Genomic DNA, 111622 nt, shown 5'->3' with positions numbered 1-111622 from the left:
GGGGACGGCCTCGGTGGCGCGATCGTCGGTGACGGCGGCCGTCATCAGATCTCCTTGACGTGCTCGAACGGCTCGCCGCAGGCCCGGCAGCGGCGCAGCGCGGTGCAGGCCGTCGGCCCGAAGCGGGAGCTCTCCTCGGTGTCCGGCGCGCCGCACTGCGGGCAGGCGACGGTGCGGGACGGGGCGACGAGGGTCAGCGGCACCGGGCCGGCCGCGGCGCGCGGACCGATCCGGCCGGGCGGGGCGACGCCGGCCTCGGCGAGCTTGCGCCGACCCTCGTCGGAGATCCAGTCGGTGGACCACGGCGGGCTGAACGTCGTGCGCACCTCGACCCGGTCGTGGCCCGCGGCCTGCAACGTGCGCCGCAGGTCGGCGCGCATCTCGTCGAGCGCGGGGCAGCCGGAGTAGGTGGGGGTGATGGTCACGACCACCGTGCCGTCCGCGGTGGTCTCGACGCCGCGCAGCACGCCGAGGTCGGCGAGCGTGAGCATCGGCATCTCGGGGTCGACGACGTTCTCGGCCGCGACGCGTGCGTCCGTGGGCTCCGTCGTCACCATGTCGCCTCCGGGTGCGCGCGGGCGAGGGACTGCATGACGGCGAGGACCGTGCCGAGCGACTCGGTGTGCACGCCGTCGCGGCCCCCGCGCCCGCCGACGAGACCCACCGCGGGGCGTTCGGGGCGGGTCAGCGTGGCGACCGGCAGGACCTGCTCGAGCACGGCGTCGACCTCGTCGCGGAGCTCCGCGGGGTCGACCGCGACGCCGGCGGCCGCGAGGCGCCGCTCCACGGCGTGCGGGAGGAAGAGCTCCTCGACGAACGGCCAGACCGTGTCGAGACCGGCCTGCATGCGCGCGTGCGAGAGCTCGGTGCCGTCGCCGAGGCGCAGCGTCCACTGGGCGGCGTAGTCGCGGTGGTAGGTCAGCTCCTTGACGGCCTTGCCCGCGACCGCGGCGAGCACCGGGTCGCGGCTGTCCGTGAGGCGGGTCATCAGCGCCAGGCGCCAGCTCGAGAGCACGAGGATCCAGGCGATCGTGCGGCCGAAGTCGCCGGCGCCACCGGAGTCGCTCTCGACCAGCGTGACGTTGCGGAACCCACGGTCGTCCCGGAAGTAGGTCAGCACGTCCTCGTCGTCCTGTGGCAAGGGTCCGGCTCCGCTCCGCTGCGCGTCCCACGGCCCGGCGCGGAACGGTTCGGCGGCGCCGAGGTGCCCGGCGCGCGAGAGCAGGACGCGGGCCTGCCCGAGCAGGTCGAGCGCGATGTTCGCGAGCGCCACGTCCTCCTCGAGCTCCGGGGCCTTCGCTGTCCAGCCGGCCAGACGCTGGGAGGCGATCAGGGCGTCGTCGGCGAGCATGAGGCAGTACGTCGCGAGGTCGTCGCGATCGACGCCGTCGGGCACCGGCGCGTCGATCTCGGCGGAGCCGGCGTCGAACCCGGTGCCGAAGGCCCAGCGGCCGTCGTCGTCGGCGGTGGCGAGGGCGTCGTAGACGTTCTCGTCGTGGTCTTCGCTGTGCATCAGAGGTGGGGGACGTCGTCGGGGATGTCGTAGAACGTGGGGTGCCGGTAGACCTTGTCGCCGGCGGGCGCGAAGAACGGGTCCTTCTCGTCCGGGCTGGACGCGGTGATCGCGTCGCCGCGCACGACCCAGATGCTCACGCCCTCGTTGCGCCGCGTGTAGAGATTGCGCGCGTTGTGGAGCGCCATGGTGTCGTCGGGGGCGTGCAGCGACCCGACATGCACGTGGTTGAGCCCGCGCTTGCCGCGGACGAAGACCTCGTAGAGGGGCCAGGTCGCCCTCGGGGTGCCGTCGAATCTCGGCTCGCCCTCGACGTGGGCGGTGGTGTCGTCGGCCATGCTCACGCTGCCGGCACCTCCTTGGTGGCGTGCTTGGCGGCGTACGCGGCAGCCGCGTCCCGGACCCACTGACCGCCCTCGTGGGCGGCGCGGCGGTTCTCCAGGCGCTGGGCGTTGCACGGCCCGGCACCCTTGACGACCTGCATGAACTCGTCCCAGTCGATGTCGCCGAAGTCGTGGCTCTGCCGCTCGTCGTTCCAGCGCAGCTCCGGGTCCGGCAGCGTGACGCCGAGCGCGTCGGCCTGCGGGACGGTCATGTCGACGTAGCGCTGGCGCAGCTCGTCGTTGGTGTGGCGCTTGATCCGCCAGGCCATCGACTGCTGGGTGTTCGGGGAGTCGCCGTCGGCGGGGCCGAACATCATCAGCGACGGCCACCACCACCGGTCGACGGCGTCCTGGACCATCGCGCGCTGCGCCGCGGTGCCGGCCATCAGCGTCATCAGGAGCTCGTAGCCCTGGCGCTGGTGGAACGACTCCTCCTTGCAGATGCGCACCATCGCCCGCGCGTAGGGCCCGTAGCTGGAGCGGCACAGCGGGACCTGGTTGACGATCGCGGCGCCGTCGACGAGCCAGCCGATGACGCCGATGTCGGCGAACGTCAGCGTCGGGTAGTTGAAGATCGACGAGTACTTCTGCTTCGAGTCGATCAGCTTCTCGGTGAGCTCGCCCCGGTCGACCCCGAGCGTCTCGGTGGCCGAGTACAGGTAGAGCCCGTGCCCGGCCTCGTCCTGGACCTTGGCGAGGAGGATGGCCTTCCGCCGCAGGCTCGGGGCGCGCAGGATCCAGTTGCCCTCGGGCTGCATGCCGATGATCTCGGAGTGCGCGTGCTGGGCGATCTGGCGGATGAGGGTCTTGCGGTACCCCTCGGGCATCCAGTCGCGCGGCTCGACCCGGCCCTCGGAAGCCACGGTGCGCTCGAACTGGGCCTCGAGCTCTTGCTCGGTCACCGTCATCGGTGGCCACCTCCGTACCGAATGTTCGTTCGGTTGTGATGGTGACGCACATGGCACGCCTCCGCAACCGTGTCGCCCGGTCGGCCGCCCGCGGGGGGTGGGAGCGAGAGACCCCCTGAGTGCGTGGGAGGCAGCGAGGGACGCCCTCGCTCCCTCCTCGACGAGGATGCCCCGCATGGACGCGCTCGCGACGCTGGCGGACGGCACGCTGACGATCCGGCGGGCGCGGGCCTCCGACGTCCCCGCCCTGGTGGGGCTCATCGCGGCCGATCCCGTGAGCGCCGGGCGGGGCGACGCCGTCGGGGACCTCGCGCCCTACGAGGCCGCGTTCGCCGAGATCGACGCCGACCCGGCCCACCTGCTGGTCTGCCTCGACGAGGCCGACGGCACGACCGTCGGCACCCTGCAGCTCACCGTGCTCCCGAGCCTCGGGCGGCGCGGGACGCGGCGCGCGCAGCTGGAGTCGGTGCACGTCGACGCCGCACGGCAGGGCCGGGGCTACGGCGCCGCGCTCGTCGGCTGGGCCGTCGACGAGGCCAACCGGCGGGGGTGCGGGCTCGTCCAGCTCACCAGCGACGCGTCACGGGTCGACGCGCACCGCTTCTACGAGCGATTGGGGTTCACCGCGAGCCACGCGGGCTTCAAGCGGGACCTTCAGGCGGGACCTGACGACCCGTCGATGAGCTCGTCGAGCGTGACGTAGAGGCCCGGCTCGCCGGTGCGCTCGCTGCGCTCGACCGCGGCGCGCGCCCTCGCGGCGATCCGCCCGATCTCGTCGGCGGCGACCACGCGGGTCTGCAGCACGGTGCCGTCGCCGTCGGTCAGCGTGACGGCGACGAGACCGGTCTCGGGCTGCTCGGAGAACTCCAGCGGCACGTCCGCGAGCCTAGGTCGGCGGCTGCCCTGCGTCACTTCTGCGCGAGCAGACCCTCGAACGCCATCCGGTCGACCTCGGCGACGAGGTCGTCGACCCGCACGCGACCCGGGCGGTACCACTCGACGAGCGAGTTCACGAGCCCCGAGAGCAGCCGGGCCCCGACGGCCGGGTCGATGCCACCGCGCAGCTCCCCGGCCGCCGATGCCTCGCGCACCAGGGCGGCGATGGCCGCGTCGAACTCGCGGCGGCGGTCCAGCGCCCACCGCTCGGTCTCGGTGTTGCCGCGCAGGCGCAGCAGCAGCGTCACGTGCGGCAGTTCCGCGACGAGCACCTCGACCTGGCGCCGCACGATGTGGCGCAGCCGGGTCAGCGGGCTGCCGGTCGACGCGGCGGGCTCGTCGAGGATGCCGAAGAGGCCGTCGAGCGCCCGCTCGAGCGCGGCGCGCAGCAGCGCCTCCTTGCCGCGGACGTGGTGGTAGAAGGACGACTTCGTGATCCCGGCGGCGGCGGAGAGGTCCTCCATGCTCGTCGCGTCGTAGCCGCGCTCGTTGAACACGCGCGCGGCCACCTCGACGAGGCTCGACGGGTCGTACGCCGGCCGGGCCCGGCGCTCCCGCGCGGCCCCCGCCGGTCGCTCGCCCTCGCGGGCGGGGGGTCGCGTGCCGGTCACGCGGGGGAATCTACGGCCCCGACCGGTCCCCGGGGCCAGGGGCGGGCGGGAGATCCCCTCCCGACGGTTCCCTCCCGACGATCTGAGCAAAGGGCACCTTCGCTCGAATAGAGCGGCGAGGGGCGCCCCTCGCCGGAACGTCGTCGCTGGCGATCCCCTCGCGACGATCTGAGCGAAGGGCACCTTCGCTCGAGTAGATCAGCGAGGGGCGCCCCTCGCCGGAACGTCGTCCCTGGCGCCGAGGCAGCGCACCGACCATCCTCGTCCTGGCCGGGTGGGGCGGGTCACTGCTACCTTCGCGGCCGACCGAACGATCGTTCGACTGCGACCACCGCAGCGTGTTCCCCGGAGCTGCTCGATGACGACGCCCGAGACCCTCCACGACCTCGCGCCGGCGGGCGACGCGGGCAACGCGACGCGCACGATGGGCGCGCCACTGCGCCGCGCCCTCGCCACCGCGCGCGAGCGCACGGCCGTGACGTGCGGCGAGCTGACGGTCAGCTACGGCGAGCTCGCCGAGCGCATCGCCCGGCTCGGCGGGCTGCTCACGCGCCTGGGTCTGCGACCCGGTGACCGCGTCGGCGTCCTCGGCGCCAACTGCCACCGCTACCTCGAGCTCTACCTGGGCCTGCCCAGCCACGGGCTGGTCATCGTCCCGCTGAACGTCCGCCACACCGCCGCCGAGCGCACCTACGCGCTGCGCGACGCCGGGGCGCGGGTGCTCTTCGCCGACCGCGAGCTCGACGGCCTCGACCCCGACCTGCGCGTCGTCGACACCTCCACCGAGTACGAGGCCCTGCTCGCCGACGCCGAACCCGTCGCCCCGCTGCGCGAGCCCTCCGAGCACGACCTCGCCGGCATCTTCTACACCGGCGGCACCACCGGCGCGGCCAAGGGCGTGATGCTCACCCACGGCAACCTCGTCGCCAACGCTTTCCACTTCATGGCCTGCTGGCCGTTCACGCCCGACACCCGCTGGCTCGTCGTCGCGCCGATGTTCCACGCGGCAGGCACGATCGCCGCGCTCTCGACCGTCTGGGCCGGCGGGACGCAGGTGATGTGCCCCGCGTTCACCCCGGACGGCGTCCTGGACCTCGTCGAGCGTCACGGCGTCACGGCCACGCTCGTGGTCCCGACGATGATGGACGCGCTGGCCCACGAGCAGACCGCCCGGCCCCGGACGGTGTCGAGCCTGCGCTGGCTCTCGCACGGGTCGTCGCCGGCGGCGGTCGAGCTGCTGCGCCGCACCCACGCCGCGTTCCCGGACGCCGAGATGCTGCACATCTACGGGCTGACCGAGACCTCGCCGATCGTGACGCTGCTGCCCGGCGAGCAGCACCTCCTCGACGCGCCCCAGGCCCGCTCGTGCGGGCGGGCCGCGGTGGGCGTCGAGGTGATCGTCGTCGACCCGGTCGAGCGCACGCCCCTGCCCGCCGGCACCGTCGGCGAGGTGCTCATCCGCGGCGCCAACGTCACCGCGGGCTACTGGAACAAGCCCGAGGAGACCGCCACGGCGCTGCGCGACGGCTGGTTCGCGTCGGGCGATCTCGGGCTCCTCGACGACGGCGGGCACCTGTTCCTCGTCGACCGCGCCAAGGACATGATCGTCTCGGGCGGCGAGAACGTGTACAGCGCGGAGGTCGAGAACGCGCTGTTCTCCCACGCCTCGGTGGTCGAGGTGGCCGTCTTCGGCGTGCCCCACGAGCGCTTCGGCGAGTCGGTGCACGCCGTCGTCGTGCTGCGCAGCCAGCCCGAGGACGCCGACGCCTTCGCCGAGGAGCTCGTGGCGCACTGCCGCCGCACGATCGCGGGCTACAAGGTGCCGCGCAGCATCGAGACGCGCGTGGAACCGCTCCCGAAGTCCGGCGCGGGGAAGATCCTCAAGCGGGAGCTGCGCGCCGTCTTCTGGTCCGAGCGCGAGTCGCAGCTGACGTGACCTGAGTAGTAGCGAACACCCGCACGATGCGCACCGACGGTGGTTCAAATCATGGTCGTCGTGTGAGCGTTGCTCGGCACATGGCGGCTCGTGGCTCCCATCGGACGAACAAGTTTCCTGCGTCGTCGAACTTTGCTCGCAACGTCGCCTCGGAGTAGCGAAGGCGGCTCTTGAGGAGCATGCGCCTCTCCGTGGCATGTTCCTGTAGCCGAACGTCCCCCGATTTCACGCGAATGAATTTCAGCCAGCCCGCAACGCCGAGGGACGGGTATTCGAATTCGCCTACGCCGGACCGCTCGTCGGGCGCGTGCAGAGTCAAGACCACCGGATATGGTGGAAAGAAGTGTTCGGACACTTCTCCCTCCCAGATGCCTGTCCAACCGGAGGGCAAACCCGACCGGGCGGAAGGTCGGGGTGCGGAGGTCGCTCTGACCGGGGGCCGTGAGTCCGGACGCGGCACGTCGGGAATACTCGAAGCGATCTTCTGCACGCGTTTGGCGACGCTGTGGTAGAGGTCCTCTCGCTCGAGGAGCGCAGCGCACAGGGCGCGAATGACCGGGAGGTCGGCCTGTGTTTCTCGAGCTGCCTCCAGCCTTGCGGCCAACGCGAACTGCTCGTCTACGGATAGAGCGGGTGCGCCGACGACGTCGGCGATGGTCGTCAAGTAGGAAAGAGGGGTAGGTGGAGGCGGTGGAAGCGGCGTAGGCAGGTTCGGGGCCGGAGGGAGGCCGAATACGGCTGAGGCGAGCGCAAGGGCACTCGTTTCGCGATCACCCGTGAAATCGACGGCCTGGACGGACGCCACGCTGCTAGGGAGCAGCTCGAACGGTACGGCCTCGAGCAATACCGGCAAAATCGGACGGCCCAGCGCGACCGCGTAACCCAGCTCGTCGAGGCAGGCTCGCGAACGGAGTGCCGAAGCCGAGATTGCGATGGCGACGGCGTCGCATTCGCCGATCCGGCCCAGGATTTCCCTCCACCATACTTCGCCGCCGGAAAGCTCTTGGTCCAGCCACACCTCGCAGCGTAGAGACTCCAAGGCTTTGTGCAGCCTGCCGACCGCCTCACGATCCTCACGCGAGTACGACAGGAAGACTTTCCGGCGCAGCATGATCCCCCAGACCGACTCGAGGCGATCCAGGAAGTATAGGATCGAGTCAAGTGACACTTCGTGTCTGTGGATGTGCGGAACGTGAAATGGCTTCCGTTCATCGCCGACGGATCGCGCGCGCTCTAACCGATGCGACGCTCAGTGCCTCGTGAAGGTCGGCCTCTCCTTCGCGAGGAACGCCTTCACCGCGTTGCGGAGGTCCTGAGTTCTCGCCGGGCGTGCCCGTGCGGCGGCTTCGTGCTCGAGCCCGCTCGGCAGCGATGACACGGTCCCAAGGGCGCCAGCGATCTTGATCTCGGCGGCGGTCAGCCCCGATGCGCAGCTCACTCGAGTAGCAGCGAACGCCCTATCCGCTGCTCGATGGGACGTCCGCTGCTTCTCGGCGCGCAACGTCCCCCGACCGCGCCCGGACAGGCGGCGCCCGGACGTCCGAACAGAGACGAGACCCTCGCCCCTGGCGCGGCGCCGGGACCACCGCGAGCCCGTTCGGCAGCACCCGGGTACCGCCTGCCGTCACGGTCCTCGGCGCGACCCGTCCGTGCCCGATACTTCGGGCCCCTCACCGAAGGAGGCCCGACACGATGCTCGCCATCGCCGCGGCGGTCCTGTTCTTCATCGCGCTGATCGTCGAGATCACCGGCTTCGTGATCAGCGTGCTCACCCCGACGGTGCTCCTCACCCTCGGCGCCATCTGCATCGCGCTGCACCTCGCCGGCGTCGGGAACCGGAGGAGAGCCCCGCGCCGCTGACCGGGCGGGGCCCCCGGCTCAGCGGAGCGCGGTCAGCGCGGTCTCGACGAGGTCCACGACGGCGTCGGGGTGGGAGATCATCGGGACGTGGCTGGAGGCGACCTCCACGGTGGTCGCGCCCATGCGCCCGGCCCACGCGCGCTCGGCGTCGGGCGGGATCGCCTCGTCGTCCGTGGCCACGAGGTACCAGGTCGGGAGCGCCTTCCACGCCGGGACCCCCATGACGTCCTCGAGCGTGCTCGCGGCGAGGGGCTGCTGAGCCGCGTGCAAGACCCGGGCCGTGGCGGGGTCGACGTCCGCGGCGAAGTGCCCGACGAAGCCGTCCTCGGGGAGCCAGGCGTACCCGAGGTCGTCGATCTCGAGGTTGGCCAGCGCGGGCGAGGGCGGACCCTGGGCCAGCAGCTTCCCGATCGACTCGCCCTCGTCCAGGCCGAAGGCCGCGATGTAGACGAGCCCGACGGCGTTCGGGGCGTCCTGACCGAGGGCCGTCATGATCTGGCCGCCGTAGGAGTGACCGACGACGAGCGTCGGGCCGTCCTGGCGACGCAGCACCTGGCGCAGCCGCGCCACGTCGGCCTCGAGCGAGGTCTCGGGGAACTGCGGGCTGGTCACGTGGTGCCCGCGCGCCTGCAGGGCCTCCACCACGGAGCTCCAGCACGAGCCGTCGGCCCAGGCGCCGTGCACCAGGACGATGTTGGTACCGCTCAACGGAGACCCCTCTCGCACGGATGATCGCTCCGCTGACCGTGGTGCACCCGCACCACGATCGGGTGAACGTCCGACCTCGATCCGATCTCGGAGCGTGATCAGTGCCCCGTGAAGGTCGGCTTCTCCTTCGCGAGGAACGCCTCCACGGCGTTGCGGTGGTCCTGGGTCTTCGCGAGGCGTGACTGTGCGGCGCCCTCGTGCTCGAGCACGCTCGGCAGCGACGACACGGTCCCGAGGGCGACGGCGACCTTGATCTCGGCGTAGGCCGCGGTCGGCCCGGAGGCGAGCTTGCGGGCCAGGGCGAGCGCCTTGTCGTCGAGATCCTCGGCGGCGACGACCTCGCGCACGATGCCCCAGTCGCGGGCCGACTCGGCGGTGAAGGTGTCGCCGAGCATGAGCAGGTCGGTGGCCCGGGAGGCGCCGACGGCATGGGCGAGCGTCGCCGAGAGCCCGGAGTCGCCGCCGAACCCGATGCCGGAGAATGCCGTCGCGAACCGCACGCCGGCCGCGGCCAGGCGCAGGTCGCAGGCCAGGGCGAAGCCGAGACCGGCGCCGACGCACGTCCCGCCGATCGCCGCGATCACCGGCTTGGGCATCGTCGCGAGCGCCGAGGTGATGCGGTTGTAGTGCTCGGGCACGGTCCGCATGGCGTCCGGGTCGCCCGAGCGCAGGGTCTCTGCGTGCTCGCCGAGGTCCTGACCGACGCAGAACGCGGGGCCGGCGGCGGAGAGGACGACCGCGCGCACGCTCGTGTCCTGCGCGACCTCCTCGAGCGCGTCGCGCAGCGCGACCTTGAGCTCGGTGGTCAGCGCGTTGCGGCGATCCGGGCGGTTCATCCGCACGACCGCCACGGCCGCCTGGTCGTCCCGGGTCACCACGACGGCGTCGCTCGTCATCGCACGCACTCCTCTCGTCGGCCGGGCGCTCCGGCGCGCGGGATCATGCTGCCCGCCCACCGCGGTCGGGGACAGGGGAGGGTGGGGGCCATGACGACGGTGTCAGCGGTGTCGCAGCGGGTCACCGCCTTCTGCGAGCGGTACGGCCTCGACGTCCCGATCCTCCAGGCGCCGATGGCGGGCGCCTGCCCACCGGCGCTCGCGGTGGCCGTGACCGAGGCCGGGGGCATGGGAGCGAGCGGGGCGGTGCTCGACGACACCGCGAAGATCGAGGACTGGGTCCGGCGGTTCCGCGAGGGCTCCTCGGGGCCGTTCCAGATGAACCTCTGGATCCCCGACGCGCCGCCCGCCGGCGACGGCGGGGAAGGTGCCGCGCGCGGGTTCCTCGAGCGGTTCGGCGCGCCGGGCGAGGCCGGCGGGCCGTCACCGGTGTTCGCCGAGCAGGTCGACGCGCTGATCGCCGCCCGGCCGACCGTGATGTCCTCGATCATGGGGGTGTTCGACCCGCCGACGGTCGAGCGGATCCACGCCGCGGGCATCAGCTGGTTCGCGTGCGCGACGACCCTCGCCGAGGCGCTCGACGCCCAGGAGGCGGGGGCCGACGTCGTGGTCGCCCAGGGCGTCGAGGCCGGCGGCCACCGCGGGACCTTCGACCCCGTCGCGGCCGAGTCGACAGGCGTCGGGCTCCTCGCGCTCGTGCCGCAGCTGGCGGACACGCTGGCGGTGCCGGTCGTCGCGACGGGCGGGATCACCGACGGCCGCGGGGTCGCGGCCGCGCTGGTGCTCGGCGCGAGCGCGGTGCAGGTGGGCACGGCGTTCCTGCGCTCGCCGGAGGTGGGGATCTCCGCGGTGTGGTCGGAGGGCCTGGACGCGGCGGCCCCGGAGACGTCGGTGCTCACCCGGGCCTACTCGGGGCGCCCCGGGCGGGCGCTGCCGACGTCGTTCGTCCGGGCCTGGAGCGGGGACGACGCGCCGCCGCCCGCGCGCTACCCGATCCAGCGGGCTCTGGTGGGGCAGTGGCGGCGGGGCGGGGCGGCGGGTGTCGACCCCGGCAACCAGTGGGCCGGCCAGGCTGCCCGCCTCGCGCGACCGGAGCCCGCGGGCGTGATCACCGGCGAGCTGTGGCGCTCGGCGCGCGACCTGCTCGGGCTGTGATCAGGGCACCCGGGCGACGAGGGTGATCACCGGCGGCCGGTAGGGCTCCATCACCGGGGCGACCGCGTCGATCGCCGCCTGCCGCAGCGTGACCCGCTCGCGTTCGGGAAGCTCGGCCAGCCACGCGGCGACGTGCGCCTGGCCGAGCCGGTAGTCGACCAGGTCCTCGGGCCGCTCCACGCCCACGTCGGCCACCCGGTCGGTGACGACGACGTCGACCAGCCCGGCGGCTCGGGCGGCCGTCGCCATCGCGGGCTCGTCGCCGAGCATCGGCGCCTGGACCGTCGTGAGGTGGGCGTACCAGTCCGGCGGGGTGAACCCGGCGTCCGCGACGACCGTGTCGATCCGGTCGCGCACGGCGCGGTGGCCGCTCCGGGCCGCGGCGACCGTCGCCAGCACCGCACCGCCGGGCCGCGTGACACGTGCGATCTCCCGGAGCGCGGCGGTCGGATCGTCGACGTGGTTGAGCACGAACGCCGCGACGGCGTCGTCGACGGCGCGGTCCCGCAGCGGCAGCGTCTCCAGCGCCCCCGCGACCGCGGGCGGACGGCCCTCCGCGTCCCACCCGAGCATGGCGGGCGAGCGGTCGACGGCCACGGGGAGCGCCCCGACGGCGCGCAGGGCGTCCGAGGCGAGGCCCGTCCCGGCGCCGACGTCGAGCACGCGGCGTCCGGCCAACGGGTGCGGCGCGGCCGCGACGAGCTGTGTCGCCAGCGGACCGTAGACGCGCGCCGCGCCCGTCGCCCAGCCCCGCGCCGACGCGGCGTAGCGGTCCTCCTGCATGACCTCACTGTTCCCTCAGAGACGCCACAGAGCTGCGTCACCCCCGATCAGCAGAGTGATCTCCCAGAGGCGGCCGCCCCGAACGGCCGCCCGGACGCGAGGAGATCGATCGATGGACTTCCGCCGCCTGCCGGTGCTCGCCGGACCGTTCCTGGCCGGACTGCTCGTGCTCGGCGGCTGCGCCGGCGCCCCCGAGACCCCGGTCGCGTCGCCCGCTCCCACCCCCGCCGCGAGCGCGCCCGCGGCCGGCGGCGGGCAGGCGCCGTGCACCACCCGCCTGCGCCCCGGCGGCGCCACCGGCGGCGGCACCCTGAGGCTGACCCCCGAGGCCCAGGAGCAGATCGAGCAGCTGCGCCGGACGCCGAACGCCGAGGCCTCCGAGGACACGCGGCCGGACCCCGAGCTCGCCGCCCGCCTCGCCGAGGTCGGCTCCCGCGTCGAGCGCGCCGCCCAGCCCTGTACGGACCGCTGATCGTCCTCCACGACGGCCGGGCAGAATCCGCGGCCATGACGGACCCGGCTGCGCCCGACCTCCTGGTCGTCGAGGACGACGCGGACGTGCGCGCCTCGCTCGAGCGGGGACTGCGGCTGTCGGGCTTCGCCGTGCGGTCGGCCGAGGACGGTCCGGGCGCGCTGCGGGCGGTGCACGAGCGGGTCCCCGACGCCGTCGTCCTCGACCTCGGGCTGCCGGGCATGGACGGGGTCGCCGTGGTCACCGCGTTGCGGGCGATGGATCACGACGTCCCGGTGTGCGTGCTCTCCGCCCGCGACACCGTCGACGACCGCGTGGTCGGGCTCGAGGCCGGCGCCGACGACTACATGGTCAAGCCGTTCGCGCTCACCGAGCTCGTGGCCCGGCTGCGGGCTCTCCTGCGGCGGGGAGCACGGCCCGCTCCGGAGGTGGACGGCCCGGCCGGGTCGGGCGGCTCGAGCGCTGAGGTGGTGGGGACCGGTCCGCTGCGCATCGACCTCGCCCGTCGCACCGTGCACGTCGGCGAGCGGGCGGTCGACCTGACGAAGCGCGAGTACGAGCTGCTCGTCGTGCTCGCCCGCAACGCCGACGTCGTACTGACCCGGGAGCGCCTGCTCGAGTTGGTCTGGGGCTACGACTTCGCCACCGACACCAACGTCGTCGACGTCTTCGTCGGCTACCTGCGCCGCAAGCTCGAGGCCGACGGCATGCCCCGCCTCGTGCACACCGTGCGGGGCGTCGGCTTCGTGCTGCGGGAGGGCGGGTGAGGCGCTCCCCGTCCCTGCGGTCACGGGTCGCTCTCGCTTCCGGGCTGGCGTCGCTGGTCGTCGTCGTGCTCGTCGGCGTGCTGGCCTCGGTGCTGCTGACGCGCGAGCAGACCGAACGGCTCGACCGCAGCCTCGTGCCGGGCTCGCCGGCGGTGCTGGGGACGTTCGCGTCCACCCGGGCCGACCTCGCGGTGACGCTGCGGGGGCCGACGGGCACGCGTCGGGTGAGCGGGCCGGAGCTGCCGCTCTCGCCGCTCGGCATCCCCACCTCGGTGGACGTCGGCGGCGTCGCCTACCGCATCCGGACCGCGCCGGGGCCGACGCCGGGCGTGGTGGTCACGGTCGGGGCGACCGAGGACGACACCCGCGCGCGTGTGGCGGACCGGCAGCGGTGGGTCACCGGGCTCGGCGTCGTGGCGGTCGCGCTCGCGGCCGGGCTCGGCTGGGTGTTCGCGGGACGCGCGGTCGCCCCCATGCGGCGTCTCACCGTGCGGGCGTCGACCCTCGACGAGACCGTGGCGGACCCGGCCGACCCGCCCCCGACCGTGCGCGCCGACGGCTCCCGCGAGTCCGAGGAGCTCGCCGAGGCGCTGACGGCCATGCTCGCCCGCCTGCACGCCGAGCAGGAGCGCAGCACGGCGTCGCTGCACGCCGCGCGGGACTTCGCCGCGGCCGCCCGCCACGAGCTGCGCACCCCGCTGACCGCGATGCGCACCGACCTCGAGGTCCTGCAGGCCCACCCCGACCTGCCCGAACGCGTCGCCGTGCTCGCCGACGTCCTGCGCGCCCAGGCCCGCGTCGAGGCGACACTGACGGCGCTGGGCCAGCTCGCCGCCGGCGACCTGCCCGAGGCGACCGACCAGGACGCGGTCGGCGTCGCCGACCTGCTGCGCCTGGCCGCCGAGGACGCCCGTCGGGCACATCCGGCGCTGGACGTCGTGGTGGACGAGCCGCCGGACGGCGCGGTCCGGGGCTCGCGCGAAGGCCTGCGGATGGCGCTGGCCAACGCCGTGGTCAACGCGGTGCGGCACGGTCGCGCGGGGAGCGTGCGACTGGGCGCCCACGCGGGGGACGACGGCGGCGTCGTGCTCACCGTCGACGACGACGGGACCGGGCTGCCGGCCGACGAGCGCGACGCGGTGCTCGGGCGGTTCGTGCGGGGGAGCACCGCCGGCGCGCCGGGCTCGGGGCTGGGGCTGGCGCTGGTCGCGCAGCAGGCGGCGCGTCACGGCGGGGAGGTGCGTCTCGAGGACGCGCCCACGGGCGGCCTGCGCGTCAGCCTCGCGATCGGTCCGGATCGAGCTGGGTGACCAGGCGCAGATCCCACACCTCGGGCCACGGCGCGGACCGCCGCACGCGCTCGTAGATCCACGCGGTGAACCCCTCGGCGACGAGGGTGCGCGCGAGCTCGACGAGGGCCGCGAGGTCGTCGGAATCATGCTGCTCCTGGTCGTTGCGGGCCGGGGTGTGCAGGGGCCCGCGGAACCGCCGGGCGTCGAGCCGGTAGCGCCGGGGACCGCCCGGCCTCGATAAGTACCTGTCGCTGGTGTCGCTCATGTCGCGGACTCTACACATCAGCGACACCAGCGACAGTGGAGTCATCGGAGAAAGTGGCGCCACCGGCGGTGTACACGTCGTTCGGACGACAGCGGCGACATAGGGTGACGGCCATGCCGCCGTCCGAATTGGTGTCGACGCCCGAGGCCGCCAAGGCGCTCGGCGTCAGCCCGCGCACGCTCCAGCGCTACGTGAAGGCGGGGCTGGTGACGCCTGAGATCACGTTGCCGTCGGGCCAGTACCGGTGGAACGTCGCCAAGCTGCGCCGGCAGATCGGGATCGCCGAGGAGGGTTAGAGCCCGCTCCGGCGTGTCGTGCGGTGAGCGCGTGGCGATCCTGACGCCCAGTGTCTGCGGAGCCGCTCCGCTGACACGGGCGAGCGGCGAGCGCCCCGGCGATGTCGGTCCGTCCCCGTAGCGTCGGCCCCGGTTCGTCGAGAGGGGTACGTGCCATGAGTGAACGCGAAGCGGTGTCGTCCGGGCCGTTCGAGGTCGAGCCGTTCGATCTCGGGCGGCTGTTGTCCGCCGGGGCTACCGGGGACGAGGTCGTGCGCCGCAGCGAGCGGTGGTTGGTCGGCGTGCTCGGTGACGCCGACGTCGAGCTGGGCGCGGCGGACCGGGAGATCGCGGCCGTCGTCGCCGCGGACGGGTGGTCGGTCGCCCAGGTCGTGGGCGGATGGGTGCGCCGTGCCGGCGGGGTGCCGGTGACGGTCGCGCGCGAGCCGGTCGCGCCGGGGGTCACGCGGGTGGGCTGAGCAGCGCGAGCACGTCGTCGAGGCCGCGCTCGCGCTCCCGCTGCTCGCCGGCCAGCACGAACGCGCGCAGGCCGGCCGCGACGGCGCCACCGTCCCGCCGCGGGTTGTCGCCCACCATGAGCGTCCGGCGCGGGTCGGCGCCGAGGCGTGCGCAGGCGGTGCGGAAGAGCTCGGGCGACGGCTTCTCGCGGCCCTCCTCGCAGGAGAGCACCCAGGTGCCGACGAGGTCGGTGAGCCCCGCCGCGCGGGCGTGACCGCGGATGTCCCAGCCGATGTCGCTGACCACCCCGACCGGCACGCCGCGCTCGGCGAGCGCGCGCAGGAACGGGCCGGTGTCGGGGTACGGCACCCACGAGTCCTCGGCGACGACGCGCGCCTGCGCGGCGTCCTCGATGCCCCGCAGGTAGTCGACGCGCGAGAACCACGCGAGCATCGCGCGGCGGTGCGCGTCGGCGTCGAGGTCGCGACCCTCCTGCGCGGCGATCACCTCCGGCTCCGCCGCGGCCGCGTCGAGCGCGGCGAGCACGGCGTCCGGGTCGTCGAGCGAGCGCCCGGTGTCGGCGGCAATGCGCCGCAGCCACTCGTCGGTCGGGATCATGCGGAACAGCGTGTTGCTGAAGTCGCAGAGCACCGCCTCGAGCGGGGGCACCGGCGCGGCCCGGTCCTCGGCGGAGGGCCGGTAGGCGGCGGGGAGGTCGAACAGCGCGCGCACCCCGCCATGATCGCGCGGGGATCGGGACACGGCGCGGGCGCCGGTGGCGAAACCTTGATCACCAGGCGGAAAGGCACCTCGGAGGGGCCTCGCGACGTGCCTTTCCGCCTGCTGATCTTCGTGGGGGCGTTCGCGGGAGGGGAGGCGCGGGTCAGGCCTGGGCGGCCGGGGTGCCGTCCTCCTCGACGACCGCGGGCTCGGCGAGCGCGCGCTCGCGGCGGGAGGTGCGCACCGCGACGACGATGGCCCCGATCCAGAGCACCGCCAGCACGATGAGGACCGGGATCACGATGCTCGAGGAGACGTCGATCCCGTTCAGGAACGTGCGGGTGTTGGTGATGATGATCAGGCCGCCGGCGGCGGTGCCCAGCACGCGGGCGGGCAGCAGCCGGACGATGTAGGCCGCGAACGGCGCCGCGATGACGCCGCCGATCATCAGGGCCAGGACGACCGTGAAGTCGATCTCCTCGGTGGAGAGCGCGAACAGGAAGCCGATGCTCGCGGCGAGGGCGACGACGAACTCCGAGGTGTCCACCGACCCGACGACCTTGCGCGGCTCGAGGCGACCCGAGGCGAGCAGGCTGGAGGTGGCCACCGGGCCCCAACCACCACCGCCGGACGCGTCGAGGAACCCGGCGACGAGCCCGAGCGGGCCGAGGAACTTGCCACCCGGCTTCGGCCCGGAGACGACGCGCTTGGCGACCGCGCGGGAGCTGAAGCGCAGCAGCACGTAGACGCCGAGCAGCAGCAGGACCAGCGCCATGTAGGGCTCGGCGCTCTCGGTCAGGTTGACCAGGACGTAGGCGCCGAGCACGGCACCGATCGCGCCCGGGAGCGCGAGGATCCCGACGACGCGCCAGTCGACGTTGCCGAAGCGCCAGTGCGACGCACCGGACGCGAGGGTCGTGCCGACCTCGGCGAGGTGGACGGAGGCGGAGGCCACGGCGGGAGCCGTGCCCGCCGCCAGGAGGACCGACGTCGACGTGACGCCGTAGGCCATGCCCAGGGAGCCGTCGACCAGCTGGGCGATCAGGCCGGCGAGGGCGAAGAGCAGGAACGTACGCACAGGCTTTCCTCGGGAGGTGGGGGCGAGCCCGTGCACCCGCGATCCGGGGCACGTGTCGACCCGGCCGGGGTACGGACCCGCGACCGGACGAGACGTGGACGGTCAGCGGCGGGGCGTGCGACACCCGGCCGAGGAGACGCGCAGCAGATCCACGTGCGCACGGCGCACGAGGAGAACACCCGCGTCGGACATGCGGCCCATCGTCACACGTCGGCGTGACGGAGCACAGCGGTACGTGAGGTCGCTGTGATGGCCGCCACGCCGACGCGCGTCGTCGGGGACCTCAGCCGGGGATGCCGGGCGCCGGCTGCGCCGGCTGCGCCGGCTGCGCGGGCTGGGCGGGCTGCTGCCCCGCCCCCGGGACGGTCTGCACGGTCGCGCCCGGCGCCACCTGCACCGTCGCGCCCGGCTGCACCTGCACGACCACCGGGCCGGACGCGTCGCCCCGCGGGCCCCGCTGCTCACCCCGCTCCCCACCGCGGGCGAGGGGAGGGCCGCCGAGCGGTCCCCGCCCCTCGGCGCTCGTGCCCGGCCCGCCGCGCGGGCCGTCGCCGCGGGGTCCGTCCCCGCGGGGCCCGCCGACCGTCGCCGCCAGCACCGCCCCGGTCAGCAGCACCCCGACCAGCAGCCCGACGACACCGGCCACCACGACGGCGGTGCGGCGCGTCCAGCCCGACGGGCGGGTCGTGCGCTGCCACCGGGTGGGCGGACCGGACGGGCTGTCGGTACTCGGAGGATCGGTCGGGGGATCGGCCGAAGGATCGGTCGGGCGGGTCGGCGGGTCCTGCTCGCTCATCGTCGTCTCCACTCTGCTCGGGGACTCCGACGATGGGCAGCGGGCCTGAACCGGACCTGAAACACGCCCGCTCTTCAGCGACGGTTCAGCAGCGACGGGCCAGGATCCCGGTGTGGGCGGGACCTGGGGGACGGCGGCGCGGGTGCTCGTCGTCGAGGACGAGTCGGCCATCCGCGAGTCGGTGGTCGACGCGCTCGACGACGCGGGCTTCCGCGCGGTCGGGCGCGGGGACGGCACCGGCCTCGAGGAGCTGCTCGACGGCTTCCGGCCCGACCTCGTCGTCCTCGACGTCATGCTGCCCGGGCGCGACGGGTTCGCGCTGCTCGACGTGGTGCGCGCCCGCAGCGACGCCGGTCTGGTGCTCCTCACCGCGCGCGATGCGCTGGCCGACCGGCTGCACGGCCTCGATGGCGGCGCCGACGACTACGTGGTCAAGCCGTTCCTGCTCGCCGAGCTCGTGTCGCGGGTGCGTGCGGTCCTGCGCCGGCGGGGGCGGGTGCCGACGGCGATGACGGTCGGCGACCTCGTCGTCGACGACGAGGCCGGCACGGCGACGCGGGCCGGGGCCGTGCTCGAGCTGACCGCGACCGAGCTCCGGTTGCTGCGCTACCTCGCCGAGCAGCGCGGCCGGACCGTGACGAAAAATCAGATCCTCACGCAGGTGTGGGGCTACGACGCCTACGACCCGAACCTCGTCGAGGTCCACGTCTCCGCCCTGCGCCGCAAGCTCGAGGCGCACGGGCCGCGCATCGTGCACACCGTGCGCGGCCTGGGCTACGCGCTGCGACCCGCCCCCGAGGCGGGGGCGTGACGGCCCGGCAGCGCTGGACGTCGGCGCGCTCGCTGCGGTTCCGGGTCACCGCGCTCGTGCTGCTCGTCGTGGCGCTCGCGCTCGTCGTCATCGGTGTCGCCGTCGACCTCTCCCTCGACGCGCAGCTGCGCCGCGACCAGCAGAGCCGCCTCGACGACCGCGCGGCCCGGGCCGGCCTGCTCGTCGCCTCCGGGACCACCGGTGCGGCGCTCGTCGACGCTGTCGACGGCCAGGGCATCCGTGCGCTGCTGGTCGACGCGTCGGGCCGCCGCGTCGTGGGCCCGACCGACGGTCCCGACGAGCTCGGTCCCCCGGGACGCCCGCCGGGGCCGGGCGACGGCCCGCCCCGGCGGGCCACTCGGGACCTCACCCGCACCCTCGGGGTCCCGGACGGCACGCGGCTCGTGCTCACCGTCGAGCGCGGGGAGAACGAGGTGGTGCTGGCGCGGCTGCGCGTGGTGATGATCGGGGTCGGGGCGATCGGGCTCGGCGTGGTCGCGGTGGCCCTGCTCGCCGTCGTCCGGGTCGCGTTACGCCCGCTCGACGACATGACGGGGCTCGCCAACGACATCGCCGCGGGCGACCGGGGACGCCGGCTGCGCCCCGAGCGCACCGACACCGAGCTGGGGCGCACGGCCGCCGCCTTCGACGGGATGCTCGACGCGCTCGAGACGGCCCAGGTCCGCGCCGAGGACGCGGCGGAGGAGGCCCGGCGCTCCGAGGCGCGCACCCGACGCTTCCTGTCCGACGCCGCGCACGAGCTGCGGACCCCGGTGACCGGCGTGCAGACCCTCGCCGAGTCGCTCGTCCGGCACCCCGACGCCGACCTCGAGCGGCGCGAGCGCATCGCCACGACACTGGTGCGCGAGACCCGGCGGGCGGGCGCGCTCGTCGCGGACATGCTCGAACTGGCCCGCATCGAGGACGGCGCCCCGCTCGACCGTCGCCCGGTCGACCTCGCCGAGCTCGCGGCCGCGGAGGCCGAGCGCACGAGACTGCTCGCCCCGGGGCTGACGGTGCAGGTCGAGGGCCCGCCGACGCGCGTGCTCGGCGACCCGGGCCGCATCGCCCAGATCCTCGCCAACCTCCTCGAGAACGCCCGCCGTCACGGGCCGGCGGACGGCACGGTGCGCCTCGAGGTCTCGAGCGAGGGCGCCCGGGGCGTGCTCGACGTCGTCGACGACGGTCCCGGCATCCCCCCGGGCGACCGGGAGCGCGTGTTCGATCGGCTCGTTCGCCTCGACGACGCCCGCACCCGCGACGCGGGCGGTGCCGGGCTCGGCCTGCCCATCGCCCGCGCGCTGGCCCGGGCGCACGGCGGCGACCTCCGGGTGGTCGAGCCGGGAGACGCGGACGGGGGCGCCCGCCTGCGCCTCACCCTCCCGCTGCGGCAGTGACGACGAGCGCCGTCGCGTTGTCGCGCGCGCCGGCGGCCGCGGCGAGCCCGACGACGCGCTCGGCGCGCGACGCGGCACTGCCGCCCTGTGCCATCGCGGCGGCCAGGGCCGGGCCCGCCACGCTGCGGTGCACGCCGTCGCTGACCAGCAGGAGCGTGCCGGGGTCGTCGACGACGGCGACGCCGACCTCCTGCGGGCGCGCGGTGTGCACGCTCGCCGAGAGCACGTGCTCGAGGCGGGGATGCGGGTGCAGCCCCTGGGCGCGCAGGGCCGCGGCGACGGTGTGGTCGGCGGTCAGGGTGCGCAGCGTGCGCCCGTCCCACGACAGCGCGCGGCAGTCCCCGATCCACGCCAGGCGCCAGCGTGGGTCGCCCCCACCGGGAGCGAGCGCGACGACGGCGGCCGCGTCGCCGGGCACGAGGTCGTGCGTCCTGACCAGCAGCTCGTGCGCCGCGAGCAGGGCGACGTCGGGCCGGCCCTCGAGCGCGGAGACGCGCACGGCATGGTCGGCGACGAGCCGCGCGGCGAAGCCGGCCGCCTCGGAGTCGCCGACGCCGTCGGCGACCGCGACGGCGAGCCGCCCGCTCGGGGCCCGGTGGGTCGCGGCCGCGTCGGCCTGGTGGCGTCGGGGCCCCTGCCGGGAGGCCCAGGCGGCGGGTGCGTCGTCGGCGACCGGGACCGGAGGCTCGATGGGGGCGGCCACGGCGTCCTCCTCGCTGGGACGACGGCCCGCCCGCCGTCCTGCCTCCAGGTTCGGCGCCGATCCTGGCCGTGGGCTGTGAGCCCGGTGAGGAGTGGGCGGGACTCTGAGATGACTCTGACGGAGTAGTAAGACCTCTTGATCGTCGCTCTCCGTGTTCTATGCTCGGATCGTCTCGCCATCGAGCCCACCGCGGCCGCCCGACCCCCACGCACCGGAGAATCGCCATGACACAGCAGGTCACCCCGCCCCCCGCCGGCTACCCCTACCCGTCGATGCCGCAGGGTCCGGCCGGTCTGCCCTACGGCGGCCCACCCCCCGTTCCGGGATACGGGGGTTACGCTCCGCCACCACCCGTGCGCAAGGGCTCCGCCGGCAAGGTGATCGGCATCGTCGCGGCCGTGGCCGGCGCGCTCGTGGTGGCGTTCTTCGCCTACGTGATCGTGTTCGGGAACCCCGTGGTCTCCGCCGACGAGGTCGAGTACCAGATCGCCCAGCAGTACGGCGTCACCCCGAGCCAGATCAGCTGCCCGTCGTCGCTCGAGGGCGAGGTCGGGGCGCAGATCACCTGCACGGGCACCGACGCCGGCCAGAGCACGCCGCTGCTCGTGCAGGTCACGGGCGTCGACGGCGACAACGTGAACTTCAGCATCACCCCGCAGTGAGGCCGGGACGCCGTCCCGCGGTCATCATGACCCGATGACACCGCCGTCCCCGCCACGCCCGTGAGCGTGGCGGGGACGGCGGCGCTCGTCGCCGGCCCGGTCCTGCTCGGAGCCATCACCCAGCGCACGACGGGGCTCGGCCTCGCGCTGGTGGGCGGCCCGTTCCTGGTTGCCGTGCTCGGACCCCGCGACGGCGTCTCCTTCGGCAACGCCCTGCAGGTCGTGCTGTGCCTGATCGTCCTGATCCGGACGCACCGGGGCGTCGACCTCCGCGCGGCGGGCCTGCTGCTCGCGGGCGCCGTCGTCGCCGTACCCCTCGGAGCGGTCGTCGTCGACGTCCTGCCGGAGGGACCGCTGCTCGTCGTGGTCGGCCTGCTCGCGCTGGCCGCGGTCGCCCTGTCGCTCGTGCCACGCCTCGGCGCCTGGCTCGACGGGACGCGCGGCGCCGTCGCCGCCGGGGCCGTCGCGGGCTTCGTCAACGTGACCGCCGGGGTCGGCGGCCCGGCGATCTCCGCGTTCGCGCTGGCCCGCCGCTGGAGCATCGAGGTCTTCGTACCGACCGCGCAGGTCGTCCTGCTCGTCATCAACCTCGTCGCGCTCGTGAGCAAAGGTGCCCCCCCGCTCGGCGGCGCGGTGTGGGTCACCGGCCTCGTCGGCATCGCGGTGGGCGTGGTGCTCGGCGACGTGGTGCACCGGCGGCTCGCCCCGCGAACGGCTCGCCGGGCGGTCATCGTGCTCGCGCTCGTCGGCGCCCTCGCGACGGTCGTCCGGGGGGTGCTGGTGTTCTGAACGGGTTCATCTCGGTGGGTGACCGGGCGGTCGCTGCGGGTGGACAGGTCCGGGCGACCCGGGCACAGTGATGGAAGCCACCGCAGCTTCACCCCTTCGAGGCGAGCGGACGATGCCTTGCAGGAGAGGTGGCTCCCGCGATGACGACGCCCCGAACCGGCGGCGACGCCGATGCTCGATCGCTCAGGATGGTCGCCGACGACGAGCTCCATCCCGGACTGACCGTCGCCCCGACCCAGCCGCGCCGTGGACTCGTGCTGGTCCGCGTCCTCGGCGAGATCGACATGCTCACGACCCGGCACCTCCACGAGACCCTCGACGGGGCCGTGGCCACGGTGGCCGGCGACCGCGACGGTGACGCGACCGCCCCGGACGAGACCCCGTCGGTGGTGTGCGACCTCGAGGGCGTGACGTTCCTCGGCGCGTCCGGCCTCGACACGCTTGCGGCCGTCCACGCGAGCGCGGCCACCCGCGACGTGCACCTCGTGCTCGTCGCCTCCCACCGGACGGTGGTGCGCCCGCTGCAGCTGACCACGCTCGACCGCCGCATCACGGTGACCCCGTCGCACCCCTCGTTGTCCCGCCACGTCGACGCCGGGCGGGTGACCCGGTGACCGCGGTGACGCGCCCGGAGGCCGACCAGTCCTCGGGCCAGCCCCCGGAGCTCGGCGCCGCGATCCGGGCCGCGCTCGAGCACCTCGCCGACCTGACGCAGCCCCCGCCGGCGGTCCTCGACGGGCGGCTCGACCACATGCTGCGCACGGCGGTCGTCGCGCAGGCCGGACGGTCGACGCGGGCCCCCGGGGACCGGCACCGCCTCGCGATGGACGAGGTCGCCGTCGCGGTGCGGACGGCGTGCGCCCACCTCGCCGCCCGCGAGCTCGAGGACGCCTACCTCGCGTTGCGCGCGGCGGCCGACCGGCTGCCCCGCGTCGCGCGCTGAGCGCGCCTCACCACTGGAATCCCTCCCCGGCGCCCTGCCGGATCAGCTCCGGCTCGTCGCCGGAGAGGTCGATGACCGTCGTCGGCTCCGTCCCGCACTCCCCGGAGTCGAGGATCGCGTCGAGCTGATGACCGAGCCGCTCGTGGATCTCCCATCCCGTGGTCATCGGCTCCTCGGTGTCGGGCAGGAGCAGGGTCGACGAGAGCAACGGTTCGTCGAGCTCGGCCAGCAGGGCGTCGACTACCGGGTGCTGCGGGATCCGGACCCCGACCGTGCGCTTGCGCGGGTGCAGGAGCCGGCGCGGCACCTCCTTCGTCGCCGGCAGGATGAACGTGTAGCAGCCGGGCGTCGCCGCCTTCACCGCGCGGAACACCGGCGTCGAGATGCGCACGAACTGGCCGAGCTGGGCGAAGTCGCGGCACACCAGCGTGAAGTGGTGGTGGGCGTCGAGCCGGCGGATGGTGCGGATCCGCTCGAGGCCCTCGCGGTTGCCCACCATGGCGCCCAGCGCGAAGCAGGAGTCGGTCGGGTAGGCGATGAGCCCGCCCTCCCGCAGGAGGTCCACGGTCGCGCGGATCGCCCGCCGCTGGGGGTTGCGGGGGTGCACCTCGACCCAGCGGGCCGTCGTCGTCGCCGCCATCGCCGCAGCCTAGGAGCAGGCCCTGACACGCGGAACTCCCCGGACCTGCGGATCGAGGGGATTGGGAGCACCCCGGTCGGGGCACTCCGAGTTGTGCCGTGACCGGAATGAGACCTACAGCGGACGCGATCGAGATGCCGTTACTGCATCCGGACCACCATGGTCGCGCTGGAGGAGGAACTCGAATGGGCGCCCACCGTAGCGAACCTCGCACCCCCGCCATCCCCCGACTCCTCGGGCGTGGCGCCGTGGCCACCTCGGCCGCGCTGGCCCTCGCCGGCTCCGGCACCGGACTGGCGCTGGCGACGCCCAGCGACGACGACTCCGGTTCCGGATGGGACGCGTCGTCCTCCGGCCACGGGAGCTCGGGCCACTCGGGACACCGCAGCGCGACGACGTGCGAGCCCGGCGACGGCCTGGTCGGCGGGCTGCTCGGCGACCTCGGGCTCGGGGGCGGCCGCAGCGACGGTGACAGCAGCGGCCGGCAGGCGAGCTGCGACGCCGGCGGCTCGTCCGACTCACCCTCCGACTCCGACCCGCAGCGCTCGACCTCCGACGACGGCTCCCGGTCGGGTGCCGACTCGCAGCAGGCGAGCCGGTCCAGCTCCTCGCCGACGACGCGCGTCCCGCAGTCGAACCCCGACGACGAGCCGCCCGAGTTCGGTCAGACGAAGATGCTCCCCATTTCCGTGGGCTGACACCGCGGGCCAGACTCCTCGCCCGTGGACGACCTCGTGGCCCCCTGGCGGCTGGCCGACGCGCGCGGACCCGACGCCCTCGCCCGCGCGCGACGGCGGATCGCGGCCATCGACGCCGACGTGCGCGCCTGGGTCACGCCGGTCCCGCCGACGGACGCCACGACCGGACCGTTGGCGGGCGTCCCGGTCGGCATCAAGGACATCGTGGACGTCGCAGGCGTCCCGTCCCGCTGCGGTTCGCCGACCCGCGACGACGCGGCGCCGGCCACCGAGGACGCCGCGATCGTGCGGATGCTGCGCGACGTCGGCGCCGTCGTGGTGGGCAAGACCGTCACGACGGAGTTCGCGTGCTTCGATCCCGGCCCGACGCGCAACCCGCACGATCCCGCGCGCACGCCGGGCGGCTCGTCCAGCGGGTCGGCGGCCGCCGTCGCCGCCGGCATGGTGCCGCTCGCCGTCGGCACCCAGACCGCGGGCTCGGTGGTCCGGCCCGCGTCGTTCTGCGGGGTCGCGGGCCTCGCGGTGGCCCGCGGGACCCTGCCGACCGACGGCGTGAACCCGCTCGCGCCGAGCCTCGACACCCTCGGGCTGTTCGCCGCGACCGTCGAGGACGTGGCGCTCGCCCGCGCCGCGCTCGCCGGCCGTGCGCCCGCCCCGGCGCTCGAGGCGGCCCCGCGACTCCTCGCCTGGGACGGCACCGACGTCGCGGACGTGTCCCCGGCCATGCGCCGGGCACATGCGGAGGCGGTGGAGCGGGCCCGTCACCATGGCGCCGAGGTCGCGTCCTGGGACATCGATCTGGGCGTGGCGGTCGCCGACCACCGCACGGTGATGGCGGCGGAGGCCGCGGGCGTCGTCCCGGCCGTGCCCGGGCTGGGGGCGCGCCTGACCGCGATGCTCGAGGAGGGCCGCGCGGTCCCCGAGGACGTCCTGGCCGGCGCCCGGGAGCGGAGCGCCGCCACGCGCGCCACGGTGCTAGCGCGGCTCGACGACGCCGACGCCGTCGTCGTCCCCGGCGCCCTGGGGGTCGCCCCGCTCGCCACCGAGGGCACCGGCGACCCCGTCCTGTCCCGTCCCTGGCACCTGCTCGGCCTGCCCTCGCTCGCCGTGCCCGGCGCGCGGGACGAGGACGGCCTGCCCCTCGGGCTCGCCCTGATCGGTCACCCCGACAGGGAGGACGCGCTCCTCGCCGTCGGGCGGTGGCTGGAGGACCTGCTGCGCGACGTGGGCGGAGACGTGTCCCGCGACCGGTGAGGGCGCGTCCGCGACCGGGCCGGTCGGGCGACTCTTCCGTGAGAATGCTTCGAATTTCGGAGCGTTTCCGTCAGAGCGAGGACGTCTTCGTGAGATAGCCCTCTCCCTGATGTCGACGGCGCTCGACTCCGACATGCGCCCGGCCCCGAGATCGCTCTCAGCGGCGGGTCGACGGTGGCTCGTCCGGTGGGGCCGCGTGACCAAGCAGCCTGACGACCGCCTCAAGGCGTCTTTTCGCTGCGCCGATGGAACTGGTTAATTCGTTCTCGCGCCACCCGTATGGCCTAATCCATTCACTCAATGTGCGTAGTGATCTGCATCACAGACGCGGCATACTGCATTCCCCGTGATCTCGCGTGGTTGACCACCCCAGGCGCCGAGGTCGTTCGGTTGGTCGATTCGATGTGAAGAACTGCGGAGAGGCGTCGAGGCAGTGACCACATGGGAGATTGCCCATATCTCCTGGGAGGGGACTGGGCGAGGGAAGCATCGGTGCGTCTACTTCAGTCATCGGCCCCCGTGGTCGAAGCTTGCAGGTGAGGCGCTCTACGACGTCATGCGGCAGCTTGGTGACGACGGGTTCGAACTGGTCGGGCACAGCGGAGATTCCGGCTGGAACGCGTGGTGGTTCAAGAGGCCCGTGAGCTGAGCGCAGCACGGCGACCGCTTCGTTCTCGCCCGAGGTGTTGGGTCGAATTCGACAGAAGGCGTCGGAGGTCGCCCCGGGCTGTCGCGGCCGATTCATCCAAGAGATGGAGGAGGGAGCGCGATGAGCGACCATGTGCTAGAGAAGCTCTCTGAACTCGGGCGGTTGCGCGCGGCAGGTGTCATCGACGACAGCGAGTTCGCGCGCTTGAAGGCCGAGATCCTCGCGCACCCTGCCCTGCCCGCCGCGTCGCCACGCGAGACGGTCTGCCTTGCGCTGCGAGACATGGGACTGCAGCCTGAGATCGATCAGGACGGTGACATCACCTTCGGTCACCGCGGTCTGCTCGTCGAGGTCGACCTCGAGCACGACGGTTCGACGTCCATGAGCCTCGTGTGTGACCCGGTGTGGGAAATCCGATCGCCTGCTGAACGTGAGCGAGCTCGCGACGCCGTGGAGCGCATCAACGCGGGCAGCCGGATGGCGCGTCTCCTCACGCACCCCGAGGAGAGCGACGTGATTGCCGTCGTCCAAGGTTCTGTTGTCCGAACTCCGGAGCTCAATCAGCACCTCGGTCGGATGCTCGACAGCTTGACCGATTGCGTCGCGACGTTCAGAGGCCAGATGCGCGATCCACACCCGACAACGGTCGTGGCGGAATGGGACGAGCTCCACGTCGAGGCTCGTGAACTGGGTATGGCTGCTGGCCGGTCGATCGTGAGCAACGTCGTGGGCAGCCCAGCCCTGCTGCGGGCAGCATTCGTCGCCAACCAGACCGGGCCGTACGTCGAAGGTGGCGAGATCCTGAGACACGGGTTCGAGCACTTCGCCGGTGGTCCCGCCATCGAAGGGTTGGCCGGCACCGACCGTGAGTGGGCAGAGAGAGCCCTGGAGGAGATTCGGACCGAGCTGCTCGCCCACGGTTGGGAGCAGCAGGCGAGTGGTCCGCACTGGTACAGCTATCGATTCCGGCGTCGAGCTCAGTTCAGCGAAGGCGGGCCCCAGACGACCTGGCTCACGGCGGCGGCTGGCGGTGGCGACGGCCCGGCGCCCGACTCGAAGCGTCCGGCGAGTCAGATCGTGGCGCTGGGGCTGGTCGGGACGGCCGCCGCGGTCTCGCTCGTCGCCCTCTTGGTCGCGCTCGGTGCGGGAGGGGACGACGGGGTGATCTGGGCCGGAGTCGGGCTCGCGATCCAACTCGTCGTCGTGGTGGTGCTCTACCGCTCCTGGGAAGGGATGGGGCGCGCCTGGCGGGTCACGACCACCGGCGTCGGCGTGCTGGCGCTGCCGCTCGGCATCATCGTTGCTGGACTCGTCATCGTGGGGCTGGTCATCTGGATGATGGTCGTCTCCCTGGCCTCGATGACGTGAGGCGTCGCTGCCGGTCGGTGATGACGCTGTTCCCCGTCGTGCGCCGTCCTGGTTCTGGTCTCTTATCGTCGTCGAGGCTGGAGGACCTGCTGCGTCAGCGCGACTGACCGCGCCGCCAGCGCCGGAGACCCTCGACCGCCGCCGCGCCGCCCGCGATCATCAGCCCGCCCGACACCACCGTCACGAGCACCGTCGCCGTACCGGGCGGCACGAGCACGAGCGGCACCACGCCGACGAGGAAGAGCGCCAGCGACAGGCGGAACCAGGCGAGCAGCGTGCGCTCGGCCGCGAGGACCCAGCGCAGGTCGGGGCCGTCGTCGTCGAGATCCTGCTGGCGCTGCGCGGCCGGCTGTGCCACGGCACGGCTCCCTGGCGTGGGGCGGGCGGTGAGGGATGGGGGAGGCGTCTCAGCGCTCGTGGCGGCACATCGCGCTGGCGACGCGTGCGAGGTCCACGTGGCGACGGGCCACGAGTCGCAGGCGCAGCGCGGGCATGGTCAGGAGAGCCTGCCACGCGGCGGTCCGGGGAACCAGGGGCGACGCCGGGGGACACGGCGGGGGAGATCACGCCCACCGCGCGGCCCGGTGCGTGTTCCTCCTTGCCTGACGCGGGAAGCTGTGGTGCGTGGCGGACCGCGAGACCCGGACGACGGCTCCGGGCACCGGCGGTGACACCGACAGCCGTACGGACACCGAGCTCGACACCGAGTTCCAGCGGGAGTTCGAGGAGGAGCTCGAGCACCACCACCTCTGGCACCGCGAGGGCGCACGTCACCACTTCGGCGGCGACTCGCCGCTGCTCTCCCCGCGGATCGCCGCCCTCGTCCGGTACGTCCCGCGCGCACACCCGGCGGGCTTCGTCCTCGGCACCGCGTTCGCGCTCATCTCGCTCACGCCGTCGCTGATCCCCCGGGACTACCTCTTCCAGGGGCTCGCCACCGGCATCTCGGGCGGGCTGGGCTACGGGCTGGGCGTGGCCTTCGCCTGGTTGCTCGGGCGCACCGCGCGCTGGACCCGCCTGACCGGGCGCGTGCAGCGCGCGACGCCGCAGTGGTTCACCCCGGGCACGTGGCTCGTCCTCGTCGTCACCGCGCTGGTCGCGCTGCTGTGGATGCTGCTCGCGGGCGCGGCGTGGCAACGGCAGGTCGCGGCGCTCATGGGGATCGACCAGCCGACCACCGACGGGTGGCTGCGCGCCGGGCCGGTGGCGATCGTGATCGCCGGTCTGATCGTCGGCTTCGGGCGCGGCGTGCGCTGGCTCGCGGGCCGGGCCGCGGACCTCCTACGGCGTCGTGCCCACCTGCCCGCGCAGGTCGCGACCGTCGTCGGGACGGTGCTCGTGGTCGTCCTCGTCGCCACCGTGATCGACGCCCTGGTCCTGCGCACCGGGCTGCGCGCCGCCGACGCCGCGTTCAGCGCGACCAACGACCAGACCTACCCCGGCGTGGTCGCGCCCGCCTCGCCGCTGCGCTCGGGGTCGCCGGCCTCGCTCGTGCGGTGGGACACCCTGGGGCGCGAAGGGCAGGACTTCGTGGCCGGCGGGCGCACCCTCGCCGACCTCGGCGCGGCGTCCGGACGCGCCCCGGTGCCCCCGATCCGCGCCTACGTCGGGCTGATGTCCGCGTCCGGCCCGGAGCAGCGCGCCGCGCTCGCCGTCGCCGAGCTCGAGCGCACCGGGGCGTTCCAGCGCTCGGTGCTCGCTCTCGTGACCACCACCGGCACCGGGTGGATCGACGACCCGGTGGCCGACTCCCTCGAGATGATCTGGGGCGGGGACACCGCGATCGTCGCCACCCAGTACTCCTACCTGCCGAGCTGGCTGTCGTTCGTCGTCGACCGGTCACGTGCCGAGGCCGAGGGGCGGGCCCTGTTCGACGCGGTGCACGCCCGGGTCGAGCAGCTGCCGCCCGACCGGCGCCCGCGGCTGCTGGTGTTCGGCGAGAGCCTCGGTTCCCAGGGCTCCGAGGCCGCGTTCTCGAGCATCGACGAGGCCCGGGCCGAGGCCGACGGCGTGCTCTGGGTGGGGCCGCCGAACTCGAACCGCCTCCACGCGGCGCTCACCGCGCGTCGGGACCCCGGGTCGCCCGCCGTGCTGCCCGTGGTCGACGGGGGCCGGGATGTCCGGTTCGGGTCGACCGCGGAGGACCTGACACGCCCGGCAGGGGTGTGGTCTCCACCACACGTGGTCTACCTGCAGCACGCGTCCGACCCCATCGTCTGGTGGACGCCGACGCTGCTCTGGCACCGGCCGGACTGGCTCGCCGAACCCCGAGGTCGGGACGTCTCCGAGGCCGTCGACTGGTACCCCGTGGTGACGTTCTGGCAGGTCACCATCGACCTCACCAACTCGCTGTCGGTGCCCGACGGGCACGGCCACCAGTACCGGGAGGTCATGGTGGGCGGGTGGCTCGCCCTGGGTACGCCCCCGGGGTGGACCGATGCGGACACGCAGAGGGTGGCAGGCATGCTGGGGGTGTGACCGCTCCCCAGCACACGGCCACGCCCGGCTGCCCGGAGGCCGACACGACCACCGACGGGGCCAGGAAGCCCTCCCACTGGCGCCGCCTCGCCCCGCCGGCGGTGATCGCGGTCCTTCTCCTCACGTGGAGCAACCTCGCGCTCCCCGCCCTGCCCGCCGACCCGGTGCTCAAGGCCGTCTTCAACGTCGGCGGCGTCGCGGCGATGGTCACCGTGGCGCGCCTGCTCGGCCTGACCTGGGCCGACCTCGGCATCGGCCGCGGCACCTGGGCCGCCGGGCTGCGCTGGGGCGGCGCGGCGATCGGCGTCGCGGTGCTCGGCTACGGCGCCGTGCTCGTCGTCGCCCCGGAGATGCTCGAGAACCCCCAGCTCGCGGGCGCCTCTCCCGGCGCGCTACTGCTGCGCGGCCTCGTGCTCATCCCGCTGGGCACCGTGCTGGCCGAGGAGCTCGCCTTCCGGGGCGTCCTGCAGGGCCACTCGGTGCGCTCGCTGAGCGCGCGCGTCGCCCTGAGCACGACGGCCGTGGCGTTCGGCCTGTGGCACCTCACCGTCGCGATGGGCCCGTCGGCGGTGCCGCTGCCCCCGACCCTGCAGTGGACCTCCGCGCTGGCCGTCATCGCCGTGACGGTGCTGGGCGGCTTCGCCCTGGGGTGGTTGCGCCACCGCACCGGCTCGGTGCTCGCCCCGATCGGGTTGCACCTGGGCACCAATGCGGTCGGCCTCGTGGCGGCCGGGGTCGCGCTCGCGCACTAGCGCCGACGACGCGGGACACTCTCCCGATGACCGTCGTCGACAACGCCGTCTACGTGCGCGGCGAGCGGGAGAGCGAGCCCGACTCCCTCGACCGCACGCTGGCGCTGCTGCACGACCGGGACGGCACGCCCGAGGACGACGCGGGGTTCGCCTGGATCGGCCTGCTGCGACCCGACGCCGAGGAGCTCGACCGGCTGTCCCGCGAGCTGTCGCTGCCCTCGCTCGCCGTCGAGGACGCGGTGCTCGCCCACCAGCGGCCCAAGCTCGAGCGCTACGACGACGTCGAGTTCGTCGTGCTGCGTCCCGCCTGGTACGTCGACGAGGAGGAGGACGTCCAGGTCGGCGAGATCCACCTCTTCCTCGGCCGCGACTTCGTCGTCACCGTCCGGCACGCCGAGACCCCGGACCTGTCGTCGGTGCGCTCGCGGCTGGAGGCCGACCCCGAGCTGCTCGCCCAGGGGCCGCGCGCCGTGCTCTACGCGGTGCTCGACCGCGTCGTCGACGACTACCGGCCCGTGGTGCTCGGCCTGCGCGACGACATCGACCAGATCGAGACCCAGGTCTTCGGCGGCGACCCGAGCGTCTCGCGGCGCATCTACCAGCTCTCCCGCGAGGTCATCGAGCTCCAGCGCGCCGTCGACCCGCTGCGCGAGGTCCTCGACGGGCTGCTCGCCGAGTACGCCGACGACCCGGAGCGCATCGAGCTGCACCGGGGCCTGCGCGACGTCGCCGACCACACCGCGCAGGTCAGCGAGTCGGCCGACAACTTCCGCCAGCTGCTCGGCAACATCCTGCAGGTCAACGCGGCCCTGGTGGGCCAGCGGCAGAACGAGGAGATGCGCACGCTCTCCGAGACCAGCCTGGCGCAGGGCGAGGAGGTCAAGAAGATCTCGTCCTGGGCGGCGATCCTGTTCACCCCGTCGCTGATCGGGGCGATCTACGGCATGAACTTCGAGCACATGCCCGAGCTCGCCTGGCACCTCGGCTACCCCTTCGCCCTCGGCCTCATGGTGCTCGTCTCGCTCACGCTCTACCTGGTCTTCCGCAAGCGCGGCTGGCTGTGACCCGTCCCGAGCGCGCGCGCTCGTTCGGCGCGGCCGCCGAGGAGTACGACCGCCTGCGCCCGGCGCCCGTGCCGGCGGCCCTGCGCCGGCTGCTGCCCTCGCCGGACGTGAGGGTGCTCGACCTCGGGGCGGGGACCGGGCTCGTGACGCGGTCGCTGGCCGCCGAGGGGGTGGCGGACGTCGTCGCCGTCGAACCGGACGACGCGATGCGGGCGGTGCTCGCCGCGCGCAGCCCCGGGGTGGCGGCACTCGCCGGCACCGCCGAGGACATCCCCCTGCCCGACGCCTCCGTCGACGCCGTGGTCGCCTCGTCGGCCTGGCACTGGTTCGACCCGGAGCGGGCGACCGCGGAGATCGCCCGCGTGCTGCGCCCCGGTGGCGTCCTGGGCCTGCTGTGGAGCTTCGCCGACCCGACCACCCCGTGGGTGGCGGAGCTGCGGCACGTCCAGCGCGCCGATGACAAGGACAGCACGTCGGGCGTGGAGGACGGGTTCACGATCGATCTGCCGGAGGGCGCACCGTTCGGGCCCGGGACCTCGGAGGTGTTCCGTCACGAGACGTGGATGGCCGCCGACGACGTGGCGGCGATGCTGGGCACCTACTCGACGGTGCTGACCCTGTCGCCCGGGGAGCGGGCGGAGGTGCGTCGGCGGGCGCGGGCGGTGATCGCGCGGCGGGTGGGCACCGATCCGGTGCGGGTGCCGTTCGCGACGGCGTTGTGGTGTGCCACGCGGCGGCCTTCGGACATCTGAACGAGATCCACGCGATCGGGACCCCGGCCCTCGACTCCGGCGGGCAAGCGAGGTTAGCCTCCCCTCAGTGACGAGGAGGCGTGGATGACGCTGCGACTGCCCACGGCCGAGGTGACCGTGCTGCTCGGCGAGCCGATCGTGCGTCGGCGACTGATGGCGATGTTCGACGACTCGTCGTCGGCGATCCGCCGGGTCGCGGTCGACCCGGCGGCGGGGGTCTCGGAGCGGCGCCGCTGCCTCGAGGAGGCCGGCGACGCCGCGATCGTGCTGGTGGACCGGGTCACCGAGGGGCTCGACCACACCGGGCGGCGCGCCGTGCTCGGAGCGCTCGCCGGGCTGGCCGCCCGCGGTGCAACGGTCCTGGTCGACGACGACGACAGCGTGGCCGCCCTCGCCGTCGCCGACGGGACGCTGCGCGCCGACCCCGTCCGCGGGCTCGTGGTGGAGGCCCTGGCGGGGGCAGCGGGGTCGGTCGCGCCGCTCGAGGAGCTCTACCGCGCCTCGTAGGTCAGGCAGTCGGCGACGTCCTTGCCGGAGCCGATCTGCACCGACGACGCGGTGCACTCGAGCTTGTCGTTGAACTTGCACTCCGAGCGGTGGCAGGCGCCGACGACGCCGTTGGCGTCCACGCCACCGCGGAACGAGATCTCCACGAAGGTGCCGCACTTGGCGTTGTCGCCGGCGATCGTGATGGCGGCCGCGTGGCAGGCGGAGTCCTCGTTGTAGGCACAGGAGGACGCCGAACAGCCCTGGACCGTGGGCAGGCTCTGGGTCGAGGTCATGGCGTAGATCGTGGCGGGTCGACGACGCCTCTCGCCACGCAGTGAAGGCTGCCCTGAGCAGGGCGGATGCTCCCGGCGGCCGGTGGCGACCAGGGATGATGGCAGCGACACCCGCGGCAAACAAGCGGTAATGTGACCACGGTCACAGATCGCAGCACCCGTCCGGGCCTGTCGGACCAAGGATGTCCTGTCCTCAGTGCGGCGCGAGATCGCGGGGACTTCCCAGAACGGATCAAACGGTCCACGGTGACCCACACCACCGCCACCACACCACCGTCGAGGGGAGCGCCCCCGGTGACCGAGACCGTCCCGCAACCGAAGACGCACATCGGACAGAGCCTCCCGCGCCGTGAGGACGAGGCCCTCCTCACCGGCCGGGGCACCTGGACCGACGACATCGCCCCGCTGGGCACCGTGCACCTCGCGCTGGTGCGCAGTCCGGTGGCCCACGCCCGGATCACCGCGATCGACACCGCGGCGGCCCGCGAGCGCCCCGGGGTCGTCGCCGTCCTGACCGGCGTGGACCTCGCCGGCGAGTTCGTGGCCGGCATCCCGTGCGGCTGGCCGGTCACCGAGGACATCCTCGTCCCGGACCACCAGCCGCTGGCCCGCGACGAGGTCAACCACGTGGGCGACGCCGTGGCGGTCGTCGTCGCCACCGGCGCCGCGGCCGCTCGGGACGCCGCCGAGCTCGTCGTCGTCGACTACGACGAGCTGCCCGCCGTGGTCGACATCGAGGCCGCCCTCGCGCCGGACGCCCCCCTGGTGCACGAGGAGTTCGGCACCAACCACTGCTACACCTGGCCGCTCGCGGTCGGCGACGTCGACGCCGCGCTGGCGCAGGCCGACGTCGTGGTCGAGGGCCGCTACCTCCAGCAGCGCGTGATGGCCTCCCCGATGGAGCCACGCGCCGTCGTCGTCACCCCCGACGCCGTGGGCGGCGGGTTCACGATCCACACCTCCACCCAGGTGCCCCACTTCGTGCGCGACATCCTCGCGGCGATCTGCGGCGTCTCCGACACCAAGCTGCGCGTCGTCGCCCCCGACGTCGGCGGCGGCTTCGGCGCGAAGCTCAACGTCTACGCCGAGGAGGCGCTCGCGCTCGTCCTCGCCCGGCGGCTCAGGCGCCCGGTGAAGTGGACCGAGACCCGCTCCGAGCACCACCTCGCGACCACCCACGGGCGCGGGCAGGTCCAGTACATGACCGTCGGCGCGACACGCGACGGGAAGATCCTCGGCATGAAGGTCCGCCTCGTCGCGGACATGGGTGCCTACCTGCAGCTGCTGACCCCGGGCATCGCGGTGTTCGGGGCGTTCACCTACTGCGGGCTCTACGACTTCGGCGCCTACGACTTCTCGTGCCAGGGCGTGTTCACCAACCTCACGCCCACCGACGCCTACCGCGGCGCGGGCCGCTCGGAGGCCGCCTACGCCCACGAGCGGGTGCTCGACGACCTGGCCCGCGCGCTGGAGATGGACCCGGCCGAGCTGCGGCTGCGCAACCTGCACCCGCCGTTCGACGAGCCCCGGACCGTCCCGTCGGGCGTGCAGTACGACTCCGGCGACTACGAGAAGGCGATGCGCCGGGCCCTCGAGCTCGTCGACTACGACGGTCTGCGGGAGGAACAACGGCGCCGCCGGGCGGCGGGCGACCCGGTCGAGCTGGGCGTCGGCATCGGCAACTTCACCGAGTCCGGCGGGCTCTCCCCGTCGAAGGTCGCCGCGGGGGTCCGGCTGCAGAGCGGGGGCTGGGAGGCCGCGACGGTCCGGATGACCACCGCCGGGCGCGCCGAGGTCGTCACCGGCACGAGCCCCCACGGGCAGGGCCACGAGACGGCGTGGGCGCAGATCGTCGCCGACTCGCTCGGCATCGACCCCGGAGACGTGGAGGTCTTCCACTCCGACACGATGATCGCCCCGTTCGGCCGCGACACCTACGGCTCGCGCAGCCTCGCCGTCGGCGGGTCGGCGGTGTACGGGGCGGCGGAGAAGGTCGTCGACAAGGCCCGCAAGATCGCCGCGCACCTGCTGGAGGCGTCCGAGGACGACCTGCAGTTCACCGGCGGCGAGTTCTCGGTGGCGGGCACGTCGGGGCCGAAGATCACGATCCAGGAGGTCGCGGGCGCGGCGTCGCTCGCCGCGGACCTGCCCGAGGGCATGGAGCCCAACCTCTACGCCGACCACCACTTCGACCCGCCCAACTTCACGTGGCCGTTCGGCACGCACATCGCGGTCGTCGAGGTGGACACCGAGACCGGGCGGACCACCGTGCGGCGCTTCGTCGCCGTCGACGACTGCGGGCGCATCGTCAACCCGCAGATCGTCGACGGGCAGCTCCACGGCGGCATCGCGCAGGGCATCTCCCAGGCCCTCTACGAGCACGCGACGTTCGACGACGTGGGGCAGCCGACGGCGGCGACGCTCGCCGACTACGCGATCCCCGCGGCGAGCGACCTGCCGGCCTTCGAGCTCGACCAGACGGTCACGCTCTCGCCGACCAACCCGCTCGGCGCCAAGGGCATCGGCGAGTCCGGGGCGATCGGCTCGTCGCCCGCGGTGGTGAACGCGGCGATCGACGCGCTCGCGGCCCGGGGCGTCACCCACCTCGACATGCCGCTGACCCCGCAGCAGGTCTGGCGTGCCGTCGCGGGCGCGGCCAAGGTGATCGCATGACCGGGGCCACCACGGACACCGAGACGCGGTACGACCACGGCGGCGACGAGTTCGTCTACGTCGAGCTCTCGGCGGCGATGAGCCTGCCGGTGCACTTCACCTCGCTGGCGATCACGCGCCGGCTGGCCGAGGAGGCCATCCCCGGCGTCGAGGAGATCGCGCCGTCGAACGCGTCGTACATGGTCCGCGTCGACCCCGACCGGATCCACCCGCGCGACCTCGTGCGCGAGCTGCAGCGCATCGAGGGCGAGATCGGGACGCTCTCCGACGACCTCACGATCGCGTCGCGCATCATCGACGTCCCGATCATGCTGAACGACCCGTGGACCCACGAGGTCCTCATGAAGTTCCGCGACCGCCACCAGGACCCGAACGGCACCGACCTCGACTACGGGGCCCGGATCAACGGCTACTCCTCGACCGAGGACTTCATCGACGCGCTCGCCGCGTCGCCCTACCTGGTCACGATGATGGGGTTCGTCCCCGGGCTGCCGTGGTGCTTCCAGCTGGTGCCGCGGGAGCGCCAGGTCGAGGTGCCGAAGTACATCCGCCCGCGGACCGAGACCCCGGAGCGGGCCTTCGGGTTCGGCGGGGCGTTCGCGGTGATCTACCCGGTGAAGGGCGCCGGTGGCTACCAGCTCTTCGGCTCGGCGCCCGCGCCGATCTTCGACGGCGAGCAGCGCCTGCCGGACTTCGCCGAGAACGACTCGGTGGTGTTCTTCAAGCACGGCGACGTCATCAACTACCGCCGGGTCGACCAGGAGGAGTACGACGACGTGCGCGCCCAGGTCGACGCCGGGACGTGGCGCTACTCGTTCACGGAGCTGGAGTTCTCGCCGAGCCGCTTCCTCGCCGACCCGGACGGCACCAACGCCGCGATGAAGGAGGTGCTGTACGGGTGAGCGTGATCGTTCGTGACCCCGGGCTCGAGACGACGGTCCAGGACACCGGGCGGCTCGGCTACTACAGCATCGGCTTCCCGCCCTCCGGTGCGCTCGACTCGTTCGCCTACCACGTGGGCAACGCGCTGGTCGGCAACGCGCCGGGCGCCGCGTCCCTCGAGGCCGTCTACCTCGGGCCGACGCTCGAGTTCACCGAGGACACCGTCGTCGCCGTCACGGGTGCCGACATCCCGGCCTTCGTCGACGGCGAGGAGATCCCGCTGTGGGAGTCCGTCGCGGTGTCGGCGGGCTCGGTCCTGTCGTTCGGGCAGCTGCGCGCCGGTGCGCGGCCCTACGTCGCCGTCGCCGGCGGCATCGACGTGCCGCTGTACTACGGCAGCCGCTCGACCTACACGCTCGTCGGCATCGGCGGCTTCGAGGGCCGGGCGCTGCGGGCGGGTGACGAGCTGGCGCTCGGCTCCGACGCCCGCGACCCTCGCGGCGGTCGGCGGCTCGACCCGTCCGACGTGCCGGTGCACCCCTCGACCGCGGAGGTGCACCTGCTGGTCGGGCTGCACAGCTACCGGCTCACCGAGGACAGCCTCGCGCGGTTCACCGACACCGAGTGGAAGGTGACCCCGGACGCCAACCGCGTCGGCTACCGCTTCCGCGGCGCCGAGCTGGAGTTCGTGCCCCGCGAGCAGCCGTTCGGGGCGGGCAGCGACCCGGCCAACGTCACCGACTGCGGGTATCCCGTCGGGTCGGTGCAGGTGCCCGGCGGCGTCGAGCCGATCGTGCTGCTGCAGGACGCCGTCACCGGGGGCGGCTACGCGACGCTCGGCACCGTCGTCTCCGTCGACCGCGACCGGCTGGCCCAGACCAAGACCGGTGACAAGACGCGCTTCGTGCCCGTCGACCTCGACGGGGCGCTGCAGGTCCGCCGGGATCGTCACGCCGCGCTCGACCGCATCCGTTCCGCGCTCTCCTAAGGGGTCCCGCTCGTGGGCAGTCACAAGATCACCTCCCGGACGCCCGGCGTCTTCTACCACCGACCCTCGCCCGATGCCGATCCCTACGTGACGCAGGGTGCGTCGGTGGCGGAGGGCGACACGGTGGGCCTGGTGGAGGTCATGAAGACCTTCCACGAGGTGAAGGCCGACGCGGCGGGCACGGTGTCGGCGTTCCTCGTCGAGAACGAGGACGAGGTGACGATCGGCCAGGACCTGGTCGAGCTGGAGACGTGACGCTCTCGTCGGTGTTGATCGCCAACCGTGGCGAGATCGCCCTGCGCGTCGTGCGCGCCTGTCGGGAGCTCGGCATCCGGGCGGTCGCCATCTACTCCGACGCGGACGCGGAGGCCGCGCACGTGCGGATGGCCGACGACGCCGTGCACCTCGGCAAGTCGTCGGCGTCCAAGAGCTACCTCAACGCCGACGCGGTGCTCGCGGCGGCGAGGTCGTCGGGCGTCGACGCGGTGCACCCGGGCTACGGCTTCCTCTCCGAGCGCCCGGCCTTCGCCGCCGCGGTCGAGGAGGCGGGGCTGGTCTTCGTCGGCCCGCCGTCGTCGGTGATCGCGACGATGGGCGACAAGGCGGCGGCGCGGGCGCTGGCCCGGTCGGCGGACGTGCCCGTCGTCCCCGGGTCGGACGAGGTCGCGTCGGTCGACGACGCCGTCGCCGCGGCCGAGGAGGTCGGCTACCCGGTGCTGGTCAAGGCGTCGGCGGGCGGGGGAGGGCGGGGCATCCGACCGGCATCCTCGGCCGACGAGCTGCGCGAGGTCGTGGTCGAGGCCCAGCGCGAGGCCGCCTCGGCGTTCGGGTCGGACGCGGTCTACCTCGAGCGGGCGCTGCAGGGGCCCAAGCACGTCGAGGTGCAGGTCCTCGCCGACACCCACGGCAACGTCGTGCACTGCTTCGAGCGGGAGTGCTCGCTGCAGCGCCGCCGCCAGAAGATCCTGGAGGAGGCGCCGGCGCCGGGGCTGTCGGCCGCGCTGAGGGAGGCGCTCTGCGACGCCGCGGTCCGCCTGTCCCGCGAGGTCGGCTACGTCGGCGCCGGGACGGTGGAGTTCCTCGTCGAGGGGTCCGAGTACTACTTCATCGAGATGAACACCCGCATCCAGGTCGAGCACCCGATCACGGAGTGGGTCACCGGCCTCGACCTCGTCGCCGAGCAGTTGCGGATCGCCGGCGGCGCCGAGCTGTCGGTGGGCCAGGACGACATCGCGTGCCGCGGGGCCTCGATCGAGTTCCGGGTCAACGCCGAGGACCCCGACGCCGACTTCATGCCGTCGCCGGGTGAGGTCACCGGGTTGGAGCTCCCCGGCGGCCCGGGGGTGCGGGTCGACACGGCGCTGATGGCGGGCGACGTCGTGCCGCCGTTCTACGACTCGCTCGTCGCCAAGCTCTCGGTGTGGGCGCCGACCCGCGCGGAGGCCCTCGCCCGGGGCCGCCGGGCGCTCGCGGAGTACCGCGTCGACGGCCTGCCCACGACGATCGGCCTGCACCGGCGCCTGCTCGACGACCAGGCCGTCGTCGACGGGACCTACGACATCACGACCCTCGAGAGCTGGCTGGCGGAACGGTCGCCGTGACCAGGTAGTAGCCGATCGCCCCGAAGAGGCGCCCCTCGCGGTGGAGGGCCTCGACGGTGTCGGTCCAGCGGCGGCCGGCGGCGGCGTCGATGGCGCCCGCCGTCGCGGCCGCCGTCCCGATGCCGGCGAAGTACTGGACGGCGAGGTCTGGGGAGAACACGACCATCCGGCTCTCGATCAGGACATCGGTGAGCCCGAGGGCGGTGAGGTCGCCGCGCAGGTCGCGCACCAGGCGCGGGTTGACGACGGCGGTGTCGGCCTCGTGGGCGAGCACGGCGCGGACGAGCCCGGCGTCCGGCACGTTGACGGTGTTGGTGTCGAAATCCGGCTCGATGACGGCGATCCGCCCGCCGGGACGGGTCACGCGGACGAGCTCGGCGAGCGCCTTGTCCGGCGCGTCGAGGTAGATGAGCACGCGTTCGGCGCGGGCGACGTCGACGGCGTCGTCGGGGAACGGCAGCGCCTCCGCGTTGCCGGGGACGAGATCGACCTCGAGCCCGGCCGCGGCGGCGCGGCGGCGGGCCTCGGCGATGAAGTCGTCCGACAGGTCGATCCCGGTCACGGCGCCGCCGGGCTGCACGAGCCGCGCCAGCCGGAGGGTCTCGAGGCCGAACCCGCACCCCACGTCGAGGACGTGACGGCCCGGCCCGGTCCGCGTGCGCTCGATCGCGAGGGCCTTGAGCTCGCGCAGCAACGGGAGCCGGTCGAAGGCCTCGAGCGCCGCGACGTACGTCGCCTCGGCGGAGTGGTCGATGTCGGTGAAGTCGTGCAGCGAGATCGCCGGCGCGGCGGGCTCGGGGGTGTCCTGGACGGGCAAGGCGCCTCCTCGGTGACGTGGATCACGCTAGCGTGGTCCGGGTGACCGTGGATGTCCTCCTGGACGGTGTGCGGGCAATCTGCCTCGCCCTGCCGGAGGTCACCGAGGCGCCCACGCACCGCGCTCCGACCTGGTTCGTGCGCCGCCGGTCGTTCGTGAAGTTCGTCGACCCGGCGGAGCACCGCCTCGACGAGCCGCACGTCGCCCTCTGGGCGGCGGCCCCGCCGGGCGCGCGCCACGAGCTCGTCGCCGCCGACCCCGAGCGGTTCTTCGGCCCGCCCTTCGGCGGTCGCGACTGGGTCGCGATGCGCCTGGACCTCCGGTCCGGCGAGCCGCCGTGGGACGAGGTGCGCGAGATCGTCGCCGACGTCTACCGGCAGGTGGCGCCGACGACGTTGGTGGCCCGCCTCGGGGCGGATCAGCCCGGAGGCTCGCTCGGCGGGTGACCGACGCCGCCGAGCACGCGGGACACCTCCTCGCCGGTGTCCGGGCCGACGACACCGTCGGGGGTGAGCCCCCGTCGGCGCTGCCAGCGCGCGACGGTCTGCGCGAAGACACGGCTCGTCGGCGAGGCGCCGCCGAGGAGTCCGGCCGCGGCACGGTGACCGGGCCACCCGCGTGCCCCGGAGTAGGAGGAGTTGAGGCGCACGGCCCGCGCGAGCGCCTCCTCCTCGAGCTCGGTGTCCTCGAGCTCGCGCTGCGTCGCCGTGCCGTCCCGCACCTTGACGACGGCGAACATCCGGCACCTCTCGCCGGGCTGCTGCGGCAGCAGGAACCCCTGCGCGTCGAGGTCGAACGACTTCACCTTGACCCGGTCGCCGACGTTGCCGCCGATCGCGGTGATCCGGCGGGCGGCGCGGTCGACCGACGTCACGACGTCGCAGTGCGTCGGCCAGGCCGTCCCGTTGTCGATCGTCGCGTAGGTGACGCCGCCACAGCCCGCGCTGCCCTCCCGGTCGGCACAGACGAGGTCGCCGAGGTCAGGAGTGATCTTCTCGACCGGATAGGCCCAGAAGGGGTTGGCGGTGTCCCCGGCCTCGGCGTTCTTCTTGGCGGCGGCGACGTACACGCGGTGCGCGGTGCTGTAGACGAACGACGGGCCGGCGCCGGCCTGCCTCATGACCCAGCTGATGAACACCGCGCTCCACGGGTGCCCGCTCTGCCAGGACCCGCTCTGCAGGTCGGACGCGGACGGGAGGGGGACGTCCGGGACGGCGCGGTAGTACTCCTGGAGGACGGCGGTCATCGCCGGATCGGTCTCCGTGCGGGTCCCCCACCGCGCCGGCTCCCGCTGCGCGACCTCGACGATGCGGGCACGCAGCGAGCCCGCGGAGGGTGGGGCCGCTCCCGGCGCCGGGGGTCCGTAGACGCGGCCCGGTGCCGGTGCCGGCTTCGCCGGAGCCCCGGCGCGGTGCGCGTCGATCGCGGCGATGTCCCGCCGGGCGGCGTCACCCGACGCGTACGACCACCGCGCCCAGGTCCCCCGGACGTCGACGTGGGCGTAGGTCGCCCCGATCCCGACGGCGACGTCGCGCCCGCAGGCGTCGAGGAGCGCCTTGGCGAGATCGAGCCCCGACATCCCGGCGACGCTGATGTCCGCGGCCTGCCCGCTGCAGTGGCGGCTCTTCGTCGGCGTCTGCCCCCGTCCGCGGTAGAGCTCGACGTTGCGGGCCCACGACCGGTAGCCCGAGCTCACCGTGACGGGCTTGCCGACGCGGTCGCGGACAGCCTGCAGGCACCGGACCAGGGCCGGGGAGATGCGGGCGACCTCGGCGGCCCGGCCGCCGCTGCTCACCAGCTCACCGACGGTGAAGTTGGGTGCGAGCCGCCGGCTCCGGACCGCCGAGCCGGTGGCGAGCAGCGGGAGCCCGGTGCCGTTCGGGTCCCAGTGCTCCTGGTCCTTGCCGGTGGCACCGGTCGCCGGGGAGAGGGTCACCCCGGACGGGAACGCCTCCTCCTCCACCGGCGAGGCGGCGAGCTCCCACTCGGCGAGCTCGACCTCCCCGGACTCGCCCTCCTCGCCCAGCTCCTCGGCCTCCGGCTCCTCGGCCTCCGGCTCCTCCCCGGCGGGACGGAAGACGCTCGGCGCCGTGCTCCACGTGGTCTCGGGCACGGTCCGGACCTCGTCGGCCGGCGCGGCGAAGGACTCGGCCCAGTCCCAGGTCAGCGGTCGGGTCATGATCGGCTCCTGGACTCAGAGACGCGCAGGCGGGCGGACGCCGTTGGTGGTGGTCGCCGGCGCGACCGGGGGTCCGGTGCCGTTGGAGGACGCGGTGGTCCCGGGCGACACGGGTGACACCGGTGACGAGGTGTCGGGAAGCCGGAGGGGCTGCGACGACGGCGCCGCGGGGGTGCTGACCCGCACGCCGGCGTCCTTGAGGGACTGGCCCGTCGCCGACTGCCACAGGTCGATGAGCCGGTTCATGGTCTCCCGGATCACCGGCGGCGAGGAGCCGCGGCGATAGAGGAGCTCGGCGTCTCCGGGGTCGGTGAACCGCCCGGCTTCGATGAAGATCAGGATCGGGGAGACCAGATCGGCCAGCTCGAAGAGCTCGCGTGCCCGTCGCGGCGGCGCGATGCCCACGCGCTGGGCGATCCGACTGAGCCGGTCGGCAGCGTTGCCGATGGCACCGACACCGGCCTGGAGGTCGGCGACCACCTGGTTGTCGGTCTCGACGAGGAGGTGGAACCAGCTCATCGTCGTGACGTAGGTGAACTCCTCGCGGGCGAGCATTCCCGAGCGCCGGCGCATCCCCATCATCTCCTGCAGGGTGCGGGCGAGGTAGGCGATGTACGAGCTGTCCGTCGGGTTGGCACCGACGGCGTTGGAGTCGTTCTCGATGGCGAGCCAGACCTGCCGGAGGAACTCGACCCACACGTCGGTGAAGCCGAGGTTCGCGGTCGGGCCGACGTCGGTCTTCCACGGCTGGCCGTCGATCCCCGCCGGCGCGTGCGGGAGGTCCATCCCGAACATCCGCCAGTAGGCGTTGCGGCGGTTGATCACCGGCTCGGGGCGGAGAGCGCTGACCGTGCTCGTGACGGCGAACAGTGGCGGGTCACGGAAGAAGAGCTCCTCCGTGGCCCGCAGCCAGCTGTAGGTGGTGTTCGAGACCGCCTCGAGCGTCTCCCCGACGACGTAGCGGCGGACGACCTCACGCACGACCTCCGCGACACCGGTGCTCTCGACCAGGTAGGCGTAGATCAGGTGATCCCACGGCAGCGCCAGGGTGCCGCCGATTCCGCGGGCAGGTGCCGGCGAGAACTCACCGGGGACATCGACACCGGAGCGCAGGGCGTCGAGAAGACCACCGTTGACCTCGTCAGGCAGCGCGATGCGGCGGACCGTCTCCTCCGTGATCGCGGTGGGCTCCTGGAGTCCCTGTGTTCCCGTTGCGAAGCCGGGCCAGTTGGCCTGACCGCCCTGGGCCCAGGCCTCCTCGAGCCAGCGGCTCAGCTGGAGGGGATGAACGGTGTAGAGGCCGTCGGCGTTGGGCGGGTCGGAGGGCGAGACCGACAGCAGACGGGCGAGCGTCCGGAACATGTTGTCTCTCCTCAGAGGACGACGGGCGGTGTCGAGGGCGAGGTCTTCCGGGGCGCGGGTGAGCCGACGAGCCGCACATCGCCGAACGCGTCGAAGGCACGCAGCCGGACGACGTCGACGGCCGTGATGGTCCCGTCCGCGAACTCCCGCCGGTCCTTCGATGTCGCGGCGACGGCGATGCGCCAGACCTCGCGCCGCCGGACCGTGTAGCCACCGATCTCGGTGATCTCCGGGGGAAGCGGTGCGGCGAGCTCGAGGCGTCCCGACGTGAGGGAGATCCAGTGGAATCGGCCGGGCCGGTCTTCCTCGAGCGGCCGTCCCAGACCTCGGAGGACAGCGCGGAACTCGGCCTCGATGCTCAGCTGTCTCTTGTCGAACGGCCGCTGGTCGGGCGTGACGGCGCCGTTGCGCAGGAAGGTCGTCAAGGCGTGGATGGCCTGCGCGATCTCACCGGGTCCGGGGATCTGGTTCTTGTCGCCCGGGGGGTCGGGTGGAGGAGTCATGGCGGGTCCTTGTCGTCGTCTCATCGTGATCACGCGGCGGCGGGGGTGCGGTCGCGGCCGAGTCGGCGCAGCCAGCCCTCGAGGTCGACGTCGGCGGCGTCGTCGGCGTGCAGCGAGCGCAGCACGGTCCACGCCAGGACCCGCATCGGTTCCAGGCGCTGCAGGTAGGTCGAGGTGTAGAGCGCGGGCCCGGCGCCGTCGGCCAGCCGGCGGAGCTCGGCGGGCGCCACCCGCTGCGGGGCGACGAGCGCTCCGAGGGACCGACCACCGAAGGCGCGCATCGGCGTCGCGGTGCAGGCCGTCACGATCTGCGGCAGCAGCGGCGCCGAGGCCCGCGTGACCAGCGCCGCCTCGGCCGGGGCGGCGTGCACCGGGTGGCGGTGCATCCAGGTGCGGGCCAGGTCGTCCCACGGCCCGGTGCCGTACCAGGACCGGCACAGGGCGGCGTTGAACAGGACCCGCAGGAGACCGAAGGGGTGGGGGTCACCGGGTGGCATCCGGTAGACCGCGTCGGTGGTCCCGTCGACGACGTCGGCGAGCGCCGGGACGGGGGCGTAGCCCGTCAGCACGAACGCGACGACGTCGGCCGCGACCTCGCTGGCCCACCCCTGCCACACCTCGGCTGCGGTCGGCGAGGTCGGGGCGAGGACGTCGTGCAGTGCCCGCCCGAGCTCGTCCGTCCAGCCCGTCAGGTGCGCGATCTGGTGCCCGCACTCGTGCAGCAGCGAGGTCGGTCGGAGCAGGTTGTGCCGGGTGATCTTGACGGCGGCGGCGGGCGAGACGGACGCGTCCCACAACCGGACGCCCGAGCGCAGGATCGACGCCCCGAGCCCCTTGTCGAGGTACACCAGCACCGGCGGAACGGGGATGCCGAGCGGCCCGAGGACCCGCTCCATGGCGTCGACGGCCAGCAGGTCGAGGCCGCGCAGCACCTCCGCGAGGCGGGGGTTGGTCCGGGTGTTCACCGCGTCGCCGAAGAAGTCGATCACGGTCTCCGCCTGCACGTAGGCCTGCCGCAACGCCAGGACGCGGCCGCGCAGGCGCGGCAGGTCGGCGGTGTCCGTCGCGGCGGGCAGCTGGGCGGTGAGCTGGTCGGCGCGTCGGGCCACCGACCGCGCCGAGCCGGTGAGGGCGGTGCGCACGCTCGTTCCGAGGTAGGCCTCGAGCCCCGCCCACGCCGCCGGTGCGGCCACCATCTCGAGGTCGCCGAGCTCGACCGCGGCACGGCGCCAGTGCCGCAGCTCCGCGGCGAGCCGTCCGCGCAGGACCTCGGCGGAGGGCCCGGCCAGGGGCTCAGCCACCGGACTTCCAGCCGGGGGTGACGGTCACCGTGGGCGCCGGCGGCGTCCCCTGGAGGCTCTCGGCGGTCACGCCCGCGAACTCCGCCCGGACGGTGACGCCCTGGGCGGCGTCGCGCACGGCGGCCGTGAACTGGGTGGTCTGCCCCTGCAGCGTCGCCGAGATCGCGGTGTCGAGGGCGGTCGTCAGCGCGGCCGCGGCGGCGCGGCCCGCCTCGGGGTCCGCGGCGAGCTTCCGCGCGACCAGGGCCTCCGCGAGCCGCGGGCCGAGCGCCTTCTGGTGGAGCTGCTGGAGCAGCCGCAGGGCGCTGGGGAGGTCGGGGCCCTCGGGCCGGCTCAGCATGGCCAGCACCTCCTGGGCCTGCCGCTCGGACAGGCGCAGGGACACCAGCAGCCGGGGCGGCGTGCTCGCGGTGTCGATGCGGACCCCGACCCGGACGCGGGGTCCGGCGGCCTTCAGCGCCCGGCGCTTCGCGAGCTTCAGCCGGACGAACCGGCGCCCCGGTGCGGGCCGCGCGCGGCCCGCGGTGCGACCGCGCCCGGCCGGGCGACCGAGACCCGGTTCGCCCAGGAGCAGCCCGGCGAGCTCAGGCGTCAACGGCTCGACCTCGTCGGCAGCCGACTCGCCCTCCCCGCGGGCGGTGTCGTCGTGCCGCAGGTGGCCGAGGTGTCCGCCGGGGAGGAGCTCGTAGAGGAGCGCCTCGGCCTCGACCGGCCACTGCCGCACGCCGCGGTCAAGCAGGTGCGTCTCGAGGGTGCCGCCGTCCGACCACGGCACCGCGCGCGCCACCGGGCGGCTCACGCGCACGACGAGGGGGCGGGCGTAGCGCAGGAAGCGGTACCGGGGGCCCGCGGCGCGGGGCATGAGCACCCAGGCGCCGGCCGGGTCCTCCGACTCGCGCTCGGGCAGGTCGGGCCGGAGCAACGCCCCGGGCAGGTGCGCGGCCGCGGCCTCGGCGAACGACTGCTGCACGGCAGCGTCGAGCATCAGCCGGTCGTCCTGGACCGCGGCGGGGAGCGTCAGCACCTGCCGCGCGGTCTCCTCGACGGTGGCGGCCAGGGCCTCCCCGGCCACCTCGGTCTCCTGTCCGGCCGGGACCTCGAGTCCGATGAGGCTCATCCCGACGTCGACGATCGGGCGCGCGATCTGCTTGGCCGGCCCGGCGCCGACCTGCGCCTTGAGGAGGTCCGCGATGCGCTCGGCGACGAAGTCGACGACCCGCTGCCTCCCGATGATCGAGATGCCCATCTTGATCACGGGGAGGGCGGCCATCACGGCCGGGAGGAACTGCTGGATCTCGGGCTTCGGGTACGACCCGGCGGGCAGCTCGACGAGCCGGCGGCCCAGCTCCCGGCGGGCCGAGTCGAGCTCGCCGACGGCGTCGGCGGCCTCGGCGGACGCCTCGGCGGCGGCCTCGCCGAGCAGCTCGTCGGCCGTCGCCTCGTCGGGGGCGAGGGCCAGGTCGGCGACCTGGCGGTCGAACTCCGCCGCCAGGGTCTCGGCCGGGCCCGCGACCTCGCCGGCCGTGATGCCGAGCTTCTTCGCGACCTGCCGGGCGATCGGGCGTACGGGCTCCGGGAGGCGGTTGATCGCGGCCTTGAGGACGCGGGTCAGCAACGGGCGGACCAGGCCCTTGAGCTTCGACAGGATCGCGCCGATCGGCAGCACCTTCGAGACGGCCGCGATCCCCTTCTTGGCGACCTTCACGACGCCCTTGACCAGCGACCCGGCCTTCTTCAGCAGCCCGCCGAGGAACTGCTCGACCGCGACGCCGCCGGACTCCCCGGGCTCGGGGGCCCAGCTCTCCAGCAGGGAGTCCAGGTCCCGGGCGGGCAGGGCGGCGAGGTCCTCGTGCTCGAGGCGGTCCGCGAGGCCGTCGAGCATCCGGTCCGCCCGCCCCGCCACGGCCTCGGTGAAGCCGTGGAGACCGCCCTGCGTGCTCTCGGTGGCCGACCAGGACGTCTCACCCTGCAGGTGCAGCGCCGCGGCCTCGTCCACCAGCTGCGCCACGGCGTCGGTGAACTCCTCGTCGGCGAGCTCGTCGAGCAGGTCGGTGGCGAGGTCCTCGCCGCGGTCGGGGACCTCTCGCGCGCCCGCGTCGAACGGCGAGTCGAGCACCCCGGCGGAGCGGGCGGCCGGCGGGGACCCGGCACTCTCGTGGACCTCCAGGCCCGCGAAGCCCGCGAACGGGGACTGCAGCTCCGGTACCGCGCTCGTGACGCTCATGCCCGTCCTCCTCGTCCCGGCCCTCCGGGGTCGTCACGGCGCACCATCCGGTGGGCCTGTCCTCACCGACGTCAATCCGCCGTCGTCGAGCCCGTCGGCGTCTCCGTCAATTCGTGGAGCACGGTGGCGAGCGAGCGGCACGCGTCGTCGATCGAGCCCGTCGCGACGCGACGCACGGGCACCGCCGCACCCGGCTCGCCGACGAGCAGCACGACCGCGACCCCGGCCTCGTGCCGCCAGGCGCGGACCACGACCACGCGCCACATCTCGAATGGCATGGGCGGCACTGTCGGCCCGCGTCGTGCCCGACGCCGTCAACACCCCGTTCGACGCAATGACCGATTGACGCTCCGGGAGACGGACCGCCGATAATCAGACAGTCGCGGAGTTAGCGGACGGGGGACGCGCGATGCCGACGAGTCGCCGAGGCACGGCCCCGACCATCACCCTGCGTGTCCATCTCCTCAACGGCTTCCGTGTCGACGTCGCCCAGCAGGAGGTGATGCTGCCGGCGCACGCGCAACGCGTGCTGGCCTACCTGGCGCTCTCGCGGCCCACCGCCGGCGCCCCGATGCGCCGGACGCCGCTCGCGGAGCTGCTCTGGGGTGACGGGACCTCCCAGCGCGCCCAGGCCAGCCTGCGCACCTCGCTGTGGCGCATCCGCCAGGCCCACGTCGGTCTGGTGCACGCCGACCGGGAACGGGTGCACCTCGGCGAGGGCGTCGAGGTCGACGTGGAGCGCAGCCTCGCGCAGGCCGACCGCCTGCTGCGCGCCGACCGCGACCTCGAGGCCCGCGACACCTCGATCGCCGATCTCGTCGCCGATCTCCTGCCGGGCTGGGAGGAGGAGTGGCTGTTGCTCGAGCGCGAGCGCATCCGTCAGGTCCGGATCCACGCCCTCGAGGCCCTCGCCCACCGGCAGTGCCGCCTCGGGCGCATCGTCCCGGCCCTCGACGCGGCCTACGCGGCGATCGCGGCCGAGCCGTTGCGGGAGTCCGCGCACGCGTCCCTCGTCGAGATCCACCTGGCGCAGGGCAACGTGGTCGAGGCCCGACGCCAGGTCGACCAGTACGCGCGCCTGCTGTGGGCGGAGATGCGGCTGCGCCCGTCGGCGGTGCTCGTGGCCAGGGTGTCGGCCGACTGCGCGGTCCCCGCGCCCCGGTCGCCCGTGCACGAGCGCAGGGTCGATCAGCCCCGCAGCAGCTGAACCGCCGGCACCCGCTCGACGCCCGCGTCGTCGAGACGCCGCGTCAGCGTCTCGGCGATCTCGACGGCGTTGGGCCGGTCGCCGTGCAGGCAGATCGTGTCCACCTCGACGTCGAGGCGCTTCCCGGACGTCGACGTCACGTGTCCCTCGAGCAGGTCGACGGCCTGCTGGGCGACGGCGTCGGGATCCTTCGCCTTCGGCTCGGGCTCGACGATGATGTGGCCCTCGTCGGTGTACTCGAGATCGGCGAAGCCCTCACGCGCGACCGTCGCGCCGAGCGAGCGGGCGAGCTCGGCGGTCGGCCCGGCGAGCCAGAAGATCAGCAGGTCGGGATCGAGGCGCAGGACGGCTTCGGTGATCGCCGACGTGATCTCCGGGTCGGTCAGCGCCATCCCGTAGAGGGCGCCGTGCGGCTTGACGTGCACGACCTCCGCGCCCTCCGCGCGCGCCGTCGCCTGCAGGGCTCCGGTCTGGTAGACGACGAGCTGCGCGGCCTCGTCCGGGCGCAGCGCCATGCGGCGGCGGCCGAACCCGACGAGATCGGGCAGGCCGGGGTGGGAGCCGATCGCGGTGCTCGTGGCGGTGGCGGTGCGCACCGACTCGCGCATGGTCACGGGGTCGCTCGCGTGGAAGCCGCAGGCCACGTTCACCGAGGTCACGTGCGTCATGAGCTCGCTGTCGTGCCCGAGCTTCCAGCGTCCGAGGCTCTCGCCGGCGTCGGCGTTGAGGTCGACACGGGTCTTCATGACCCGACAGTCTCGCGCCGGAAGGCGTCCAGGTGAACCTCTGCCCACTGCCGGAATGTCCGGGCGGGCCGGCCGAGGAGGTCGGGGACGGCGGTGGTGACGTGCCCGTCGTCGTACTCGCCGCCGCGGAAGAAGCGGAAGAAGGCGTCGACGTACTGCGGGGGCATGGCGGCGGACATCCGGGTCCGGGCGTCGTCGTCGGGCTCCGGCTCGAGGCGCAGGTCGCGGCCGAGGAGCTCGGCGAGCACGGGCAGACGATCGGCGGGTAGCGTCGCCTCGGGTCCGGTGAGGCGCAGGCTCCGCCCGTCCAGCGCCGGGTCGGTGAGCGCGCGGGCGGCGACGGCGCCGATGTCGGCCGGGTCGATCACGGCGACGGGGACGTCGGCGAAGGGTTCGCGCACGACGTCGGGGACCGGAGCCCACTGCAGCGCGTTCGACATGAACCCGCTCGGGCGCAGCACCGTCCACGCCAGCCCGGAGTCACGCACGGCGGCCTCGGACACGACGTTGTAGCGCGTGACGGCGTTGTCGAGGTCGCCGCCGACCACCGCGCCGGAGGACAGCAGGACGACCTTGCGTACGCCGGCGTCGCGCATGTCGGCGAAGAGCTCGACGGGCTGCCCGGCCGGCAGGAAGACGGCGTCGACGCCCCGCCACACCTCCCGGACCGCCGCGGGGTCGCCGAGGTCCCCGCTCACCGGTACCGCGTTCCGCACCGGCGTGCCACGCCGCGACAGGGCCCGGACCTCCACGCCCCGCAGCGGGCCGACCACCTCGGACCCGACGTTGCCGGTCGCCCCGGCCACCAGCACGGTCTCGATGTCCATGGCCACGATGGTGGCGAGGCCGAGGGAACCCCGGGGTTCCCTCAGGCGAGCTCGTCGGCGTGCTCCTCGGCCCACGCCGTCAGGGCGGTCAGCGGGCCGAGCAACGACACCCCGAGATCGGTGAGCCGGTACTCGCCGCCGCGGGTCTCCGGCCGCGCGACGAGCCCGGCGTCGCCGAGGCGCCGCAGGGTCTGGGTGAGCATCTTCTTGCTGATGCCACCGGCCCTCTCGAGCAGCGCGGTGTAGCGCCGCGGGCCGTGCGCGAGGCCCACGACGATCACCACCGACCAGGTGTCGGCGATCAGCTCCAGCGCCGTCCGCGCGGGGCAGTCGGCGAGGAAGACGTCGGGCGCCGGGGTGGTCACGCGCCGGGCGCGGCGGGCACCGGGGTCTCGACGGGGAGCTGGTCGAGCCCTTCGCGGATGCCCTGGGCGAGCAGGGCGATCTCCTCGTCGCCGACGGTCAGCGGCGGCGACACCGCGACGCCCTTGCCGAGACCGCGGACGAGCACACCGGCCTTCCGTGCGCCGCGCAGCAGCACGTTCGGGGCGTCCGGGACGCTGTCGAGCACCGACTGCTCCAGCTCCACCGCGGCGAGGAACCCGAACCCGGCGCGCACCTCGTGGACGTACGGGTGCGAGGTCAGCGGGGCGAGGGCCTCGAACAGCGGCATCTCCAGCTCGCCGCCGCGGGCGATGAGCCCCTCGCGCTCGTAGATGTCGAGCGTCGCGAGGCCGGCGGCGCAGGCCGTCGGGTGCCCCGAGTAGGTCGGGCCGTGGCGCAGGGTGCGCTCGCCGGGGGTGGTCCACCACGGCGCGGCGACCTCGCCGGACACGATGACGCCGCCGAGCGGGAGGTAGCCGCTGGTGACGCCCTTCGCGAACGTGATCATGTCGGGGCGGATGTCGCCGAAGCGTTCGATCCCGAACCAGGTGCCGAGCCGCCCGAACGCGCAGATCACCGCGTCGATCACGAGCAGGACGCCGTGGCGACGGCACAGCTCGGCGACGCCCTCGATGTAGCCGTCGACCGGCAGGTGCACGCCGCCCGCACCCGTCACGGGCTCGATGACGAACGCCGCGATCCGCTCCGGCCCGACCTCGGCGAAGACCTTCTCGACGCCGTCGAGGTCGTGCAGCGGGGCCACCGAGTTCTCCCCGGCGAGCACGCCCCAGCCCTCGCGGTTCGGCGGGATGCCGGTGATCGAGGTCCCGTAGCCGTGGGTGCCGTGGTAGCCGGTCTCGCGGGAGACGACGTGGACGCGCCGGCTCTCGCCCCGCGCCTGCCAGTAGCTGCGGGCGAGCTTGACCGCGGTGTCGATGCCGTCGGCCCCGCCCGACCCGAAGAAGACCTTCGCGTCGTCGACGGGAGCGAGGGCGGCGAGGCGGTCGGCGAGCTCCAGGGCCGGGCGGTTCGCAATGTCGGCGAAGCACGAGTACGACTCGAGCTTCGTCATCTGGGCCATCGCGGCCTCGGCGATCTCCCGGCGACCATGGCCGACGTTGCAGTACCAGAGGCTCGCGCACCCGTCGAGGTAGCGCTGCCCGGCCTCGTCGTAGATCCAGGGACCCTCGCCCCTGTCGACGACGAACTCATGGCCGTCCACGGCCGCCATGTCGGAGAACGGATGCCACAGGCGGGTGCTCATGGGGCGGATTCTCCGGGTTCGGCGCGTTCGGCGGCACCCCCGAGCAGCATGATCGCTCCCGGTGCTCCGTCGACCCCGTGTCATGGGGTGGACGGAGCACCGGGACGGATCACCTGACGGTCGTGCGCCATCCGTTGCTGAACGCTAGCCCGTGTGACGTAACGCCCGGTTCGTCCCGAACGAGACCTCGTCGGTGGTGCAGCGCCGCTGACGAGGGGGACGAGATGCCATTCCCGGCGATGCTGGTGGCGGGTGCGGTCGCACTGACGGCTGTCGGAGGCACCGCGGCGGCGGTCGTCGCGACGGCGGGCGAGTCCGTCGTGGTGGAACGCGTCGTGGACGGCGACACGTTCGACGCGATCTCCGACGGGCGCACGATTCGGGTGCGACTGCTCAACGTCGACACCCCCGAGACCAAGGACCCGAGCAAGCCCGTCGAGTGCCTCGGACCCGAGGCGACCGCGCGGCTCGAGCAACTGCTGCCCGCCGGGAGCTCGGTGACCCTCGATCGCGACGAGGAGACCGTCGACCGCTACGACCGCGAGCTCGCCGCCGTCACCAACGCCGACGGGGTGTTCGTCAACGAGGTCCTCGCGCGCGAAGGGCTCGGCGTGCCGATGACCGTCGGGGGCAACGATCGCTTCGCCGCCGAGATCGCCGCGGCGAACCAGGAGGCGCGGGCTGGACAGCGGGGTCTGTACGACTCCGAGGCCGAGTGCACCATCCCGGGAGCTGTGGCGGGGGTCGAGGCGTTGGCGATGCCGGGCGCGACTCAGCCCTTGACGCCTGAGCAGTGGGAGGCCCAGGCGACGAACCTCGACCGGATCGCCGGCGGGGCGCGCTCGGTGCTCGCGATGTTCGACGCCCCACGCGTCGGTGTGGTCTGGGCGGCGCTCTCTCCGTCCGAGCAGCAGAACCTCCGTCTCCGCGTGCAGGTAGTTGTCGACGACGCCACGGGAGACAGCGGCCTCGCGCGCCGCAACGCCGCGTGGCAGCGCGAGCAGGCGGCGGCACGACAGCGCGCCCAGGAGGACGCGGCGCGGCAGGAAGCGGCACGCCAGGAGGAGCAACGGCAGGTCGCGGACCGCGAGCGGGCGCAGGCGGAGGCGGATGCCCGGGAGCAGCGCGCCGCGGAGCGTCGTCGTGCGTCGGCATCGGACGACTCGAGCAGCACGCGGGCGAGCGGGCGGAGCTCCGGGTCGTCGGGCGCGGCCGGCGCATACCCGGGCTACAACGGCCCTCGGTGCTACGCGCCAGGCGGGCGGACCTGGCGCCCCTGCTGAGGATGATCGCTCCGGGTGCTCCTCGCGGTCGATGTGGTGGTCGACCTGAAGGAGCACTCAGGAGGATCATGCCCGCGTCGAGGCAGGAGGCGAGGCCATGAAGCACGGGACAGCGGTGCGGCACCTCGCCGAGCTCGCCGAGGAGGCGAGCAGGCAAGCGCGCGTGCGGGCGGACAACCCGAACGGCTGGCCTTTGGCCTCGTTGTGGGCGGCCGGCGCGGTGCTCGGATCGGGAGAGGACACCGAGGTGCTCATGGTCCTCGACGTCCCCGCCGTCGAGGCCCCATGGCTGGCCTTGCACCCCGCAGGGGACCGGGTCGCCGACGTCCTTGAGCTCTCCAAACGGCCGCTGCTGTGGTCCTCTCGTCCGGAGGCGTGGCCGGCGTGGAACGCGCGCCACCGCCGTGTCCTGCGCTTCTGGTCCGAGGACGGCGGCGCCAACGAGGAGGCGCTCGAGGCGTTGCGGCGCCGATCGCCGACGATCTCGGAGCCCTCCCGGGAGGCGTGGCAGGCCCAGCTCCGCAGGGAGCGGAGCATTGCCCGGCACCATCTGGACGCCGTTCTCGACCGCTTCCACGAGCCGGACTGGCGTCGATCACTGCGGGGGACCGGTCGTCGTGCCGAGGAGCACCTCTGGGGAGCCGCGCAGGGGTTGCGGGAGATCGACGAAGCTCTCGAGGCCTGAGCGCCGTCGCTCAGAGGAGCGCTTCGATCCTCGAAGCGAGCGCCGCGTCCTTCGACGGCACCGTCGGGTAGGCGTCCTCGCCCATCACCGTCGTGGTCGGCCGGGCCAGCGCCGCCTCGAGCAGTCTGAAGTCTCGGACCTGTGGTTCCTCGTCGAGCGTGAAGTAGCGGGTCACGCCCGGCCGAGGCGGTCGAGCGCCTCGCGGAAGTCCGTCGTCACCCAGGCCGCCGCCCGGTCGACGTCGTCATCGTGATCGTGCCGCTCGACGTACTCCCGCACAGCGGCGCGAGCGACCTCCTGCATCGACCGTTGCTCCGTCTCGGCGCGACGGCGCAGGGACTCCGACTCGTCGTCGCTCAGCCGGAGGGTCGTGGCCATGTCGCGGACGCTACCGTTCCTCGCATCAGCAGTGCTCGGCTCGCATCGACCGGCGACGTCCGGGGACCCTGGGCACGTGACCGCTCCCCTGACCACCGACACCGAGACCGTCGACGCCGTCGTCGTCGGCGCCGGGCACAACGGGCTCGTGGCCGCGAACCTGCTGGCCGACCGCGGCTGGTCGGTCACGGTCCTCGAGGCCTCCGACGCCCCGGGCGGTGCGGTCCGCACCGAGGAGATCACCGCGCCGGGCTGGCGCAGCGATCTCGGCAGCGCATTCCACCCGATGGGCTACGTGTCCCCGGTGCTGCGGGGCCTGGACCTCGCCGCGTACGGCCTGGAGTGGCGCCACGCCCCGGCGGCGCTCGCCCACGTGCTCCCCGACGACCGCGGCGTGCTGATCTCCCGCGACCTCGACGTCACGGCGGCCTCGCTCGACCGCTTCGCGCCGGGTGACGGCGACGCCTGGCGACGGCTCGCCGACGAGTGGCAGCGGCTGCGCGACCCGCTCATGGCCGCGTTCCTCGGGCCGTTCCCGCCCGTCCGCGACGCGGCGACGGTGATCCGCACCCTCGGCGGCCCCGACACCCTGCGCCTGGCGCGGCGCATGCTGCTGCCGGCGACGCGGTTCGGCGAGGAGGAGTTCCGCGGCGAGGGGGCCCGGGTGCTCGTCGCCGGGAACGCCCTGCACACCGACCTCGCGGTCACCCAGACCGCCAGCACGGCGTTCGGCTGGCTGCTCTCGATGCTCGCCCAGGACGTCGGTTTCCCGGTGCCCGCGGGCGGGGCCCGGTCGATCACCGACGCGCTCGTCGCGCGTCTCGCCGCGCGCGGCGGCACCGTCGCGTGCCGGCGCCCCGTCGCCCGCGTCCTCGTCGAGAACGGGCGGGCCGTCGGGGCCGTCGACGCGGCGGGCGGGCTCGTGCGGGCGCGGCGGGCGGTGCTCGCCGACGTGCCGGCACCGGTGCTCTTCGGCGACCTCGTCGGCCACGAGCACCTGCCGTCGCGGATGGTCGACGACCTCGCGCGCTTCGAGTACGACGACGCCATCCTCAAGGTCGACTGGGCGCTGTCCTCGCCGATCCCGTGGACCGCGCCGGAGGCCCGCGTGGCGGGCACGGTGCACCTCGGCGGCGACACCGCGGGGCTGATCGACTTCGGTGCCGACCTCGCCGCCGGCCGCGTGCCGCGGGACCCGTTCATGCTGCTCGGGCAGATGACGCTGTCCGATCCGCTGCGCTCGCCGCCGGGCACCGAGTCCGTCTGGGCGTACACGCACCTGCCGCACTCCCGGACGCTGACCGAGGCGGAGCTCGACGAGCAGGTGCGGCGCATGACGGCGGTGATCGAGCGGCACGCCCCGGGGTTCGGCGAGCGGGTCGTCGCGCGGACCGTCTCGCGGCCCGGGGACCTCGAGGCCGGCAACCCGTCGTTGGTCCGGGGCGCGCTCATGGCCGGTACCGCGCAGGTGCACCAGATGCTCGTCTTCCGCCCGACGCCCGGGCTCGGCCGTCCCGACACCCCCGTCGACGGGCTCTTCCTCGCCGGCGCGACCGCGCACCCCGCCGGGGCCGTCCACGGGGCGCCCGGGGCGAACGCGGCGCGGGCGGCGCTGGCGCGGGGCGGGCCTCTCGGGGCGGTCTACCGGGCGGGGATCCGGTCGGCGCAGCGGCTGGTCTACGGGGCCGCCGAGGAGCGGTCCAGCGTCCGGGCGGGCAGGTAGTCGCCGATCAGCTCGCGGTGCCACCAGGCGCCGGTCGCGCGGCGCTCGTCGCGGGTCGTGAAGCGGTAGCGGTAGAGCCGCGCGCGGACCCAGGCGGGGCGCTCGCCGTCGAACGGGTCGCGGCGCAGCAGCCGCAGGGTCGGGCGGTCGGCCTCGAGCAGCCGGTCGAGCAGTGCCGGCAGCCAGCTGCGGGCCATCCGCGGCGCGATCGGCGCGAACCACATCAGCCAGTCGAGCCGGTGGTGGTAGGGCGCGACCTGGGGCGGTCGGCGGTACGGGTCGCCGGGCTTGGCGCGGAAGTCGTACTCGTGCCAGACCGCGTCGTCGTCACCCGAGGCGTCCGTCGTGCCCTCCAGCACCACCTCCTCGCGCTCCCGGGTCACCGACCCGAAGGCGCCGTAGCTGTTGCCGAGGTGCACGGGGGTGATGCCGGCGTTCATCAGCTGGCGGCCGCTGGCCATGTTCAGCACCGGCCACACCGACAGCGCGAGCATCAGCACCGTCACCGCGAGGACGACGACGGCGAACCACGTCGGGAGCGGGCCGGGAGCCGGCAGCGGGACGGGCAGCCGGCCGAGGAACGCGTCGTCGACGGCCGCGAAGGCCAGCGAGATCGTCAGGAAGTTGAGCCAGGCGAAGTTGCCGCTGCTGACCAGCCAGCCCTGGGTGACGACGACGACCGCCGCGGCGACCGACGCGACCGGCTGCGGGAGGAACAGCAGGAACGGGACGACGAGCTGGGTGACGTGGTTGGCCAGCACCTCGACGCGGTGCAGCGGGCGGGGCAGGTGGTGGAACCAGCGGCTCGTCGGGCCGGGCAGCGGCTGGGTCTCGTGGTGGAACTCGAGGCAGGTGAGGTCGCGCCAGCAGGGGTCGCCGCGCATCTTGATCAGGCCGGCGCCGAACTCGACGCGGAAGAGCAGCCAGACCAGGAGCACCAGGATCGGCAGGGGCGGCGCCACGTCCGCCGGGCCCAGGAACGTGACGAGGAAGCCCGCCTCGAGCAGCAGCGACTCCCAGCCGAAGCCGTACCAGACCTGCCCGACGGTGACGATCGACAGGTAGAGCACCCAGAGCAGGCCCCACAGCGCGATGCCGGCGCCGAGCGGCAGGACGTCGGTGGCGCCGGCCAGGGCGGCCAGGGCTCCGAGCAGCCCGACGCCGGCGACGACCCGGAAGATCGTGTCCGAGTAGCTCAGGTGGAACAGGCTGGGGTGGCGCCGGAACGTCGTGCGCGCGAGGAACCGCGGGATCGGCGTCAGCCCGCGCTCGCCGATCAGCGGACGGAACTGGGCGAGCGCGACCGTGAACGCGATGACGTACACGAGCGCCACGAGGTGCTGGACGATCCACCGGGCGGTCGTGTGGTCCGGCGCCGCGAGCCAGTCGAGCACGGGGCCTCCCTGTCGGGGACGGCGAACCCGCCAGGTACCCGCTGCGCCGACCGGCCCACTCGCCGGCGTGTCGCATCATCGAGCGTGTGGCGTTTCGGACGCCCAGTGTCTGCGGTGGCCCACCGCTGACACTCAGGCGAGCGCCGCGGCCACGATCGCATCGGCGTCGAGGCGGTGGTGGGCCCAGGAGTCGAGGAGGTCCGAGGACCGGCCGAAGTCGGTGACGCCCAGGTGTGCCGCGCGGCCGCCGTGCACCGAGGCCAGGAACGCCAGCGTGTGGGGGTGCCCGTCGAGCACCGTCACGAGCTTCGCCGCCCGGTCGGCGGGGAAGGCCGCGTCGAGGATCCAGCTCGGGGCGGGCTCGGCGGGCCCGGTCGCGGCGGTGCGGGCGCGCAGGGCGCGGAAGAGCCGGTCCGGGCTGGTGACGACGACGACGTCGGCGCCGACGCCCTGGGACGCGAGCCGCTCGGCGGCGGCGACCGCCTGCCCGACCAGCGCGCCCATCACCGCGATCGTCACCTGCGGGGTGCCCGCGGCGCGGCGCAGCAGGTAGGCGCCGGCGACCACCTCGCGACGGCGCTGCGCTCGGGCGGCGGGGTCGGACGGGACGGCGGCGAGGCTCTGGTCGACGGGCACGGTGGACAGGCGCAGGTAGGTCGACGAGCCGCCGGGACGCCCCAACCGGCCGAGCCCGTCGAGCAGGCACCAGCCGACCTCGACGCCGAAGGCGGGCTCGAAGGCCACGCAGCCGGGCTGCTCCAGCCCGATCGACGGCGTGGTGATCGACTGGTGGGCGCCGCCCTCGGGCGCCAGCGACACCCCCGACGGCGTGCCGACGAGGATCGACTGGCCGCCCGCGTACATGCCGAACGCCCAGGGCTCGAGCGCGCGGGAGACGAACGGGTCGTAGAGCACCCCGATCGGCAGCAGCGGCTCGCCCCAGCGCGACCAGGTGGCGCCGAGCTCGCCGAGCAGCCCGACGAGGTTCGTCTCGGCGATGCCCAGCTCGATGTGCTGGCCGGTGGGCAGCTCGTGCCAGTGCAGGATCGTCTCGGCGTCGTCGGCGAACCAGTCGCGGCGCTCGTGCGCCGACCACGACCCGACCTTGTTCAGCCAGCCGCCGAGGTTGGTCGACGACGTGACGTCCGGGCTGACCGTGACGACGCGGCGGGCGGCCTCGGGGGCGGTGCGGGTGAGGTCGAGCAGGGCCCGGCCCAGCGCCTGCTGGGTGTGGCCGGTGCCGGTGGGGGTGCGCTCGAGGTCCTCGGGGACCGCGGGCGGCGCGACCGGGGTGACGGGCCGGCGGCGCAGCCGCTGGGCCGTCGCGCGGCACAGGTCGGCGGCCGGGCCGTCGGGCAGCGGGGCCCACGGGTCGTCGAGGTCGGTGCCGAGGCCCGTGGCGAGCGCGCGCATCTGGGTCTCGGTGAGCAGGCTGGAGTGGTTCTGCGGGTGGCCCTGGGTCGCGAGGCCGTAGCCCTTGACGGTGTAGGCGAAGATCACCGTCGGGCGGGTGTCGTCGATGGCGTCGTAGGCGTCGGCGAGCGCGCCGAGGTCGTGGCCCCCGAGGTTGCGGATGGCCGCGTGCACGGCGCCGTCGTCGACGTCGCGGAGCAGCGCGGCCAAGGCCTCGCCTTCCGGTCCGTCGCCGGGCAGGCGCTCGCGCAGCTGCAGCGGCGTGCAGCGCAGCAGCCGCTGGTACTCGGGGTTGGTCATCTCGTCGATGCGCCGGCGCAGCGCGTCGCCGCCGGGGCGGGCGTAGAGGTCGGCGAGCAGGCGCCCGTACTTGACCGTGATGACCTGCCACCCGGCCGCCGAGAACAGCCCGTGCAACCGCGTCGCGGAGATCTCCGGAACGACCCGGTCGAGGCTCTGCCGGTTGAAGTCGACGATCCAGCAGACCTCGCCGAGCTCGCGCACCATCGGGTCGAGGACGGCCTCCCACACCGCGCCCTCGTCGAGCTCCGCGTCGCCGACCAGCGAGAACTGCCGGCCGGTCCCCGCCGAGCCCCCGAGCCCCTCGGCGTAGCGCCGCGCGATCGTGCCCCAGATCGGGGCGGTGGCGCCGATGCCGACCGAGCCCGTCGAGTAGTCGACGGGGTCCGGGTCCTTCGACCGCGAGGGGTACGCCTGGAGTCCGCCGGCCTCCCGCAGGGTCGTCAGGTACGACGCGTCGAGCTCGCCGAGCAGGTGGTTGATCGCGTGCAGCACCGGCGAGGCGTGCGGCTTGACCGACACCCGGTCCTCGGGGCGCAACGTGTGGAACCACAGCGCGGTCATGATCGAGACGATCGACGACGACGATGCCTGGTGGCCGCCGACCTTCAGCCCGCTCGCGTTGGGGCGCACGCGGTTGGCGTGGTCGACGATCGCGGTGGCGAGCCAGAGCACCCGGTCCTCCACGGCCTGCAGCGCCTCCCGGTCCGGCTCCTCGCCGGTCGGTGGCGCGGGTGCGTGGCGGGTCTGCGTCATCGATGCCCTCCGGGTCCAGATCGGTGCCCGAAGCGTTCGTCATGGGGTCGAACTGCGCAAGCGGTACCGGACGCGGTGAGCACTATGATCAGCTCGTCCGTGCCGGCGGCCGTGGGGAGTGAGCAGGATGGAACCCGTCGACGCGGTCGACGCCCGCCTGCTGCAGGCCCTCGGTGCGGAGCCGCGCGCCACGGTCGTCGCGCTCGCCGAACGCGTCGGGCTGGCGCGCAACACCGTCCAGGCGCGCCTGACCCGGCTGGAGAGCCGGGGTGTGCTGGGCGACTTCGCGCGGCGCATCGATCCGGCCGCACTCGGCCACCCGCTGCGCGCGTACGTGACGACGCGCGTGGACCAGCGCCGGCTCGCCGAGGTGACCGAGGCGCTGGCCCGCATCCCGGAGGTGGTCGAGGTCGTGGGGCTGGCCGGTGACGACGACCTGCTCGTGCAGGTGGTCGCCCGCAGTGCCGACGCGCTGTACACGATCGCCGGCAGCGTGCTCGCCGTCCCGGGCGTCGAGCGCACGTCCACCGCGCTCGTCATGCGCCAGCTCGTCCCGTTCCGCCTCGACCCGTTGCTGGAGCGCCAGGCCTCCACGTGAGTGAAATTGTGGGCTATAGCCCACAATTCCACTCACATGGGCCGGACGGACCACCGGGCGAAATTCGGAGGACGGGGCGGCGGGGTCGGGGCTAGCGTCCCCACCGCGAGAACGGGCCGGAGACGGTCGCTCATCCACTCGAATGGGGAGGTTGCGGGTTCGAGTCCCGCCGCCGGGACGTCCCGGCGTAGCTCAAGCGGCAGAGCACCAACAATGGCGGCGGTCACCCACACGTCCCGTTCTCGCGCCCATTCTCCCAACGGGGACGGGCCGGAGACCGTCGGTCATCCGGCGATTCCCGGTTCGACTCCGGGGGCGTCGCCGACCGATGCGGCCGGCGACGTATCCGGCGGTCACGCCACGCCCGTCCCCCGTCACACACCGATCTCCCGAGAGGGGAGGACGACCCATGGATGTCCTGCGCACGGTCTCGACGCGTGCCACTCCGCAGAGCGAGCCCGCCGACGACCGCCAGATCCCGAACGCCGCCGGCGGCCACGGGTTCGCCCTCGACGAGGCCGCCCGCGTCCGACGCTTCCTGACCCTCGGCACCGACGGCGGCACCTACTACGCGACCGCCCGGGAGCTGACCGCGCAGAACGCCTCCGTGGTCCTCACCGCCGCGCGCGAGCGCGCGTCGTGGCTGGTCGAGGAGGTCGTGACGATCTCGACGGCCGGCCGCGCGCCGCGGCAGAACCCCGCCGTCCTCGCGCTGGCCGCCGCGACGGCGCTCGGCGACGACGCGGGCCGCCGGGCGGCGCTCGACGCGCTGCCCACGGTGTGCCGCACCGGCACCCACCTGTTCCTGTTCGCCCGCTACGTCGAGCAGTTCCGCGGCTGGGGCCGCGGCCTGCGCCGGGCGGTCGGGCGCTGGTACACCGCCCCGGGCGTCGACGACGTCGCGTTCCAGGCGGTGAAGTACCGGCAGCGGGAGGGCTGGACCCACCGCGACCTCCTGCGTCTCGCGCACCCCGCGGTGAGCGAGCCGGCCCGGCGGGCGCTGTTCCGCTGGATCGTCACCGGCGAGCTCGCCGACGACGCCCCGGCGGTGGTGCACGGCTTCGCGGCGGCCCAGCTGGCGACGACGCCGGCGGCGTGGACGCGGTTGGTGGCCGAGCACCGCCTGTCCTGGGAGATGCTCCCGGACGCGGCGCTGCGCGAGCCGGACGTGTGGCGGGCCCTGCTCGCGGGCGGGCTGCCGCCGACCGCGCTGATGCGCCAGCTCCCGCGGCTGACCCGGCTCGGGGTGCTGACCGGCGAGACCCGCCGGAGCGTCGCCGCGCAGCTCGCCGACCCCGCGCGGCTGCGCCGGGGCCGGGTGCACCCGATGGCCGTGCTGCTCGCGCTGCGCACCTACGCCTCCGGGCGGGGGCTGCGCGGGTCGGGGCAGTGGACGCCGGTCCGGGAGATCGTCGACGCCCTCGACGCGGCGTTCTACGCGGCGTTCGGCGCCGTCGAGCCGGCCGGGAAGCGGACGCTCGTCGCGCTGGACGTCTCGGGGTCGATGGGCTGGGGCTCGGTGGGCGGGCTCCCGCTCACCCCGCGCGAGGCGTCCGCCGCGCTCGCGCTGGTCACGATGGCCACCGAGCCCGACGTCACGTGCGTCGGGTTCACGTCGGCCGACGGGTCGTGGCGGGCGGCGCTGCGCGAGCTCGCGATCGGCCCGCGGCAGCGGCTCGACGACGCCGTGCGGGCGGTCGCCGACCTCCCCTTCGGCGGTACGGACTGCTCGCTGCCGATGACGTGGGCGGCGGAGCAGGGCCGCGAGGTCGACACGTTCGTCGTGGTCACCGACAACGAGACGTGGGCGGGGGCGATCCACCCGCACCAGGCGCTCGTGCGCTACCGCGAGCGGTCCGGCATCCCGGCGCGGCTCGTGGTGGTCGGGATGACGGCGAACGACGTGTCGGTCGCCGACCCCGCCGATCCCGGGATGCTCGACGTCGCCGGTTTCGACGCGGCGGCGCCGGGCCTCGTCGCCGACTTCTCGCGCGGCGAGCTGGGCTGAACGGCCTATGTGAGTGAAATTCTGGGCTATAGCCCAGAATTTCACTCACATAGAAACGTCAGCCCAACGTGAACGGATCGCGGGTGCCGCCGGTCAGTTCCACCCAGACGGCCTTGGTCTCGAGATAGGCGTCGATGCCGTGGACACCGTTCTCGCGGCCGATGCCCGAGTCGCCGAAGCCGCCGAACGGCACGCTCGGCGCGACCACGCGGTAGGCGTTGATCCACACCGACCCGGCCTTGATCTTCGCGGCCACCCGGTGCGCGCGGTGCACGTCCTTGGTCCACACCGCCCCGGCGAGCCCGTACGGGGTGTCGTTGGCGAGCTTGATCGCGTCGTCCTCGTCGGTGAAGGTCACCGCGGCGAGCACGGGGCCGAACACCTCCTCGCGGAAGACGGTGTCGGTCGGCTTCACCGACAGCACGGTCGGCTGCACGAAGTAGCCGCCCAGCCCCTCGTCGGCGACGCCGCCGTACGCCACCGTCGCGCCCTCGTCGCGGGCCGTGGAGAGGTAGCCGACGACCTTCTCGTACTGCATCTTGTTGGCCACCGGACCCATCTCGGTGTCCGCGCCGAACGGGTCGCCGAGCTTGATCTGCGACGCCCGCTCGGCCACCAGCCGCACCAGCTCGTCGTGGACGTCCTCGTGCACCACGAGCCGCGAGCCCGCCATGCACGTCTGCCCGGTCGCGGCGAACACCCCGGCCACGAGCCCGTTGGCGGCGGCCTGCAGGTCGGCGTCCGGGAACACGACCTGCGGCGACTTCCCGCCCAGCTCGAGCGTCGCGGGGTGCAGCTTCTCGGCGGCCGCCGCGGCCACCTTGCGCCCGGTCGCCGTCGACCCGGTGAACGCGACCTTGTCGACACCCTCGTGCGCGGCGAGATGGGCGCCGGCGGCACCGGTGGAGGAGGTCACGACGTTGACCACGCCGTCCGGGATCCCGGCCTGGGAGATCAGCTCCGCGAACCCCAGCGTCGAGCCCGGCGCGTGCTCCGACGGCTTGATCACGACGGTGCAGCCCGCGGCCAGCGCCGGCGCGACCTTCCAGCTCATCAGCAGCAGCGGCGAGTTCCACGGCGTGATCGCCGCGACGACCCCGACGGGCTCGCGGCGGGTGTAGACGAGGTAGTTCGGGTTCGGCGAGGGGATCTGCGCACCCTCGATCTTGTCGGCCAGGCCCGCGTAGTAGTGGTACCAGCCGCCGAGGCCCTGCAGCTGCCCGAGCATCTCGCGGTAGAGCTTGCCGGAGTCGTTGACCTCCAGGCGGGCCAGGCGCTCGGCGTTCTCCCCGATCAGCTCCGCCAGCCGGCGCAGCCGCGCGGCGCGGGCGAAGCCCGTCATCTGGCCCCACTCGCCGTCCAGCGCGGCCCGCGCGGCGCCGACGGCGGCGTCGACGTCCTCGGTCCCGCCGTCGGGGATCTCCGCCCACGCCTGCCCGGTGTAGGGGTTCTCGGAGGAGAACGTCCTCCCCGAGATCGCGCCGGTCGGCCTGCCGCCGATCAGCATGGACAGCTGCTCGAGCTCGCTCATGGATGACTCTCCGTGGGGTTCAGGAGGGGAACGTGCCGGCGCGCGGCAGGAGGGCGGGGACGGTGTAGCCGAGCTGGTCGGACAGGAAGCCCGCGATCGGCAGCAGCGCGTCCAGGTCGAGACCGGTGGGGTGGCCCATCCGGTCGAGCAGGTAGACGAGGTCCTCGGTGGCGATGTTGCCCGTCGCCGCCGGGGCGAACGGGCAGCCGCCGATCCCGCCGGCCGACGAGTCGAGCCAGTCGACGCCCCACTCGAGCGCGACGACGGCGTTGGCGAACCCGGTGTTGCGGGTGTTGTGGAAGTGCGCGCGCATCAGCGCGTCCGGGGCGACCGATCGCACCCCGTCGAGCAGCGTCCGGACCTGGGTGGGCACCCCGACGCCGATCGTGTCGGCGATCGCGATCTCCTTCGCCCCGGCGGCCGCGCCGCGGCGGGCGACCTCGACCACGCGGTCCGGGTCGACCTCGCCGTCGAACGGGCAGCCGAACGACGTCGCGATCGTCAGCGACGCGAACAGGTCGCGCCCCGCAGCCTCGGCGAGCACCTCCTCGGCGACCTCGGTCAGCGCCTCGGTCGTGGAGTTCTGGTTGGCCTCGGCGAACCCGTCGGACGCCGGGACGACGACGTTGACCTCGTCGACCCCGGCCTGCACGGCGCGGTCGTAGCCGCGCCGGTTGAGCACGAGCCCGATGTAGGAGACCCCGTCGGCCCGGTGCAGGCCCTCCATGACCGCTTCCGCGTCGGCCATCGCCGGCACCAGCTTCGGGTGCACGAACGACACGGCCTCGATGCGCCGGGCGCCCGCGGACACCGCCCGCTCGATCAGCTCGATCTTCGCGCCCGTCTCCAGCAGCGCCCGTTCGTTCTGGAGCCCGTCGCGCGGGCTCACCTCCACGATGCCGACCACGGGGTCCGATCCTGCCCCTCAACCGCGGACGGCGGCCACCACCGCGGCGTGCTCGCGCAGCGTCGCCGCGGGATCCTCGCCACGTTGCCGACCCATGCCGCAGTACTGCGCGACGCCGAAGTCGGCGAGGTGCCGCGACGCCGTGGCCTGCCGTCGGCGCAGCCCGTCGGCGCCGTCGATGGGCAGCACGATCCCGAGGAAGACCCGGGATTCGGGGGCCCGGAGGTCGGCCAGCGGCGCGAAGAAGCGGTCGTCCTCGCTGCGCAGGTAGCGCGGGCCCGCGAGGTGCACCCAGTCCAGCGGGCGTCCGGCGTGGGCGACGGCGTGGTTGGCCATCCGCACGATCAGGTCCATGTCGCGCGCCTCGAACATCGGCCACTCGGGGAACGTGCCGTAGCAGAGGTGCAGGCCCAAGAGGACCTCCTCGGGCACCCGCGGGGCCAGGCGCGACCAGGGACCGGCGAACCGCTCCCACGCGTCCCCCTCCGTCCAGCCGACGACGCCCTCGATGTCGATCACCTCGTAGGCGAGGTCCCACTGCAGGGCCAGGTCCGCCGCCGGGATCACGGCGAGCAGCTCGTCGACCGCCCGCGCCCAGAGGTCCTCGAGCGCCGGCCCGACGAGCACCCAGTCCCGGGCGTACGCGTCCTTGAACGCTCCGGTGAAGACGCTCGACGGGAACGGCAGGCCGACCTGGAAGCGCAGGTGCGGCGGGATCACGCCCTCGGCGCGGAGGGCGGCGAACCGTTCGTAGGAGGCGAGCGTCTCGGCGACGCGCGGCCAGGCGTCGAAGCGCAGGGAGCCGACGCCCTCACGGACGGTCAGACGCGCGGTCTCGTAGGCGTGCCGGGCGCGCCCCGTCGGCGACGCGGTCGGGGCGAGCACCGTGATGTCGGGGTGCGGCTCGAGCAGCGTGGTGCGGTCGTAGCCGACCCAGGCGCCCCGGGGCCCGGACTCGCCGTCGGGCAGCGCCGCCACCCGGTCGGCGAAGAGCTCGGCGCCCCGCCGGAACCCCTCGTCGGTCGAGTCGACGGGCAGGCTCCCGACCAGCAACAGGTCGCTGTCCACGCGGCGGGTCATGGCGGCTCCTCCTCGGCGTGACCTCGATGTGACCCCGACGAGACGGGGGCGCGGTCGGTGCCCCGAGGTCATCGGGCAGCATGTCACCGCGGCACACGGAGACCGCTCGTCGCCGGCCGATCACCGGTCGGGTGATCTCCGGTGGCGGCCACGCGTGCGGCCGGACGTGATCGGTCACCCATCGGTGAACGTCCGACCAGGAGGACACTGGAGGGGTGAGCGCCACCGTGACGACTGCGTCGACGGGACTGACGGGCGCCTCCCCGCGCACCCGCAGACTGCTGCGGATCGCGACCGCCCTGGTCGTGGCGGCGGCCATCACGACCGGCATCGTCATCGTCTGGCCGACGGTGAAGGACGCGGGCGCGGCGCTGATCGGCGCCGACCCGATGTGGGTCGCCGTCGCCGTCGCGTGCGAGGCCGGCGCGCTGCTCGCGTTCTCGATCCTGCACCACCGGCTGCTCGTCGCCGCCGCCGTCCGGGTCTCGCTCGGTGCGGTCACGATGGCCACCCTCGCCGCCAACGCCCTGCACCTCACGGTGCCCGGCGGCGCGGCGCTGTCCACGGCCTACACCTACAAGCGGCGCCGGGCGTGGGGCGCGACCGGCCCCGCCACCACGTGGACGATGGTCGCCGGCGGCGTCGCGGCCAGCCTCGCCCTCGCCGCGATCGCGCTGGGCTCCGCGCTCGTGGTCGGCGGCCGCCCGACCTCGCTGCCCTGGCTGATTCTCCAGATCGTCGGCGTCGCCGCCCTGGGCGCGGGCGTGATCGTCGTGGCCAAGCGGCCGGGCCTGCTCGTCACGGCCGGCTCGTGGGGGCTGCGCCTGGTCAACCGCGTGCGTCGCAAGCCGCGCGAGAGCGGCGTGCCCGAGCTCGCCGAGCAGATCGCCGCGCTCCAGCTCATCGAGCTGCGCGGCAAGGGCCGCCTCGTCGTCGGCACCTCCGCACTGGCGAACTGGATCCTCGACATCGGGTGCCTCGCCGCCTGCTGCGCGGCCGTCGGCGCGCGGGGCATGACCCTGGCCCTGGTGCTCGTCGCCTACGCCGCCGCCACCGCCGCGTCGAGCGCCGCGTTCCTGCCCGGCGGTCTCGGCCTCGTCGACGGCGCGCTGCTGGCGGCGCTCGTCGCCGGCGGCGTCCCCTCGCGTCCCGCCCTCGCGGCGGTGCTGCTCTACCGCCTCGTGAGCTTCGTCGGCGTCGCCGTCGCGGGGTGGGTCGCGTGGTTCGTCGTCCACGCCCGCGAGACCCCGTCGGCGGTCGAGGTGGACGAGGCGGACGAGGCGGACGAGGAGCAGGACGGCCGCACGGAGACCTCCGGGGACACCGGCGCGATCACCGGCGCCGCCACCGGGCCCATCGGCCGCTCGGGCTCCGGCCCGTCCACCGGCGAGCTCCGCGCCGACGACGGCCGCGGCCACCGGCACCGCTGACCGCCCGGGCTTCCCGCGCCGGGGGCCTTCCCCCGCCCGGCGGGGGTACACCCCACCCCGTCCCGGGTGGAGGGCGGTCCGCGGGGGAGTACTTCCCGGGCACCGGGCCCGAGCAGTCGAGTACTCACGTGCTCATGACCGGTGACGTGGCGCGCGCCACGCTGGTTCCCATCACCGACGAGCACCTCGGTCGGACCCCCGGTCCGCACCCGAGCCGAAGGGAACCGACATGACCACTCCGACCGATCCGCGCGTCACCAACCCGGGCTTCGCGCAGGGCGAGACCCCCGGCCGCGACCCGATCGAGGGCGAGGAGACCCAGCCCCCCGGCGACGACGTCACCGACCAGCCCGGGACCGACCAGCCCGACGGCGAGTTGATCTTCTCCGGCGAGGGCGACGACAACCCGGGCGGTCCGGACGGCGGGTACTGGCTCGACCAGTTCGGCACCAAGCACTACTACTCCAACGGGGACTTCCCGCCGGAGACCTCGCAGACGTCGGAGACCGAGCCGGGCAGCTACCACTGCCCCTCGCACGGTCAGGGCTGCCCGGGCACCTGCGAGTTCCTCGACCAGTGGCGCCAGACGCACGACCTCCCGAGCGACTGGCACCCCAGCGACCAGTGGACGTACGACCCGGTCGACAACCCGCACTGCTGGCACCCGCAGCACAACCCGTGCGGCTACCACCCGGACCGTGAGCCGAACTGCTGGCACCCGGAGTACAACCCGGACGGCTTCCACCCGGACCACAACCCGAACTGCTGGCATCCGGACTACAACCCCTGCGGCTACCACCCCGTGCACCAGCCGCACTGCTGGGAGCCCGACCGCAACCCCGAGGGCTACCACCCGGACCAGAACCCGCACTGCTGGCACCCGGACTACAACCCCTACGGCTGGAACCCCGACTACCAGCCCTACTGCTGGCACCCCACCTACCAGCCCTACTGCTGGAACCCCGTCTACCAGCCCTACTGCTGGCACCCCGTGTACTACCCGTACGGCTACAACCCGGAGCACAACCCCGAGGGCTACAACCCGGAGTACAACCCGGACGGCGACGCCGACCCGAGCGGGCCGTACATGCCCGACGACGCGGAGGGCCAGGACCCCCCGGAGGCGACCACCCCGCCCGCGTCGGACGAGGACACCGCCGAGGACACCGAGGACACCGAGGACACCGAGGACACCGAGGAGACCGAGGACCTCGAGGACACCGACCAGACGGAGCCGGCCACCCCGCCGGTCACCCCGCCGGCCGGCGAGGAGACCGGCGAGACCGAGACCGAGACCGAGGACGACGACGCCGACGGCGCGGTCGACGCCGACGGCGACGGCCAGCCGGACTTCAACGGCACCCAGCCGCTGGCGACCGGTGAGGACGGGCAGGACGACGCCGACGACGCCGCCGACGACGCCGGCCAGGCCGGCGCCGACGGCCAGGGCGACGAGCCCGGCGACGACGCCGCGCAGGGCCCGGCCGACGCCGACGAGGGCCTCGAGCAGCAGGCGACGCCCGTGGCCCACGACGAGGCGGACGCCGACGCGGAGGCCGACGCCGGCGACGACGGCGGCAGCAACGACTCGTCCGACGACATGGCGGGCGTGAGCTGATCCGAGGCGAGGACGTGGCCCCGGCCGGGATCCCGGCCGGGGCCACGTGTCGGTCCGACGGGGTGAGGGCAGGACGAGGAGGAACGGTGAGTGACGCGGGTGCCGACGGCACGCTGCCCGGGCAGCGGCGACGGCGATCGATCTTCCGCGACGACACGGCGCGCGCGGAGCCTGCGAGCCCGTGGGTCCTGCCGGAGGAGGAGCCCGAGCAGCCGGCGGCGATCGCGTCCGACGGCCCGGTCCGCTCGATCTTCCGGTCCGACGGCGACGACGGGACGACACGATGACCACCGACGCCACCGACCCGCAGGCGGTCCAGGCCCGCGCCGAGAAGGCGCGCCAGGCTGCTCTCGAGCGCGCGGAGGCCGCCCGGAAGAACCGTGAGGAGGCGGCGGCCAAGCGCAAGTCCCAGAAGGAGACCCAGCAGAAGGAGACCCAGCGGAAGGCCACGTCGTCCTCCACGCCGTCGGCCGCGCCCGCCGAGGTGGCGGCGCCCAAGCCGATGGCGAAAGCGCCCGCGAAGTCGACCGCGCCGACGAGCAAGGCGCCGAGCGCCGCGGTCAAGCACGCGTCCGACACGGTCGACATGGCGATCAAGGCGGCGACCGCCTACGAGCGGGACGACCTCGTCGCGCGGCTGAAGACCGCGAAGCGGCTGCTCACCGACACGGCGATCCGCATCCCGGTCGTGGGCGAGTTCAAGCAGGGCAAGAGCTCGCTGGTGAACGCGCTGATCGAGGCCGAGATATGCCCGGTCGACGACGACATCGCGACCGCCGTCCCCACCGAGGTGCGGCACGCGACCGCGCCGACGGCGAGCGCCCACTTCGAGGCCCTGCCCGGCTCGAAGGGCGCGGGCTGGACGGAGACGATCACGCCGGCCGAGGTGGCGTCCTACGCCTCGGAGGCGGGCAACCCCGGCAACACCCGCCGCCTCGCGTCGGTGTCGGTCGGGATCGACCGGCCGGTGCTCGCGGGCGGCACGGTGCTCGTCGACACCCCCGGCGTCGGCGGTCTGGGCGGCGCGCACCAGAGTGCGGTCGCCGACCTTCCGCGCTCGCACGCGTGCCTGTTCGTCAGCGACGCGTCCCGCGAGCTCACCGACCCCGAGGTCCGCTTCCTGCACGCGGTCGTCGAGCTCTGCCCCAACGTGATCATGGTGCTGACCAAGACCGACCTCTCGCCGCACTGGGAGAAGATCCGCGAGCGCAACCACGCCCACCTGCACCGCGCGGGCGTCCGGATCGAGATCTTCCCGTTCTCCTCGGAGCTGCGCCGGATCGCCTCGGCGTCCGGCGACGTGGAGTTGGACGTCGAGTCCGGCGCGCCCGAACTGCTCGCCCGCCTCGAGCGGGTGCAGGACGAGGCGGCCCACATCGCCGTGCGCTCGGTGATGATCCAGGTGACGTCCGCGCTCGCGCAGCTCGAGTCCGCGGCCAGGGCGCGCCGCGACGCGCTGGTCGACCCCGCACGTCAGGAGGCCCTCATCGCACAGCTGGCGGCCGCCAAGGAGCGCGCCGACGGGCTGCGGGAGAAGGGCACCAAGTGGCAGTCGGTGCTCGCCGACGGGTTCTCCGACATCTCCTCGGACGTCGACTTCGACCTGCGCGCCCGCGCCAAGGCCGTCCAGAAGGAGGCGGAGGAGGCGATCGAGGCCGGCGATCCCGCGAAGAACTGGGAGGAGTTCGCCGACTGGATGCGCCGGCGGCTCGCGGCCGAGGCGATGGAGAACTACGCGCTGTTCGTCCGCCGCGCCAAGGACGTGGCGATCACCGTCGAGCAGCACCTGGACGCCGCCGAGTCCCGCATCACGGCCCGCAGCGTCAACGCCCCGGCCGACGTGATGGGGCGGCTGAACCTCGACGTCGAGTTCGCGCCGTCGGGACTGCGGCAGATGATCAAGCTGCCGATCCTGCAGAAGGTGTTCGGCGGGGTCGTGATGCTCACGATGGTCTCCAACATGGCCGGGCTCGGGATCCCGATGGCCGCCGGGCTGATCCTCGGCGGCGCCATGGGCGCGTTCGGCGTCCGCGAGGAGCGCAAGAAGGCGCTCGAGAAGCGGCGCAGCGAGGCCCGGACCGGCGTGCGGAAGTACACCGACGACTTCATCAGCCAGGTCGGGAAGGACTCCCGGGACGCGGTCCGGCACGTGCAGCGCGAGCTGCGCACGGCGTGGACCGTGCGCGTCGGGGAGCTGCAGCGGGCCGCGACGGCGGCGATGACCGCCGCCCAGACCGCGGTCCAGGCCGGCAAGTCCGACACCGGCCAGCGCGAGCGCATCGAGCAGGACCTGCAGTCCCTGGCGCTGGTGCGGGCGCGGGTCGACGACCTCTCCGAGCACCTGCGGCGCACCGCCCCGGCGCCCGCCGCGGGGAGGGCCTCGTGACCGGCCGGGGAGGGCCACCGGGGCCACCCGGGCCACCGCGCCCGCCGGGCCCACCGCCCGGTCCGCCCGGTGGCCGCCCGTACGGGCCGCCCCCCGGACACCAGGGGCCGCCGCGCACGGGGCCGCCCCTGCCGCCGCCCGGTCACGGGCGACCGGCGTACGGGCCGCCCCCCGGACGGGGCGTCCCGGCCCGCCCGGCGCCGCCCCGTCACCCCGCCACGAACCCGCCCCGCACCGGCCCGCCCGGGCCGGGCGGCCGCCCGTGGGCGCCCGGTGTCCCGACGCCCGATTCGTCGCCGCTGCTCGACCGGGTCCGCACCCTCATGGGCCGCGTCGCCCCGATCTACCGGGGCGGCCCCGCCGAGCCGATGCTCGACCGCGCGACCCGACGCCTCGACGAGCCGCTGCGGGTCGCGATCGCCGGCCGTCTCAAGGCCGGCAAGTCGACGCTGCTCAACGCCCTCGTCGGCCAGGAGCTCGCGGCGACCGACGCGGGGGAGTGCACGCGGATCGTCACGTGGTTCCGCGACGGCCACACCTACCGGGTGCAGGCCCAGCTGCGCGACGGGTCGCGGCGCCAGCTCCCGCCCGGCCCGACGGGCGGGCTCCTCGACGTCGACCTCGGCCGCCTCGGGGCCGACGACGTCGACCGCCTGCTCGTCGACTGGCCCTCGCAGGCGCTGCGCACGATGACCCTCATCGACACCCCGGGCCTGGACTCGCTGTCGGCCGAGCTGTCGCGCCGCACCGAGGAGGCCCTCGCGCCCGGCGCGGGCGGGGTCGGCGAGGTGGACGCGGTCGTCTACCTCATGCGGCACGTGCACGCGTCCGACATGCGCTTCCTCGAGGCGTTCCGGGACGACCCCGCCGACCGCCGCGCGATCAACACCGTCGGCGTGCTCGCCCGGGCCGACGAGGTCGGCCACGCCCGCCCGGACGCCCTGGAGAGCGCGGCCACCATCGCGGGCCGCTACCGCGACGACCCCCGCCTGCGCGGCCTGTGCCAGACGGTCGTGCCGGTCGCCGGCCTGCTCGCCTCGAGCGCCGCGACGCTGCGCGAGGAGGAGTTCCGCGCGCTGGGCAGGCTCGCCACCGCACCGGTGGCCGACGTCGACCGCCTCCTGCTCTCCGCGTCGCGGTTCGCGACCGCGGAGGCGGAGGACGTCGACGTCGAGGCCCGTCGCCGGGCCGTCCTGCTCGACCGCTACGGCCTGTTCGGGCTGCGCCTCTCGGTGCGGCTGCTGCGCGAGGGCACGGTCTCCACGGCCGGCGAGCTCTCCCGCGAGCTGGTGCGCCACAGCGGGCTCGGGCCGATGCGCGACGTGCTGGTGACCCGGTTCGCGGGCCGCGCCGACGTCCTGCGCGCGCAGTCGGCGATCACCGCCGTCGAGGGCGTCATCCGGCGCTGGCCGGTGCCGGCGGCGGCCGCGCTGCGCGGCGAGATGGAGCAGATCCTGGCGGGCGCCCACGAGTTCGCGGAGGTGCGCCTGCTCGACCGGCTGCACACCGGCAAGGTCGTGCTCCCCGGCGACGAGGGGGCCGAGGCCGAGCGTCTGCTCGGGGGCGACGGGCTCGACCCGTCGACCCGGCTGGGCCTGCCCGACGACGCCCGCGGCGAGGAGCTCGCCCGCGCGGCGACGGCGAGCCTCGGGCGCTGGCAGCGCCGCGCCGAGCACCCGGGCAGCGCCCGGGACGTGCGCGACGCCGCCCGGACCCTCGCCCGGACCTGCGAGGGCATCCTGACGCGCGCCCGTCACGGGGGAGGACCCCCTGGCCGGGCGGCGGGGTGAGGACGAGAGTGCGGCAGGAGGGTGAGCAACGCCGTGCGGGGCTGCGGCGATGAGGTGAGTAGTCGGCTGCTCATGACGGCGTGAGGCGTCGCGGGGCAGGGTGGATGTCGCGTCGAGCACACACGGCGCGGCGGCGAGGAGGAACCGGTGGCGTACGGCCTGGGTGTCGATCTCGGCACGACGTTCACGGCGGCCGCCGTCGTCCGTGACGGCCGGGTCGAGATGGCCTCCCTCGGTGACCGCTCGACCGCGATGCCCTCGGTCGTCTTCATGCGTCCCGAGGGCGGGGTGCTCACCGGTGACGCCGCCGACCGGCGGGCGTCGTCCGAACCGGACCGCGTCGCCCGCGAGGTGAAGCGCCGCCTCGGTGACCCCACCCCGCTGCTGCTCGGTGGCACGCCCTACTCGGCGGGCGACCTGCTCGCGACCCAGCTGCGCGAGGTCGTGGCGCAGATCAGCGAGCGCGAGGGCGGCGCCCCCACCGCCGTGCGGCTCACCCACCCCGCGAACTGGGGCGACTACAAGCGCGAGCTGTTCGCCCAGGTCCCGCGCCTGGCCGGGCTGCACGACGTCACCATGATCACCGAGCCGGAGGCCGCGGCCGCGCACTACGCGACCAACGAGCGGATCGGCGAGGGCCGGACCGTCGCCGTCTACGACCTCGGCGGGGGCACGTTCGACGCCACCGTCCTGCGCACCACCGGCGGGGGCTTCGAGATCCTCGGCGAGCCCGAGGGCGTCGAGGGCCTGGGCGGGATCGACTTCGACGAGGCCGTCTACGCGCACGTCGACCGCTGCCTCGACGGCGCGGTCTCGGCGCTCGACCCCACCGACGCGTCCGCCACCAGCGGGATCGTGCGGCTGCGACGCGACTGCGTGCTGGCCAAGGAGGCGCTGTCCTCTGACACCGAGACGACCGTGCCGGTGCTGCTGCCGGAGCTGCAGACCGAGGTCCGGCTGACCCGCGGCGAGTTCGAGGAGATGATCCGCCCGTCGGTCGTCGCCACCATCACCGCGCTGGGCCGCGCGCTGGACTCGGCGCGCGTCGAGCCCGACCAGCTCGACGCGGTGCTGCTCGTCGGCGGGTCCTCCCGCATCCCGCTCGTCGCCCGCATGGTGTCGGCCGAGCTGGGCAAGCCCACGGCGGTCGACGCGCACCCCAAGCACGCGATCGTGCTCGGCGCGGCCATGCTCGTGGAGCCGCCGTCCCGCGCCACGGGTCCGGGCGCCGCGAGCCCGGCGCACACCGCCGTCTTCCCGACCTCCGGCGCGCCCTACCGCACGCCGGTGCCGCCGGTCGGCCCACGCACCCCGCCCGGCGGGGTACCGACGGGCGGAGGCTCCGGCCGGTCGTCGACGGGGCCGAGCTCCGGGCTGATCCCGGTCACCACGATGTCGGGCGCCCCGCGGACGGCGTCGCGGCCGGCCACCGGCGGCTTCCCCGTCTCAGGGCGCACGGGCCCGCACGGTCGGGGCGGAGCGGGTGGCTCGCCCGGACCCGCCGGATCTGCCGGACCGCGCACCGGCACCGGCCCCACGCGGGCCGTCCCGGGCCACGACCCGCGCGTGCCGATGAACGCCGGCTCGACCGGGCGCGTGCCGTACCCGGCGGCGGCCTCCGGGCACGACCCCCGCACGACGATGGCCCCGGGCAGCCGTGACGCCCGCACCACCGCCGTGGGCGGACACGACCCCCGGACGACCGTCGTCGGCGGCCAGGACGCGCGGACCACCGCCGTCGGCCCGGGCGCGCCCCCGGAGGCCGCGCCCGTCGGCGGGTCGTCGGAGCCTGGCGGCCGGCGGCGGCCCCTCGTCCTCGTGGGGCTGGTCCTGGTCGCGCTGCTCATCGGCGGCGGCGCGCTCGTCTACACCACCGTCGGGTCGCAGAGCACCACGCCGCCCGTGCCCGCGCCGTCGCAGGTCGTCGCGCCCACGCCCCTGCCGACGACGGCCCCGGCCGCTGACCCGAACGCCGGAGGATCGGGGGGCACCGGCGGCTCCGGGGGCTCCGGGTCCGGTGGCGGGAGCGCGGGCGGCAGCGGGTCGGGCGGCGGCAGCGGTGCCGGGGGCACGGGTGGCCGCGGTGGCGGGTCCGGGTCGGGCGGCGGCTCCGGCGGCGGGGGCGGGCACTCGACCTGGACGCCCCCGACCACGCACGACCCGGGCGGCACCTCGAGCACCGACGGTGACTCCACCGGCAGCACCGACGGCGGGTCGGGGACGGGCGGGACTGACGGGACCGGCTGCTGCTGACGGGGTCGTCAGGCCTGCTTGAGGCCGAGCGCCTCGGCCAGCTTGCCCCGCCCGGAGACGCCGAGCTTGGCGTAGACCGAGCGCAGCACGTTGTTGACCGTGCGCACGGAGATGACGAGCTGGTCGGCGATCGCCGGGCTGGTGAGCCCGCCCGCGGCCAGCGCCGCGATCTCGGCCTCGCGCGGCGTGAGCTCACCGGTGCGTTCCAGTAGCCCCGCGGCCGAGGTCTCCGCGCCCTCGCACTGCTCCATCCCGGCCCGGCTGCGTGACGCGGACCAGCCGGCGGCCTTGCTGTTGCCGCCCGCCCGGTGCGCCGCGCACGCCTGCGCGGAGGCCTCGGCGGCCAGCAGCACGTGGCCGAGCTCGGTGAAGCCCGCCGCGACGGCGTCGAGGCCCGCCCCGTGCCCGCTCGCGAGCGCCCGGGCGTGGGCGGCCTGCAGCCCCCCGAGGTCGCCCTCGACGGGTGCGGCGACCGCGTCGAGCGCGCCCGCCACCGGCTTCCCGGCGCCCAGGCGGACCGCGGCGTGCAGGGCCTGCAGCCGGTCGGGCACCGACGCGCCGGGCCGCTCGTCGAGGGCCAGCTCCACCGCGCGCGAGACCCGCCCGTCGATGCCGGCGAGCCAGACCTGCGCCGCCTGCATCCACCCCGCGAACGGCCCGCCCGTGACACCGTGCGCCTCGGCGAGCACGTCCTGGGCCTCGGTCGTGCGCCCGAGCCCGGCCAGCGCGACCGCGAGCTCGCTGACCAGCGGCACCGTGAAGGGGAAGTGCCGCGCCGACACCCCGGCCGCGGCCTCGTGGAGCAGGCGGACCGCCGTCCGCAGCCGCCCTCGCCGCGCCGCGACGACGCCGAGCCACGCGACGTAGAGCGCGACGTGCTCGGACACCCCGCCGGGGCCGGCCTCCACGTGGCCGCGCCGGGCGAGCTCCTCGGCCTCGTCGAGCCGTCCCGCCGCGAGCAGCGCGGACCAGCGGGCCAGGCGCAGCTCGACGGTGACCCAGCCGTCGCCGACGTCGTCGGTGTCAGCGGTCAGGGCCAGCGCCCGGTCGCTGCGTCCGAGGCGCACGTGGGCGAGGGCGGCGACCGCGAGGGCCTCGGGATGCCCGGCGAGTCCGCTCCCGAGGTGCGCGGTGACGGCGTCGAGGGCGTCGGCGGGACGGTGGGCGACCAGCGCGACGAACCCGCGCAGCGCAGCGGCCGCGGGCCCGGCGCCGGTGCCGCGGAGCTCGGCCGCGGCGAGGGCGGCGGCCGCCGCGCCGAGCGCGCCCGCCTCGTCGCGCAGGCCCCAGTAGAGGTTGCGGCACCGGGCGGTGGCGACGAGGAGCGGATCGGGCCCGTCGGTCAGGGTCAGGTCGACCGTGTCGGTGGCCTCGGCGAGCTTCGCGGCGCTGGCGAACGCCGTCTCGGCGCCCTCGAACTGGCCGAGCCGCACGCGCAGCAGGCCCAGGCGCCAGAGCACCTCGAACCCCGCGCCGTGGTCGGCGGCGGCGCGCAGGAGGCGCTCGGCGGTCCGCGGCTCGGTGGGGGCCACGCCGCGGGCCGCGTCGAGCAGCTCGGCGGGGTCGGTGGCCATGCCCTCGGCGGCGCGCCAGGCCAGCAGGCGGTGCCGGTCGCCCGCGCGGCGCGACCCCGAGGCCTCGAGGGCCGTGCGCAGGCGCCGGTAGGCCTCGCGCTCCTGCAGCGGCGTCGCGCGGCTGCGCAGCAGCTCGGTGTAGAGGGGGTGGGCGAGGCCGATCTCGAGACGCCGGCCGTCGCGCACCGAGGTCACGAGGCCCTGTGTCTCGAGGCGCGCGAGCACGACGTCGCCGTAGAGACCGGAGACGACCTCGCAGCCCAGCGGCTGGCCGAACGCGAGCAGGCGCATCAGGTCCTGCTCGACGGGCGCGAGGCCGCCGACCCGCGAGGTCAGGAGCTCGATGAGGCGCCGCGGCGGATGGCGGGGGGCGTCCCAGCGCCAGACCGCGCCGGCCCGGTGCAGCGCCCCCTCGTCGCGGGCACCGTCGACGAGCTCGGAGAGGAAGCGCGGGTTGCCTTGCGAGAGCTCCCAGAGCCGGTCGAGGGTGACGCCGTCGACGTGACCGCCGAGCGTGCTGGTCACGAGGTGGTCGGACTGTGCGCGGTCGAGCTCGCCGAGCTCGATGCGGGCGGCGTAGCCGTCGCGGGACAGGGCGTGGAACGGGTCGGGGGACACCGCGCCGGTGGGGGCGGTGAGCAGCAGGAACGCCGCGCCGGTGCGGGCGAGCTGGGCGAGCAGCACCGCCGAGGTCGCGTCGAGGAGGTGGGCGTCGTCGACGACGACGAGCCGGCGGTGCCCGCCGTCGGTGAGCCGGCGCCGGGTCTCGCGCAGCAGCGCGGCGGGGTCGGTGACCGACGGGTCGAGGTCCCCCACGAGGTGTCCGAGCGCGCCGAGCGCGAGGTCCGCGGTCACCGGGCTGGTCATGAGGACCTCGGTGCGCCAGGGCGCGCCGCCGGACGTGACCGCCGCCTGGGCCGCGCGGGCGAAGCGGGTGCGCCCGACACCCGCGGGGCCGCCGACGACGACGGCCGCGACCTGGTCGTCGCGGCTGGACGCGACGACGGCGGCGATCGCCTCGGACCGCCCCACCAGGGGTCGGCTCTCGGGCATGCCTCGCCTCCTCGCGCCCGACGGTCGGCAGGTCGCGTGCGGCGCGCGCCGTCCCCCGAGCCGGCACGGTGATCACACGTCAGGTGGCAGTGTCCTCACCCCGACGGCGGTGGCGGAAGCGCCCGGAGCCGCTTTACGTAGTTCTGCGTAGGGATTGCCGGTTACCCGCGGTCACGGGTACCGGCCGCCCCTGACCCTGCGGCTCGCCCACCGGTCGGGGGACACTGCTCCGACCACCACCACCCTCCGCGGGAGGACACCGCCGTTGAGGATCGCCCTCGTCGCGACCTGCCTGGGGGACGCGATGTTCCCGCAGGCCCCCCGGGCCACCGTCGAGCTGCTCGAGCGCCTCGGGCACGAGGTCGTGTTCCCCGCCGACCAGACGTGCTGCGGGCAGATGCACGTCAACACCGGCTACCTCGACCTCGCCCTGCCGCTGGTGCGCCACCACGTCGACGTGTTCTCGGGCGCCGCGGACGTCGTCGTCGCCCCCTCCGGGTCGTGCGTCGGCTGCGTGCGCCACCAGCACGCGATGGTGGCCCGCCGCGGCGGTGACGAGAAGCTGGCGGAGGCGGCGGAGTCCCTCGCCGCGCGCACCTACGAGCTCTCCGAGCTGCTCGTGGACGTCCTGGGCGTCACCGACGTCGGGGCGTACTACCCGCACCGCGTCACCTACCACCCGACGTGCCACTCGCTGCGCATGCTGCGCGTCGGCGACAAGCCGCTGCGGCTGCTCCGCGAGGTCCGCGGGCTGACGCTGACCGAGCTGCCCGACGCCGAGGTCTGCTGCGGCTTCGGCGGGACGTTCGCGGTGAAGAACGCGGAGACCTCGACGGCGATGCTCGCGGACAAGATGGCCAACGTCCTGCAGACCCGGGCCGAGGTCTGCACCGCCGGGGACACCTCGTGCCTCATGCACATCGGCGGCGGGCTCTCGCGGCTGCGCTCGGGCGTCCGCACGGTGCACCTGGCGGAGATCCTGGCCTCGACCGCGGAGGGCGCGGCGTGACGACCGTTTCACTAGGCATGCCGACCGTCGCGTCGGACCCGCACGGGCACCTGCGCGGGACCGAGCCGTTCCCCGTCGCCGCGCACCGCGCGTTGGGCGACACCCAGTTGCGCCAGAACCTCGGCCACGCCACCCGCACGATCCGGGCGAAGCGCGCCGGGGTCGTCGCCGAGGTGGACGACTGGGAGGAGCTGCGCCGCGCGGGCGAGTGCCTCAAGGCCGACGTCATGGCGCGGCTGCCGGAGCTGCTCGAGCAGTTCGAGGCGTCGGTGACCGCGCGCGGCGGCGTCGTGCACTGGGCGCGGGACGCCGAGGAGGCGAACCGGATCGTCGTCGACCTGGTTCGGGCGACGGGCTCCGACGAGGTCGTCAAGGTCAAGTCGATGGCGACCCAGGAGACGGGGCTGAACGAGGCCCTCGGCGAGGCCGGGATCGCCGCGCTCGAGACCGACCTCGCCGAGCTGATCGTCCAGCTCTCCGACGACACGCCGTCGCACTTCCTGGTCCCGGCCATCCACCGGAACCGCTCGGAGATCCGCGACATCTTCCTGCGCGAGATGCCGGACGTGGACCCGTCGCTGACCGACGAGCCGCGGCGGCTCGCGATGGCCGCCCGCGCGCACCTGCGCCGGAAGTTCCTCTCCGCGCGGGTCGGCGTCTCCGGGGTCAACTTCGCCGTCGCCGACACCGGGACGATCTCGGTGGTCGAGTCCGAGGGCAACGGGCGGATGTGCCTGACGCTGCCGGACACCCTGATCACGGTGATGGGCGTCGAGAAGATCGTGCCCACGTGGTCGGACCTCGAGGTCTTCCTGCAGCTGCTGCCGCGCAGCTCCACCGGCGAGCGGATGAACCCGTACACGTCGACGTGGAGCGGGGTCACCCCCGGCGACGGCCCGCAGACGTTCCACGTCGTGCTGCTCGACAACGGGCGCTCGAACGTCCTCGCCTCCCCCGACGGGCGCCAGGCGCTGCACTGCATCCGGTGCTCGGCGTGCCTCAACGTCTGCCCGGTCTACGAGCGCACCGGCGGGCACGCCTACGGCTCGATCTACCCCGGCCCGATCGGGGCCGTGCTCTCGCCGCAGCTGACCGGCATCGACGGTCCCGACGACGTCAACGCCTCGCTGCCCTACGCGTCCTCGCTGTGCGGGGCGTGCTTCGACGCCTGCCCGGTGCGCATCGACATCCCGCACCTGCTCGTGCAGCAGCGCGCGGCGGCGGTCGAGGCGCACGGGCGGCCGACCGCGCAGGACGTGGCGATGCGCGCGGCGGCCGCGGCGATGGCCTCGCCGGGGCGGTTCTCACTGCTGGAACGGGCGATGAAGCTGGGCAGGCTGCTCGGGCGGTCCGGGCGGATCCGCTCGGTGCCGGGGCCGGGGGCGGCGGCGTGGTTCGGCGCGCGGGACATGCCGCCACCGCCGGCCGAGACGTTCCGCGAGTTGTGGGCCCGGCGTGGGGGATCCACGTGACCGGCGCTCGGGAGGAGGTCCTGGCCCGGCTGCGGACGGCGCGGGACGCGGGCGGCTCCGCCGTTCCGGACGTGCCGCGGGAGTACCGGCGCCGCGGGGTGCACGCGCCCGGGTCGGCGGCGGCCGTCGAGCGCCTGACCGGGACCCTGACCGACTACCGGGCGACGGTGCACCGCGTCGGCTCCGAGGACGACGTGCCCGGGGCGATCGCCGCCGTGCTGGGGGAGGCGTCGACGGTGGTCGCGCCGCCCGGGCTGCCGTCGGGCTGGCTCGCCGGTGTGGGGGCGTCGGTGCGCACCGACGACCCGCCGCTGTCGGTCGCCGACCTCGACCGCGTCGACGCCGTGGTCACCGGAGCCGCGGTGGCGATCGCGGACACCGGCACGTTCGTGCTCGACGCCCTCGCCCCGGACCAGGGCCGTCGGGCGATCACGCTGGTCCCCGACCACCACGTGTGCGTGCTGCGCGCCGAGGCCGTGGTGTCGTCGGTGCCCGAGGCCCTGGCGCGCCTGGACCCGAACGGTCCGCTGACGTTCGTCTCCGGCCCGTCGGCGACGAGCGACATCGAGCTCGACCGCGTCGAGGGCGTCCACGGCCCCCGCCGTCTCGACGTGGTGCTGGTCGCCCCCATGTGAGCGAACTTCGGGGCTATAGCACCGAAGTTCGCGCACGTAGGGATCAGCGGCCCCGGACCGGCGCGCCCCAGTCGGTGCCGTCGCGCAGGGTGCGCTTGAGCAGCTTGCCGCCCGGGTTGCGGGGCAGCGGGTCGGCGGAGACCACCACGTACTGCGGCACCTTGAAGTCGGCGATCTGCGTGTCCAGGTAGGCCAGCACGTCGCCGACGTCGATCCCGGAGCCGACCAGCACCGCCCCGACCTTCTCGCCCATCACGTCGTCCGGCACCCCGACCACCGCCGCGTCGGCCACCCCCGGCGCCCCGGCCAGCGCGTTCTCGACCTCCACCGAGTACACGTTCTCCCCGCCGCGGTTGATGACGTCCTTGGCCCGGTCGACGATCCGCACGATGCCGTCGTCGACGCGCGCGAGGTCGCCGCTGTGCAGCCAGCCGTCGACGAACGTCCGCGCCGTCGCCTCGGGGGCCGCCCAGTAGCCGTCGACGACGTTCGGGCCGCGGATCAGCAGCTCGCCGACCCCGGCGTCGTCCACGTCGTCGAGCGCGAGGTCGACGACAGGTGCCGCGAACCCGACCGAGTCCGTGTCCGCCGCCGCCCACTCGTGCGGCAGGAACGTGGCGATCGACGAGGTCTCGGTGAGCCCGAACCCGTTGCCGAGGCGGGCCTGCGGCAGCCGCTCCATGAGGCGCCGGACCAGCGCCGGCGCGATCGGGGCGCCGCCGTAGGAGACGCGCCGCACGTGCGGGAAGTCCACGCCGAGGTCGTCGCGCGCCAGCGTCAGCCCGTAGATCGCCGGGACGCTGACGATCGTGTCGATGCGCTCGGCGACGATCGTCCGCACGAACGTCGCCCCGTCGAACACCGGGAGCACCACCGTGGTGCCGCCGAGCCCGAGCTGGACGAGCAGCTGGGAGTTGCAGCCGGTGACGTGGAACAGCGGCACCGACACGAGGTTGCGCAGCGTCGGCCCGGTGGAGCGGTCGATGCCGGTCACGCGGACCGCGGTCTCGACGTTGGACAGGAAGTTCCCGTGGGTCGTACGCGCGCCCTTGGGCCGGCCCGTCGTGCCGCTCGTGTAGAAGATCGCGGCGAGGTCGCCGGGGACGAGGTCGTCGAGGGCCTCCGGGTGGCCGTCCGGCAGCGGCGAGCCCGGCCGCAGCACGGTCCTCGCGCCGCTGTCGGTGAGGACGTGCTCGACCTCCGGCGCCGCGAACCGGGTGTTCACCGGCACCGCGACCGCGCCGGCGAGCAGCGTGCCGAGGAAGCCGACCACCCAGTCCAGGCCCGCCGGCAGCAGCGAGGCGACCCGGTCGCCGCGGCCGACGCCGTCGCCCACCAGCCCGCCCGCGACCCGCGCGGCGCGCTCCCACAGCTGCGCGTACGTGACCCGCTCGCCGCCGACCTCCACGACGGCCTCGACGTCGGGATGGCGCTCCACCGACGCCCGCACCATGGCCACGACCGACGGCGCGAGGTGGTCGTAGCGGGCGACGTCGTCGGCGCCGCGGGTGATGCCGGTGGTGTCGAACGGGGCCTCGCCGCGCGGGAGCGGGATGGGGCTCACGAGAAGTACCGCCGCGGGTTGTCCACCAGCATCGTCGTGAGCTGCTCGTCGCTGACGCCCTGCTCGCGCAGGGCCGGCAGGACGTCGCGGTGGATGTGCTCGAAGTGCCAGTTCGGCAGCACCTGCTCCTTCGTCGCCTGGCTCGCCCCGGAGAAGAAGTCGATGTAGCAGGACGCGTCGTGGGACAGCACGATCTTCTCGGCGTACCCCTGCGCGCACAGCGCCGCGATGGTGGCCACGCGCTGGTCGGTCGGGTTGAAGACGTCGATGCCGAAGCGGTCGGCGCCGATCGTCGCGCCCCGGTCGGCGATCTCGCGCAGGTAGTCGAGGTCGTTGCTGTCGCCGGCGTGCCCGATGACGACCTTGGTGAGGTCGACGCCCGCCTGCTCGTAGAGGTCGAGGGCGAGCCGGCCGGTCTGGTGCGCGGCGTTGGTGTGCACGGTGATCGGCACGCCGGTCTCGACGTGTGTCGCCGCGATCGCGCGCTGGATGCGGGTCTGGTCGGGCGTGAGGCCGCGCTCCTCCACGACGCCCTTGAGGAAGGCCGCCTTGATGCCGGTGCCGCCGATGCCCTCGCGGATGTCGCGGACGAACATCTCGGTCATCGGCTCGTCGCCGCCGAGCACGGTGTCCGGGCCGCGGTAGTGCAGGAAGTGCGGGATCTCGTCGAACGTGTAGAGCCCGGTGGCGACGACGATGTTGAGGTCGACCTCGGCGTTGATCCGCGCGACGCGGGGGACGTAGCGCCCGAGCCCGACCACGGTGGGGTCGACGATCGTGGTGACGCCGAGGTCACGCAGGCGGCGCAGCTTGTCGATCGCGTCGGCGACCCGGACCTCCTCGTCCCAGTACTCGTCGCCGTAGTTCTGCAGGATGTCCGGGCTCAGCACGAAGACGTGCTCGTGCATGAGGGTCGTGCCGAGGTCGCCGACGTCCACCGGACCCCGCACCGTCTCCACCGTGGGCATCGCCCGCACCTCCGCCGCCGTGGTCGTCTGTGATGCGGACCACTCTATGGGCTCCCGAGGCGCCTGCTGTTGGATCGAGCCGTGACGGTCCCGCCCCGGCTCGTCGCGGCCGTCGAGCTCGTCGACCCCGCGCCGGACGCGCGGGTGCTCGAGGTGGGGTGCGGGCGCGGGGTGGCGGCGGCCCTGCTCGTCGAGCGGCTGTCCCGCGGCCACTACACGGGCATCGATCGTTCCGCGACGGCGTCGGCGGCCACCGCGGCTCGTCTCCCGGGGGCGCGGGCCCGGGTGCACACCTGCGCGCTCGCCGCGTTCCGGCCCGAGCCGGGGGCGTTCGACCTCGCGCTCGCGGTGAACGTCAACGTGTTCTGGACCGGGGCGGCGGCCGGCGAGCTCGGGGTGCTCGCGACGGCGCTGCGCCCGGGCGGGGTCCTGCACCTCGTGTACGGCTCCGACGGCGGCGCGGCCCCGCGCACGGACGTCGTCGACCGCCTGCGCGACCACCTCGTCGCGGGCGGGTTCGTCCCGGAGATCGACGTGCGGACGCGGCGCGGGGTGCAGCTGCTGCACGTCCGCGCCGCGGCCCGGTGATCAGGCCTGTCGGTAGGCCAGCAGGCGCACGCCGAGCGCCGACTCCGTGCGCTGGATCTCGGCGAGCTGGTCGGCGCTGAGCTCGGCGTAGGGGCTCGCGGCCTCGTAGGCGACGACGGGGGTGCCGAGCCGGTCCTCGAGGCGGTGGAGCTCGTCGAGCGCGGTGTCGTCGAGCGCTGCCGGGCGCAGATCGGGGCCGGTGGACGGAGCGGACACGGGAGCCTCCTGCAGAGGGTCGAGCTGTCGGTCGGTGTGACCGGCGACACCGCCGGACCGTCGGCGAGTATCCCGCCCACGATCCGCCCAATCACCCCGTCCGGGCGGAAGTCGCCGACCGTGCGGCGCGTTGACGTGGGTGCGATGACGACACCCCTCGCGGCAGGACCGCGCCCCCGGCTCTGGACCCCACAGCACGTCCTCGTCACCCGCTCCGCCCAGGAGCACCCGCACACCGCCGAGATCCTGCGCCGCTGCGAGGCCGCCGGGATCGACGACGTCGAGCTGCTGCGCGGCGACCGGATCACCGGCCTGCGCGGCGAGACCGGGCGCGAGACCTACGCCCGTGCCAAGTCGACGCTGGCCGTGGTGACCAGCCCGGCCTCGGCGCGCAAGCTCGACCCCATCCCGCCGAGCGCCGACTGGCGCGTCGACCTCGCGCGCGGCTGCCCGGCGCACTGCCAGTACTGCTACCTCGCCGGCTCGCTCACCGGCCCGCCCGTGACGCGGGTGTTCGGCGACCTGGTGGAGATCCTCGCCGGCATGGACGCCTACGTCGGGCACGGCACGATCACGTCGACGTCGGCCGCGCGCGCCGGGGAGGGCACGACGTTCGAGGCGTCCTGCTACACCGACCCGCTGGGCATCGAGCACGTCACGGGCAGCCTGTCCGCGGCGATCCGGCACGTCGGGACCCACGACTTCGGCGGTCCCGTGCAGCTGCGGGCGACGACCAAGTTCGCCGACCTGGACGGCCTGCTCGACCTGCCGCACGGCGGGCGCACGCGGCTGCGGTTCTCGCTGGGCCCGGAGGCGGTGGTCGGGCGGTTCGAGGGCGGCACGGACCCGGTGGGTCGTCGCATCGCGGCGTTGGCGACCCTCGCCCGGGCCGGCTGGCCGGTGGGGATGACGATCGCGCCGATCATGCCGGTGGGGGACTGGCGGGCGGCGTACAGCGATCTCCTGGCGCGCGTGGCCGCCGCGCTGGAGGGGATCGAGGACCTCGACCTGACCGCCGAGTGCATCACCCACCGCTTCACGCCGGGCAGCAAGGAGACGCTCGAGAACTGGTACCCCCGTACCCGCCTCGAGATGGACCCCGAGCAGCGGAAGACGAAGCGCGGGAAGTTCGGCGCGGTGAAGCACGTCTACCCGGACGACGTGATGGCCGCGTTGCGGGACCACGTCACGTCGGAGCTCGCCGCCCGCCTCCCCGCCGCCCGCGTCCTCTACTGGACGTAGGAGCGGACCTCAGAGCAGCAGCGCCAGCTGGCGGGACTGGGCGACGAGCACACCGCGCGCGTCCCAGACCTCGACGTCCTCGTCGTGCAGCCCGTGGGCGAGGTGGTTCGTCACCGTCCGGCACATCAGCGGCCCGGGAGCGGGGTGCTCGCGCAGGTGCACCGTGAGCTGCACCGTGCTCGACCCGTGCCCCAGCTCGAGCACCACCGGCGCCGCGCCGTCGACCACGAACGCCAGGTCGAGCAGCGTCGCGTCCGACCCGTCGGCGAAGGCGAACCAGAACTCGGCGTGCGCGTCGCCCGACGGCGCGCCCCGGACCCAGCCGGGCAGCTCGGGGACGCCGTAGCGCATCCGCTGCCCGACGGTCGCGGTGTCGGGCGCGTCCTCGCCCCCGAACGTCCGGCACGCCGCGAACGCCGGCAGCTCGGGCGGCGCGGTCCGGTCGACGGGCGCGGCGGGGGAGGCCGCGAGGTCGGCGAACGTCGCCTCGAGCCGCAGCACGTCCCGTTCGGCGCCGTCCGGGCCGGCCTGAACGAGCCGCGCGGTGCCGGTCGCGAGACGCCGACCGGCACGTTCGACGGTGGTCAGCACCCGCGCCGGGCCGGGCATCGTCGGGCGGAGGTACGACGCGGAGGCGACCACCGGGTCGGGCAGCGGGATCTCCGTCGCGAGCGCCCGCAGCGCCACGCTCAGCTGGTAGCCGCCGTTGAGCCGGCCGTCGAGCAGACCCCACCGGTCGGACAGCACGATCTCGTGCACCCCGTCGCCGACCCGCTCGGCGGTGCTGTCGAGCGCGAGCTCACCGATCACGACGGCGAGTAGACCACCTACGTCCCGCGACGGCCGCGCGGCAGCGCCCGCACGAGCGGCAGCACGCGGTGGGCCACGCGCTCGGTCAGCGCGATCTCCGTGCGGGTGCGCTCCACCCCGGGCGTGCCGATGATCCCCTGGACCACGTGCTCGAGGTGCGCGTTGGTCCGGGCGACCACGCGCGCCCAGAGGTCGCCGTCGCCGGTGATGCTGTGGGCCTCCACGACCTCGGGGATCGTCGCGAGGTGCTCGGCGACGGCGTCGAGGCGGCCCTGGGTGATGTGCAGGGTGACGAACGCGTGCACGTCGTAGCCCAGCGCCTCCGGGTCGACCTGCGGCTCGAACCCGACGATCACCCCGCGCTCCTGGAGCCGCAGGAAGCGGGCCTGCGCGGTGCCCCGGGCGATCCCGAGCGCCCGCGCGTGCTCGCGCAGCCCGACGCGCGGCCGTTCGAGGAGGGCGAGCAGGAGCGCCCGGTCGAGGTCGTCGAGGTCCACGGTCTCGTCCAATGGCCGAAGCGGATCAGTCGGAAGGCGTTCGGACTGAACCAATGGCCCAGTCAGAAAACACGACGATAGACCACTGGCGAGTAGGTCCCTACCTTCAGCGACACCGCCACGACGTGTGGCTCGGCTCTCGGGGCCCACCCGCACCCCGGGCGCCGGACCACCGGAGGAGGTCCACCATGACCGTCGACGTCCGCCCGCCCGCTCTCGACGTCCCGTCCGGGGGCTCCGGCGACTCCGGGGACCACGAGCCCCGCCGCCCGGTGACCCTGCGCGACCGCTACGCGATGACGCACGGCCGGATCCACCTCACCGGCGTGCAGGCGCTGGTCCGCCTGCCCCTCGACCAGCACCGCGCCGACCTCGCCGCGGGCCTGCGCACCGGCGGGTACGTCTCGGGCTACGAGGGCTCGCCGCTGGCCGGCTACGACCTCGAGCTCGGCCGCCACCGCGACCTGCTCGCCGAGCACGACGTGGTCTTCGCGCCGGGCCTCAACGAGGAGATCGCGCTGACCGCGGTCGAGGGCACCCAGCTGGCCGCGGCCACGGGTTCCCTGACGCGCGACGGGGTCGTCGGCTACTGGTACGGCAAGGCCCCCGGTCTCGACCGCGCGACCGACGCCCTGCGCCACGCGAACCTCACCGGCACCCACCCCCGGGGCGGCGCGGTGGCGTTCGTCGGCGACGACCCGGCGGCGAAGTCGTCGAGCGTGCCCTGCGCCTCCGAGGCCGCGCTCGCGGACATGGCGGTCCCGGTGCTCTACCCGGTCGACTCCCAGGACGTCCTCGACCTCGGCCGTCACGCCGTCGCGCTCTCGCGGGTGAGCGGGCTGTGGACCGCGCTGAAGATGGTCACCGCGGTCGCCGACGGCTCGGGCACCGTCGACGTCGACCCCGACCGCCTGCACCCGGTCGTCCCGGACACCACGATCGACGGGAAGCCCTGGCAGCACACGCCGTCGGCGACGCTGCTCCAGCCCGCCCTCGGCCCGATCGAGCGCGACCTCTACCGCGCCCGGCTGGTGCTCGCCCAGCGCTACGCCGCGGCGAATCGTCTCAACCGCATCGTCGGCGACGGTCCGGCGCGCCTCGGCGTCGTCGCCGCCGGCAAGAGCTGGCTCGACCTGCGCCAGGCGCTGGCCACGCTCGGGCTCGACGACGCGATGCTCGCGCGCCACGGCGTGCGCCTGCTGCGCGTCGGCATGCCCTGGCCGCTGGAGCCCGGCATCGTCGACGAGTTCGCCGAGGGCCTCGACGAGATCGTCGTCGTCGAGGAGAAGCGGGCGTTCCTCGAGACCCAGATCAAGGAGCTGCTCTACGGCCGCGCGGACGCTCCCCGGGTGTTCGGCAAGCGCGGACCCACCGGCGCCGCGATGTTCCCCGAGGCCGGCGACCTCGACCCCGACGTCGTCGCCCGCCGCCTCGGCGAGCGGCTGCTCGCGCACGGCGACGTCCCGAGCGTCCGGGCCTGGCGCGACGAGAAGGCCCGCCGCAGCCGCATCGACCTCTCGCTGACCCCCGTCGACGGGGCCAAGCGCGCGCCGTTCTACTGCTCGGGCTGCCCCCACAACACCTCGACCACCGCCATCCCCGACGGCTCGCTCGTCGGCGCCGGCATCGGCTGCCACACGATGGTGCTGCTGATGCCCGAGGAGCAGGTCGGCGAGGTCACCGGGCTGAGCCAGATGGGCGGCGAGGGCGCGCACTGGCTCGGGATGATGCCGTTCGTCGAGGCCGACCACTTCGTCCAGAACATGGGCGACGGCACCTTCCACCACTCCGGCTCGCTCGCGGTGCGCGCGGCCGTCGCCGCTGGCGCACACCTGACGTTCCGCCTGCTGCACAACGGCGCCGCGGCGATGACGGGCGGTCAGGACGCCGTCGGCGCGCTCTCGATGCCCGCGCTCACGCGGTCGCTCGCGGCCGAGGGCGTCACCCGGATCCTCGTCACCACCGAGGACCGGTCGCGCTACAAAGGCGTGAAGCTGGCCAAGGGCGTCGAGGTCTGGGACCGCTCGCGCTACTCCGACGCCCAGCGCGTCCTCGCCGAGACGCCGGGCGTGACGGTCCTGATCCACGACCAGGAGTGCGCCGCCCAGAAGCGCCGCAAGCGCAAGCGCGGCAAGCTCGCCGACCCGTCGACCCGCGTCATGATCAACGAGCGGGTCTGCGAGGGCTGCGGCGACTGCGGGCAGACGTCGAACTGTCTGTCGGTGACGCCGGTCGACACCGAGTTCGGCCGCAAGACCCGCATCCACCAGGCGTCGTGCAACAAGGACTACTCCTGCCTCGACGGCGACTGCCCGGCGTTCCTCACGGTCGAGCCCGGGACGACGAACGCCCCGCGCGGGCTCGAGCCGCTCGACGCCGACGCCGCGCCGAAGCCCCCGGCCGTCGTCGACGACGAGGCGTTCACGATCCGGCTCGCCGGCATCGGCGGCACGGGCGTCACCACGGTCTCCCAGGTCCTCGCGACCGCCGGTCTGGTCGCCGGGCGCCACGTGCGCGGCCTCGACCAGACCGGGCTGGCCCAGAAGGGCGGCGCGGTGATCTCGGACGTCAAGATCAGCCACGACGCCGCCGAGGTCGCCGGCCGCGCCGCCGAGGGCGAGTGCGACCTCTACCTCGGCGCCGACCTTCTCGTGGCCGCCGAGCCGTCGAACCTCGCCACCTGCGCGACGTGGCGCACGGTCGCCGCGATCTCGTCGGCGAAGGTCCCGACGGGCGCGATGGTCGTCGACCCCACGGTGACCTTCCCCGACCCCGACGCGGTGCTCGCCCGTATCGCCTCCAGGGTCCGCCGCGACGTCGGCGTCGTCGTGGACGCCCGCGCCCTGGCCGACGCGCTGTTCGGCGACGACCAGTTCGCGCTGACGATCCTGCTCGGCGCCGCGTTCCAGGCCGGTGCGCTGCCGCTGCCGGCGTCGGCGATCGAGGAGGCGTTCACCCTCAACGGCGCGGCCGTGGAGAAGAATCTCCAGGCCTTCCGCCGCGGTCGTCAGTCGGTGGCCGACCCCGAGGCGTTCGCCGCGGTCGTCGCGCTGGTCACCGGCACGGGCCCCGACACCGGGGTCCCCGGGCTGTCGGCGCGCGGTGCGGCCGAGGCCGCCGAGATCGTCGCGTCGATCGGGGCGCCGGCCGGGAGCGAGCTGGCGCGGCTGGTCGGCGTCCGGGTGCCGGAGCTGGTCGCCTACCAGGACGCGTCCTACGCGCGCTCGTACGCGGGCGTCGTCAGCGGGTGCGTGGACGCCGACCCGCGGCTGGCCGAGGCCATCGCGACCGGCCTGTACAAGCTGATGGCCTACAAGGACGAGTACGAGGTCGCGCGCCTGTCGCTCGACCCGGCGCTCGACGCCTCGGTGCGCGCGCAGTTCGGGGACGGCGCCAAGTACGCGTGGAAACTGCACCCGCCGGTCCTGCGGGCCGTGGGCATGCAGCGCAAGATCACGCTGGGCCGCTGGTTCCGTCCGGGCTACCGCACGCTGCGCGCGATGCGCCGCCTGCGCGGGACGCGTCTCGACCCGTTCGGCGTCGCCGAGGTGCGCCGCGTCGAGCGGGAGCTGGTGGCCGAGTACCGGGCGCTGGTGCCGTCGTTGCTGGCGATGGACGACGCCGGGCGCGCCGCCGAGATCGCCGCCCTGCCCGACATGGTGCGGGGCTACGAGGACATCAAGCTCGGCAACGTCGCCCGCTACCGCGCCCGGCTGGCCGAGCTGCTGGGCTGACCGGCCATGTGAGCGAACTTCGGGGCTATAGCCCCGAAGTTCGCTCACATGAAGGTGACCACCGGCTCCACCGTGACCGGGGTGGCGAGGCTGTTCGCGATGTAGCACTCCTGGTGCGCCAGCCCGACGAGCCGCTCCACCCGCGGGACGCTCGGGCCCGGCGCCACGGTGATCCGCGGTCGCAGCACGATCGCCGCGATCCGGTGCGGGCCCTCGTCGTGCGACATCGTCGCCTCGGCGTCGTCGCGGTAGCCGGTGACGTCGATGCGCGCCCGCGCGGCGATCGCGAGGAACGACAGCAGCTGGCACGACGACGCCGCGGCGAGCACCAGCTGCTCGGGGTCGAGGCAGCTCGCGTCCCCGCCCAGCGACGGGTCGTTCGAGAGCTCGAGCGTCGCCTCCGCGGGCGGTGCGGAGACGCGGTGCGCGCGCGAGAAGCCCTCGTACCCGGCGCCGGTGGACCCCGACCAGGTGGCGGTCGCGCGGTAGCGGTGGGTGCCGTCGGGGTCGGTGGTGAACGCCATCGTCAGGGCAGCTCGTAGTCGAGGGTGAGCAGCTCGTGGGCGATGATCCCCGTGCCCGTGAGCCCGGTCAGGCCGCCCGTGCCCGAGCCGGCGACGACGAACGCCCACTGCCGCATCTCCTGGCCGTCGCCCCCGGAGGCGCCGTGCTGGAGGACGAAGCTGCCAGCACGGCCCTCGAGCTCCCCGACGACCCGCTCCTGCGCGAGGTAGGCCGCGCCGCCCTCGCCCTGGGTGGTCAGGAGCTCGGCGATCGAGGTGCCGACGAGCGGCCCGGAGTAGACCTTGCGGACCAGGGTACGGCCGGTCGCCGGGCCCCGGCCCTCCGGCTCGGCGAGCGCGTCGCCCTCGGCGGGCTCCCAGGCGTCGATGGTGAACGGGCTCTCGAGGTGGGTCACGCCGCCATCCTCACGGGTGGAGGCTGACACCTGCCGTCAGGGTCGGGTCAGGGTCGGGTCAGGGTCGGGTCAGCTCGTCGGCGATCGCCCGCAGCCGTGCCCGCGCGAGCGTGTCGCGCGCCTGCCCGTCGGGCTCGGCCTCGCGCAGCCCGTTGAAGTACCGGCCGGTGACGCCCGCGAGCTCCGGGTCGACGGCGAGCCGTGCCGTGGCCTCCACACCCTCGGCGACGGTGCTGGTCGGCGACGGCACGATCTTGGTGGGCATGAACGTCGCCGGGTGCAGCGCGGTGGCGGTGACGACGGCCGGGTCGAGCTCGTCGGCGAGGTCGAACGCGTCGAGGATCTGCGCGAGCTTGCTCTGGCAGTAGGCCCGCCAGCCGGAGTAGTCGCGGCGCAGCATGAGGTCGTCGAAGTCGAGGGGCGTCTGGCCCGCCGAGGACACCATGACGATCCGCGCCGGCCCGCTGGGGCTCGCCGCGCCTGCCGCCTGCAGGGGCCCGAGCAGGCGCCGGGTGAGCAGGTGGCCGGCGAGGAAGTTCACCGCGAAGCGCAGCTCGTGGCCGTCGGCGCTCTCCTGGCGGGCATCACCGCCGGGGACGTCGGGACCGATGCCGGCGTTGTTGACGAGCACGTCGAGGCGGGGGTGGTCGGCGGCCACGCGGTCGGCGAGGTCACGGACCTGGGCGAGATCGGCGAGGTCGGCCCGATACCAGGACAGCGCCTCGTTGCCCGTGTCGCGCCGGATCTCGTCGAGGGCGGTCTTGCCCCGCTCGTCGTCACGGCCGTGCAGCAGGACGGTCAGGCCGCGACCCGCGAGGTCGTGCGCGAGGGCGCGGCCGAGGCCGTCGGTGGCCCCGGTGACGAGGACGGTGGACGGGTTGAGGGACGTCACGTCAGCCTCCGGTGCGGCACCGGCAGCGGGCTCCCACGGTGGTTCGTTCCCATGGGCGTCGAGTGCCCGCTGCCGGCGCGTGCGTCACGCGCTACTGGCGGTCGGTGCGCTGGCTCGGGTAGCGCGTCGCCGACTGCGGGCCGTAGTACTGCGGCTCCGGGAACGGCACGGTGCGGCCCGGGACGCTGGTCTGCTTGCGGACCTGGCGCACCGCGGAGTCGACCTGCTTCTGGTACCGGCCGCCGGTGCGGCTGTTGACGAACGCCGCGGCCTGGTCGGCGTAGCGGTTGACCTTCTCGGGGTTCTGCTTGGCGTAGCGCCGCGCGGCGGCGACGGCGGCGCCGAGCGCCGCAACCCTGCGCATCAGGGGCATCGGTTCCTCCTCGGGGGAACGGTCCTTCATCTCCGAGTGTGCCCGTTTCACGCGAGGACCGTCGTCGGCCCTCGTCCCGGGCGGTGCGGCGGCCACGGCCGCGCGTCGGTGGACGGGTCCCCGGTGCGCACGAACCGCAGCCAGGCCGCGCGCATCGTGGCGCCGATCGGCTCGACGTCGTCGTCCCAGTCGGCCCCGCGCAGCATCGGTGCGTCCCGCCAGGCGTGGCGGTTGCCGAACAGGAACGGCAGCTCGAGGCAGTGGCACGCACCGAGCCCGGACGCGGGCGCCCGCCACGCGAAGCGGTAGCTGAACGCCCGGGTGCCCGCCCCCACGGCCTCGTCGACGAGCTGCGAGGCCGGCGCCGCGAACACCCGCCGCGTGGCGACGGCCGAGACGAGGCCGACGAGGCTCCTCCCGACCGGCACTCCGCGCAGGTCCCGCAGGACGGGGCTGATCGCCATGAACGTCTCGGCCTCGTCCGCGGTGGTCCCGACGAGCAGGTCGTGCCCGGCCGCGGCGGTGTCGGCCCACGTGGTGGACGGCGCGAGGGGCGCGACGCCGTCGGTCGGCGCGAAGGCCGGGGAGGAGTTCATCCCGCCCGGCCCGGCCGCACGGATCATGGCGTGGCGCTGGGCCGCGAGCAGCGTGCCGACGTCCGCGGTGGCGGGGTCGGCACCGTCCAGCCCCTCGACGACGTGGCCCGCGACGCGGGCCGCCCGCCGCGGGGAGGACAGGCCCAGCCCGAGCTGCCCGCTCTGCAGGATCGCGCGCCGGAACAACGGACGCGCCGCGGGCACCGTGAGCAGGCACGCGATGGCGTGCGCGCCCGCGGACTGGCCCATCAGCGTGACCTGCCCGGGGTCGCCGCCGAAGGCCCCGATGTTGTCGCGCACCCAGCGCAGGGCCGCGAGCTGGTCCAGCAGGCCGAGGTTGCCCGCGGAGACGCCGGGCGCGGCGAGCCAGCCCAGCACCCCGAGCCGGTAGCCCACGCTGACCGTGACCACGTCGCCCTCGGCGACCAGCCGGGACGTGTCGTACCAGGACGTCGACGCCGAACCGATGACGTAGGCGCCGCCGTGCAGCCACACCAGCACCGGACGGGGGACCCCGTCGGTGAGCGCGGCCGCGGGCGTCCGCACGTCCACGCACAGGCAGTCCTCGTCCTGGACCGCGTCGTCGTCGGACGACGGTCCGGTCACCGCCGCGACCCGGGCGGGCAGCTGCGGGCAGATCGGGCCCGGGTCGACCGCGTCGCGCACGCCCTCCCACGGTCGCGCGGCGACGGGCGCGGCGAAGCGCTCGGCGGTGGCGTAGCGGACACCGCGGAACGCGACGACGTCGTCGTGTCCCCGGCGTCCCCGCAGGGAGCCCCGGGGGAGGTCGACGGTCGGCTGCGTGATCGTCACCCGAGGTGGTGCTCGGCGAGGTGCTCGCCCAGCAGGTCGAGGCCGAAGTCGTGTCCCGGGTCGCGCCACACCGAGTGGGCGTGGTTCACCCCGCGCTGGGTGTTGTCCCACTCCGCGAGCAGGCGGGGGCCCTGCAGGCGGTAGTAGTGCGGGTCGCCGCGCTGCACGCCGCCGGCCCACGCGAAGTGCACGGCGTCGAGGGCGTCACCGTCGAACCGTGCCCGCTCCCGCTCGACGAGCCCCGGCGGCATCCGCCCGACGTAGGTGTCGAGCAGGGCGCGCAGGATCGACTTCTGCCCGGCGCCGAGGTCGGCGCCCGCGATGCCGCGTGGCGCTCCGGTCAGCTCGGTCGCCGCGCGGTCGGCCTCGGTCACGCCGAGTTGGTCCTCCAGCCCGTCGTGCATCGACCAGAGGCGGTCCTCGAGCTCCTGGGGGAAGTGTCCGCGCCAGAGATCGGGCAGGGGGATGAGCCGGTCGCCGGGCCGGGGCTGCACACGGTTCGCGCCGATGATGTCCGCGGGCGCGGTCTCCGTGAGCACCGCCCGTGAGCGCTGGTCGGCGTCGAGGGCGTGCAGCAGCTCGCGGGCGGTGTCCTCCACACCACCGAGCGGGCGGAGCTCCCGGCCGCCGAGCAGCGGCGCGACCATCGGGTCGGCGCCGAGGAAGCACGGGCTGCCGGCCACGGCCTCGCCGTCGACCACGAGGTGGTGGACCGAGACGTGGTGGCCGCCGAAGCGCCACGACCAGGGCGCGTCGCCGGCGGGGTCGCCGAAGACCCGCAGGTAGTACAGGCCCGGGTCACGGCCGCGATCGCGCCCGAAGCCGGTGCTGAAGCCCTCGGTGCGGTCGAGGACGTTCTCCAGGCCCATGATCGTCGAGGCGGAGACGTAGCCGGCCTCGGACAGCCCGGTCGACAGCAGGCGCATGGCGGCCCGCTGCTGGTGGGGCCGCTGCTGGTGGACGGTGAGCCCGCCGTGGTCGGTCGGGGTGTAGTACCAGCGCACCCGCTCGGCGTCGGCGGCCTTCGAGCCCGGCCACGCCCACACGCCGGTCGCGCGCTGCTCGTCGTCGAGGGCGCCGATCCACGCGACGGCCGCCTCGGCCATGGCCGAGGCGACCGTGCGGGGTGTGGCGGGGGACGTCACTTGATGCGCTGCAGCTGGGTGATCACCAGCCCGTCGGCGCCGCCGACGAGGTACTCGTCGAGCTTGCCGGCGAACTCCACCAGATGGCTGTTGGCCAGGTGCGCCTCGAGGTGCCCGGGGCTCTGCCAGTTCTCGTAGAAGACGAACGTGGCCGGGTCGTCGACGGCGACGTGCAGGTCGTAGTTGACGACGCCGTCCTCGGCGAGCGTCGGCTCGACGAGCTGCTCGAGCTCGGCGCGCAGCTGCTGTTCCTTGCCCGGCAGGGCGGTCATCCTGGCGACGACCGTGAGCAGGTTGCGGTCGTTCTCGGTGGGGGTGGGGGTCGGCACGCGGGCCTCCAGAGGTAGACGGCGGCGTCGACAGCCCGGTACCCGCGTGTCGTGCCGATCACGCGTCGCGGCGCGGCGGGTCGTCCTCGTCGGTCCGCGACCCGGTGCCGTCCTCCTCGTCGGAGATCGAGTCCGGTGACCCCACCGCCACCTCGGCCTCCTCGCCGTCCTCCCCGTCGCCGCCGTGCCCGCTGTGCGCGGCGTCCGAGCGCGGCGGGGACGCCGGATCGGGCGGCCCCGACGGCGGGCCGGGGCGAGGGCTCGCCGACGGCGGGTCGGCGGGCGGCGCGGGCGCGTTGGTCAGCGTCCGCGAGGCGCGGATCGCCGAGCGTGCCCGGACCTGCTGGATGCCCACGAGCCCGACGCCGAGCAGCAGCGCGAGCACGCCGAAGATGACGATCGCGAACACCGTCGCGACCGCCCCGACGACGACGGCGAGCCCGCCCACGACCGCCCAGACGATGCCGATCGTGCGCATCGTCGCGATCGTCGGCGGCGGGTCCGGCGGCTCGGTCACGGCGTGGTGCCCGGTGTGCGGTCCGGGGTCACGTCCGGTAGCCCGCCTTCTCCGCCCGGTCCAGGGAGGCGCGGACCTCCTTCTCGGCGTCGGCGCGGCCGACCCAGGAGTGCCCCTCGACCTTCTTGTCCGGCTCGAGGGCCTTGTAGACCTCGAAGAAGTGCTGGATCTCCATGCGGTGGTACTCGTCGAGGTGGTGGATGTCGCGCAGGTGCTCGAGGCGCGGGTCGTCGCTCGGCACGCACAGCACCTTGTCGTCGCCGCCGGCCTCGTCGGTCATGCGGAACATCCCGATCGCCCGGCTGCGCACGAGGCACCCGGGGAACGTGGGCTGCTGGACGAGGACGAGGGCGTCGAGCGGGTCGTCGTCCTGGCCGAGGGTGTTCTCGATGTAGCCGTAGTCGGCCGGATAGCGCGTGGCCGTGAACAGGGTGCGGTCGAGCCGCAGGCGCCCTGTCTCGTGGTCCATCTCGTACTTGTTCCGGCTGCCCTGCGGCACTTCGACCAGCACGTCGAACTCCACGCTGCTCCTCCCGGTGAACACGGCGTGTGGGGGCGTCCAGTGTCGCCCTCCTCGGGAGGAGCGGCCACCCCGCCCCGTCCCGCGGTGGACGGCACGCGAGAAGGGGTACCCGATCCGCCCGGGGACCAGGAGGTGGCGCGGTGGGCGTGTCGCGGAGATTCGACGCCTTCCAGCGCCGGCACCGCGTGGCCGCGCTGCCGATCGCCGTGGTCTACAAGTTCGTCGACGACCAGGGCGCCTATCTGGCCGCGCTGCTGAGCTACTACGGGTTCCTGTCGCTGTTCCCGCTGCTGCTGCTCGGGGTCACCGTGCTCGGCTACGTGCTGCACGACGACCCGGCCGCGCAGCAGGCGGTGCTCTCCTCGGCGCTGCGCAACGTGCCGGTGATCGGCGACCAGCTCCGCGACAACGTCCACACCTTCAGCGGCAGCGCCACCGGCCTGGTGATCGGTCTGGTCGTGGCGGTGTACGGCGCGCTCGGCGTCACCCAGGCCGCCCAGCACGCGCTCGACGAGGTCTGGGCGGTGCCGCGCGCCGAGCGTCCGAGCATCTGGGCGGCGTACGCCCGGGGCGCGCTCGTCGTGCTCGCCGTGGGCGTCGGGATGGTGCTCACCGCGGGGCTCTCGACGCTGGCGACCGCGGCGGGGGAGACCACGGGCCTCGGCGGGCTCGGGCGCGGCGTGGCGACGGTGGCCGGCGTCGTCGTCAACATCGGCCTGTTCCTCATGGCCTACCACCTGCTGCCCGCACGCCGCAGCCGCGTGCGCGACCGGTGGATCGGCGCCGTGGTGGCCGGCGTGACCTGGCAGGTGCTCCTCACGGTCGGGACCTGGCTCGTCGGCACCCGGCTGCAGGGCGCCAGCGCGTCGTACGGGTTCTTCGGCATCGTGCTCGGGCTGCTGGCCTGGATCTACCTGGCGGCCTCGGTGTTCGTGCTCTGCGCCGAGCTCGACGCCGTCCTGGAGCGCCGGCTGCACCCCCGCAGCCTGTTCAGCATGTACCCCGACGACCGCGACACCACGGTCGCCGACCGGCGCGCCTACGCGTCGTACGCCGAGTCCGAACGGCAGAAGGACCACCAGACGGTGGACGTCACCTTCGGGGAGGAGCCGCGGGTGCCGGAGCCGCGGGCACCGGAGCGACCGCCGTCCGGAGCGCCCGCCGTCGCGCGACGCCCACCACCACGAGGACCACGACCTCCAGCAGCGGGGCCGGGAAGCCCAGCGCCGCGGTGAGCGCGACGTCGCCGATCGGGGCGAGCACCCCGGCGGCGACGAGGGACGTCCCGGCCCGCGGGAGCCTCGTGCGGCCCCGCGCCCGCTCCCGGCGCGCGACGGGCGTCCGCGACCAGGGCTTCGCCACCGACACCCAGGCCTGGAACGCCACCGCCGACGCCATCACCGCCGCGCCCGCCACCTGCTGCGCCGGCGCCGGGGTGCCGCCCGCGGCGAGTGCGTCGAGCACCGGCGACAGCAGCGCGATCCCGACCACCAGCTGCACGCTCGTGATCGCCGCCTTGACCGCCACCCACCAGTGGTGCAGCAGGCCCCACGACGTCGTCCAGGCGAGCACCAGCCCGGTCGTCGTCGACGCGTTGGCCGCGACGGCGAGCAGGTACACGTCGAGGTGACGGGCCATGCCCACCGCCGCAGCGGCCTGCGCGGGGTCGGTGCGCGAGAGCCCGAGCAGGATCGCCAGCGCGGCCGCCCCGCTCATCCAGGCCGTGGAGCTGACGACGTGCAGCCACACCAGGAGGTGGCGCCAGGATGACGCGGTCACACCGGTCAGCCTCGTGATCACCGGCGGGCGGGACATCGGGGGTGACCCCGGGGTGCGTCCCGGACGGGTGTACGTCGCACGACGTACGGCCTCGATCGGGTCGGGACGGGTGTGGAGGCACGGGTCGGGTGGTAGACGCACGAGTCGTGATCGTCGATCTCGCGGGATCGGGCGGTCCGACCGCGCTGCACTCCCGCGGCGCCCTCTCCTCCCTCCGCGCGAAGGAGCACGCGTGGCCGACGATCGTTACCGCCTTGGCGAGCGCCTCGGTGGCACGGCCAACCCCGTCCACCGCGCTCGCGACGTCCTGCTGGACCGCGAGGTGGTCGTCAAGTCCTTCCCGGGTGACGACGGGCACGAGCGCTGGGAGCGCGACGCCCTGCTGCGCGAGCGGCTCGGTGGCCGGGCGATGGAGGTGCTCGACGGCGCCCCCGACGGCGCCCACGGCCCCTTCGTGGTGATGCCGCTGGCGCGCGACGGCAGCCTCGACGCCGCCACGGAGGTCTGGGACCCGGGGTCTGCCGCGCTGCTCGTCGCGCGGCTCGCCGTCGGGCTCGGGCGACTGCACGGTCGCGGCGTCGCGCACGGTGGCGTCGCGCCCGACGCGGTCCTCCTCGACGCGGCCCTCGGCCCGCGCTGGACGGGGCAGGGCTCGCCGACCCCGGACGGGGCCTCGACGGAGGGCGACGTCGCCGACCTGGCGCGCGTGGCCGTCACGGCGGTCACCGGCCCGTTGCCGGTGGTGCCGGAGCCGTCGACCGAGGTCGTCGCGGCGGTCCGCGACCTCGTCGGCGAGGCGACCGACCCGATCGCGCGGGAGCGGCTGCGCTCGGCGCTGGCGGGGCACGCTCCCGGCTCTCCCGAGCAGGGCACGGGACCCGTCACCGTCACCGACGTCGTGCGCCCGGGTGCCGTTCCCGGGCGGCCCGGTCGCCCGCCCCGCCCCGGTCGCTCCCGGCGGGTCGTGATCGCCGCGTGCGTGGGTGCCGTGGTGCTGGGCAGCGCCTTCGGTGCCGGCGTCGGGGTCTCCGGTGGCCCGGCTCCCGCGGCGTCGGCCGCGGCGTCCGCCCGGGTTCCGGTGATCACCCCGGTGATCGACGCGCCCCGCGTGGCCGGCACGGGCCCCGTCGTCCCGGCGCCCGCCGACCCGACGGGCGACGGCGAGGAGCCGCCGCGGGCGTCCGCGGGCTCCGGCGGCGGGTCGTCGACGGGCGTCCGCGCCACGTCCGGCGTCCGCGACCGTGCCGAGCAGCGCCGCTCGAGCCGGTCGGAGCAGCGGGAGGAGCGCACCGAGGAGCGCACCGAGGAGCGCACCGAGGGAAGCGCCGAGGAGGAGAGCACCGAGGACGAGCGCACCGACGACCGCTCGGGGGACGGTGCGCGGGACCGCGCCGAGGAGCGCGGGAACGGCGACGACGACCGGGCCGAAGGCCGCTCGCAGGACCGTTCCGAGCGGTCGGACTCCGGCTCGGGGCTCGTCGGCGGTCTGGTCGACGGCCTGCTCTGACCCCCGGCGTCCCCGCTCGCGACACACGACGACACACCACGGCCCGCGTCCCCGGTGGGGGCGCGGGCCGTTGTCGTGGTGCCGCGGACGGCGGGAGGTCAGGCCTCCTTGATGGCCGACACGTCGAACTCGAGGCCGATCTTCTCGGACACGAGCACGCCGCCGGTCTCGAGCGCGGCGTTGAAGGTGATGCCCCACTCCTTGCGGTTGATCGTGGTGGCGCCCTCGAAGCCGGCGCGGACGTTGCCGAACGGGTCCTTGGCGAGGCCGGTGAACTCGAACGGGACGGTCACGGACTTGGTGACGTCGCGGATCGTCAGGTCACCGGTGATGTTGAAGGTCTCGCCGTCCTGCTCGACCGAGGTCGAGCGGAAGGTGATCTCCGGGTAGACGTTCACGGCGAGGAAGTCGTCGCCCTGGACGTGGCCGTCGCGCTGCTCCTGGCCGGTGTTCAGGCTGTTGGCGGCGATGATGATCTCGACGCCCGAGCGGGACGGGTCCTCGCCGATGGTGGCGTTGCCGCGGAACTCGCCGAACGTGCCGCGGACCTTGGTGACCATCGCGTGGCGGGCGGTGAAGCCGATGCGCGTGTGGGCGGGGTCGATCTGGTAGGAGCCCGCGAGCTCGAGGGTCGGCGCGGCGGTCTCGGTCATGACGTCCTCCGGATTGGGACTTGAAGCATCAACTTTCAACGCAGAGCCTAGCACCGTCGGTTGAGACGTCAACTATCGGCTCGAGGTGTGACAGGGGTCTCGCCGGGAGCGGGTGTCAGGCGAGGGCGCCGAGGTCCCCGTCGCCCACGACGACGGGGCCGTCCCACCGTGCGGTGAGCGCGCCCGCGAACGCCTGGGCGCCGACGCCGCGGACGTGCACGATCAGCCGGTCGCCCGCGAGCCCGGTGGCGCTGCGGGCGAAGCGGGCGACGGCCTCGGGCTCCCACGCCGACGGCACCAGCTCGACGGCGACACGCACCGTCGACGTCGCGAGCAGGACGGCCAGCGCCTGCGCGGTGGCGGGCCAGTGGTGGCGCGCCGGGGCGTCCTCGGCGTGGGCCGGGACGACGACGATCGCGACGCCCTCGGTCTCGGCGGCGCGGGCCCGGTCGAGCATCGCGTCGAGGTCGCGGGAGCCGCCCGCGGGGCGGACGAGTCCGTCCTCGACGCGGTCGAGGTGGACGACGCGGGGCGGGGCGAGGGTGGTCACGGTGTCGGGCTCCAGGGCAGGGGTCGCGTGCGGGCACTCGGGAGGAGCGCACGGGGACCCCGGGCGCTCAGGCCTGGCGACACCACTCGTCGTACGCGTCGGGGCGACGGCTCGGCCAGAACCGCTCGAGCGTCTCCCCGGTCATGCGCGCGAGTGTGCCCCCGGCCCGGGAGGTCGACAAGCGTTACCTTCGCCTCATGGCCGACCTGAAGCCCCGCAGCCGTGACGTCACCGACGGGATGGAGCGCGCCGCCGCCCGCGGCATGCTGCGCGCGGTCGGGATGCGCGACGACGACTTCGCCAAGCCGCAGATCGGCGTCGCGTCGTCGTGGAACGAGATCACCCCGTGCAACCTCTCGCTCGACCGCCTCGCGACGGCGGCCAAGGAGGGCGTGCACCACGCGGGCGGCTTCCCCATGGAGTTCGGCACGATCTCGGTGTCGGACGGAATCTCCATGGGTCACGTCGGCATGCACTACTCGCTGGTCAGCCGCGAGGTCATCGCCGACTCGGTGGAGACCGTGGTGTCCGCCGAGCGCCTCGACGGGACGATCACGCTGGCCGGCTGCGACAAGTCGCTGCCCGGGATGCTCATGGCCGCGGCGCGCCTCGACCTCGCCTCGGTGTTCCTCTACGCCGGGTCGATCATGCCGGGCACGGTCGACGGCAAGGAGGTGTCGATCATCGACGCCTTCGAGGCCGTCGGCGCCTGCGCGCGCGGGCTGATCAGCCGCGAGAAGGTCGACGAGATCGAGCGGGCGATCTGCCCCGGCGAGGGCGCCTGCGGTGGCATGTACACCGCCAACACCATGGCCTGCGCCGCCGAGGCGATGGGCATGTCGCTGCCCGGCTCGTCGTCGCCGCCCTCGGCCGACCGCCGCCGCGACGGGTTCGCGCGTGCCTCCGGCGACGCCGTCGTCGGCATGCTCGCCCGCGGCCACACCGCGCGCGACATCATGACCCGCGAGGCCTTCGAGAACGCGATCGCGATCGTCATGGCGTTCGGCGGGTCGACCAACGCCGTGCTGCACCTGCTCGCCATCGCGCGGGAGGCCGGCGTCCCGCTCGAGCTCGACGACTTCAACCGCATCGGCGACAAGGTGCCGCACCTCGCCGACGTCAAGCCGTTCGGCCGCTGGATGATGAACACCGTCGACCGTGTCGGCGGCGTCCCGGTGGTCATGAAGGCCCTGCTCGACGCCGGCCTGGTCCACGGCGACTGCCTCACCGTCACCGGGAGGACGGTCGCCGAGAACCTCGAGGAGCTGCGCCCCGAGGGCCTCGACGGCGAGATCCTGCGCCCGCTGTCGAACCCCATCCACCCCACCGGCGGCCTGACGATCCTGCGCGGCTCGCTCGCCCCCGACGGCGCGGTGGTCAAGTCGGCGGGCTTCGACACGGCGCAGTTCGAGGGCACCGCGCGCGTCTTCGACGGCGAGGCGGGCGCGATGGCGGCCGTCGAGGCGTCCGGCCCCGAGGGGCTGCAGCCCGGCGACGTCGTCGTCATCCGCAACGAGGGACCGCGGGGCGGCCCCGGCATGCGCGAGATGCTCGCCGTCACCGGGGCGATCAAGGGCGCCGGGCTCGGCAAGGACGTCCTGCTCCTCACCGACGGCCGCTTCTCCGGGGGCACGACGGGGCTCTGCGTCGGCCACGTCGCCCCGGAGGCCGACCACGGCGGGCCGATCGCGTTCGTCCGCGACGGCGACCGGATCCGGCTCGACCTCGCCGCCCGCACCCTCGACCTGCTGATCTCCGACGAGGAGCTCGCGACCCGGCGCGAGGGCTGGACCCCGCCGCCGGTCAAGCACCGCACCGGCGTGCTCGGGAAGTACGCCCGCCTCGTCGGCTCGGCGGCCGAGGGCGCCGTCGTGGGCTTTGACTGACCTGCTCCGCGCGGCCTTCCCCGACCTGACGCCCGCCGAGCTCTACGACCTGCTCGCCCTGCGGGTGCGCGTGTTCGTCGTCGAGCAGGACTGCGCCTTCCAGGAGCTCGACGGCCTCGACGCGGTCGCCGAGCACGTGTGGACGCGCGGCCCGTCCGGCGAGGTCGCCGCGTACCTGCGGGTGCTCGCCGAGGGGCCCGACACCCGGCTGGGCCGCATCGTCACCGCGCCCGAGCACCGCGGCACCGGGGCCGGGGCGGCGCTGATGCGCGCGGTGCTGTCCGGGATCGACGGGCCCGTCGTGCTCGGCGCCCAGGTGCAGGCGCAGGGGTTCTACGAGCGGCTCGGCTTCGTCGTCGACGGACCCGGCTACGACGAGGACGGGATCCCGCACGTGCCCATGCGGCGTCCCGGAGGTCCCGCGTCCCCGCCGGTTTCCGACCGAAGGGCACCTTCGGTCGGTGAGACGGGCGAGGGGCGCCCCTGATCAGCCGGACCCCCCAGGTCCTTCACAGCCGCCTCTCAGGAGCCGCGCGGATCGTGGACGGCGTGGAACTCCTGCTCATCCTGCTCGTCGTCGGCGGTCTGATCGCCCTCGTGGCCACGCGCGGGCGTGGCCGGGGCACCACCGCGCAGAACCAGCTCGGGGACGCCGAGGCCGAGGCCCGCCGGTGGTACGAGCGTCTCGGCGGCCAGGTGCTGAACCTGACCGGCTCCGACGACCCCTCGAAGCAGGCGCTCGCGGACGCCGCCGAGCGCTACACCGCCGCCGGCTCCCAGCTCGAGCAGGCCTCGAGCGCACCGCAGTACCGCCTCGTCACCGACACCGCGCTCGAGGGCCTCTACTACGTCCGCGCGGCGCGCACGGCCATGGGCATGGACCCCGGCCCGGAGCTGCCCGGCTCGGCCGAGCGCTCGCGCGCCGGGTCGCTGGACGCCGAGCAGTCCGTCGACGTCGAGGGCCGCAGCGTCACCGGCTCGCCGCAGCCGTCGGCGCAGAACAACCACTACTACCCGGGCGGCATGGTCGGCGGCCGCCCCGTGCCGGCCGGCTGGTACTCCGAGCCGTGGTGGAAGCCGATGCTCCTCGGTGGCGTCGGCGCCTTCGGCGGGATGATGGTCGCGAGCGCGCTGTTCTCCGGCTTCGGCGCCGCCGCGGTCGGGGGCGACGCGATGGCCGCCGACATGGGTGGCGGGTTCGACGGAGGGATGGACCCGGGGATGGACCCCGGCCTCGACGGCGGCGACCTCGGCGGCGGGTTCGACTTCGGCGACTGGTGAGCCGTCTCAGCGCAGGCCGGGGGCGTCCCACCAGGCGGCGCCCTCGGCCAGCTGCTCCGCGTCGGGCGGGACGAGCTCGGTCTCCAGGAGTGCGGTGAGGTAGGCCTCGATGCCCGGCGCGAGCACGCGGCGCTCGTCCTCGTCGGGGCCCGCGACGAGCACCTGACCGACGGTGCCGCCCGCCGGCGGGTCGAGGTCGACCATGAGGTGGTTGCCGCCGCCGTCCTCGGCCAGCGGCCACCAGGGGGCCCGGGTGTACACGCGGTGCACCGGGTCGTCGCCCCGAACCGTGATCATGTCGTCGAAGTCGTCGGCGGTGTAGGTCGCCCGGATGTCGGCCCACCCCTGCCAGGCGCGGCGCGCCCCGGCGAGCGACAGGAACTCGTAGCCGGGGAAGAGGTTGGTCCACAGACCCTGGACGTAGCGCGTCTCGAGCTGCCCGTCGGCGATGCGGTACAGGTCCGCGAGCTCGTCGGGGAACCCGCCGACGACCTCGCCGGCCGCGGCGATCACGTCCTCCCCGGCGGGCGGGCGCACCATCGCGCGGGCGCCCCAGCCCCGGGCGTCGAGCCGGTCGACCCAGCGCCACCACGTCTGCGCGAGCATCCCGTGTCCCCGTCCGTCGACGACCGCGTGCGGGACGACCTTGCCGGGCCCTCCCCGGACCGGGAGACGGACCCCACCCCGGCCGCGCGGCGGGCGACGATCGATCTCTGGGACACTGGGGACGAACGCGGCGCCGCACCGGCGCCCGTGGGTCGTCAGCTCACCGCGCAGGACGCGGTCCCCCTCCCCCAGTGACGGGACGGGTCGGCGCTCGCGGCCCGACAGTCCCCCCGTGGAGAGGTCCCGACATCCCGACGACGTCTGCTTCCCGTCCCTTCGCTGCGCTCGGCGTCCCGCCGGGCGTGGTGGACGCGCTCGCCGCGCGCGACATCACCGACCCGACCCCGATCCAGCAGGCCGCGATCCCGGACGCGATGTCCGGGCGCGACGTGCTCGGCCGGGGCCGCACCGGGAGCGGCAAGACCCTCGCCTTCGGCCTGCCCCTGCTCGCGCGCCTCGCCGGCGGCCGCACGATCTCCCGGCGTCCCCGCGGGCTGGTGCTGCTGCCGACGCGCGAGCTGGCGAGCCAGGTCCGTGACGCGCTCGCGCCGCTCGCCGAGGCCCTCGGCCTGCGCCAGACTGTGGTCTACGGCGGCGTCGGCCAGGGTCGCCAGGCCGACGCCCTGCGCAGCGGCGTCGACCTGCTCATCGCCTGCCCCGGCCGGCTCGAGGACCTCCTCGGCCAGGGGCTCGTCGACCTCGACCGCGTCGAGATCACCGTGCTCGACGAGGCCGACCACATGAGCGACCTCGGCTTCCTGCCCGCCGTGCGCCGCCTGCTGCGCCGCACGGCACCCGACGGTCAGCGGATGCTGTTCTCCGCGACGCTCGACGGCGAGGTCGACCGCGTGGTGCGGGAGTTCCTGCACCAGCCGGTGACCCACAGCGTCGACACCGCGCAGGAGCCGGTGCCGGACATGACCCACCACGTGTTCACGGTCGACCCCGCGCACCGCTCCGCCGTGGTCCAGGAGCTCGCGGCCGGACGCGACCGCAGCATGCTGTTCACGCGCACCAAGCACGCCGCCCGCAAGCTCTCCCGCCAGCTCACCGCGGCGGGGATCCCGGCGACGGAGCTGCACGGCAACCTGTCGCAGCCCGCCCGCGACCGGAACCTCGCGGGCTTCGCCGCGGGCGACGTCCGCGTGCTCGTGGCCACCGACATCGCCGCGCGCGGCATCCACGTCGACGACGTCGCGCTCGTCGTCCACGTCGACCCGCCCGCCGAGCACAAGGCGTACACCCACCGGTCCGGGCGCACGGCGCGGGCCGGGTCGGCCGGGGACGTCGTCACGCTGGTGCCGCCGGCCGAGCGCGCCGAGGTCGCGTCGATGACCCGCAAGGCGGGGATCAAGCCGCGGACGGCGAACGTCGGGCCCGGCGCGGACGAGATCCGCGCGCTCGTCGGCGAGCCCGCTCCCCGCGTCGACCCCGAGGACGGTCCCGAGTCCGCGGCCCGCAAGCCCCCGCCCCAGCCGGCCGGCGGTGGCGGCGGATCGCGGCGTGGCGGGCGCTCCGGCGGCGGCCGTGGTGCCGGGGGCAACGGTGGTAGTCGCGCCTCCGGTGGCTCCGGTGGTGCTCGTGGCTCCGGTGGTGGTCGTGGCTCCGGGGCCGGACGGGCGTCCGGTGAGGGCCGTGGGTCCGCGGGCAGCCGTGGCTCGGGCAGTGGCTCGGGCGGTGGCTCGGGCGGTGGCTCGGGCGGTGGCCGTCGGGGCCGAGGGGCCGGGCAGTCGGCGTCCTCGGCGTCGTCGTCCGGCGGTGGCCAGGGCTCGCACTCCGCCGCGGCACATTCCGCCCGGTCGAACGCCGGACGGGGCCGGGGACGCGGTCGCTGACCGACTTCTCACGGTGAGTAGCTGATTGCTGGGCCGAACGGGTGGCCCTGCTTGCTGTCTGCGGTCGCCGCGGACGACAGTCGCTCGAACGCACGGCCGTGCGTGATCGCGCTCGTCGCTCGCGGAGGTCGTCGTGGGGAACACCTGGGGAATCTCCGGGCCGGCCTTCCTCGGGATCTACGCGCTGCTCCTCGTGGCCTCGGCCCTCGTGGCGCCGGTGCTGGTGCGCCGGCTCGACTGGCGGGTCGCCCGGAGGGACGGCGAGGCGCCCGCCCCCGACGCCACGGTCGAGGACCTCGCGCTCCTCGCGGGCGGCCCGGCCCGGCTCGTGCAGGCCGCGATCGCCCGTCTCGTCGAGGGCGGGGTCCTGCGGGTCGGGCGCGACCGGCACCTGACCGTCACGGGCCGGGCGCCGATCGGTGAGCTGGACGAGGACGTCGTGGACGCGGTCGCGTCGACCCCGACCGGCGTCACCCCGATGGGCGTGACGATGCGGATGCGCGGGGCGGCCTCGATCCGGGACCTCCGGGAGGCGTCGCGCCGGCGCGGCCTCTTCCACGACCCGGCCGCCGTCGCGCGGTGCAGGACGGTCGCGTTCGTCGTCGTCGGCCTGGTCGTCGTCCTCGGACTGGCGCGGCTGGCGGCGGGCATCGCGCGCGGCGCCTCGATCGTCTTCCTCGTGATCCTGGTGCTGGTCGCGGTCGGCGTCGTCCTCACCGTGGCCGTGGTCCCGAAGGACCGCCCGACCCTGCGGGGGCGGGCCACCGTGGCGGCCGCGCGCGCGACGACGTACCGGCCGGTGTTCGCGTCGGACCGGGCGTGGGGCCCCGTCGCGGCCGGCGCCCTCGGTGTCGCGGGCCTGGTGGCGGTGGGCGGGTTCGCGATGTACCCCAACGACGAGCTGTCCGGGCTGCTCGCCGGGCCGTCGATGAGCGGGGGCGGCGGGTACGACGGCGGCGGCTCCGACGGGGGATCGTCGTGCGGCGGCAGTTCGTCGTGCGGTGGTGGTGGTGGCGGCGGCTGCGGCGGCGGAGGCGGCGGGTGCGGGGGATGAGCCCGGTGCTCCACGGCGGCCCGGAGGGCGTCGGCATCGGCTGGCGCCGCGAGATCGACCTGACCGTCGAGCGGATGGCCGGCGTCGACTTCGTCGAGGCCGTCGCCGAGGACCTCCACCCCCACGCGCTCCCGGAGTCCGTCGCCGTGCTGCGCGCCCGCGGCGTGCCGGTGGTGCCGCACGCGGTGTCGCTGTCGCTGGGCGGGGCCGAACCGCTGCGGCACGACCGCGTCGAGCATCTCGCGGCCGTCGCCGACGCCCTGGACGCGCCGGTCGCGAGCGACCACGTGGCGTTCGTCCGTGCCGGCGGGCTCGAGTCCGGGCACCTGCTGCCGGTGCCGCGGACGCGCGAGGCCCTCGGGGTGCTCATCGACAACGTCCGCGCCACCCAGGCGACGCTGGGTGTGCCGCTGGCGCTGGAGAACATCGCGCCGCTGCTGGCGTGGCCGGACGCCGAGCTGTCCGAGGGCGCGTTCCTCGCCGAGCTGTGCGCGCGGACCGGGGCGTGGCTGCTGCTCGACGTCGCCAACCTGCACGCGAGCGCGGTGAACCTCGGTCAGGACCCGGAGCGGGTGCTCGACGAGCTGCCCCTCGAGCGTGTCGTGTACGTGCACGCCGCGGGCGGTGTGGAGCGCGACGGCGTCTACCACGACACCCACGCCCACCCGCTCACCGCGCCGGTCCTCGACCTCCTCGACGCGCTCTGCGACCGGCACCGTCCGCCGGCCGTGCTGCTCGAGCGCGACGACCGCTACCCGCCCGACGACGAGCTCGCCGCGGAGCTCGCGGCCCTGCGGGCGGTGCACGCGCGGGTGCGGGCGTGACCCGCGAGGACCTCGCTCGGCGACAGGCGGAGCTGCTCGCCGCCCTCGTCGCGGAGGGTCCCGTCCCGGACGGCATCGACCCCGCGCGCGTGGGGCTCGAGGCGGAGGCGCTCCGCGCGAAGCGCCGTCGCGCGCTGGCGCGCCTGCTGCCGGCCGACGTGCACACGGCGCTCGGGGGCGACCTCACCCGCCACCTGGACGCGTGGATCACCGCCCATCCCCGGGCGACCGGGACGTCGATGCGCGACGACGCCGACGCCCTCGTCGCGGCCCTCCGCGCGCAGGGACTCCTCGGTCGCCCACGCCGTCGGGGTTGGTCAGCCTGGCGGCCACGCTGACACTCAACGTCAGTTTTTCCACCAGCTCGGTCATCACGGCGGGTCCGCCGCCCAGCAAGATCCGTATCTGAGGAGCGCGCGTTCCGCTCAGCGGAGCGGTCGCTCCGGAATCAGGGATCTCCACCCCCGGACACGACGACGCCCGCGGGACCAGGGAGGTCCCGCGGGCGTGGATCAGGCGCGTGTCAGGCGGCGGCGCTGCCGTCCGTCGACTCGCCCGCGTCGTCCGACTCGGTCGACCCGGGCGCGGCGACACCGTCGATGGCGATGCGTCGGGCGCCGGGCCGGGCGGCCTCGGCGTGGGCGCCCGCGACGCGCAGCGTCAGCACGCCGGCGTCGTAGGACGCGGAGACCGCGTCGGCGTCCACGTGCTGCGGCAGGGTGAAGCTCCGGCGGAACGAGCCGTGACGGCTCTGGCGGAAACCCTCGCCGGACTGCTCGTCGCGGCGCTCACCGCGCACGGTGAGGCGGTCGCCGTCGACCTCGACGCTGACGTCCTTCGCGACATCCACGCCGGGCAGCTCGAGGCGGACGACCGCGTCGTCGCCGTCGCGCACGACGTCGGTGGTCGGCGCGAACCAGGCCTGCGGGCGGCCGGGACCGGGGCGGCGGAACAGGGCGGGGGCGACGGCGAACGGGTCGACGAAGCGCGGGCCCCAGGGGATCAAGGTGCTCATGGTGGTTCCCTCTCGGTGGGAAGGCGGCCCGTCCTTGCGGGCCCTCGACTCACACAACATGAGTCCGTGCCGCTCAATTCCCGCACCGAGAGACTGCTCGAGCTGGTGGAAAAACTGACGTTGAGTGTCAGCGTGGCCGCCAGGCTGACAAACACCGGGCGAGCTTCCCCGACGGCGCCTACCGGGCGCGGCCGTCGCGGACGTCGGCGTAGCGCGCCCGGACCTGCTCGGAGACCGAGGCGTCGGTGACGTCGCGCGTGGTCTCGCGCGCCACGGTCCAGCCCGGCTCCTCGCCGTGCAGCGCCCAGGCGGCCTGGCGCGCCGCGCCGAGGGCCACGTACTCCTGCGGCGAGAGCACCTCGACGGGCAGGCCGAGGATGTCGGGCGCGAGCGCGGCGACGGCGCCGGAGCGCGAGCCGCCGCCGATCAGCAGCGCCCGGCGGGCGGGCACGCCCTGGTCGACGAGGGCGTCGACGGCGTCGGCGAGCCCGCACAGCATCCCCTCGACGGTGGCGCGCGCCAGGTTCTCGCGGGTGGCGTTGGTGGTGGTGAGCCCGACGTAGCGGCCCTGGGCGTCGGGGCGGTCGGGGGTCCGCTCGCCGTCGAGGTAGGGCAGGAGCACCAGGCCGTCCGCGCCCGGGGACGCCGCGCGGGCGAGCTCGTCGAAGCCCTCCGGGTCGACGCCCAGCAGGGTCGCGCCGGCCCCGAGCACCCGCGCCGCGTTGAGCGTGCAGACCAGCGGCAGGTAGCCCCCGCGCGCGTCGGCGAAGCCCGCGACCAGCCCCGAAGCGTCGGTGGAGGGCTGGTCGTGCCCGGTGAACACGGCGCCGGACGTGCCGATGGAGATGACGACCTCGCCCGCCGCCGGCCCGATGGCCAGTGCCGCGCCGGCGTTGTCGCCGGTGCCCGCCGAGACGGCGAGCCCGTCCGACGTCCGCCCCACGACCTCACCGGGGGAAGCCACCCGCGGCACCGAGAGACCGCGTCCGAACGCCATCTCGAGCAGGTCGGGGCGGTACTCGCCGGTGACCGTCGACCAGTAGCCGGTGCCCGAGGCGTCGCCGCGGTCGGTGGTGGGCTCGGCCGGGGCGCCGGCGAGGCGCCAGGTCAGCCAGTC

114 protein-coding genes and 1 pseudogene (2 of these 115 running past the window's edge) are annotated in these 111622 nt (G+C 74.6%); 56 read left to right on the top strand and 59 right to left on the bottom strand.

The genetic code is table 11. The annotated features are described in order from the left end of the window. The 5 genes in view from paaE to paaA are tightly spaced (at most 2 nt apart) and all read right to left on the bottom strand, a layout consistent with a single transcriptional unit that may run on beyond the window. Window positions 1-45, bottom strand: the beginning of a protein-coding gene (gene paaE, locus WCD41_RS07895) for a 1,2-phenylacetyl-CoA epoxidase subunit PaaE (protein ID WP_337712858.1). The gene continues 1056 nt to the left of window position 1, outside the view; 45 of the gene's 1101 nt are visible here — the first part of the coding sequence; its start codon is at window positions 43-45; the stop codon falls past the left edge of the window. Further along, on the bottom strand, window positions 45-557 hold the full coding sequence (gene paaD, locus WCD41_RS07890) for a 1,2-phenylacetyl-CoA epoxidase subunit PaaD (RefSeq protein WP_337712857.1): 513 nt from the start codon (window positions 555-557) through the stop codon (window positions 45-47). Before paaD ends, paaE begins: the two co-directional genes overlap by 1 nt. Beyond that, on the bottom strand, window positions 551-1513 hold the full coding sequence (gene paaC, locus WCD41_RS07885) for a 1,2-phenylacetyl-CoA epoxidase subunit PaaC (RefSeq protein WP_337712856.1): 963 nt from the start codon (window positions 1511-1513) through the stop codon (window positions 551-553). The genes paaD and paaC overlap by 7 nt, the downstream gene beginning before the upstream one ends. After that, a complete protein-coding gene (paaB, locus tag WCD41_RS07880; protein ID WP_337713338.1) occupies window positions 1513-1851 on the bottom strand; it encodes a 1,2-phenylacetyl-CoA epoxidase subunit PaaB in 339 nt (112 codons plus the stop codon). Before paaB ends, paaC begins: the two co-directional genes overlap by 1 nt. 2 nt (window positions 1852-1853) lie before the next feature. Continuing rightward, window positions 1854-2804: a 1,2-phenylacetyl-CoA epoxidase subunit PaaA gene (paaA, locus tag WCD41_RS07875; RefSeq protein ID WP_337712855.1), complete on the bottom strand. Its 951-nt coding sequence runs from the start codon at window positions 2802-2804 to the stop codon at window positions 1854-1856. Between the two features lie 175 nt (window positions 2805-2979). Between paaA and WCD41_RS07870 the strand changes: the two genes are divergently transcribed. Further along, window positions 2980-3507: a GNAT family N-acetyltransferase gene (locus tag WCD41_RS07870; RefSeq protein WP_337712854.1), complete on the top strand. Its 528-nt coding sequence runs from the start codon at window positions 2980-2982 to the stop codon at window positions 3505-3507. On the opposite strand, the gene WCD41_RS07865 is transcribed toward WCD41_RS07870, so the two are convergent. Further along, entirely contained in the window at window positions 3459-3680 is a 222-nt protein-coding gene (locus tag WCD41_RS07865) for a hypothetical protein (protein WP_337712853.1), read from the bottom strand. The genes WCD41_RS07870 and WCD41_RS07865 overlap by 49 nt on opposite strands. 32 nt (window positions 3681-3712) lie before the next feature. Then, entirely contained in the window at window positions 3713-4351 is a 639-nt protein-coding gene (locus tag WCD41_RS07860) for a TetR/AcrR family transcriptional regulator (protein WP_337712852.1), read from the bottom strand. Between the two features lie 358 nt (window positions 4352-4709). On the opposite strand from WCD41_RS07860, the gene WCD41_RS07855 reads away from it, so the two are divergent. Next, window positions 4710-6287 carry a class I adenylate-forming enzyme family protein gene (locus tag WCD41_RS07855; RefSeq protein WP_337712851.1) on the top strand — a complete coding sequence of 526 codons (1578 nt, stop codon included), beginning with the start codon at window positions 4710-4712 and terminating at the stop codon, window positions 6285-6287. Between the two features lie 49 nt (window positions 6288-6336). Here the strand turns inward: WCD41_RS07855 and WCD41_RS07850 are convergent, their stop codons facing one another. Next, complete coding sequence (locus tag WCD41_RS07850; protein ID WP_337712850.1) at window positions 6337-7455, bottom strand: toll/interleukin-1 receptor domain-containing protein; 1119 nt, start codon at window positions 7453-7455, stop codon at window positions 6337-6339. Window positions 7456-7979: 524 nt separating this feature from the next. Between WCD41_RS07850 and WCD41_RS07845 the strand changes: the two genes are divergently transcribed. After that, on the top strand, window positions 7980-8147 hold the full coding sequence (locus WCD41_RS07845) for a hypothetical protein (protein ID WP_337712849.1): 168 nt from the start codon (window positions 7980-7982) through the stop codon (window positions 8145-8147). 18 nt (window positions 8148-8165) lie between these two features. Here the strand turns inward: WCD41_RS07845 and WCD41_RS07840 are convergent, their stop codons facing one another. Together WCD41_RS07840 and WCD41_RS07835 are read right to left on the bottom strand one after the other, a co-directional pair. Then, on the bottom strand, window positions 8166-8855 hold the full coding sequence (locus WCD41_RS07840; protein WP_337712848.1) for an alpha/beta fold hydrolase: 690 nt from the start codon (window positions 8853-8855) through the stop codon (window positions 8166-8168). Between the two features lie 98 nt (window positions 8856-8953). Beyond that, window positions 8954-9751 carry an enoyl-CoA hydratase/isomerase family protein gene (locus tag WCD41_RS07835; RefSeq protein ID WP_337712847.1) on the bottom strand — a complete coding sequence of 266 codons (798 nt, stop codon included), beginning with the start codon at window positions 9749-9751 and terminating at the stop codon, window positions 8954-8956. 90 nt (window positions 9752-9841) lie between these two features. Here WCD41_RS07835 and WCD41_RS07830 point away from each other — a divergent pair, with 90 nt between their 5' ends. Continuing rightward, window positions 9842-10906 carry an NAD(P)H-dependent flavin oxidoreductase gene (locus WCD41_RS07830; protein ID WP_337712846.1) on the top strand — a complete coding sequence of 355 codons (1065 nt, stop codon included), beginning with the start codon at window positions 9842-9844 and terminating at the stop codon, window positions 10904-10906. Here the strand turns inward: WCD41_RS07830 and WCD41_RS07825 are convergent, their stop codons facing one another. Next, complete coding sequence (locus WCD41_RS07825) at window positions 10907-11689, bottom strand: class I SAM-dependent methyltransferase (RefSeq protein ID WP_337712845.1); 783 nt, start codon at window positions 11687-11689, stop codon at window positions 10907-10909. Window positions 11690-11801: 112 nt separating this feature from the next. On the opposite strand from WCD41_RS07825, the gene WCD41_RS07820 reads away from it, so the two are divergent. Genes WCD41_RS07820 through WCD41_RS07810 form a run of 3 tightly spaced genes read left to right on the top strand, consistent with a single transcriptional unit; the run spans window position 11802 to window position 14238 of the window. Further along, window positions 11802-12161, top strand: coding sequence for a hypothetical protein (locus tag WCD41_RS07820; protein WP_337712844.1), 360 nt, complete (start codon window positions 11802-11804; stop codon window positions 12159-12161). Window positions 12162-12196: 35 nt separating this feature from the next. Further along, window positions 12197-12928 carry a response regulator transcription factor gene (locus tag WCD41_RS07815; protein ID WP_337712843.1) on the top strand — a complete coding sequence of 244 codons (732 nt, stop codon included), beginning with the start codon at window positions 12197-12199 and terminating at the stop codon, window positions 12926-12928. Next, entirely contained in the window at window positions 12925-14238 is a 1314-nt protein-coding gene (locus tag WCD41_RS07810; RefSeq protein ID WP_337712842.1) for a sensor histidine kinase, read from the top strand. Before WCD41_RS07815 ends, WCD41_RS07810 begins: the two co-directional genes overlap by 4 nt. Here the strand turns inward: WCD41_RS07810 and WCD41_RS07805 are convergent. After that, complete coding sequence (locus WCD41_RS07805) at window positions 14204-14485, bottom strand: hypothetical protein (RefSeq protein WP_337712841.1); 282 nt, start codon at window positions 14483-14485, stop codon at window positions 14204-14206. The genes WCD41_RS07810 and WCD41_RS07805 overlap by 35 nt on opposite strands. Window positions 14486-14598: 113 nt before the next feature. Here WCD41_RS07805 and WCD41_RS07800 point away from each other — a divergent pair, with 113 nt between their 5' ends. Together WCD41_RS07800 and WCD41_RS07795 are read left to right on the top strand one after the other, a co-directional pair. Next, window positions 14599-14781: a MerR family DNA-binding transcriptional regulator gene (locus WCD41_RS07800; RefSeq protein WP_337712840.1), complete on the top strand. Its 183-nt coding sequence runs from the start codon at window positions 14599-14601 to the stop codon at window positions 14779-14781. 155 nt (window positions 14782-14936) lie between these two features. After that, on the top strand, window positions 14937-15239 hold the full coding sequence (locus WCD41_RS07795; protein ID WP_337712839.1) for a hypothetical protein: 303 nt from the start codon (window positions 14937-14939) through the stop codon (window positions 15237-15239). Here the strand turns inward: WCD41_RS07795 and WCD41_RS07790 are convergent. The 3 genes from WCD41_RS07790 to WCD41_RS07780 form a co-directional block, all read right to left on the bottom strand. Further along, entirely contained in the window at window positions 15223-15951 is a 729-nt protein-coding gene (locus WCD41_RS07790; protein ID WP_337712838.1) for an HAD family hydrolase, read from the bottom strand. The two genes, WCD41_RS07795 and WCD41_RS07790, sit on opposite strands and share 17 nt — an antisense overlap. 151 nt (window positions 15952-16102) lie before the next feature. Further along, window positions 16103-17017 (bottom strand): sulfite exporter TauE/SafE family protein, encoded by a 915-nt coding sequence (locus WCD41_RS07785; RefSeq protein WP_337712837.1) that lies wholly within the window; start codon window positions 17015-17017, stop codon window positions 16103-16105. A 283-nt stretch (window positions 17018-17300) separates the two neighbouring features. After that, window positions 17301-17813, bottom strand: coding sequence for a hypothetical protein (locus WCD41_RS07780; RefSeq protein ID WP_337712836.1), 513 nt, complete (start codon window positions 17811-17813; stop codon window positions 17301-17303). Window positions 17814-17925: 112 nt separating this feature from the next. Between WCD41_RS07780 and WCD41_RS07775 the strand changes: the two genes are divergently transcribed. Together WCD41_RS07775 and WCD41_RS07770 are read left to right on the top strand one after the other, a co-directional pair. Continuing rightward, window positions 17926-18624 carry a response regulator transcription factor gene (locus tag WCD41_RS07775; protein WP_337712835.1) on the top strand — a complete coding sequence of 233 codons (699 nt, stop codon included), beginning with the start codon at window positions 17926-17928 and terminating at the stop codon, window positions 18622-18624. Next, on the top strand, window positions 18621-20021 hold the full coding sequence (locus WCD41_RS07770; protein WP_337712834.1) for a sensor histidine kinase: 1401 nt from the start codon (window positions 18621-18623) through the stop codon (window positions 20019-20021). The genes WCD41_RS07775 and WCD41_RS07770 overlap by 4 nt, the downstream gene beginning before the upstream one ends. On the opposite strand, the gene WCD41_RS07765 is transcribed toward WCD41_RS07770, so the two are convergent. Then, window positions 19999-20724, bottom strand: a complete 726-nt coding sequence (locus tag WCD41_RS07765) for a PP2C family protein-serine/threonine phosphatase (RefSeq protein WP_337712833.1) — start codon at window positions 20722-20724, stop codon at window positions 19999-20001. The genes WCD41_RS07770 and WCD41_RS07765 overlap by 23 nt on opposite strands. 353 nt (window positions 20725-21077) lie before the next feature. On the opposite strand from WCD41_RS07765, the gene WCD41_RS07760 reads away from it, so the two are divergent. The 4 genes from WCD41_RS07760 to WCD41_RS07745 all read left to right on the top strand — a co-directional run bounded on the left by WCD41_RS07760 (window position 21078) and on the right by WCD41_RS07745 (window position 23118). After that, window positions 21078-21386, top strand: a complete 309-nt coding sequence (locus WCD41_RS07760; RefSeq protein ID WP_337712832.1) for a DUF4333 domain-containing protein — start codon at window positions 21078-21080, stop codon at window positions 21384-21386. A 66-nt stretch (window positions 21387-21452) separates the two neighbouring features. Then, window positions 21453-22175: a TSUP family transporter gene (locus tag WCD41_RS07755; RefSeq protein WP_337712831.1), complete on the top strand. Its 723-nt coding sequence runs from the start codon at window positions 21453-21455 to the stop codon at window positions 22173-22175. A 140-nt stretch (window positions 22176-22315) separates the two neighbouring features. Continuing rightward, a complete protein-coding gene (locus tag WCD41_RS07750) occupies window positions 22316-22789 on the top strand; it encodes an STAS domain-containing protein (protein ID WP_337712830.1) in 474 nt (157 codons plus the stop codon). Continuing rightward, entirely contained in the window at window positions 22786-23118 is a 333-nt protein-coding gene (locus WCD41_RS07745; RefSeq protein WP_337712829.1) for a hypothetical protein, read from the top strand. Before WCD41_RS07750 ends, WCD41_RS07745 begins: the two co-directional genes overlap by 4 nt. A 7-nt stretch (window positions 23119-23125) precedes the next feature. Here WCD41_RS07745 and WCD41_RS07740 read toward each other — a convergent pair whose 3' ends face one another. Then, complete coding sequence (locus WCD41_RS07740) at window positions 23126-23758, bottom strand: L-threonylcarbamoyladenylate synthase (RefSeq protein WP_337712828.1); 633 nt, start codon at window positions 23756-23758, stop codon at window positions 23126-23128. Between the two features lie 248 nt (window positions 23759-24006). On the opposite strand from WCD41_RS07740, the gene WCD41_RS07735 reads away from it, so the two are divergent. The 3 genes from WCD41_RS07735 to WCD41_RS07725 all read left to right on the top strand — a co-directional run bounded on the left by WCD41_RS07735 (window position 24007) and on the right by WCD41_RS07725 (window position 27727). Continuing rightward, window positions 24007-24456, top strand: a complete 450-nt coding sequence (locus WCD41_RS07735; protein ID WP_337712827.1) for a hypothetical protein — start codon at window positions 24007-24009, stop codon at window positions 24454-24456. Between the two features lie 24 nt (window positions 24457-24480). Continuing rightward, the gene (locus tag WCD41_RS07730) at window positions 24481-25710 is read left to right on the top strand and encodes an amidase (RefSeq protein ID WP_337712826.1); all 1230 of its coding nucleotides are present in this window, start codon (window positions 24481-24483) and stop codon (window positions 25708-25710) included. Window positions 25711-26479: 769 nt separating this feature from the next. After that, the gene (locus tag WCD41_RS07725) at window positions 26480-27727 is read left to right on the top strand and encodes an SHOCT domain-containing protein (RefSeq protein ID WP_337712825.1); all 1248 of its coding nucleotides are present in this window, start codon (window positions 26480-26482) and stop codon (window positions 27725-27727) included. A 94-nt stretch (window positions 27728-27821) separates the two neighbouring features. On the opposite strand, the gene WCD41_RS07720 is transcribed toward WCD41_RS07725, so the two are convergent. Then, a complete protein-coding gene (locus WCD41_RS07720; protein WP_337712824.1) occupies window positions 27822-28085 on the bottom strand; it encodes a DUF202 domain-containing protein in 264 nt (87 codons plus the stop codon). Window positions 28086-28134: 49 nt separating this feature from the next. Further along, on the bottom strand, window positions 28135-28221 hold the full coding sequence (locus WCD41_RS31105) for a putative leader peptide (protein ID WP_373695106.1): 87 nt from the start codon (window positions 28219-28221) through the stop codon (window positions 28135-28137). A 130-nt stretch (window positions 28222-28351) separates the two neighbouring features. Between WCD41_RS31105 and WCD41_RS07715 the strand changes: the two genes are divergently transcribed. From WCD41_RS07715 to WCD41_RS07695, 5 genes are all read left to right on the top strand, one after another. Next, the gene (locus WCD41_RS07715) at window positions 28352-30205 is read left to right on the top strand and encodes an alpha/beta hydrolase (protein WP_337712823.1); all 1854 of its coding nucleotides are present in this window, start codon (window positions 28352-28354) and stop codon (window positions 30203-30205) included. After that, a complete protein-coding gene (locus WCD41_RS07710) occupies window positions 30202-30957 on the top strand; it encodes a CPBP family intramembrane glutamic endopeptidase (RefSeq protein ID WP_337712822.1) in 756 nt (251 codons plus the stop codon). Before WCD41_RS07715 ends, WCD41_RS07710 begins: the two co-directional genes overlap by 4 nt. 26 nt (window positions 30958-30983) lie before the next feature. Continuing rightward, window positions 30984-32021 carry a magnesium/cobalt transporter CorA gene (gene corA, locus WCD41_RS07705; RefSeq protein WP_337712821.1) on the top strand — a complete coding sequence of 346 codons (1038 nt, stop codon included), beginning with the start codon at window positions 30984-30986 and terminating at the stop codon, window positions 32019-32021. After that, entirely contained in the window at window positions 32018-32773 is a 756-nt protein-coding gene (locus WCD41_RS07700; RefSeq protein WP_337712820.1) for a class I SAM-dependent methyltransferase, read from the top strand. Before corA ends, WCD41_RS07700 begins: the two co-directional genes overlap by 4 nt. Before the next feature lie 84 nt (window positions 32774-32857). Beyond that, complete coding sequence (locus tag WCD41_RS07695) at window positions 32858-33280, top strand: hypothetical protein (protein ID WP_337712819.1); 423 nt, start codon at window positions 32858-32860, stop codon at window positions 33278-33280. Here the strand turns inward: WCD41_RS07695 and WCD41_RS07690 are convergent. After that, window positions 33265-33555 (bottom strand): DUF1540 domain-containing protein, encoded by a 291-nt coding sequence (locus WCD41_RS07690; RefSeq protein WP_337712818.1) that lies wholly within the window; start codon window positions 33553-33555, stop codon window positions 33265-33267. The genes WCD41_RS07695 and WCD41_RS07690 overlap by 16 nt on opposite strands. Before the next feature lie 294 nt (window positions 33556-33849). Between WCD41_RS07690 and WCD41_RS07685 the strand changes: the two genes are divergently transcribed. The 5 genes from WCD41_RS07685 to WCD41_RS07665 are packed head-to-tail and all read left to right on the top strand — an operon-like array spanning window position 33850 to window position 39699. Beyond that, window positions 33850-36228: a xanthine dehydrogenase family protein molybdopterin-binding subunit gene (locus WCD41_RS07685; protein WP_337712817.1), complete on the top strand. Its 2379-nt coding sequence runs from the start codon at window positions 33850-33852 to the stop codon at window positions 36226-36228. Beyond that, window positions 36225-37130 (top strand): 5-oxoprolinase subunit B family protein, encoded by a 906-nt coding sequence (locus tag WCD41_RS07680; protein WP_337712816.1) that lies wholly within the window; start codon window positions 36225-36227, stop codon window positions 37128-37130. Before WCD41_RS07685 ends, WCD41_RS07680 begins: the two co-directional genes overlap by 4 nt. Continuing rightward, entirely contained in the window at window positions 37127-38098 is a 972-nt protein-coding gene (locus WCD41_RS07675; RefSeq protein ID WP_337712815.1) for a 5-oxoprolinase subunit C family protein, read from the top strand. The genes WCD41_RS07680 and WCD41_RS07675 overlap by 4 nt, the downstream gene beginning before the upstream one ends. Before the next feature lie 12 nt (window positions 38099-38110). Further along, the gene (locus WCD41_RS07670; protein ID WP_337712814.1) at window positions 38111-38353 is read left to right on the top strand and encodes an acetyl-CoA carboxylase; all 243 of its coding nucleotides are present in this window, start codon (window positions 38111-38113) and stop codon (window positions 38351-38353) included. Between the two features lie 11 nt (window positions 38354-38364). Then, window positions 38365-39699: an acetyl-CoA carboxylase biotin carboxylase subunit gene (locus WCD41_RS07665; RefSeq protein ID WP_337712813.1), complete on the top strand. Its 1335-nt coding sequence runs from the start codon at window positions 38365-38367 to the stop codon at window positions 39697-39699. Here WCD41_RS07665 and WCD41_RS07660 read toward each other — a convergent pair. Next, complete coding sequence (locus WCD41_RS07660; protein WP_337712812.1) at window positions 39659-40516, bottom strand: methyltransferase domain-containing protein; 858 nt, start codon at window positions 40514-40516, stop codon at window positions 39659-39661. The genes WCD41_RS07665 and WCD41_RS07660 overlap by 41 nt on opposite strands. A gap of 41 nt (window positions 40517-40557) precedes the next feature. Between WCD41_RS07660 and WCD41_RS07655 the strand changes: the two genes are divergently transcribed. Next, complete coding sequence (locus WCD41_RS07655) at window positions 40558-40962, top strand: MmcQ/YjbR family DNA-binding protein (protein WP_337712811.1); 405 nt, start codon at window positions 40558-40560, stop codon at window positions 40960-40962. On the opposite strand, the gene WCD41_RS07650 is transcribed toward WCD41_RS07655, so the two are convergent. From WCD41_RS07650 to WCD41_RS07625, 6 genes are all read right to left on the bottom strand, one after another. Beyond that, entirely contained in the window at window positions 40935-42695 is a 1761-nt protein-coding gene (locus tag WCD41_RS07650) for a DUF2272 domain-containing protein (protein WP_337712810.1), read from the bottom strand. The genes WCD41_RS07655 and WCD41_RS07650 overlap by 28 nt on opposite strands. 15 nt (window positions 42696-42710) lie before the next feature. Next, entirely contained in the window at window positions 42711-44057 is a 1347-nt protein-coding gene (locus tag WCD41_RS07645; RefSeq protein ID WP_337712809.1) for a hypothetical protein, read from the bottom strand. Between the two features lie 11 nt (window positions 44058-44068). Further along, entirely contained in the window at window positions 44069-44560 is a 492-nt protein-coding gene (locus WCD41_RS07640; protein ID WP_337712808.1) for a hypothetical protein, read from the bottom strand. A 29-nt stretch (window positions 44561-44589) separates the two neighbouring features. Then, window positions 44590-45861: a hypothetical protein gene (locus tag WCD41_RS07635; protein ID WP_337712807.1), complete on the bottom strand. Its 1272-nt coding sequence runs from the start codon at window positions 45859-45861 to the stop codon at window positions 44590-44592. Then, a complete protein-coding gene (locus WCD41_RS07630) occupies window positions 45854-48085 on the bottom strand; it encodes a hypothetical protein (RefSeq protein WP_337712806.1) in 2232 nt (743 codons plus the stop codon). Before WCD41_RS07630 ends, WCD41_RS07635 begins: the two co-directional genes overlap by 8 nt. Before the next feature lie 71 nt (window positions 48086-48156). Continuing rightward, a complete protein-coding gene (locus WCD41_RS07625) occupies window positions 48157-48363 on the bottom strand; it encodes a hypothetical protein (RefSeq protein ID WP_337712805.1) in 207 nt (68 codons plus the stop codon). Window positions 48364-48494: 131 nt separating this feature from the next. Here WCD41_RS07625 and WCD41_RS07620 point away from each other — a divergent pair, with 131 nt between their 5' ends. Then, complete coding sequence (locus WCD41_RS07620) at window positions 48495-49292, top strand: AfsR/SARP family transcriptional regulator (RefSeq protein WP_337712804.1); 798 nt, start codon at window positions 48495-48497, stop codon at window positions 49290-49292. Here the strand turns inward: WCD41_RS07620 and WCD41_RS07615 are convergent. From WCD41_RS07615 to WCD41_RS07600, 4 genes are read right to left on the bottom strand one after another with little or no spacing between them, the layout of a single operon-like run. After that, window positions 49274-50038 carry a LamB/YcsF family protein gene (locus WCD41_RS07615; protein WP_337712803.1) on the bottom strand — a complete coding sequence of 255 codons (765 nt, stop codon included), beginning with the start codon at window positions 50036-50038 and terminating at the stop codon, window positions 49274-49276. The genes WCD41_RS07620 and WCD41_RS07615 overlap by 19 nt on opposite strands. Beyond that, the gene (locus tag WCD41_RS07610) at window positions 50035-50865 is read right to left on the bottom strand and encodes an SDR family oxidoreductase (protein WP_337712802.1); all 831 of its coding nucleotides are present in this window, start codon (window positions 50863-50865) and stop codon (window positions 50035-50037) included. The genes WCD41_RS07615 and WCD41_RS07610 overlap by 4 nt, the downstream gene beginning before the upstream one ends. A 41-nt stretch (window positions 50866-50906) precedes the next feature. Further along, window positions 50907-51230, bottom strand: a complete 324-nt coding sequence (locus WCD41_RS07605; RefSeq protein ID WP_337712801.1) for a winged helix-turn-helix transcriptional regulator — start codon at window positions 51228-51230, stop codon at window positions 50907-50909. After that, a complete protein-coding gene (locus WCD41_RS07600) occupies window positions 51227-52513 on the bottom strand; it encodes an aminotransferase family protein (protein ID WP_337712800.1) in 1287 nt (428 codons plus the stop codon). Before WCD41_RS07600 ends, WCD41_RS07605 begins: the two co-directional genes overlap by 4 nt. Window positions 52514-52737: 224 nt before the next feature. On the opposite strand from WCD41_RS07600, the gene WCD41_RS07595 reads away from it, so the two are divergent. After that, entirely contained in the window at window positions 52738-53796 is a 1059-nt protein-coding gene (locus WCD41_RS07595; protein ID WP_337712799.1) for a thermonuclease family protein, read from the top strand. A gap of 97 nt (window positions 53797-53893) precedes the next feature. Then, complete coding sequence (locus tag WCD41_RS07590; protein ID WP_337712798.1) at window positions 53894-54481, top strand: DUF7711 family protein; 588 nt, start codon at window positions 53894-53896, stop codon at window positions 54479-54481. Between the two features lie 10 nt (window positions 54482-54491). Here WCD41_RS07590 and WCD41_RS07585 read toward each other — a convergent pair whose 3' ends face one another. Together WCD41_RS07585 and WCD41_RS07580 are read right to left on the bottom strand one after the other, a co-directional pair. Continuing rightward, window positions 54492-54656 carry a hypothetical protein gene (locus WCD41_RS07585; protein WP_337712797.1) on the bottom strand — a complete coding sequence of 55 codons (165 nt, stop codon included), beginning with the start codon at window positions 54654-54656 and terminating at the stop codon, window positions 54492-54494. Continuing rightward, the gene (locus WCD41_RS07580) at window positions 54653-54859 is read right to left on the bottom strand and encodes a ribbon-helix-helix protein, CopG family (RefSeq protein ID WP_337712796.1); all 207 of its coding nucleotides are present in this window, start codon (window positions 54857-54859) and stop codon (window positions 54653-54655) included. Before WCD41_RS07580 ends, WCD41_RS07585 begins: the two co-directional genes overlap by 4 nt. Before the next feature lie 76 nt (window positions 54860-54935). Here WCD41_RS07580 and WCD41_RS07575 point away from each other — a divergent pair, with 76 nt between their 5' ends. Beyond that, entirely contained in the window at window positions 54936-56582 is a 1647-nt protein-coding gene (locus WCD41_RS07575; RefSeq protein ID WP_337712795.1) for a phytoene desaturase family protein, read from the top strand. Here the strand turns inward: WCD41_RS07575 and WCD41_RS07570 are convergent. Both WCD41_RS07570 and WCD41_RS07565 read right to left on the bottom strand, forming a co-directional pair. Beyond that, entirely contained in the window at window positions 56537-57976 is a 1440-nt protein-coding gene (locus WCD41_RS07570; protein WP_337712794.1) for a lipase maturation factor family protein, read from the bottom strand. The two genes, WCD41_RS07575 and WCD41_RS07570, sit on opposite strands and share 46 nt — an antisense overlap. A gap of 132 nt (window positions 57977-58108) precedes the next feature. Continuing rightward, window positions 58109-60445 (bottom strand): thiamine pyrophosphate-binding protein, encoded by a 2337-nt coding sequence (locus WCD41_RS07565; protein ID WP_337712793.1) that lies wholly within the window; start codon window positions 60443-60445, stop codon window positions 58109-58111. 127 nt (window positions 60446-60572) lie between these two features. Here WCD41_RS07565 and WCD41_RS07560 point away from each other — a divergent pair, with 127 nt between their 5' ends. Both WCD41_RS07560 and WCD41_RS07555 read left to right on the top strand, forming a co-directional pair. Next, window positions 60573-61043 (top strand): Lrp/AsnC family transcriptional regulator, encoded by a 471-nt coding sequence (locus tag WCD41_RS07560; RefSeq protein WP_337712792.1) that lies wholly within the window; start codon window positions 60573-60575, stop codon window positions 61041-61043. 409 nt (window positions 61044-61452) lie between these two features. Further along, window positions 61453-63051, top strand: coding sequence for a TROVE domain-containing protein (locus tag WCD41_RS07555; RefSeq protein ID WP_337712791.1), 1599 nt, complete (start codon window positions 61453-61455; stop codon window positions 63049-63051). 58 nt (window positions 63052-63109) lie between these two features. On the opposite strand, the gene WCD41_RS07550 is transcribed toward WCD41_RS07555, so the two are convergent. From WCD41_RS07550 to WCD41_RS07540, 3 genes are read right to left on the bottom strand one after another with little or no spacing between them, the layout of a single operon-like run. After that, on the bottom strand, window positions 63110-64582 hold the full coding sequence (locus tag WCD41_RS07550) for an aldehyde dehydrogenase (protein WP_337712790.1): 1473 nt from the start codon (window positions 64580-64582) through the stop codon (window positions 63110-63112). A gap of 19 nt (window positions 64583-64601) precedes the next feature. Next, on the bottom strand, window positions 64602-65489 hold the full coding sequence (locus WCD41_RS07545; RefSeq protein ID WP_337712789.1) for a hydroxymethylglutaryl-CoA lyase: 888 nt from the start codon (window positions 65487-65489) through the stop codon (window positions 64602-64604). 18 nt (window positions 65490-65507) lie between these two features. After that, a complete protein-coding gene (locus tag WCD41_RS07540; protein ID WP_337712788.1) occupies window positions 65508-66569 on the bottom strand; it encodes a hypothetical protein in 1062 nt (353 codons plus the stop codon). A 215-nt stretch (window positions 66570-66784) separates the two neighbouring features. On the opposite strand from WCD41_RS07540, the gene WCD41_RS07535 reads away from it, so the two are divergent. The 6 genes from WCD41_RS07535 to WCD41_RS07510 all read left to right on the top strand — a co-directional run bounded on the left by WCD41_RS07535 (window position 66785) and on the right by WCD41_RS07510 (window position 76046). Beyond that, window positions 66785-67999, top strand: coding sequence for a lysylphosphatidylglycerol synthase transmembrane domain-containing protein (locus tag WCD41_RS07535; RefSeq protein WP_337712787.1), 1215 nt, complete (start codon window positions 66785-66787; stop codon window positions 67997-67999). A 229-nt stretch (window positions 68000-68228) separates the two neighbouring features. Next, the gene (locus tag WCD41_RS07530) at window positions 68229-69617 is read left to right on the top strand and encodes a hypothetical protein (RefSeq protein ID WP_337712786.1); all 1389 of its coding nucleotides are present in this window, start codon (window positions 68229-68231) and stop codon (window positions 69615-69617) included. Between the two features lie 86 nt (window positions 69618-69703). After that, a complete protein-coding gene (locus WCD41_RS07525; protein WP_337712785.1) occupies window positions 69704-69904 on the top strand; it encodes a hypothetical protein in 201 nt (66 codons plus the stop codon). After that, window positions 69901-72003 carry a dynamin family protein gene (locus tag WCD41_RS07520; protein ID WP_337712784.1) on the top strand — a complete coding sequence of 701 codons (2103 nt, stop codon included), beginning with the start codon at window positions 69901-69903 and terminating at the stop codon, window positions 72001-72003. Before WCD41_RS07525 ends, WCD41_RS07520 begins: the two co-directional genes overlap by 4 nt. A 323-nt stretch (window positions 72004-72326) precedes the next feature. After that, the gene (locus tag WCD41_RS07515; protein ID WP_337712783.1) at window positions 72327-73793 is read left to right on the top strand and encodes a dynamin family protein; all 1467 of its coding nucleotides are present in this window, start codon (window positions 72327-72329) and stop codon (window positions 73791-73793) included. A gap of 147 nt (window positions 73794-73940) precedes the next feature. Beyond that, window positions 73941-76046 carry an Hsp70 family protein gene (locus tag WCD41_RS07510; RefSeq protein ID WP_337712782.1) on the top strand — a complete coding sequence of 702 codons (2106 nt, stop codon included), beginning with the start codon at window positions 73941-73943 and terminating at the stop codon, window positions 76044-76046. Between the two features lie 8 nt (window positions 76047-76054). Here WCD41_RS07510 and WCD41_RS07505 read toward each other — a convergent pair whose 3' ends face one another. Beyond that, complete coding sequence (locus tag WCD41_RS07505) at window positions 76055-78673, bottom strand: LuxR C-terminal-related transcriptional regulator (protein ID WP_337712781.1); 2619 nt, start codon at window positions 78671-78673, stop codon at window positions 76055-76057. 265 nt (window positions 78674-78938) lie between these two features. On the opposite strand from WCD41_RS07505, the gene WCD41_RS07500 reads away from it, so the two are divergent. Genes WCD41_RS07500 through WCD41_RS07490 form a run of 3 tightly spaced genes read left to right on the top strand, consistent with a single transcriptional unit; the run spans window position 78939 to window position 81789 of the window. Beyond that, on the top strand, window positions 78939-79682 hold the full coding sequence (locus tag WCD41_RS07500) for a (Fe-S)-binding protein (RefSeq protein ID WP_337712780.1): 744 nt from the start codon (window positions 78939-78941) through the stop codon (window positions 79680-79682). A gap of 17 nt (window positions 79683-79699) precedes the next feature. After that, window positions 79700-81154 (top strand): LutB/LldF family L-lactate oxidation iron-sulfur protein, encoded by a 1455-nt coding sequence (locus WCD41_RS07495; protein WP_337712779.1) that lies wholly within the window; start codon window positions 79700-79702, stop codon window positions 81152-81154. Beyond that, window positions 81151-81789, top strand: coding sequence for a LutC/YkgG family protein (locus WCD41_RS07490; RefSeq protein ID WP_337712778.1), 639 nt, complete (start codon window positions 81151-81153; stop codon window positions 81787-81789). Before WCD41_RS07495 ends, WCD41_RS07490 begins: the two co-directional genes overlap by 4 nt. Before the next feature lie 43 nt (window positions 81790-81832). On the opposite strand, the gene WCD41_RS07485 is transcribed toward WCD41_RS07490, so the two are convergent. Together WCD41_RS07485 and WCD41_RS07480 are read right to left on the bottom strand one after the other, a co-directional pair. Beyond that, a complete protein-coding gene (locus WCD41_RS07485) occupies window positions 81833-83353 on the bottom strand; it encodes a class I adenylate-forming enzyme family protein (RefSeq protein ID WP_337712777.1) in 1521 nt (506 codons plus the stop codon). Next, window positions 83350-84321, bottom strand: coding sequence for a phosphotriesterase family protein (locus WCD41_RS07480; protein ID WP_337712776.1), 972 nt, complete (start codon window positions 84319-84321; stop codon window positions 83350-83352). The genes WCD41_RS07485 and WCD41_RS07480 overlap by 4 nt, the downstream gene beginning before the upstream one ends. 81 nt (window positions 84322-84402) lie before the next feature. Here WCD41_RS07480 and WCD41_RS07475 point away from each other — a divergent pair, with 81 nt between their 5' ends. After that, window positions 84403-84909 carry a class I SAM-dependent methyltransferase gene (locus WCD41_RS07475; RefSeq protein ID WP_337712775.1) on the top strand — a complete coding sequence of 169 codons (507 nt, stop codon included), beginning with the start codon at window positions 84403-84405 and terminating at the stop codon, window positions 84907-84909. Here WCD41_RS07475 and WCD41_RS07470 read toward each other — a convergent pair whose 3' ends face one another. Continuing rightward, a complete protein-coding gene (locus WCD41_RS07470) occupies window positions 84910-85125 on the bottom strand; it encodes a hypothetical protein (RefSeq protein ID WP_337712774.1) in 216 nt (71 codons plus the stop codon). It lies immediately after the preceding gene. Between the two features lie 144 nt (window positions 85126-85269). Here WCD41_RS07470 and WCD41_RS07465 point away from each other — a divergent pair, with 144 nt between their 5' ends. Further along, the gene (locus WCD41_RS07465; RefSeq protein WP_337712773.1) at window positions 85270-86367 is read left to right on the top strand and encodes an SPL family radical SAM protein; all 1098 of its coding nucleotides are present in this window, start codon (window positions 85270-85272) and stop codon (window positions 86365-86367) included. Between the two features lie 9 nt (window positions 86368-86376). On the opposite strand, the gene WCD41_RS07460 is transcribed toward WCD41_RS07465, so the two are convergent. After that, window positions 86377-87177 carry a thioesterase family protein gene (locus WCD41_RS07460; RefSeq protein WP_337712772.1) on the bottom strand — a complete coding sequence of 267 codons (801 nt, stop codon included), beginning with the start codon at window positions 87175-87177 and terminating at the stop codon, window positions 86377-86379. Window positions 87178-87194: 17 nt separating this feature from the next. After that, window positions 87195-87686, bottom strand: coding sequence for an Lrp/AsnC family transcriptional regulator (locus tag WCD41_RS07455; RefSeq protein ID WP_337712771.1), 492 nt, complete (start codon window positions 87684-87686; stop codon window positions 87195-87197). Window positions 87687-87970: 284 nt separating this feature from the next. Between WCD41_RS07455 and WCD41_RS07450 the strand changes: the two genes are divergently transcribed. Beyond that, window positions 87971-91408 (top strand): indolepyruvate ferredoxin oxidoreductase family protein, encoded by a 3438-nt coding sequence (locus WCD41_RS07450; RefSeq protein WP_373695105.1) that lies wholly within the window; start codon window positions 87971-87973, stop codon window positions 91406-91408. 44 nt (window positions 91409-91452) lie between these two features. Here WCD41_RS07450 and WCD41_RS07445 read toward each other — a convergent pair whose 3' ends face one another. The 9 genes from WCD41_RS07445 to WCD41_RS07405 all read right to left on the bottom strand — a co-directional run bounded on the left by WCD41_RS07445 (window position 91453) and on the right by WCD41_RS07405 (window position 97515). After that, a complete protein-coding gene (locus tag WCD41_RS07445) occupies window positions 91453-91932 on the bottom strand; it encodes an OsmC family protein (protein ID WP_337712769.1) in 480 nt (159 codons plus the stop codon). Window positions 91933-91934: 2 nt separating this feature from the next. Next, window positions 91935-92327 carry a DUF3224 domain-containing protein gene (locus WCD41_RS07440; protein ID WP_337712768.1) on the bottom strand — a complete coding sequence of 131 codons (393 nt, stop codon included), beginning with the start codon at window positions 92325-92327 and terminating at the stop codon, window positions 91935-91937. Window positions 92328-92385: 58 nt separating this feature from the next. After that, entirely contained in the window at window positions 92386-93219 is an 834-nt protein-coding gene (locus WCD41_RS07435; protein ID WP_337712767.1) for an SDR family NAD(P)-dependent oxidoreductase, read from the bottom strand. A 91-nt stretch (window positions 93220-93310) separates the two neighbouring features. Continuing rightward, on the bottom strand, window positions 93311-93592 hold the full coding sequence (locus WCD41_RS07430; RefSeq protein ID WP_337712766.1) for an antitoxin: 282 nt from the start codon (window positions 93590-93592) through the stop codon (window positions 93311-93313). A gap of 47 nt (window positions 93593-93639) precedes the next feature. Next, complete coding sequence (locus WCD41_RS07425) at window positions 93640-95001, bottom strand: carboxylesterase/lipase family protein (protein ID WP_337712765.1); 1362 nt, start codon at window positions 94999-95001, stop codon at window positions 93640-93642. Next, window positions 94998-96107 carry a DUF3500 domain-containing protein gene (locus WCD41_RS07420; protein ID WP_337712764.1) on the bottom strand — a complete coding sequence of 370 codons (1110 nt, stop codon included), beginning with the start codon at window positions 96105-96107 and terminating at the stop codon, window positions 94998-95000. The genes WCD41_RS07425 and WCD41_RS07420 overlap by 4 nt, the downstream gene beginning before the upstream one ends. A 35-nt stretch (window positions 96108-96142) precedes the next feature. Then, the gene (locus WCD41_RS07415) at window positions 96143-96475 is read right to left on the bottom strand and encodes a putative quinol monooxygenase (protein ID WP_337712763.1); all 333 of its coding nucleotides are present in this window, start codon (window positions 96473-96475) and stop codon (window positions 96143-96145) included. A gap of 58 nt (window positions 96476-96533) precedes the next feature. Beyond that, window positions 96534-96992, bottom strand: a complete 459-nt coding sequence (locus tag WCD41_RS07410) for a hypothetical protein (protein WP_337712762.1) — start codon at window positions 96990-96992, stop codon at window positions 96534-96536. A gap of 28 nt (window positions 96993-97020) precedes the next feature. Beyond that, window positions 97021-97515, bottom strand: coding sequence for an inorganic diphosphatase (locus WCD41_RS07405; protein WP_337712761.1), 495 nt, complete (start codon window positions 97513-97515; stop codon window positions 97021-97023). 26 nt (window positions 97516-97541) lie between these two features. Here WCD41_RS07405 and WCD41_RS07400 point away from each other — a divergent pair. Further along, window positions 97542-98486 (top strand): annotated as a pseudogene (locus WCD41_RS07400) (YihY/virulence factor BrkB family protein); the annotation flags it as partial. A gap of 121 nt (window positions 98487-98607) precedes the next feature. Here WCD41_RS07400 and WCD41_RS07395 read toward each other — a convergent pair. Continuing rightward, window positions 98608-99294 (bottom strand): hypothetical protein, encoded by a 687-nt coding sequence (locus tag WCD41_RS07395; protein ID WP_337712760.1) that lies wholly within the window; start codon window positions 99292-99294, stop codon window positions 98608-98610. A 232-nt stretch (window positions 99295-99526) separates the two neighbouring features. Here WCD41_RS07395 and WCD41_RS07390 point away from each other — a divergent pair, with 232 nt between their 5' ends. Next, window positions 99527-100801 carry a serine/threonine-protein kinase gene (locus WCD41_RS07390; RefSeq protein WP_337712759.1) on the top strand — a complete coding sequence of 425 codons (1275 nt, stop codon included), beginning with the start codon at window positions 99527-99529 and terminating at the stop codon, window positions 100799-100801. Window positions 100802-100899: 98 nt separating this feature from the next. Here WCD41_RS07390 and WCD41_RS07385 read toward each other — a convergent pair whose 3' ends face one another. Continuing rightward, complete coding sequence (locus WCD41_RS07385) at window positions 100900-101454, bottom strand: YceI family protein (protein WP_337712758.1); 555 nt, start codon at window positions 101452-101454, stop codon at window positions 100900-100902. 115 nt (window positions 101455-101569) lie between these two features. After that, window positions 101570-102004, bottom strand: a complete 435-nt coding sequence (locus WCD41_RS07380) for a hypothetical protein (protein WP_337712757.1) — start codon at window positions 102002-102004, stop codon at window positions 101570-101572. Window positions 102005-102201: 197 nt separating this feature from the next. Here WCD41_RS07380 and ilvD point away from each other — a divergent pair, with 197 nt between their 5' ends. From ilvD to WCD41_RS07365, 3 genes are all read left to right on the top strand, one after another. Next, window positions 102202-103890 carry a dihydroxy-acid dehydratase gene (gene ilvD / locus WCD41_RS07375; protein WP_337712756.1) on the top strand — a complete coding sequence of 563 codons (1689 nt, stop codon included), beginning with the start codon at window positions 102202-102204 and terminating at the stop codon, window positions 103888-103890. Then, the gene (locus WCD41_RS07370) at window positions 103883-104377 is read left to right on the top strand and encodes a GNAT family N-acetyltransferase (RefSeq protein WP_337712755.1); all 495 of its coding nucleotides are present in this window, start codon (window positions 103883-103885) and stop codon (window positions 104375-104377) included. Before ilvD ends, WCD41_RS07370 begins: the two co-directional genes overlap by 8 nt. A 62-nt stretch (window positions 104378-104439) precedes the next feature. Further along, entirely contained in the window at window positions 104440-105171 is a 732-nt protein-coding gene (locus WCD41_RS07365; protein WP_337712754.1) for a hypothetical protein, read from the top strand. A gap of 6 nt (window positions 105172-105177) precedes the next feature. Here WCD41_RS07365 and WCD41_RS07360 read toward each other — a convergent pair whose 3' ends face one another. Next, complete coding sequence (locus tag WCD41_RS07360) at window positions 105178-105777, bottom strand: SMI1/KNR4 family protein (RefSeq protein WP_337712753.1); 600 nt, start codon at window positions 105775-105777, stop codon at window positions 105178-105180. Between the two features lie 302 nt (window positions 105778-106079). On the opposite strand from WCD41_RS07360, the gene WCD41_RS07355 reads away from it, so the two are divergent. The 4 genes from WCD41_RS07355 (at window position 106080) to WCD41_RS07340 (ending at window position 109828) form a co-directional block, all read left to right on the top strand. Then, entirely contained in the window at window positions 106080-107612 is a 1533-nt protein-coding gene (locus WCD41_RS07355; RefSeq protein ID WP_337712752.1) for a DEAD/DEAH box helicase, read from the top strand. 133 nt (window positions 107613-107745) lie between these two features. After that, window positions 107746-108666, top strand: coding sequence for a TIGR04222 domain-containing membrane protein (locus tag WCD41_RS07350; protein WP_337712751.1), 921 nt, complete (start codon window positions 107746-107748; stop codon window positions 108664-108666). Next, window positions 108663-109490, top strand: a complete 828-nt coding sequence (locus WCD41_RS07345) for an MbnB/TglH/ChrH family RiPP precursor modification enzyme (RefSeq protein ID WP_337712750.1) — start codon at window positions 108663-108665, stop codon at window positions 109488-109490. The genes WCD41_RS07350 and WCD41_RS07345 overlap by 4 nt, the downstream gene beginning before the upstream one ends. Continuing rightward, the gene (locus WCD41_RS07340; protein ID WP_337712749.1) at window positions 109487-109828 is read left to right on the top strand and encodes an SCO6045 C-terminal-like domain-containing protein; all 342 of its coding nucleotides are present in this window, start codon (window positions 109487-109489) and stop codon (window positions 109826-109828) included. The genes WCD41_RS07345 and WCD41_RS07340 overlap by 4 nt, the downstream gene beginning before the upstream one ends. A 185-nt stretch (window positions 109829-110013) precedes the next feature. Here the strand turns inward: WCD41_RS07340 and WCD41_RS07335 are convergent, their stop codons facing one another. Further along, window positions 110014-110505, bottom strand: coding sequence for an Hsp20/alpha crystallin family protein (locus WCD41_RS07335; protein WP_337712748.1), 492 nt, complete (start codon window positions 110503-110505; stop codon window positions 110014-110016). 178 nt (window positions 110506-110683) lie between these two features. Then, window positions 110684-111622 carry the 3' portion of a xylulokinase gene (xylB, locus tag WCD41_RS07330; protein WP_337712747.1) on the bottom strand. Its footprint extends 459 nt past the window's final position, so only the last 939 of its 1398 coding nucleotides appear in the window; the start codon falls outside the window, past its right edge — the gene reads right to left on this strand; its stop codon occupies window positions 110684-110686.

The sequence above is a fragment of the Actinomycetospora aeridis genome (assembly GCF_037400275.1).
GTDB classification, from domain to species: Bacteria; Actinomycetota; Actinomycetes; order Mycobacteriales; family Pseudonocardiaceae; genus Actinomycetospora; species Actinomycetospora aeridis.
The sequence above is the reverse complement of the archived record's forward strand: the minus strand, read 5'-3'. Positions and strand labels throughout refer to the sequence as shown.

Excerpts from the sequence above, each read along its gene's own strand:
- paaD (WP_337712857.1), bottom strand. The coding sequence starts at position 557 with ATGGTGACGACGGAGCCCACGGACGCACGCGTCGCGGCCGAGAACGTC.
- paaC (WP_337712856.1), bottom strand. The coding sequence starts at position 1,513 with ATGCACAGCGAAGACCACGACGAGAACGTCTACGACGCCCTCGCCACC.
- paaB (WP_337713338.1), bottom strand. The coding sequence starts at position 1,851 with ATGGCCGACGACACCACCGCCCACGTCGAGGGCGAGCCGAGATTCGAC.
- paaA (WP_337712855.1), bottom strand. The coding sequence starts at position 2,804 with ATGACGGTGACCGAGCAAGAGCTCGAGGCCCAGTTCGAGCGCACCGTG.
- WCD41_RS07870 (WP_337712854.1), top strand. The coding sequence starts at position 2,980 with ATGGACGCGCTCGCGACGCTGGCGGACGGCACGCTGACGATCCGGCGG.
- WCD41_RS07855 (WP_337712851.1), top strand. The coding sequence starts at position 4,710 with ATGACGACGCCCGAGACCCTCCACGACCTCGCGCCGGCGGGCGACGCG.
- WCD41_RS07845 (WP_337712849.1), top strand. The coding sequence starts at position 7,980 with ATGCTCGCCATCGCCGCGGCGGTCCTGTTCTTCATCGCGCTGATCGTC.
- WCD41_RS07835 (WP_337712847.1), bottom strand. The coding sequence starts at position 9,751 with ATGACGAGCGACGCCGTCGTGGTGACCCGGGACGACCAGGCGGCCGTG.
- WCD41_RS07830 (WP_337712846.1), top strand. The coding sequence starts at position 9,842 with ATGACGACGGTGTCAGCGGTGTCGCAGCGGGTCACCGCCTTCTGCGAG.
- WCD41_RS07825 (WP_337712845.1), bottom strand. The coding sequence starts at position 11,689 with ATGCAGGAGGACCGCTACGCCGCGTCGGCGCGGGGCTGGGCGACGGGC.
- WCD41_RS07820 (WP_337712844.1), top strand. The coding sequence starts at position 11,802 with ATGGACTTCCGCCGCCTGCCGGTGCTCGCCGGACCGTTCCTGGCCGGA.
- WCD41_RS07815 (WP_337712843.1), top strand. The coding sequence starts at position 12,197 with ATGACGGACCCGGCTGCGCCCGACCTCCTGGTCGTCGAGGACGACGCG.
- WCD41_RS07805 (WP_337712841.1), bottom strand. The coding sequence starts at position 14,485 with ATGAGCGACACCAGCGACAGGTACTTATCGAGGCCGGGCGGTCCCCGG.
- WCD41_RS07800 (WP_337712840.1), top strand. The coding sequence starts at position 14,599 with ATGCCGCCGTCCGAATTGGTGTCGACGCCCGAGGCCGCCAAGGCGCTC.
- WCD41_RS07795 (WP_337712839.1), top strand. The coding sequence starts at position 14,937 with ATGAGTGAACGCGAAGCGGTGTCGTCCGGGCCGTTCGAGGTCGAGCCG.
- WCD41_RS07780 (WP_337712836.1), bottom strand. The coding sequence starts at position 17,813 with ATGAGCGAGCAGGACCCGCCGACCCGCCCGACCGATCCTTCGGCCGAT.
- WCD41_RS07750 (WP_337712830.1), top strand. The coding sequence starts at position 22,316 with ATGACGACGCCCCGAACCGGCGGCGACGCCGATGCTCGATCGCTCAGG.
- WCD41_RS07740 (WP_337712828.1), bottom strand. The coding sequence starts at position 23,758 with ATGGCGGCGACGACGACGGCCCGCTGGGTCGAGGTGCACCCCCGCAAC.
- WCD41_RS07725 (WP_337712825.1), top strand. The coding sequence starts at position 26,480 with ATGAGCGACCATGTGCTAGAGAAGCTCTCTGAACTCGGGCGGTTGCGC.
- WCD41_RS31105 (WP_373695106.1), bottom strand. The coding sequence starts at position 28,221 with ATGCCCGCGCTGCGCCTGCGACTCGTGGCCCGTCGCCACGTGGACCTC.
- corA (WP_337712821.1), top strand. The coding sequence starts at position 30,984 with ATGACCGTCGTCGACAACGCCGTCTACGTGCGCGGCGAGCGGGAGAGC.
- WCD41_RS07695 (WP_337712819.1), top strand. The coding sequence starts at position 32,858 with ATGACGCTGCGACTGCCCACGGCCGAGGTGACCGTGCTGCTCGGCGAG.
- WCD41_RS07690 (WP_337712818.1), bottom strand. The coding sequence starts at position 33,555 with ATGACCTCGACCCAGAGCCTGCCCACGGTCCAGGGCTGTTCGGCGTCC.
- WCD41_RS07680 (WP_337712816.1), top strand. The coding sequence starts at position 36,225 with ATGACCGGGGCCACCACGGACACCGAGACGCGGTACGACCACGGCGGC.
- WCD41_RS07650 (WP_337712810.1), bottom strand. The coding sequence starts at position 42,695 with ATGACCCGACCGCTGACCTGGGACTGGGCCGAGTCCTTCGCCGCGCCG.
- WCD41_RS07645 (WP_337712809.1), bottom strand. The coding sequence starts at position 44,057 with ATGTTCCGGACGCTCGCCCGTCTGCTGTCGGTCTCGCCCTCCGACCCG.
- WCD41_RS07640 (WP_337712808.1), bottom strand. The coding sequence starts at position 44,560 with ATGACTCCTCCACCCGACCCCCCGGGCGACAAGAACCAGATCCCCGGA.
- WCD41_RS07630 (WP_337712806.1), bottom strand. The coding sequence starts at position 48,085 with ATGAGCGTCACGAGCGCGGTACCGGAGCTGCAGTCCCCGTTCGCGGGC.
- WCD41_RS07625 (WP_337712805.1), bottom strand. The coding sequence starts at position 48,363 with ATGCCATTCGAGATGTGGCGCGTGGTCGTGGTCCGCGCCTGGCGGCAC.
- WCD41_RS07620 (WP_337712804.1), top strand. The coding sequence starts at position 48,495 with ATGCCGACGAGTCGCCGAGGCACGGCCCCGACCATCACCCTGCGTGTC.
- WCD41_RS07615 (WP_337712803.1), bottom strand. The coding sequence starts at position 50,038 with ATGAAGACCCGTGTCGACCTCAACGCCGACGCCGGCGAGAGCCTCGGA.
- WCD41_RS07610 (WP_337712802.1), bottom strand. The coding sequence starts at position 50,865 with ATGGACATCGAGACCGTGCTGGTGGCCGGGGCGACCGGCAACGTCGGG.
- WCD41_RS07600 (WP_337712800.1), bottom strand. The coding sequence starts at position 52,513 with ATGAGCACCCGCCTGTGGCATCCGTTCTCCGACATGGCGGCCGTGGAC.
- WCD41_RS07595 (WP_337712799.1), top strand. The coding sequence starts at position 52,738 with ATGCCATTCCCGGCGATGCTGGTGGCGGGTGCGGTCGCACTGACGGCT.
- WCD41_RS07590 (WP_337712798.1), top strand. The coding sequence starts at position 53,894 with ATGAAGCACGGGACAGCGGTGCGGCACCTCGCCGAGCTCGCCGAGGAG.
- WCD41_RS07580 (WP_337712796.1), bottom strand. The coding sequence starts at position 54,859 with ATGGCCACGACCCTCCGGCTGAGCGACGACGAGTCGGAGTCCCTGCGC.
- WCD41_RS07565 (WP_337712793.1), bottom strand. The coding sequence starts at position 60,445 with ATGACGCAGACCCGCCACGCACCCGCGCCACCGACCGGCGAGGAGCCG.
- WCD41_RS07560 (WP_337712792.1), top strand. The coding sequence starts at position 60,573 with ATGGAACCCGTCGACGCGGTCGACGCCCGCCTGCTGCAGGCCCTCGGT.
- WCD41_RS07555 (WP_337712791.1), top strand. The coding sequence starts at position 61,453 with ATGGATGTCCTGCGCACGGTCTCGACGCGTGCCACTCCGCAGAGCGAG.
- WCD41_RS07550 (WP_337712790.1), bottom strand. The coding sequence starts at position 64,582 with ATGAGCGAGCTCGAGCAGCTGTCCATGCTGATCGGCGGCAGGCCGACC.
- WCD41_RS07540 (WP_337712788.1), bottom strand. The coding sequence starts at position 66,569 with ATGACCCGCCGCGTGGACAGCGACCTGTTGCTGGTCGGGAGCCTGCCC.
- WCD41_RS07530 (WP_337712786.1), top strand. The coding sequence starts at position 68,229 with ATGACCACTCCGACCGATCCGCGCGTCACCAACCCGGGCTTCGCGCAG.
- WCD41_RS07520 (WP_337712784.1), top strand. The coding sequence starts at position 69,901 with ATGACCACCGACGCCACCGACCCGCAGGCGGTCCAGGCCCGCGCCGAG.
- WCD41_RS07515 (WP_337712783.1), top strand. The coding sequence starts at position 72,327 with ATGGGCCGCGTCGCCCCGATCTACCGGGGCGGCCCCGCCGAGCCGATG.
- WCD41_RS07505 (WP_337712781.1), bottom strand. The coding sequence starts at position 78,673 with ATGCCCGAGAGCCGACCCCTGGTGGGGCGGTCCGAGGCGATCGCCGCC.
- WCD41_RS07495 (WP_337712779.1), top strand. The coding sequence starts at position 79,700 with ATGCCGACCGTCGCGTCGGACCCGCACGGGCACCTGCGCGGGACCGAG.
- WCD41_RS07480 (WP_337712776.1), bottom strand. The coding sequence starts at position 84,321 with ATGCCCACGGTGGAGACGGTGCGGGGTCCGGTGGACGTCGGCGACCTC.
- WCD41_RS07465 (WP_337712773.1), top strand. The coding sequence starts at position 85,270 with ATGACGACACCCCTCGCGGCAGGACCGCGCCCCCGGCTCTGGACCCCA.
- WCD41_RS07450 (WP_373695105.1), top strand. The coding sequence starts at position 87,971 with ATGACGCACGGCCGGATCCACCTCACCGGCGTGCAGGCGCTGGTCCGC.
- WCD41_RS07445 (WP_337712769.1), bottom strand. The coding sequence starts at position 91,932 with ATGGCGTTCACCACCGACCCCGACGGCACCCACCGCTACCGCGCGACC.
- WCD41_RS07430 (WP_337712766.1), bottom strand. The coding sequence starts at position 93,592 with ATGCCCCTGATGCGCAGGGTTGCGGCGCTCGGCGCCGCCGTCGCCGCC.
- WCD41_RS07420 (WP_337712764.1), bottom strand. The coding sequence starts at position 96,107 with ATGGCCGAGGCGGCCGTCGCGTGGATCGGCGCCCTCGACGACGAGCAG.
- WCD41_RS07385 (WP_337712758.1), bottom strand. The coding sequence starts at position 101,454 with ATGACCGAGACCGCCGCGCCGACCCTCGAGCTCGCGGGCTCCTACCAG.
- ilvD (WP_337712756.1), top strand. The coding sequence starts at position 102,202 with ATGGCCGACCTGAAGCCCCGCAGCCGTGACGTCACCGACGGGATGGAG.
- WCD41_RS07360 (WP_337712753.1), bottom strand. The coding sequence starts at position 105,777 with ATGCTCGCGCAGACGTGGTGGCGCTGGGTCGACCGGCTCGACGCCCGG.
- WCD41_RS07345 (WP_337712750.1), top strand. The coding sequence starts at position 108,663 with ATGAGCCCGGTGCTCCACGGCGGCCCGGAGGGCGTCGGCATCGGCTGG.
- WCD41_RS07335 (WP_337712748.1), bottom strand. The coding sequence starts at position 110,505 with ATGAGCACCTTGATCCCCTGGGGCCCGCGCTTCGTCGACCCGTTCGCC.